Below are 109090 nucleotides of genomic sequence, written 5' to 3' on the forward strand. Positions count from 1 at the left end.
GTAACGCGTTTCCAAAGCGCCGAAAAGATGCGCCGTGCTGGATTCGACCAAAGCCTGTTGCGGCGGCTCGAACATTCTTCTCCCTCGAAGTCACGCAAATATGATACCGGCAAGGCCATGAAATCATTGCGCGGCCACGAACGGACGATCAAATCACCGCCATGCGAAGCTTGAAAATCCTGCTGCTCGGAGCCGCCATCGGATCGGCAACCGCTCTTCCCGCCGCCGCCTCTTCGTCGGCGTGGTACAACAGTGAAGGCGGCAAGGTTCGGCTGGTTACATCAGGCAAAGCCGACGATGCCGGCCGTATCCAAGGCGTTCTCGATATTGCGCTCAAGCCTGGCTGGAAGACATATTGGCGCGATCCGGGCGACGCGGGCGTGCCGCCGCAACTCGACATTTCAGCCAGCACCAACATCGCCGACGCCACTCTGTCGTTTCCGGCGCCGCAGCGCCATGACGACGGCTATGGCAAATGGGCAGGCTACAACTATCCGGTTTCTCTGCCGGTGACATTCACGCTGGCGACGCCGAACCAGCCGGCGGTGATCGATGCCGACATCTTTCTCGGCATCTGCGAAACGATCTGCATTCCGGTGCAGACGCGGCTGACCGTCGACCCCGCCTCCGATCCGGACAATGTCGAGGACGCGGCGCTGGTGAAGGCGAGTTTTACGGCGCTGCCGACGCCCGCGAGGTTCGATTTCGGCATCAATGTGCTGCCGGGCGACCACGAGACGCTGATTGTCGAGGCGAGCTTTCCCGGCGATCCGGCGGCGGCGGATTTCTTCGTTGCCGGCGAGCGGGACTACATGTTCGGCACCCCGGCCCGCAGCGAAAAGGACGGCAAGCTGATTTTCACCGTGCCGATCCTCGATCGCCCCTCGACGACGCCGACCGATGGCGGGCTTCACTATACGCTGACGAGTGCGGCGGGCGCGGTCGCAGGGATTCTGCCTTTCCCTTGATCCAGCCTGTCCCAACGATTGCAGGAAGCCGTTGAGTTCGCTACGCAAAGACACGTCCTTCCCATTTTCCCAAGCGAGGAATCCATGACCATTTCCGTTGGCGACAAGCTGCCTGACGTGACCTTCAAGACGATGACCGCCGATGGCGCCAAGCCGATCACCGGGGCCGAGATTTTCTCGGGCAAGAAGGTCGTGCTGTTTGGGGTTCCCGGCGCCTTCACACCTACCTGCAGCAACAACCATTTGCCGGGCTATCTCGAGAACCACGATGCCATCCTGGCGCGCGGCGTCGACACCATCGCCGTCGTTTCGGTCAATGACGTCCATGTCATGGGTGCCTGGGCGCACTTCACCGGCGGAGAGGGCAAGATCCTGTTCCTCGCCGACGGCAGTGGCGATTTCGCCAAGGCGGTGGGCCTCGATTACATCAGCAACGATATGGGCCTGCGCTCGAGGCGCTTCTCAATGATCATCGACGACGGCAAGGTCACCGCGCTCAATGTCGAGACCAAGCCCGGTGTCGACGAGTCCGGTGCGGCTCATATTCTGGGGCAGCTCTGAACTTCAGCGACAACGTCGGGCTGGACCGCAACGGTTGCCGCCGCCCGACGATCGCCCTTGTATTCCAGGGATTGCCTTTGGGGGGACCTCGATGTTTGACATGTTCTGGCGTGCTATCGCGATCGGCATCGGCGCTACGGTGGCGATGGATCTCTGGGCCATCTTCCTGCACAAGGCGTTCGGGCAGCCACGGCCGAACTGGGGGCCGGTCGGTCGCTGGGTCTGGCATCTCCGCGACAAGGTCTTTCACGATGATATCGGCGGTGCAGCGCCCTACGCGCATGAAACGGCGCTGGGCTGGGCCTTTCACTATTTTGTCGGCATCGTCTACGGCATCATCCTGGTGGTGTTGGCCGGAGCGGGCTGGCTTGCCGCGCCGACATTCCTGCCGGCCTTCATCCTCGGCATCGTCACCGTCGGCGCCGGCTGGTTCCTACTGGCACCCGGCATGGGCGCCGGTTGGGCCGCCTCGACGCGGCCCAACCCGATGCTGATCCGTGCGCTGAACCTGGTGTCGCATACGGTGTTCGCGCTCGGGCTTTGGGGTACAGCGCTGCTGATCCGATAAACAGCTCGCTAGAATAAACGGTTCAGATCCCGCCGGCCGTCCACCACACGGACGATTTCAACCCACTCAACAGGGCCATCATCCGTGTCCGGAATCGTTTCGTAGAGCAGTACAAACGGCGCCTCCACCAGCATCCGTACGGAAGACCTGATATCGGGTGCCTAACACCCATGCGCGGATGGTCTGCCAGCTGCAAGGCCCGCGCTTCTAGTTGATCATAATAGCGATCGGCCGCTCGTATGTTTTCGCTGCCTATCATCACGTAGACGTCGATGAGGTCCGCCTTGGCCGCGGGTGACCAGACCAGCCTAACGGTCATTCCGCGAGGCTTCCGCCAGCCTTCGCCGAGCTTCCTTTCGCAACGCGTCGAAATCCACAGGCTCCGGCCTCCCACTTGCCTTGCCTTCATCCCACAGGTGCCTTAGCCGGCGGATATCGTCGTGCCGAAGTTCACGCTTGGCCAGCCAATCCCGCACCGCTTCACGCACAATCTCGCTTGCGGTGGCATACTCGCCCGCCTCGACAGCCTCACGCATCACAGCTGCTTGTTGCGGGGTCACAGCCACGCTCATTTTTTCTACGTTTGCCACGCCCGTTTCCTTATCGCATTTTGCTCTATGGTAGGAAATATTACTCCCTCCGTATTCTGGAGCAACTGCGACGCCACCAAAGGCCTTACGTCCGCTGGACGCTGGTCAAGGCAGCCTGTCGTCGGCCGTCAACCGTTGATAACGCGATGCGCGCCTAGCCGCGCCGCTCCGGAAATTCAATAGCTCTGGGTCGAGCGCCGCACTTTCGCGATTGCCGGTTGTTTGGCCGGCGCAGCAGGCTTTGGCGCGGCTGCAGGCTTGAACGGACCTTTCTTGAACGGTGCCATGCCTTCACGCGCAAGCTCGTCGGCGCGCTCGTTCTCGACATGACCGTCATGGCCCTTGACCCAGTTCCAGGTGACCTTGTGGCGCTTGTTGGCCTCGTCGAGCGCCTGCCAGAGTTCACCGTTCTTCACAGGCTTCTTGTCGGCGGTCTTCCAGCCGTTCTTCTTCCAGCCGTGGATCCACTTGGAAATACCGTCCATGACATACTTGCTGTCGGTGTGAAGGTCGACCGTGCACGGTTCCTTCAGCGCGTTCAGCGCCGAAATGGCGGCCAACAGTTCCATGCGGTTGTTGGTCGTCTCGGCTTCGCCGCCGGAAAGCTCCTTGGTGGTGCCGTTGAAGCGCAGGATCGCGCCCCAGCCGCCGGGGCCGGGATTGCCCGAACAGGCGCCGTCGGTGAAGATCTCAACCTGTTTGCTCATGATACTCATATCAGGCCAATCCATATTCCGAAGACGATTTGATCGCCCGGTGGAACCGCATCCTTCTGATGTATTCGGTCGGATCGCGTTTCATCACCAGCCCGCCATCGGGAACGGTCAACCAGTCGTACAGCCGGGTCAGCATGAAGCGCAACGCCGAACCGCGCGCCAGCATCGGCAGCGCAGCCTTTTCCTGGTCGCTCAGGGGCCGGAGGCTCTGGTAGCCGGCGAGCAGCGCCTTGCCCTTGGTGAGATTGAAGGAAAAATCCTTCTCGAAGCACCAGGCGTTGAGACAGGTGGCGACATCGTAGGCGTAGAGGTCGTCGCAGGCGAAATAGAAATCGATCAGGCCGGACAGTTTTTCGCCGAGGAAGAAAACGTTGTCGGGGAAAAGATCGGCATGGATGATGCCTTGCGGCAGGTCTTTGGGCCAGTTGCGCTCGAAATCGGCAAAGTCGGCATCGACCTCGGCGGCCAGACCCGGCTCGACCTCGTCTGCGCGATCGCGCGCTGCATCCCAGAGCTTGCGCCAGCCGTCGATGGCCAGGGCATTCGGACGCGTCATCGAAAAATCGGCGCCGGCCAGATGCAATTGCGCCAGCGCCTTGCCGACCTCGGCGCAATGCGTTGCTGTGGGCCGCCGCAACGAAAGCCCTTCCAGGAAGGTGATGATGACCGCCGGCCGGCCGGCGAGCGTGCCGATGACGCTGCCGTCATGCGCGGTCACCGGCAGCGGGCAGGACACGCCCTTGTTGGCGAGATGGCCCATTAGCCCTAGGAAAAACGGCAAATCCGCCTTCTCGACGCGCTTCTCGTAGAGCGTCAGGATGTAGGAGCCGCTGGAGGTGTGCAGCAGAAAGTTCGAGTTCTCGGTACCTTCGGCGATGCCCTTGTAGGACAGGAGATCGCCGACCGGATAGTTTTTCAGGAATGCGCCGAGTTCGCCTTCCGCAACGTCGGTGTAGACCGCCATGTGGCTTACGCGGCTCCATTGACGAAGGCCATGTCGGCCCGCGTCAGTTCGACATCGCGCAATACCCGCATGACCGGAAAATCCTCCGTTTCCGTGGCCGTGATGGCCAGATCGATCGTGACATCGAAGCGCTGCCGGAACGCGTCGATGATCTCGTCGACAATGATTTCGGGCGCCGACGCGCCGGCCGACAGGCCGAGCGTCGAGATGTTGCCGATGTCATTCCACGGAATCTCGGCGGCGCGCTGCACGAGAAGCGACATGGTGGCGCCTGCACGCTCCGCGACTTCGACAAGTCGTCGCGAATTGGAGGAATTCGGCGCGCCGACGATCAGATAGAGATCGGCGCCCGGCGCGGTGTCCTTGACGGCTTCCTGGCGGTTGGTGGTGGCATAGCAGATCGATTCCGCCGCCGGTGCCTGCAGCGCCGGAAAGCGATCCTGCAAGGCGCGGATGATGCCGGCGGTGTCCTCGACCGACAATGTGGTCTGGGTAACGAAGCCGAGCGCCTGCGGATCGGCGGGCGAGAGCTTTGCGGCATCGGCTTCGGTTTCGATCAGCGTCACCGCTCCGTCCGGCAGCTGGCCCATGGTGCCGATCACCTCGGGATGTCCGGCGTGACCAATCAACAGCACATGACGGCCGAGCCGCTGATGGCGCATCGCTTGCTTGTGGACCTTCGACACCAGCGGGCAGGTGGCATCGAGATAGAAGAGATTGCGCGCCTTCGCATCCGCCGGCACCGATTTCGGCACGCCATGCGCCGAGAACACGACGGGCGACTGCCGATGTTCGGCCGGTATCTCGGAGAGTTCCTCGATGAAGACGGCGCCAAGGCTTTGCAGCCCCTCGACGACGTAGCGGTTGTGCACGATCTCATGGCGGACATAGACCGGCGCGCCATATTTCTTCAGCGCCAGCACGACGATCTGGATGGCACGGTCGACACCGGCGCAGAAACCGCGCGGCTGGCAGAGCCGGATCGTCAGAGGTGGTTTGGTGGTTGTCTGAAGCATTAAATCCGGGCCGGTTGATCAAAGCCGAAATGAGGTGCGCACCCCTGCCCTGTCAAGGGCATCAGCCGCGTTCATTCGTCTTTCGCGGGACGGCGAAGCCGCAGGATGAGCACGGCTGCGAGCGCCGCGGCAAGCCCGTACCAAGTCATTGCATATTGCAGATGGCTGTTCGGGAGGTCGATGATGGTGACGCCGCCAACCGGCAAGCCGCCCGGGTTTGGCGTCTTGTCTGCGTCGATGAAGATCGGCACCAGCGCGGCGCCCGCCGGCAGACCGGCGCTCGCAGCCATCACGTCGCGGTCCTTCCAGTAGAAGATGTTCTTCGCCACGTCGTTGTCGGGCAGCATCATCGACGGCTTCGCCGGCAGCGGGTTGCGGGCCAGCCCGGTCACGGTCACTCTGCCAGTCACCTGTCCCTTGGCGCGCTTGGCGGCGTCCTTCAGATCGTAAGGCACGAAGCCGCGATTGATCAGGACGAAGCGGCCGTCGTCGAGCGCCAGCGGCGTGTAGACATTGAAGCCGGCGTCACCTTCCCAGGTTGCGTAGAAATGGCGTTCGCCTTGATGCAGGAACGTGCCGGTGACGGTAACCGGCGTATAGTCGACATCCCCGGTGGCGGCGAACTCTTTCTCGACCGCAACCAACGGCAAGGGCGCCGAATGGGTACGCTGGTCGATGGTCTGCAGAAGGCCTTCCTTCCAATACAGGCGCTGCACTTGCCAGGTGCCGAGCACCAGCAGGATCAGGAACAGCATAAGGCCAAGGCCGAGCAGCAATGCCGATCGCGGTCGCGAACGACCGTCAGTTTTAACGGAAGCCTCGCTCATTCGCCGCGATCCAGCCGGCCCTCGGCCGCTTTGTTGCGGTATTGCAGCGTCAGCAGCACGCCCTTGATCAGCCGCAGCGTCGTCAAGCACAGCACGATAGCCAACGGAATCCAGACCAGCAGATGCAGCCAGAGCGGCGGGCTGAGCGTGACTTCTACCCAGAGCGCCAGGCCGACGATGATAAAGCCGATGATCAGGATCACGAACACCGCCGGCCCGTCGCCGGCATCAGCGTAGGAATAATCGAGGCCGCAATTGACGCATCGCTTGCCGACGGTGAGGAAGCCGGAGAACAACCGCCCCTCGCCGCAACGCGGGCAGCGGCCATGCAGGCCGGCCGAGATCGGATCGATCGGCGGCCAGATCGCCCTGTCTTCACTCATGGGAGCGTCGTCGCTCATTGCCTACCGCTCGATCTCGATCGGTGTGCCATCGGCCACCATCGCCCAGATTTCGTCCATATCGGAGTCCGTAACCGCAATGCAGCCGTCGGTCCAGTCGACCAATTGAAGCAGCCAGCCCCACCAGCCATAACCGTTTGGCTGGCCGTGGATCATGATCATGCCGCCCGCGTCGACATTGCGCGCCTTGGCGGCCGCCAGATCGTCGGTGTTGGGGTACGAAATATGGATCGATCTGTGCGCGATGCTGTTCGGGTTGCGCCAGTCGAGGACATAGTTCCCCTCGGGCGTGCGTTGATCGCCCTCCTGGTGCTTATGCCCGACAGGATCGCCGCCGAGTGCGATGCCGTAGCTGCGCAGGATCTTGCCGTCGCCGATCAGTTCCAGCCGGCGTTCGGCTTTGTGGACACGCACCAAATCCACCTTCTCGCCGGCAAAGGCCGGGAGTGCCGCGATCATCAATGCGCAAATGGCCCGGAAAATTGTCAGCCGCATTGGCTATCGATCAGCGATCATTGCGCCAAAAAGAAGAAGGCGGCCACGTTGCCGCGGCCGCCTTCTCGAAACGGAAATTCCTCAGGCCAGGATCAGTGGCCCTCGATCACCGCGCCGACCGATCCCCAGACGTAGATCGAGGCGAACAGGAAAAGCCAGACCACGTCGACGAAGTGCCAGTACCAGGCGGCCGCCTCGAAGCCGAAATGCTGCTTGGGGGTGAAATCACCCTTCATCGCCCGGATCAGGCAGACCAACAGGAAGATGGTGCCGATGATGACGTGGAAACCGTGGAAGCCGGTCGCCATGAAAAAGGTGGCGCCATAGATGGAATCCTTGAAGGCGAACGGAGCATGCATGTACTCGTAGGCCTGCACCATGGTGAACAGCATGCCGAGGCCAACAGTCAGCACCAGGCCATTGATCAGGCCTTTGCGATCGCCATGGATGAGCGAATGGTGCGCCCAGGTCACCGTGGTGCCGGACAGCAGCAGGATGACGGTGTTGTAGAGCGGCAAATGGAAAGGATCGAGAACTTCCATGCCCTTCGGCGGCCAGACACCGCCGGTAAACGCGGTGCGGGCATATTGCTGGGCTTCGCTCGGAAACAGGCTGGCATCGAAATAGGCCCAGAACCAGGCAACGAAGAACATCACCTCAGAGGCGATGAACATGATCATGCCGTAGCGCAGATGCAGCGACACGACACGCGTGTGATGGCCCTCATGCGCTTCCTTAATGGTGTCCGACCACCAGGCGAACATGGTGTAGAGGATGATCACGAGGCCGATGAAGAACAGCCATGGATTGGCGATGTTGAAGCCGAAGATCGGGAACGAGCCGCCCTTCAGGTACTCCATCAGGCAGACGCCGCCAAAGGCGGTGACAAGTGCGCCTACCGATCCCAGGAAAGGCCACGGGCTCGGGTCGACGAGATGATAGTCATGCTGTGGTTTTGCGTGCGCGTCTGCCATATCAACCCCCGAGATTTGCTTCGGTATTCGAAATTGTCTTGCTGTTGCCCTCGGCCGGCTCCGAGGAGGCGACCGGCTTGGTCTTCTCGACCGGGAACATCGTGTAGGACAGAGTGATCGTCTTCACGTCCTTGAGCTCCGGCACATTGACGATGTCGGGGTCCACGTAGAACAGCACCGGCATGTCCAGCGTCTCCCCGGGCTTCAGCGTCGTGTCGGTGAAGCAGAAGCACTCGACCTTGTTGAAATAGGGACCTGCCAGTTCAGGCTGCACGTTGAAGGTAGCGCGGCCGGTCACGGGACGATCGAACTTGTTGGTCGCCTGATAGTGCGCCTGCACGGTCTCGCCGATCTTCATCGTCATCGAGCGCTGGACCGGCTGGAACTCCCACGGCACGCCAGCGATGTTGGCATCGAAGCGGACAGTGATCTCGCGGTCGAGCACGCGGCCGGCATACTGCTTCTCGGCACGTTGCGTCGTGCCGCCATAGCCGGTGGCCTGGCAAAACATTTTGTAAAGCGGCACCGCGGCATAGGCCATGCCGATCATGCCGGTGAAAAAGGCGAGGCAGACAGCCGCGACGATGACGTTGCCGTTCTTGCCAGCCGTTTTTTTTGAGGTCTCGACGCTCATCACATCGTGCCCAGATTGTGGCCGAACTTCACGATCGTCGCGATGTAGAAAATGACCACCAGCAGCGCCAGCGCCACACCGATGGCGATAGAACGGCTGCGCTGCGCCTTCTTCTGACGCTCGGTCAACGTGACGGTCTCGAGCTTTTCCTCGATCATGGTCATGCTCCACCCATGGCAAGCGCGCGTTCGACAACGCTGTCGGCCAGATAGGCAGCGAAGATGGCGAAGAGGTAAAGCAGCGAATAGGCGAACAGGGCCTTGGCCGGTTTCATGACGCCGTCATCGTCGGCCATGCCAAGCACTTTCCACGCGTACCAGACAAAACCGACTCCCAGAAGCAGGGCGGCCACGCCATAGAACGGCGTGGTGTAGCCAAGCAGCCACGGCAGCACGCCGACCGGGGCCAGCACCAGCGCATAGGCGAAGATCTGGCGGCGGGTCGAAGCGTGGCCGGCGACGTTGGGCATCATCGGAATGCCGGCCTTGGCATAGTCCTCGGACTTGAACAGCGCCAGCGCCCAGAAATGCGGCGGCGTCCACAGGAAGATGATCAGGAACAGGACAATGCTTTCGAGGCTGACTGTCCCGGTCACCGCGGCCCAGCCGATCACAGGCGGAATGGCGCCGGCGGCGCCGCCGATGACGATGTTCTGCGGCGTCCAGCGCTTCAGCCACATCGTGTAGACGACGGCGTAGAAAAAGATGGTGAAGGCAAGCAGCGTCGCCGCCAGCCAGTTGACCAGTACGCCGAGCGTCATCACCGACAGCACCGACAGCACCAGCCCGAAGGTCAGCGCTTCGTGCGGCTGGATGCGACCGGCCGGGACCGGGCGGGTGGCGGTCCTGGTCATCACGGCATCGATGTCGGCATCGTACCACATGTTGAGCGCGCCGGAGGCACCAGCACCTATTGCAATAGCCAGGATGGCGATCACCGCCAGCAGAGGGTTGATGGTCACGGGTGCGGCGACAAGGCCGACAAAGGCGGTGAACACCACCAGCGACATGACGCGCGGCTTCAGCAGCGCGAAGAAATCGCCCGCCGTCGCTTCCGACATGCGAAAGCCCGCTTCGTCAATCAATGGGTCGTCGACAAGGGCCATGCGTACTTAAGTCCATCATCCGTTGGCCAAAACCGCCGGCGGACCGGCGGTTTCGTATTCGAGCGGGCAGCCGCCTTACTTGATTTTCGGCAGCTGTTCCCACTGGTGGAAGGGCGGCGGCGAAGGCAGCTGCCATTCGAGCGTCGTTGCGCCCTCGCCCCATGGGTTGGCGCCGGCGATCCGCTTCTTCTGGAAGGCCTCGAACACGCCATAGAGGAAGATCAGGACGCCGATGGCCGAGATATACGAGCCGATGGACGACACATAATTCCAGCCGGCAAACGCATCGGGGTAGTCGATGGTGCGGCGCGGCATGCCGGCGAGACCGAGGAAGTGCTGCGGGAAGAAGATCAGGTTCACGCCGACGAAGGTGACCCAGAAGTGGGTGTTGGCGATGACGGGCGAATACATGTAGCCGGTCATCTTCGGGAACCAGTAGTACCAGCCGGCGAAGATGGCGAACACCGCGCCCAGTGACAGCACGTAGTGGAAGTGGGCAATGACGAAATAGGTGTCATGCAGCGAGCGGTCGAGGCCGGCATTGGCCAGCTGGACGCCGGTGACGCCGCCGATGGTGAACAGGAAGATGAAGCCCAGCGCCCACAGCATCGGCGTCTTGAACGAAATCGACCCGCCCCACATCGTCGCGATCCAGGAGAAAATCTTCACGCCTGTCGGCACCGCGATGACCATGGTGGCGAAGACGAAATAGCGCTGCGTGTCGAGCGACAGGCCGGTCGTGTACATGTGGTGCGCCCACACGATGAAGCCGACGGCGCCGATCGCCACCATGGCATAGGCCATGCCGAGATAGCCGAACACCGGCTTCCTCGAGAAGGTCGAGATGACGTGACTGATGATGCCGAAGCCCGGCAGGATCAGGATGTACACTTCAGGGTGACCGAAGAACCAGAACAGGTGCTGGAAGAGGATCGGGTCGCCGCCGCCATCCGGCGCAAAGAAGGTGGTGCCGAAATTGCGATCGGTGAGCAACATGGTGATGCCGCCGGCCAGAACCGGCAACGACAGCAGGAGCAGGAAGGCGGTGATCAGCACCGACCAGGCAAACAGCGGCATCTTGTGCAGCGTCATGCCAGGCGCGCGCATGTTGAAGATGGTGGTGATGAAGTTGATGGCGCCGAGGATCGACGACGCACCGGCAATGTGGATCGACAGGATCGCCAGATCCATGGCCGGCCCGGGCTGGCCCGAGGTCGAAAGCGGCGGATAGAGCGTCCAGCCGCCACCGACGCCAAAGGCGCCCGGCGCGCTCGGCACGAACATCGAGGTGAGCAGCAGGATGAAGGCCGGCGGCAACAGCCAGAAGGAGATGTTGTTCATGCGCGGGAACGCCATGTCGGGCGCGCCGATCATGATCGGGACCATCCAGTTGGCGAAACCGCCGATCAGCGCCGGCATGACCATGAAGAAGATCATGATCAGGGCGTGCGCGGTGGCGAAGGCATTGTACATGCTCTTGCCGCCGTCGATCGCGGCGTCACCGTTCATGCCATAGACCATCTGCGCCAGGCCGCTGAAGATCTGGATGCCAGGCTCCTGCAGCTCCATGCGGATGGCGACCGACAAGGCACCGCCGATGATGCCGGCCATGATCGCGAAGATCAGGTAGAGCGTGCCGATGTCCTTGTGATTGGTCGAATAAACCCAGCGGACCCAGCCGTGATAAGGCTTGTGGTCGTGCCCGTCGTGAGCTGCAGCGTCTGCCATGTTCCGCTCCGTTCCCTAAATCTTGCTAACCCGCGGCATCAGTTGCCGGCGGCCGCTACCTTGTTCTGGCCGTCGACCTCGGCCATCAGCGTCTTGTTGGCGCCGGGCAGATCGGTCTTGGCTGCCGCCAGCCAGGTCTTGAACTGCGCGTCGGAGACGACGCGGATGGCGATCGGCATGAAGGCATGATCCTTGCCGCAGAGCTGCGAGCACTGGCCGTAAAAAATACCTTCCTTCTCCGCCTTGAACCAGGTCTCGTTGGTGCGGCCCGGAATGGCATCGATCTTGATGCCGAACGACGGCATGGCAAAGGAGTGGATCACGTCGGTCGCGGTGACGAGCACGCGGGTCATGGTGTTGACCGGCACCACCAGTTCGTTGTCGACGGCCAGCAGGCGCGGATAGACCTTGCGGTCCTCCTTGCCGGCGCCGGCCCGATCACCGTCCTGGAGGATCGCGGAGTTGAAGGAGAGCGTGTTTTCGGTCTGGTACTCGTAGTCCCAGTTCCACTGGTTGCCGGTCGCCTTGACGGTCAGCTTTGCTTCTTCCGGCGGCGTATATTGCGCGGTCAGCAACTGGAACGAGGGAATTGCCAGGCAAAGCAGGATGACGACCGGACCGACAGTCCAGATCACCTCGATCAGCGTGTTGTGGCTGGTCTTGGACGGAACCGGGTTCGCGCTCGCACGGAATCTGACGATGCAATAGGCTAGAAGAAGCAGCACCAGGATGGTGATCGGGACGATGAACCACATTGTGTAGTTCCCGAACCACTCGATCTGCCGCATCATGTCGGTCGCCGGCGCCTGGAAGGTTGTCTCCCAGTTCTTGGGCTGGTCGGCATGGGCGGATGCGCCGGCGAAAAACGTGATAGCGGCACAAGCACTTAGAAACTTGGCACTTGCTGGAACCTTGGCGTTTGCCAGGAAATTTCTCATCGCCCTCATCGTCTCCCAGTTCCTCGCTGCGGTACCCACGAGAATAACGAACAATGCCGGGACGGGAATCCCGACAGTTTCAAGCTGGTTCAAACCATACTCTTTTTCCCTCCGCAAGAAAGGAGCGGACGAAACCGTGCGGCATTTTTGCGCGCAAGCCCGGATGTGCCTTTGGCGGCAGCCGCGGCAGCACCGAATCGCCTACAGTGAGCCCGCAGCAGCATTCCCGCGGGCCGCACGTGCCGAACGTCGCAATTCGGGCGAAATTGGCAGGGAAAAGCGCCCTATTGGCTTTTTCGGGGCAGACCTGGTGCGGTCTCGTCCTTTACTTGGCTTTGGCGCGGCTTAAAGTGCCGTGATTCGCAATGGAGCCGTCATGAATTACTGGCTTTCGAGAAACTCTCGGTTTTCGAGAAACTGGGCGAAGGTCATCTTTCTCGCCGCCCTGTCTGGCATCGGCTTGTCCGCGATCGTGTCCGGCACGGCCAACGCCGCGCAGCCGAGCGGCACCGTGCGCTCGACGCATGGCGCATGGTCGATCATCTGCGACACACCGGCCGGCGCCACCTCGGAACAATGCGTGATGATGCAGAACGTCGTCGCCGAGGACCGTCCCGAGATGGGACTGTCGGTCGTGGTGCTGCGCACCGCCGACAACAAGGCGGAGATCCTGCGCGTGCTGGCGCCGCTCGGCGTGCTTTTGCCCAACGGGCTCGGCCTCAATGTCGACGGCAAGGATATCGGCCGCGCCTATTTCGTGCGCTGCTTCCAGGACGGCTGCTATGCCGAGGTCATTCTCGAAAAGCCGCTTCTCGACACGCTGAAGACCGGCACGTCGGCCACCTTCATCGTCTTCCAGACCCCGGAAGAAGGCATCGGCATCCCGGTCGACCTCAAGGGTTTTGCCGACGGCTTCGCCGCGCTCCCCTGACAGCCCGGCGACATCACCGACTTCATCAACCAGAAGTGACATCGGCGGGCTGCTGGCAAACCGCTTTTGTCTTCACAATGCGGCAGAACGATTGTCTCGGCGCACCTTCGCGCCTACATCGTGGCAAAGACCCATTCCTCCTGTGAACGGACGCGCCATGAACAGCCTGATCGGCCAATTCGACATTTCAGACGATCGCATCAAGCAGATCGTCGCTGAGACCATCAACGGCGCCGATGACGGCGAGCTGTTCCTCGAATATAGCGAGAGCGAAGCGTTGATGTTCGACAACGGCCGGCTGAAGACCGCCAACTTCAACACCGACCAGGGTTTTGGCCTGCGTGCGGTTGCCGGCGAAGCCAGCGGCTATGCCCATTCCAGCGACCTCTCCGAAGCTTCGCTGCTGCGCGCGGCCGATGCCGTTTCAACCGTCAAGGGCGGTTATTCCGGGACGCTTGCCGCCGCACCCGCCCGCACCAACCGCCATCTCTATGGCGAAGAGAACCCGATCCCCTCGCCTTCCTTCGAGGCCAAGGCAAAGCTCTTGCAGGAAATCGATGCCTGGCTGCGCGCCGAGGATCCGCGCGTGCGGCAGGTTTCGGCATCGCTCGCCGCATCCTGGCAGCATGTCGAGATCGTGCGCGCTGATGGCCAAATGGTGCGCGACATCCGCCCGCTGGTCCGCATCAACGTCTCCGTCGTGGTCGGCGATGGTGACCGCCAGGAGAGCGGCTCCTACGGCATGGGTGGCCGCAAGGCGTTTGGCGAATTCCTGGTCGAGGACAGCTGGAAGCACGCCGCCAAGGAGGCGCTCAGGCAAGCTCTGGTCAATCTCGAGGCCATACCGGCCCCGGCCGGCACTTTCGACATCGTCTTGTCCAGCGGCTGGCCGGGCGTCATGCTGCACGAGGCCGTCGGCCATGGGCTGGAAGGCGATTTCAACCGCAAGAAGACCTCGGCCTTCGCCGGCCTGCTAGGCCAGCAGGTCGCCGCCAAGGGGGTGACCGTCGTCGACGACGGCACGATGCCCGAGCGGCGCGGCTCGCTGACCGTCGACGACGAAGGCACGCCTTCGGCCCGCAATGTGCTGATCGAAGACGGCAAGCTGGTCGGCTACATGCAGGATCGCCAGAACGCCCGGCTGATGGGGATGAAAGCAACCGGCAACGGCCGCCGCGAAGGCTACGCACACCAGCCGATGCCGCGCATGACCAACACCTATATGACATCAGGCGACATGGAGCCGGACGAAATCATCGCCTCGGTCAAGACCGGCATCTATGCCGTCTCCTTCGGTGGAGGCCAGGTCGACATCACCTCGGGCAAATTCGTGTTCGGCTGCACCGAGGCCTACATGATCGAGAACGGCAAGGTGACGCAGCCGATCAAGGGCGCGATGCTGATCGGCAACGGCCCGGACGCCATGCACCGCGTGTCGATGATCGGCAACGACATGAAGCTCGACACCGGCATCGGCATGTGCGGCAAGGCCGGACAGGGCGTGCCCGTCGGCGTCGGCCAGCCGCATCTGCGCATGAATCAGATGACGGTCGGCGGCACGCGGGTCTGATGCGATGGCCACTGGAGAAAAATCCGTTGCCTCCAGTTCAACCGACGATCAGGTCACACGGCCTGCTCCGGTCTTTCCCCCAACGCGACCCGAGGATGTGTTCGGGTCGCTGCCCAACAGAGGCAAGTCGAAAACATTGAGACAAATGAAAACGGGCGTGCTCGCGGAAGCACGGCGTCGCCAAACCAGCGAATGATCTACCGCCTCTTCTTCGGCTTCTCCAGCAGCGCCACTGCCTCGACATGCGGCGACCACAGGAACTGGTCGATCGGGGTGACGCTTTTCAAGGTGTAGCCACCGTCGAGCAGGATGCGCAAATCCCGCGCGAGCGTCACCGGATTGCAGGACACCGCCGCAACGTAGGGAACATCCGAGCGGGCGATCTGCTTCGACTGGTCCTCGGCGCCGGCGCGTGGCGGATCGAACACCAGACCGTCGAACGCATTCAACTCCTTGAACGTCAGCGGCCGGCGGAACAGGTCGCGGCGTTCGCCCGTCACCCGCTTCAGGCCAGTGGCGAAGCGTGATCCCCGGTCGAGCGCCGAAAGGGCTGCCGCATCACCCTCCACCGCATGGACTTCAGACTTCGCGGCCAGGCGCAGAGCAAAACTGCCGCAACCGGCGAAAAGATCCGCCACCTTCTTGGCACGCTTCAGATGCCCGCCGACGATATCGGCCATCGCCTGTTCGGCGGCCTCGGTTGCCTGCAGGAACGCGCCCGGGGGCAAGGCGACAGCGACGCTGCCGAACATGACGACCGGCTTCCTCGGCTCGATGATGATTTCGTCATCGATGGATAGCCTGGCAAAGTCCTGCGCCATGACGAAATTGGCCGCGATACGGCGCTGGTGCTCGCCGAGCTTGCCGGATTCGTGAACCGCGACATCGAGCCCCGAACCGGTCACGGTGACCGTCATGCGGAACGACTTGGTGGTGGCGCAGACCAATTCGGCGAGCGCCTTCAAGCGATCGAGCGCGGCAACGATCTCAGGCAGCGAGATCGGGCATTCCGATATGGCGATGATCTCTGGCGACAGATGGCGATGGAAGCCGAGCAGCATGCCTGTATCGGTGCGCCGGGCGGCAAGCACGACACGGCGCCGCGTCTGCGGCGCGCAGGCGACCAGTTCGCCGATCTCGCAATCGATGCCCTTGCCCTTCAAGGCGTGCACCACCTTTTCGCGTTTCCACTGGTGATAGGCTTCGGCTTCGAAATGCTGGAGCGCGCAACCGCCGCATTCGGTAAAATGGCGGCAGGCGGGATTGATGCGCAGCGGCGATGCTTCCAGCACCGCCATCAGCATGGCGCGATCCCTTTCGCGCGCGGCGGTGACCGTTTCACCGGGCAGTGTGAAGGGAATGAACAGATCGCCTGTCTCGGTTTCGGCGATACCGTCACCCTGAGCGCCAAGTTTCCTGATGCTGAAGCGCGCGCTCATCGGTCCTTGATCCCACCGAGCAGGAATTCGCGATTGCCGTCGCCGCCCTCGATCGGCGACAAATGCAGCCCCAGCGAGCGCCAGCCGGGAACGGAGTCCAGCCAATCCTGCAGCAGGCCGGCGACACGGGAGGCGTCGTAGGGATCTTTCAACAGACCACCCTTGCCGATCGCATCACGGCCCGCCTCGAATTGCGGCTTGACCAGAAACACGGCCTTGGCGCCAGCCTTCGCCAGACCCAGCGCCGGCGGCAGCGCCAGTTTCAGCGAGATGAAGCTGACGTCGGACACGATGAAATCCGGAATACGCCCGCTGAGATCGGCGAGGGCGAGGTGGCGGGCGTTCAGCCCTTCGATCACCGTCACACGCGGGTCGCCGCCGATATCAGGATGCATCTGGCCATGACCGACATCGACGGCGGTGACATGGGCCACACCGCGCTCGAGCAACACCTGGGTGAAGCCGCCGGTCGAGGCGCCGATGTCGAGCGCTTCGCGGCCGGCAGGGTCAAGGCCGAAATGATCGAGCCCACCGATCAGCTTGAGTGCCGCGCGCGACACATAGCCTTGCGCCGGATCATCGATGGTAACGTGGCATTGCGGCAAAACGCTCTGGCCGGGCTTGCGCGCTATGACGCCGTCAACGGTCACCGTGCCGCGCTCGACCGCGTCGCGGGCACGTGAGCGGCTGGCAAACAGCCCGCGCTGGACGAGCAGGTCGTCGAGCCGCTGGCGTGCGCTGGCTGGCAAAGGCGAATTCATCGGCCTTCATGGCGAAAGCCGACGACGATGGCAAGAGCGCCAGATGGAAGCATTTCGTCTCCCGTTCCATCGTCACACCCAGCATCTTGCACCGTGACGATGGTGAGGCGTTCCGCCCCGCCGACCATCCTTATGAATATCCATGCGTTACGCCCGTTGAGACGGATGACCGCCGAAGCATGGGGCCTCGCCGCCTGCGGATAAATACCAAACACAAGCCTCATGATTTCTTAACCAATTTTCATCGCATTTGCTTGAGGACTTCAATGTTATGACCGCGACGACCGGAAAACCCGGATGGAGAGGCGGCAACCTTGGAAATGGCCAGCGATATCGTCTACAAGGCTCTTGACCGGATTTCCGGCGCCGGCCTGCTGGCGACCGGACTTCTGTTGCTGACTGCTTTGGTCAGCGCCCTGGTCGCCTACTGGCGCACGGTCGAGAAAAAGAGCTGGAAAGAGTTCTTCGAGTTCGCGGTCCCGCATGAGGTCATCACGCACCCTTCGGCGAAAGCCGACCTTTTGTTCTGGGTGACGCGGAAGGCGCTGATGCCATTCCTCATGCTGCCCGCCGGCGTCGTCTTCGTCAGCGCCGTCGGCTATGCGACGAACTGGTTGCTCTCCACGCTGCTGGCAATCCAGCCGCCCCTGATCGAAGGACCGGCAGGGCCGGTGACGGTGACGATCTTCACCATCACCATGCTGCTTGCCTACGACATCTCGTATTATCTCTATCACGTCGCCCAGCACCGCTACCCGGTGCTCTGGGAACTGCACAAGGTGCACCATTCGGCCGAGGTGATGGTCGGCATCACCAAGGATCGCGTCCACCCGCTCGACGAATTGATGAACCGGGCCTGGGACGGCGTCATTCCCGGCATCTGCTTCGGCATCTGGTCGCTGGTGTCGCTGAACCTCGTCGAGCTGACGGTCTTCGGCGTCAACGTCTACATCATACGCAACATCCTGATGATGGATTTCGTCAGGCACACGCATTTCAAGATCTCGTTTGGACCATTGAACAATCTGATCCTGTGTCCGCACTGGCATCAATTGCACCACAGCACCGACCCGCGCCACTACGACAAGAACTTCGGGCTGCTCTTCTCGTTTTGGGATCGGCTCTTCGGAACGCTATGCGTTCCCAGACCCGACGAGGACTTCAAGTTCGGTTTGATCGAACGCAACGTGCGCGACTACCAGTCGCTCGCAGGCCTCTATGTTCTGCCGCTGAAGCGGATGTGGCGGCAGATCGCCAGACATTTCCGCACCGACAAGCCCGAGCCACAGCAATCGCCGCAAGGGGGCAAGCCATGAACGGACCCGCCGTGTTCCGGATGCCGCGAACGCACCGGATCGAAATTGCAACCTCGCCAGCGCGGCTGGCAGAAATCGCACCCGCCTGGGCAGCGCTCTGGCAACGCGCCGGCGGCCTCGTTTTCCAGCATCCCGACTGGATCTCGGCCTGGTGGCACACCACACCGCATCAGGACCGCCGCGGTCTCAGGATCGGCATGGTCTGGAGCGGCGAGCGCCTCGAGGCCGTCATTGCGCTCGCGACCTTCTGGCGCTCGGGCATCCGTATGCTGGAATGGGCGGCGAAGGATCACTGCGACTATGGCGATGTCCTGCTTGCTCCCGATGCCGAGCCACAGATCCTGCCGCAACTCTGGCAACATATCCTCGACGATGGCGGCTTCGATCTTGCCTACCTCAATCGTCTGTTGCCCGATGCCCGATTTCGGACCCTGCTCGGTCCCGCCGCCCCAGGCCAAGACAATATCTTGCAGCCAAGCCACCGCAGCGAGGTCAGCTATCGAGTTTCCGGCGCCGGGCAACGCGGCGCACAATGGTTTGAAAGCCAGTCGAAGAAAACCCGGCAAAACTATCGCCGTGGCTACAAATTCATGGAGGAAGGCGGCGCGCTGCGTTTCCGCCTGATGGATGCGCACGAAGCCCGCGAGCCGGTGCTGGAGCGCGTCGCGGCACTGAAGCGGGTATGGCTTGCAAAACACGGCCGCGTTTCGGACCTCTTCGACGAAGGTTCCCCCGCGCTGGCGGCACTCATATCCGTTCTTGCCAAGCTTGGATTGCTGCGCATCTTCGTGCTCGAACGCGAAGACGAGATCATCGCCATCTCGATCAATTTCGAGCAGCATGGAACGATGATGGCTTTCGTCACCACCTATGATCCGGCCTTCGAACGGGCCTCGCCGGGCATGGTCTTGATGATGGATTACATCCAGTGGTCGTTTGACCGGGGCTTGGCCACGATCGATTTTCTCTGCGGCGGCGAGGATTTCAAGCGCCGCTTTGCGACGCATTCGGTGACCTTGTCGTCAGTGGTGGGTGGACGAAACCTGCGCGGACGCCTAGCCGCCCTGGCAGACCGCGCCCGCCACGCGGCGCAATCCTGGCGCCCCGAGAAACCGGCGCAACAAGCGGAGTTGGTGGCGGCGGAGTAGCATTGCCAGCGCCTTCTTAGATCACCCGCACAGCGGCAAGCACGATGAAACGATCGGGCAATCCCGATCAAGGCTTGCTGCTCTCCAGCTCAGAATACGCTTTGCGGAACCGGACGCTCGACGGCTGGAGACAACCCATCCTCACGCCCTCCCGAAGCTTGCTCGCGTGCAGGCTCGATGGCAACCGCAGGCGCGGGAACAGGGGCCGGCAGAACCACCAATTGCGGCACCTGCTTGAATGAAAAGCCGCCGCGGATGTCGCCCATCTTGCCAGCGACGATGCCCATCGCCGCCTTTTCGAGGCTGCGATCATAGCGCGTTTCGGCTGTGGCCGGCGCGACGATGACGGCGCAAAGCGCTGCACCGCACAGAAGCGTTTTCATTGTTGTTGTCTCCCTGCCTGATCACGATCTAGCAGGGCGCCATTGAAAAACGGCCAACAGACACGGTAAGCAAAGCGCCAAACGTCAGCGTAAACAACGCGTTAAGATCGTTGGCCGGCAAACCGATTCAAGTCATTGAGACTTTGATTCAGGCGCGCTGGGCGTGGACTGTGTGCCCGAGTGCCACGAACACGGTGCGCACGATGCCGGCGGCATCGAGCCCGGCATCGGCATACATCTTTTCCGGCTTGGCGTGGTCGGTGAACGCGTCGGGCAGCACCAGCGGACGCACCTTCAGGCCGCTTTCCAGCAGGCCCTCATGGGCAAGGAACTGCAGCACGTGGCTGGCGAACCCGCCGACGGCGCCCTCCTCCACCGTCACCAGCACCTCATGCGAGCGGGCCAGCCGCCGGATCAGATCCTGGTCGAGCGGCTTGGCGAAACGGGCGTCGGCGACCGTGGTGGACAGCCCGGCAGCCCCTAGCTCCTCGGCGGCGATCAGGCAATCCTGCAGCCGCGTGCCGAAGGACAGCAGTGCTACCTTGGTGCCCTCCTTGACGACGCGGCCCTTGCCGATTTCGAGAACCGAGCCGCGCTCCGGCATGTCGACGCCGACGCCGTTGCCGCGCGGATAGCGGAAGGCGATCGGGCCGTCATCATAGCTTGCCGCGGTGCGCACCATGTGGCGCAGCTCCGCCTCGTCGGCGGCGGCCATGACGACGAAACCCGGCAGTGTCGCCAGGAAGGTGGTGTCGAAGGCGCCGCAATGGGTGGCGCCATCGGCGCCGACGAAGCCGGCCCGGTCGATGGGAAAGCGCACCGGCAATTTCTGGATGGCGACGTCGTGGACGACCTGGTCGTAGGCGCGCTGCAGGAAGGTGGAATAGATGGCCGCGAACGGCTTGTAGCCTTCGGTGGCAAGGCCCGCCGCGAAGGTCACCGCATGCTGTTCGGCGATGCCGACATCGAAGGTGCGCGACGGGAACGCTTCACCGAACAAATCGAGGCCGGTACCGCTCGGCATGGCTGCGGTGACGGCGACGATACGGTCGTCCTCGCGGCCCTCCTGGACCAGGCTTTCGGCGAACACCTTGGTGTAGGCCGGTGCGTTGGCTGGCGCCTTGGCCTGCGCGCCGGTGATGACGTCGAACTTGTTGACGCCGTGATATTTGTCGGCAGCGGCTTCGGCCGGCGCATAGCCCTTGCCCTTCTGGGTGACGACATGGATGAGCACCGGGCCTTCGCCATTGTCGCGGACGTTTTTCAGGACCGGGATCAGATGCTCCAGATTGTGGCCGTCTATCGGGCCGATGTGATAGAAGCCGAGTTCCTCGAACAGCGTGCCGCCGGTGACGTAGCCGCGTGCATGCTCGACCGCCCTTGTGATCGCACGATCCGCGCGCTTGCCGAGATAGGACGTCAGTTTCTTGCCGAAATCGCGCAGGCCGATATAGGCCTTGCCGGAGGCCAGCCGCGCCAGATAAGCGCTCATCGCGCCGGTCGGCGGCGCGATCGACATGTCGTTGTCGTTGAGAATGACGATCAGCCGTGCATCGAGCGCGCCGGCATTGTTCATCGCCTCGTAGGCCATGCCGGCAGACATGGCGCCGTCGCCGATGACGGCAATGACGTTGTTGCGGCCGCCGGAGAGATCGCGGGCGGCGGCCATGCCGAGGCCGGCCGATATCGACGTCGAGGAGTGGGCGGCGCCAAAGGGATCGTACTCGCTCTCGGCGCGGCGGGTGAAGCCGGACAGACCGCTTTCCTGGCGCAGCGTGCGGATACGGTCGCGGCGGCCGGTCAGGATCTTGTGCGGATAGGCCTGGTGGCCGACATCCCAGATCAGCCTGTCATCGGGGGTGTTGAAGACATAGTGCAGCGCCACTGTCAGCTCGACCACGCCAAGCCCGGCGCCCAGATGACCACCCGTGCGGGACACGGCGTCGACCAGCTCGGCGCGAAGCTCGGACGCCAATTGCGGCAGTTCACTTTCGGCAAGCGTGCGCAGGTCGGCCGGGATGCGGACCTTGTCGAGAAGCGGCGTATGCGGCGTTGCGTTCACGGTGCTCGGGCTTTCGGTTGATGGGCGAATAGGCCGCCGGCCGGCGAAAGTAAATGTGTGTCAGTGACGCGGATCAGGCCCTAGTCTTTTGTCTATGCATTTCGTTCTGCCACTTTTGGGTGACAGGGCATCAGCTTTCCGGCAGCGGAATAAACTCTTCCTCGTCTCCGGGAACGATGTCGAAGCGGCCCGTCTTCCATTCCTCTTTCGCCTGTTCGATGCGCTCCTTGGACGACGAGACGAAATTCCACCAGATGTAACGCTTCGAACCAAGAGAGGCGCCGCCGAACAGCATGAAATGCGCCCCGGTCTGCGACGACACGACGATCTCGTCACCGGGACGGAACACCAGCAGCCGTTCGGCTGGGAATACATCACCCGAAATTGAGACCTCGCCTTCCAGCGTATAGATGGCGCGTTCTTCCGCATCGGGAGGGATTTTCACGCTGGCGCCGGGCGCCAGGCGCAGGTCGGCGTAGAGCGTCTCCGAGTCGGCCCTGACCGGGGACCGCAGTCCCTGGAAATCGCCGATGATGAGGCGCCCGTTGACGCCTTCGGCTTCGATCTCGGGAAGCCGAAGCGCTGCGGTATTCTCGAAAACCGGAGCCACCTCTTCCTTGTCGTCCGGCAGAGCCAGCCATGTCTGCAGGCCGGATACCGACATCGGCGCGCCACGCAGTTCCTCCGGCGTACGCTCCGAATGGACGATGCCGCGGCCGGCGGTCATCAAATTCACGTCGCCGGGCTGAATGACCATTTCGGTGCCGAGTGAATCGCGGTGCCGGATCTTGCCGTCGAACAGATAGGTGACCGTCGACAGGCCGATATGCGGATGCGGACGGACATCCAGTGCCTGACCGGCGCGCAGGATCGCGGGACCCATGCGGTCGAAGAAGATGAACGGCCCCACCAGCCGCCTTTTTGCCGTCGGCAGGGCACGGCGCACCTGAAAACCGCCGATATCCTTAGCGTTGGGTATGACCATCAATTCGATCTGATCGCTGGCGAAGGCATCGCCTGCCTCAGGGTCTTTCCCGGGGAAGAAGCTCATGGACTCTCCTTGTCGGTGGTCGAAGGCCGCCTGGCCGCATCAGGCAAAGCGGATCGCCGCCTTTGCCCGCAGCTTGGCCGCCACCTCTTCGCGATTACGCGGATGCTGGTGGGTTTCCAGGGAATCGAGCAGTTCGCGCGCCGAGGCGGCGATGGCTTCGACGGCATGGTCGAAGGCGTGCTGGTTCTGCTTCGAGGGTCGCGTGGTTCCGCTCAGCTTGCGGACGAACTGAAGAGCCGCGTCGCGCACCTCATCATTGGTTGCCGGCGGATCAAAATTGAACAGGGTCTTGATGTTTCTGCACATCGCTTCCGTATCTCCTCTTGTCCTTGAGCTGTTTCAATCGGAACGAGTTATATCCTCGATCATGATCATGTCCAAAAACCGGTGAGGCGAGGCCATCGTTCGGACCGAGCCTCAATCCGCGTCGAGTGGCTCCGTTCCAACCGGCTTGCCGTCGCGCGACAGCCTGATCTTCTCGACCTTGTCCTCGGCGGCCTTCAGCAGCCGGTCGCAATGCGCCTTCAGCGCCTCACCACGCTCATAGATCTTGATCGACTGGTCGAGCGGCACGTCGCCACGCTCCAGATCATCGACGATCTTCTCCAGCGCATCGAGTGCCTGCTCGAAGCTCATCGCCTTGACGTCTTCGTTGGTCTCATCGGCCATCATTCATCCTTTCATCAGTCGCCCGACATGGGCGGCGACCGAAAATGCCAATCCCTGCAGATCGTAGCCGCCCTCGAGCAGGCTGACGAGCCGGTTGCCGCTGTGGCGTGCCGCGCGCTGCATCAGCTGGCCGGTCGCCCAGTCGAAATCATCCTCGGTCAGATTGATCTCGGCCAGCGGATCGCGGTGGTGCGCGTCGAACCCCGCCGAAATGATGATCAGGTCGGGCGCGAAATTGTCGAGCGCGGGCAGGACGCGCGACAGGAAGGCATCGCGAAACACTTCGCTGCCGGTCTGCGGCGCCAGCGGTGCGTTGACGATGTTGCCGGCGCCCGTTTCGGTCTTCGCTCCGGTGCCGGGATAAAGCGGCATCTGGTGTGTCGAGCAATAGAGCACCGACGGATCGTCCCAGAAAATATCCTGCGTGCCATTGCCGTGATGCACGTCCCAGTCGACGACGGCAACGCGCTCGACACCGTGTTTCTTCTGCGCATAACGCGCCGCGATCGCCGCCGTGTTGAACAGGCAAAAGCCCATCGCCGTGGTCTTTTCGGCATGATGGCCGGGCGGCCGGGCGGCGACGAAGACGTTGTCGGCGCGGCCCGAAAAGACATCATCGACGGCGGCGTTGGCGGCGCCGATCGCGGTGATCGCCGCTTGCCAGCTCTTCGGGCTGGCAGTGGTGTCGGCATCGATGCGGGCAATCCCCTCGTCGGGGATGGCGGCGCGCACGCGGGCGACGAAATCGGCGGGATGCGCGTAGAGGATGGTGGCCTCGTCGCCTTCCGGCGCCTGAATACGATCGAGCCCGGCAAAGGCTTCGTCGTCGAGCACGCGCTCGATGGCGCGTAAGCGGTCGGGCCGCTCGGGATGTCCGGGCGGCGTGAGATGCTCGAGGAAGATCGGATGGGTGTAGAGACGGGTGGTCATCGTCCTAATCTAGTGACCCGGATCGACAAAGGCCATGCACGGGCGGCCGATGACTGGGGAAAATCGCGACTGCGTCCATTCGCGTCGCCGCAGGCATTGGCCCCGCGGGCGCTTCGGCGTAAGGTCCCTGGTACTGCCTGGTGCCCGCCGCAAGCGGGAGAATCGGGAACACGGTTGAATTCCGTGGCGTGCCCAACGCTGTGAGGGGGACCGCGCCGGTAAATGCCACTGTCGATGACGGGAAGGCACCGGACGCGGGTTGATCCCGAGCCAGAAGACCGGCCTGGCAGGCATTGTCATCCGCGTGGTCAGGCGGATGGCATCAGAGCGACGTGCGTCTACTTGGACGCACAAAGTACGCTCTGTCAGTTTTGAATCTGCAATCGCAAGGGGACAAGCGATGCCGGAACACATGACCGCTGCCATTGACGATGGATTTGACCAGAATGCGCGCGATGCGGTCTACCGCGCCATGTTCACGCGGCGTGACGTGCGCAGCCATTTCCTGCCCACCGCGATCGATGACGACGTGCTGGCACGGCTGCTGCTTGCCGCCCATCACGCGCCATCGGTCGGCTTCATGCAGCCATGGAATTTCATTGTCATTCGCGATGTCAAACGACGGGCGGAGGTGCGCGACCTGTTCCTGGCCGCGCGAGAACAGGAACTGCCGGCGATCGAGGCGGAAAAACAGGCGCTGTACCGCAAGCTCAAGCTGGAAGGCATCTGCGAGAGCGCGCTCAACATCTGCATCACCTGCGACCGGCAGCGCTCGAAGGGTTCGCCGCTGGGACGCTGGCACAATCCGGAGATGGATCTCTACAGCACCGTCTGCGCGGTGCAGAATTTCTGGCTGGCCGCGCGTGCCGAGGGCGTTGGCGTCGGCTGGGTGAGCATCATCGAGGCTGAGGCGCTGAAGCGGCTGTTGGCCATTCCGGATCACGTAACGCCGGTCGCCTATCTCTGCGTCGGCCGTGTTTCCGAGTTCGCTCCCAAACCGGACCTTGAAACGCATGGCTGGGGACGGCGGCTGCCGCTGCCGGAGCTGATCATGAGCGAGACCTTTTCCGGGCAAGGCGAGACACAGCTCAAATCCACCGTGGCGCGCCTCAACACCGTTCCTGCCTCACCAGACACCATCCGCCCAGCCGATCAGGGTGTGGCGCCGGCCGTAGCCCAGCGCGAACCGCCGAAGGAGGCCAGCGCCTTGTCCTTGAGCTCCCTGAACTTCGACGATGCCTCGGCCAGCCGGGCGTCCCAGGCCGGATCGGGCACCTGGCCCGCGATGGTCTTGAAATAGACCTGCATCAGGCAGGCGATGGCGAAAGGCTCGATGAACGCCGCCTTGAATGCCCAGGCGAAGACGATGGCGAGCACAAAAGCCCAGCCGGCGAGCTGGCCAGGCATCAGGAACAGAATCGCACCGGCAGGTGCCAGCATCATCAGAAAGATGATGAACGACATGCCCCACATGATGACCGCCAGCCAGACGGCGTTCTTGACCATGACCTTGCCGTTCTGAGTATAGAGCACTACGCCTTGGCGCGCCGTCTCGAAGGGCGGGGCTGAATTGATGCGGATGTTGTAGCCGAGGATGATCTCGTCGACATAGGTCAGCGACAGGCGGATCACCGTGTTGATGAAGGAGACCAGGCCGCTCAGGCCTGGTATCGGCAGGAAGGCGGCGATACCGCCGAGCAGGCCGGTGATGGCATGGATGGCACCCTTGACGAGTCGGTCGACGACGAAAAGGATGTTGGCTTCGGCAAAACGCTGGGTGACGACATCCCTGGCGTAGGCGATCTGGTCCTGACCGCCGGGAATGTCGCGGCCGTCGATCAGATGAACCATGACGGCGATGTGGCCGGCCTTGACGACATAGAGGATGTATTCGCGGATCCAGTAGACGGCGATCGAGACGACGCCGAAACCGACCACGCCGCCCCACAGGGCAAACGACAGCGGCCCGTCGGGATCGGTGGAGATATGGCCAACGCCATAGCCGACGGAGGCGCCGGTGCCGGTTGCCATAATATAGGCCAGCGTGATGCCGAAATAGACGATCATGCGAAAGACGATGAACGGCCAGGTCCGCATCATGATGGACACCGACCGGCCGATCTCGAAATCCCACATGTGTCCCGAATCTCCGCCTCAGAGATGGTGGAAGAGGATGGACTCAACCCGGCGATTGTCAATTGCGGCCCTGACGCCAAAGGGCGACGAATTCGGGGTAACGGGTTGGTTCGGAGCCCGCCAGCGCGTTGGCTGACGGGGCATCAAACGAAAAACCCGCCTGTGCGGCCGGTCACTGGCGCAAATCAGCACCATGGACGAATATATACCTTAGCTGAGGGCATGGTGTCAAGAAAAAATTCCTATCGTGAACAGCTGCCGGCACGAAAGCTCCGGTGAGAACTTCAATTCGACTGCGGATCCGGCTTCTTCAGCAGGCCTTCAAGCAGTTGCTTGAACGCCGTCACCACCTTCTTCGACGTCGTTTCGGGGTCGTTCGAATTGGCGATCCGTTGCGCTGCCTGGCTGCTCGCTCCGATGATCAGTCGCGAGGCGGTCTCGGGGTCGAGGCTGGAGACAACGACCCCCTCCTCCTGCAGCGCGGTCAGATGGTCGGTCATTGAAGCGATGCACGCACTGGCATTCGGCCATTGCGCTGGATCCCCCAGCACGGCCGGGCCATCGCGGAACATGATGCGCTGGATTTCCGGCTCCAGCGCCATCTCGATATAGGTCGAGCACTCGTCGACGAAATGTTGCCAGCGGGTCGGTGCTCTCGACGCGACCTCATTGATGCGCGCCGCCATCTCGCCGTCAATCTGGGCTATGACCGCCTGCAACAGCCCCTTCTTGTCGCCGAAATGATGATAGAGCGCACCGCGCGTCAGCCCGGCCGAAGCGGTGAAATCATCCATCGAGGCTTCCGCATAGCCTGTTGTGCCGAAGGCATGACGGGCCGCCGCAATAAGCTTTGCGCGCGTCTCGGCGATCATCTCCTTGCGGGGTTTGTGCATGTGTCCTGGACCTATTCACATACGCTTCGTATGCTAATTGACATACGCGGCGTATGCTCTATCTAATAATCATACGCTCCGTATGTAATTGTCCAATCGTCCTTTGTCGAGGAACCAACCGATGCAAAATCCCTATGCGGAAATCTTTCGTGCCCCCGGCGCCAAGGGCTTTGCGGCCGCCGGCTTCCTAGCGCGCCTGCCGATCGCCATGGCGCCCATCGGCATCGTGGCGATGCTGTCGCAGGCGCGCGGCGAATACTGGCTGGCTGGAGCCGTCTCGGCGACATACGCGCTGGCCAACGCCTTCGTCGCGCCGCAAATATCGAGACTGGTGGACCGCCTGGGCCAGACACGAATCGTCGTGCCCACCACTATCATCGCGGTGCTGGCTTTCGCCGTCCTCATAGCGGCGGCCAACCAGGACTGGCCGGTGTGGACGCTGTTCGTGTCGGCACTCCTGGCCGCCGCCATGCCAAGCATACCTGCGATGGTGCGGGCGCGCTGGACAGAGATTTTCCGAGGACGACCGCAGATGAACACCGCATTCGCCTTCGAGTCCGTGGCCGATGAACTGGTCTATATCGCCGGGGCATCGTTATCGGTCGGCCTGAGTGCCGCCCTATTCCCGGAAGCCGGCGTTCTGGTGAGCACATTATTTCTCGCATTCGGATCAGCGGCCTTCATCCTGCAACGCTCGACCGAGCCCCAGGTGCGGCCGGTCGACCATAACTCAAGCGGCTCGGCGATCCGCCTGCGGCCGGTTCAGATCATCACGCTTGCCCTGATCTTCGTCGGCGCAACCTTCGCGACGACGGAAGTGACCACCGTGGCGATCACCAAGGAGCTTGGCCAACCCGGCGCCGCCAGCCTTGTCATCGGCGTTTATGCGCTGGGATCGTTCGTGCTCGGCATCATCGTCGGCGCGCTCAGCCTGAAGGCGCCGCTGCAACGCCAGCTCGCCATCGCAGTCGCCCTCGTCGCGCTCGGCACGCTGTTGCCGCTCGCCGCCGACACCGTGCCGCTGCTGGCGCTGACCGTGTTCATCAGCGGTGTGGCGATCTCGCCGACCTTCATCACGGCCTTCGGCCTGATCGAGCGGCATGTGCCGGAAGCGATGCTGACCGAAGGCATCACCTGGGTCATGACCGGCATCGGCATCGGCATGGCGCTAGGCTCGTTCGCGGCCGGCGCGGTGGTGGATGCGTTCGGTGCACAGAGCGGGTTCTGGGTGTCGGTGGCTTCAGGCACGATCGCGCTGGCCACGGTGCTGCTTGGCCAACGCAGCCTTGCCACGACTGAGTGCGAGATGGACGGATGTGAAGCGGCCGCGATTGCCGCGGAATAATCAGCTAGCGCCCGGCTTCGAACCGGGCGCTAGCTGCCTAGAGGATCTCGGTCTTGGCGATGCGGATGCCAAAACCTTCGAGGCCGACATAGTGGCGTTCGCGCGAGGCGATCAGGTTGATCGAGGAGATGCCGAGATCCTTGAGGATCTGCGCGCCGAGCCCGATCTCGCGCCACTCGTTTTCGCGGCGGCGAGCCTCTTCGTGATCCTCGCGGTCGCCGCTGGCCGGCCGTTTGCGTTCCTGATGCGCAACGCCGACGGAGCCTTCTCTGAGATAGACGATGACGCCGCGCCTGCGCTCACCCATCGCCTTCATGATGGCGTCGAGCCGGTGGCTGGTGCCGAAGACATCGGTCACCACATCCTCGGAATGCAGACGCACCGGGACCTCCTCGCCGTCGCGGATGTCGCCGAAGACTATCGCGACGTGATGCATGGAGTCCCACGGCAGCGTGTAGGTGAAGACCTGTGCCTTGCCGCCGAGCGTGTCGATTTCCGAGCACGCGACGCGTTCGACCAGAGTTTCCTTGCGCTGCCGGTAGGCAATGAGGTCGGCGACCGAAACCTGCTTCAGCCCATGCTCCTGGGCGAAGGCCTGCACCTGCGGGCCGCGCTTGACGGTGCCGTCATCATTGACCAGCTCGGAAATGACGCCGACCGGCGGCAGGCCGGCGAGCTTGCACAGATCGACCGCTGCTTCGGTATGACCGGAGCGCATCAGCACGCCGCCTTCGCGCGCAATCAAAGGGAAGATGTGGCCGGGCCGGACGAAATCCGAGCCGCCGACATTGCCGTTGGCAAGATTGCGAACGGTCAAAGTGCGATCTTCGGCCGAGATGCCCGTGGTGGTGCCATGCTTGAAATCGACGCTGACGGTGAAAGCCGTGGTGTGGGCGGAATCGTTGTCGGCGACCATCGGCGCAAGGTTAAGCCGCTTGGCTTCTTCGCGCGGCATCGGCGTGCAGACGATGCCGGACGTGTGGCGAACGATGAACGCCATTTTTTCGGGCGTGCAGTGGACGGCGGCGACGATCAGGTCGCCCTCGTTCTCGCGCCCGTCATCATCCATGACGACGACGATCTCGCCGCGTTCGAAAGCACGCAGGGCTTCGACGATTTTTTTCTGGTCGTAAGGCATGGGTACTCGCTTCGCTCGCAGGGGAATAAGGGAGTAGGGCAGTACGGGAGTAGGGAAAAGCAAAAAGATTTGGCCGGCCGGACTAAGAGCGCAACATATTGCCCTATTCCCCTATTCCCCTATTCCCCTCCCCGTCTGTCCCCGATGCCGCAGATAGTGGTCGGCGATCGCACAGGCAACCATTGCTTCGCCGATCGGCACGGCGCGGATGCCGACGCATGGATCGTGGCGGCCCTTGGTCATGATCTCGACGTCCTTGCCGTCCTTGTCGATCGACTTTCGCGGCGTCAGGATCGACGAGGTCGGCTTGACGGCGAAACGGGCGACGATCGCCTGGCCGGTCGAGATGCCGCCAAGGATGCCGCCGGCATTGTTGGACAGGAACACCGGCTTGCCGTCATTGCCGATGCGCATCTCGTCGGCATTCTGTTCACCGGTGATGCGGGCGGCCTCGAAGCCGTTGCCGATCTCGACGCCCTTGACCGCGTTGATCGACATCAAGCCGGAGGCGATGTCCTGATCAAGCTTGGCATAGATCGGCGCGCCGAGGCCAGGCGGAACGCCGTCGGCGACGATTTCGATCACCGCCCCGACCGAGGAGCCCGCCTTGCGGATGCCGTCGAGATATCTGGTGAAGACCGGAACGGAGGCCGGATCTGGGGTGAAGAACGGATTTTCGGCATCGCCGATGAAATTCCAGTTCCAGTTGGCGCGATCGATGGATTTTTCGCCCATCGACACCAGTGCGCCGCGCACCACCACGCCCGGAACCACCTTGCGCGCCAAGGCACCGGCCGCCACCCTGGCTGCCGTCTCGCGGGCCGAGGAGCGGCCGCCGCCACGATAATCGCGCACCCCGTATTTCACGTCATAGGTGTAGTCGGCATGGCCCGGCCGGTATTGGCGGGCGATCTCGCCATAATCCTTTGAACGCTGGTCGACATTCTCGATCAGCATCGACACCGGCGTGCCGGTGGTGATCATCGTCTCGCCGTCCTCGTCGAAGATGAAGCCAGACAGCACCTTCACTTCATCTGGTTCGCGACGCTGCGTCACGAAACGTGATTGCCCCGGCCGGCGCTTGTCGAGTTCGACCTGGATATCGTCGCGCGTAAAGCGGATGCCAGGCGGACAGCCGTCGACCACGCAGCCGAGGGCGGCGCCATGGCTTTCCCCCCAGGTGGTGACGCGGAAAAGGTGGCCGAACGTGTTGTGAGACATGGAAAGTGCCCTGCCCGGCAGCGGAGCCGGCTGAAGCCTGCCTTCTATTGGCGTTTTTCGTAGTGGTCAAACTGTCATCCCAGCCGTTTAAGTTTTGACACATTCGGCTGGTTTCTGCTTTCTTCGATCCGCCGTTGAGTATCCGCCGCCGCCATGCCGGTGCAATGATAAAGAGGAACGATTATGCGTACCCTGATTGGCGCCATTGCCGCCACGCTGCTGCTTTCCACCGCCGCTTTCGCCGGCCAGACAGAAGGCCTGATCAAGAAGGTCGACAAGGACGCGCTGACGCTGACTCTGGATGACGGCAAGTCCTACAAGCTGAATGCAGAGACCGATCTCGACGCGCTGAAGCCGGGCATGGACATCGTCATTGCCTACGATGTGACCAATGGCGAAAACGTCATCACCGACATGGAACTGCCGGACAGCTCTGCCAACTAGAGCTTCCAACCTCAATTGAATGCAGTGTTTGCGGTTCAGCTTTCGCCGAGCCGTGTGCGAACTGGCCTAAAGCCACTCCAGACTCTTGCCTTCGAGCTTGAGCAGGCGATCCTGCGGTATTTCCAGGTTCGCTGCCTCGTCCTCGGCCAGCCCCAGAACGAAGCGAAACAAGGTGCGCATGACGCCGCCATGGGTCACGCATATCGTCTGGCGTTCGATCTCGTCGAAGCATGGCCTCACCCGTTCGAGCAGCATCTGATAGCTCTCGGCGCCTTCGCCGGGCGGCTGAAAGTTCCACTTGTCCAGAGCCCGCGTCATGCTCGCTCCGGGATACCGTGTCTCGAGCTCGGGAAAGGTAAATCCCTGCCAGTCGCCGAAATTGACTTCGACGAGGCGCGGATCGGTTCGATAGGCACCCGGATCGAGCTCCATCGCGGCGCGAATACGCTGCATCGTTTCGCGCGTCCGTTTCATCGGACTGGCGAGGAAATCGAATTCCCAGGGATTTGGGACCAACGCGGCTAGCCGAAGCCCGTTTCCGGTCGCCTGCTCGCGGCCAAGAGCGTTGAGATCGGTGTCGGCCTGCCCCTGAAGCCGCATTTCGGCGTTCCACGCGGTCTGGCCGTGGCGCGCGATGTAAACCAGCGGGTACATCAGGTCTTCCGGTGCGGGATCGGGACGGACGACGGTTGGCGGGGTGTTAGTCCTTGACCGTCGAAATATCAGGCGCGTCGACGGCCTTCATGCCGACGACGTGGTAGCCCGAATCGACGTGGTGCACTTCACCGGTGACGCCGCGCGACAGGTCGGACAGGAAATAGACGCCGGAATCGCCGACTTCCTCCTGTGTCACCGTCTGCTTCAGGGGCGAATTGTACTCGTTCCACTTCAGGATGTAGCGGAAATCGCCGATGCCGGAAGCGGCAAGCGTCTTGATCGGGCCGGCCGAAATGGCGTTGACGCGGATCTTCTTGGCGCCGAGGTCGACCGCCAAATAGCGCACGCTGGCCTCGAGCGCCGCCTTGGCGACACCCATGACGTTGTAGTGCGGCATGACCTTTTCGGCACCGTAGTAGGTCAAGGTCAACAGCGAGCCGCCATTGGTCATCAGCGCCTCGGCGCGCTTGGCAATGGTGGTGAAGGAATAGACCGAAATGTCCATGGTGCGCAGGAAATTGTCGCGCGTCGTCTCGACATAACGGCCGGTCAGCTCATCCTTGTCGGAGAAGGCAATGGCGTGGACGAGGAAATCAAGCTTGCCCCAATGTTTGGCGACATTGGCGAAAACCTCGTCCAGGCTCGCCGGATCGGTGACGTCGCAATGGCCGGCGACAAAGGCACCCAGTTCCGCCGCCAGTGGCTCGACGCGCTTCTTGAACGCCTCGCCCTGATAGGTCAGCGCGATCTCGGCGCCATGGTCGACGCACGACTTGGCGATGCCATAGGCGATCGACCTATTGTTGGCGACGCCAAGAATGAGGCCGCGCTTGCCGGCCATTAGGCCCTGTCCACCCGCCATGTGAGCGCTCTCCGCAAGATTTCAGCTTTGTGGGTTGCCCTATCGCACAGGCACAGAGCCCCTTCAAGCGCTCAAAACGGACAGTTCAGGGGACAAAAGCCGCCGATCAGCCTTTTTGGCTGCGCAACAGCGCTTCGAACGCGCTATCACCGCCTTCCGGCAGCATGATGCGCACGTGAGCGTAGAGATCGCCGTGGCCGCCGGCCTTTTCCGGCAGGCCTCTGCCCTTCAGCCGCAGGACCTTGTCGGAGCTCGACCAGGCTGGAATGTTGACCGCGAGCCTGCCGGTCGGCGTCTCGACCGGCACCTTGGCGCCGAGCACCGCATCCGCCAGGGCCACCGGCAGATCGGCGTGCAGGTCGCGGCCCTCGATGCGGTAGCGTGGATGTCGGCGCAGATGGATCTTGACCAGCGCGTCGCCTGGCTGGCCCGGCCCCTGCTCGCCTTGGCCCTTGAGGCGGATGGTCTGGCCATCCTCGACATAGGCCGGCAGCTTGACCGCCACTTTGCGGCCGTCGGGGAACATCGCCGTCACCTTTTCGGCGGTCGCCGCTTCCTCGATGGTGACGTCGAGCGTGACGTTCAGATCGGCTGCTGTCGCCTGCTGGCGGCGATCGCCCGTGCCGGGACCGCGCGCGCCCGAAAAAGTGTCGCCAAAAATCTGGCTGAAGATGTCGCTGTTGCCGTCGAACGGATCGCCACCCGGTCGGCCGGAGCGGAATTCGAACCGCGAACCGCCCGGACCCTGTTGCCGGCGAAAGCCGCCAAAGGAATCGCCGCCACCGGCAGCGCCTTCAAAGCCCTGGAATCGCGGCTTTCCGTCGGCGTCGATCTCGCCGCGATCGAAAGCGGCGCGATTCTTTTCGTCGCCGACGATCTCGTAGGCCTGGTTGGCCGCGGCAAAACGGTCCTTCGCCTTGGGATCATTCGGATTCTGGTCCGGATGATGCTTCTTGGCGAGTTTCCGATACGCCGACTTTATGTCCTTGGCCGATGCGTTCCTGGCAACGCCCAGCACCTCATAGGGGTCGCGCATGCTTACTGCCCTGGAGTAGAGTTGAGTCTCTGGTTGCCTCCTATATGCGCTCGCATAGGAAGAAATTCCAGTGCTGGAGCAGCATATCAGACGCGGAAAATCAGAGTGCCTTGAAGTCCTGCATGCGCCAGCCACCGGCGCTGGCCAGGCACAGTTCGCCTTCGAACATGGCAACGCCGTCAAAGCTTTCGCGCGAGGCCTTGAAGCGGCGGCAGGTCTGGCCGTTGTCCTTCAATTCCGCCAGATCGGTGATGGAACCGCGCGAGCCGGTATCGGCATTGGCCCATGGGACGGCCTGCCCGCCGAGCTGCTCAATGTCGGCCGAGGAGACTGCATTGCCGATCGTCGTCTGGTCGGAGTCGCGATCCAAATTGGCCGGCGCAGCCGAGGCCGACGTGCTGCTGGTCAGGATCGAGCGGTCGACTTCGGCTTTTTCCAGGCTGAAGCCGCCGGCGCCACACGCGGCAAGCGGCAAGGCGACCGCCACGATCGCGGCTTTCGCGCTGGCCGAAGCGATAACGCTCCATTGCCTGCTGTCAAAAGCTTGCGCGATACGCGACAATCGGCAACCTCCCCCTTGCTTCGTTAAGAATCTTGGCTTTGTAAGATCTTGGCTTCGTGACAATTTGAGAAAAACTATGAGTGACACTGAGTTAACAAGCGGTGACTTTACCGAGGCTGCCGAGCCGTTTCGCCTCTTTGCCGCATGGCTGGACGACGCAACGAAAAGCGAGCCGAACGACCCCAACGGCGTGGCTCTGGCGACCGTCGATGCCGACGGCATGCCGGATGTGCGTATGGTGTTGCTCAAGGGGTTCGATGAAGGCGGGTTTGTCTTCTACACGAATTTCGAGAGCGCCAAGGGCCAGGAGATTCTTGGCAGCATGAAGGCGGCGATGTGTTTCCATTGGAAGTCGCTGCGCCGCCAGGTGCGCATTCGCGGACCGGTGGAGATCGTCAGCGACGCCGAAGCCGACGCCTACTACGCGACGCGGCCGCGCGGCAGCCGCATCGGCGCCTGGGCCTCGAAACAGTCGCGACCGCTGGAAAGCCGCTTTGCGCTGGAAAAGGCGGTGGCAGAATACACGGCACGCTACCCGGTCGGCGAGATCCCGCGGCCAAAGCACTGGTCCGGCTTCCGAATCGTGCCCAGCACCATTGAGTTCTGGCACGACAGGCCGTTCCGGCTGCACGACCGGCTCGTTTTTACGCGCAGTGCGAAGGACGGCTGGGACAAGACACGGCTTTATCCCTGAGGCTCAGGCCTTCTTTCTCGTCATGAACGCGGTGAGCGCGGCGCGGGCCTCATCGGACTTCAGCCGCTCGCGAAAATGCTCGCTTTCCTCGCCGATGCGGGCGACGAGGTCGTCTCGCGAGCCACGCATCAGGTCGCGCGCGATCTTCAGCGCCTGCGGCGGCTTGGCCGCGATCTGCCCGGCCGCCGCCAGCACCGAGGCCTCCAGCGCTGCTTCCTCGACCACCTCGTAGATCAGGCCGGCGGCCTTCGCCCGTTCAGCCGAAAAGCCTTCGCCGAGGCCGAGCAGCGCGAAGGCACCCTGCTGCCCGAGGATGCGCGGTGCCAGCAGGCTCGATCCCGCCTCAGGCACCAGGCCAAGGTCGACGAAAGGCGTCCTGAACACGGTGCGTGGCGTGGCGAAGGTCAGGTCGCAATGCAAATTGAGCGTGGTGCCGATGCCGACCGCGATGCCATCGACGCCGGAGACCATGGGTTTTTCGACCTTGGCCAGGGCCATCAGGAAATCCCAGACTTCGGTGCCGCCGTCGCCGCCGGTGGCGACGACCATGAAGTCGGCAAGGTCGTTGCCGGAGGAGAAAGCGCCGGGCACGCCGAGAAAGACGTGGGCGCGGATCGCCGGGTCGGCGTCGCCTTCGGCCAGGGTTTTTGACATTTTCGCATACATGGCGCGCGTCAGCGCATTCTTTTTGTCCGGCCGGTTCATGCGGATAATCTGGATGGCGCCCTGGCGCTCGACGAGGATATGGTCTGTCACGGTGTTTTCCTTGTGAAACGTCAGGCGGAGACGAGCGTCTTGCCGGCAGCGGCGAGGCTTTCGGCGCCATCGATGACGCGCGCCCTCAAGGCGCTGACCTCGCCGAGCAGGTTTTCGGCAAAGAAACGGCAAAGCGCTATGCGGTTGTGATCGGCAAGAGCACCGCGCGCCAGATAGGCGCCGCCGGCGGCAAGCGAGATCAGCCTGAGATAGGGCGTGGCGCCTGCCAGCGCCTCTTCCGACCGGCCATCGGCCGTCAGTTTTTGCAGGAAGCGGGTCGCTTCGCTGAGATCGCCAAGTGCCGCGTCGAGAGCGTCGGCGGTGCGGCCGAAACCCTGCATGTTCGAGGTCCGCACCGCTGCGGCCATACCAGCCAGTTCGGCGATGTAACCATGCACATGGTCGCCACCGCCGAGCGGCAGCTTGCGCATCACCAGATCGATCGCCTGGATACCGTTGGTGCCCTCGTAGATCGGCGCGATGCGCGCGTCACGATAGAAGGCGGCCGCTCCCGTCTCCTCGATGAAACCCATGCCGCCATGAACCTGGAGGCCGAGTGAGGCAACTTCGACGCCGATATCGGTCGAGAACGCCTTTGCCAGCGGCGTCAGCAGATTGGCACGGTCGCGCCAGTGTGCCGCCTCGTCACCGGCGGAGACTCGGGCCATGTCGATGGCGTGGGCACAGGAATAGCTGATGGCGCGTGCGGTTTGGGTCAGCGCCTTCATGGTCAGCAGGTTACGCTGGACATCGGGGTGATGGACGATAGGCGCCATACCCGTGCCAGTGTAGCTCGCGGCCTTGCCCTGCCGGCGCTCATTGGCATAGGCGATCGCCTTCTGCGTTGCGGCTTCCGCGACCGCTACCCCCTGCATGCCGACACAAAGCCGCGCATTGTTCATCATGGTGAACATGCAGGCTAGCCCCTTGTTCTCCTCGCCGATCAGCCAGCCGACGGCGCCGGGTTCGGCACCTTCGAAGCCGTCGCCATAGATCATGGTGCAGGTCGGTGAGGCATGGATGCCGAGTTTATGCTCAAGTCCGGAACAGAAGACGTCGTTGCGCGCGCCAAGCGCGCCATCGTCGCCGACCAGGAATTTCGGCACCAGGAACAACGATATGCCGCGCGTGCCGGCCGGCGCGTCGGGCAGCCGCGCCAGCACCAGATGGATGATGTTGTCGGTGAAATCGTGCTCGCCATAGGTGATGAAGATTTTTTGGCCGAAGATGCGGTAGCTGCCGTCACCCGCCGGCTCGGCGCGGGCGCGCAAGGCGGCGAGGTCCGAACCGGCTTGCGGCTCGGTCAGGTTCATCGTGCCCATCCAGTCGCCGGAGACGAGCTTTTCGAGATATTTGGCCTTGAGGTCTTCGGAAGCGTGTTTGTCGAGCGCCTCGACCGCGCCCATGGTCAGCGTCGGGCCGATGCCGAAGGCCATGGCGGCGGAGTTCCACATTTCGAGCGCGGCCACGCCGAGAATGGTCGGCAGCGCTTGGCCGCCATATTCCTCAGGCCCGGAGAGCGCGTTCCAGCCGCCATCGATCCAGCGGCGATAGAGTTCCTTCCAGCCGGGCGGTGTGGTGACGGCAGCGTCCTTCAGCACCGCACCTTGCCCATCGCCGATCGTGTAGAGCGGTGCGACCTCTTCAGTGGCGAAGCGGCCGGCCTCGCCAAGAACGGCATCGACCAGATCCTCGCCGAGATCGCCGAAGGTGCCGGCATCGAGCGCCGATTTCATGCCGGCCACGTGCTTGAGCGTGAAGGCGATATCCTCGACCGGTGCCCTATACATGCCGCTCACTCCTCCTGATGCATCGGCCCGCCCAACCCTAGAGCCGGTGCCGCTGCAAAACCACCCGCCGTATCAGCGGTCTCCCACCTTTCCTCAAAAACGGCAACTAAGGCCCGCGATGCCGGGACTACCAAAACATCGCCGCCCTCGCTAATGGCTCGCCCCTACACTTTCCCCACAGCGCGTCAGCTCGAGCCGGGCGAATGATCGGCGCCTGCCTGATCTCCCCGCGCTACGTCACACAGCGTCAGCACATGGGATCGAGTCGATAGTCGCGACACGAGATCGCTCCAAGGACAAACACGCGCCCATCGCGCTATTGTTCGGCGTTCGCGATGCCCATGCCCGAATGCTTCCTGACGTCGGGCGTGTGGCTCGATCCGACGGCGCCGTTGGCGGGCCGTGCCGCCGTTTCGTGGCGCGAGATCGGTGGCCATGGCGGAGCATCCGCGCCGTACTTGGAGGCGATGCGCCATGATCTGCATCACTGCCTTTATCAATGAGCCGAACGTCCAAGCCATGCGATGAACACAGCGAGAACATGGCTCGCGATCAGGGGGGACTACTTGTGGGTGATCCAATCCAACAAAACTTCGATCTGCTCGCACCGACATGCATTGAAAGCGCCAGAACCTATAAGACTAGCCCTATTTACGACAGCAATTGCTGGTTTCGATCAATGTTGCTTCGCGCACCGCAAAACCTCAAAGACCGATGCGGCAAGGGCTTGTATCGGTTCCTATGATTCGAAAGGGAGTACGGCTCTTATTCCATGGCGCCGTTATCTCGGCGGATAGGTGAGATCGTGACAAAGTCAAAATGGACTGCAACGCGATCATGAGCCCAAAATCTGGCAATGAAATTCGCTCGATATGCATTGTCCAAACAAAATTCCTGGGTGATGTCACGCTGACATCTGCTTTGGTCCGCAATCTACGCCTCGCCTATCCCGACGCTTCGATAACAATGATATGCGCGCCTGGCCTTAAGCAATTCATTGTCGCGCAACAGATTGCCGACGTGGCGGTTGGCTTTGAAACCGGGGGCAGAGGAAGGACTCCGCTTAAGCGATTGACCGACTATTATGCCCTTATTTCTGCTCTGCGGCGTCAAAAATTCGATCTCAGCATCGATCTTACCGATACAAAAACCTCACGGATCATGCACCGTTTGACCGGCGCCCCACTTCGGGTTGGCTTCGATCCTCCCGAGCGTCCGTTTAAGTTCTGGGAAATTCAGATGGCAAACGTCCTCGCGCCGCCGTTCGGCCATGGTGGCTCCCATTATCTCTACAGATACCTGTCTCCATTGGGCGCCCTCGGGTTAGCGATTCAAAACCCAACCCCTCGGCTGCAGCCCACCAAGATTGCCCAAGAGGAGTGTGCCAGGCTTCTTTTCGAAAACGCCTTGGCGAAGAAATCATACGTGGCTGTGCATGCGGGCGCGAGGTCCGAGGGGCGTCGTTGGCCGCCGCAACATTTTGCCGCCGTCATTGATGAGATCTACGCCAAAACCGGGCTGCGGTCTCTGATCATCGGTGGGCCTGACGAAAGGCCCGTTGCGCAAAGCATAATTGAAGCGGCAACATCGCCGGTGGCCACTGTCGTCGGAAAGGCCTCGCTTGAAGTCCTTGTCGCGTTGTTGACAGAAGCGGCAATTTTCCTTGGCAATGACAGCGGCCCGATGCACGTTGCAGCCTCTGTTGAAACTCCGGCGGTGGGATTGTTCGGTCTGCAGTCTCCTGATCTATGGGGCCCGTTTGGTATCCCCAACAAAACGCTCCGGCCGCCCATGCCTTGTCCATGTATCGCTCCAGGTGTTTGTAAAGAATACAACCCCGGTGGGGTCTATTGTGTTCAGCGGCTTCAGGTTGCTGAAGTCGCAGAAGCGACACTCGATTTCATTGAGACAAGCGGCTCTCGACCGACCCAAACTACGATGCGCGTAATTACCTAGCATTGATCCGCGACGTCATCGAACTGACGTGCCCCTCGATGCCGTTCGATCACCCACGCGATGCGAGATCGTTTCTTCGGCCGTCTCGTAGCTCACGTCCGTCTCGTCGCCAAGATACTCGTGCAAGCTCGACCTGAACCCATGAACGGTCACGTCGCCGGGCGTCAGATGCAGGATGCCGGTCCTGACAGTGCTTGGCTTCGCGCCTCGCGAGCCGCTAGGAAGATGTACGCCGCATCCCGATACGGAGGCAAGCTGCTCCCGGAGGATGGTCATGGCGCGCACATTTTTTGTAAGCCTCAAATTTGTCACGCGGATTTTGCAATCGGGGCGGCGCGTATTAAGTTCAAGCCATGCCGGATCGACCGGCGTGAGATCAGAACCAGCAACCGGAACCGCCCATGCTTGCCAGACCCGACGCCTATCGCTGCATCGAATGCGGCCTGCCCTATCGAGCGGAGGGGTTCTGCTACCATGGGGGCAGACTGGACCACGGTGCCGCCTACTGGTCGGATCGCGGCATATGGTGCTCCCCGCAATGCTCTCTGGCCCATCACCGCAAACGCGCCGCCGAAGGCACGCTGCGGCAAGAGCCCGCGCCCGATCCGTTTGGATTCGAGCCGCTGATGCGACGCCAGCTTTTCTGAAGCCGGCCTCCCGAAAGCAAATCCTTAACCATGACGGTTCAGGATTTGCCTTTGATCAACGGGGATTCCCTGTTTTGAAAAGGACGGTGCGCCTTCTTCGCCGCACAGCGCTCCTCGCTCTTGCGGCGACGATGGCGCTTTCGACGGCGGCAACGGCCTCGGATTTTTCCGAGCCGTGGAAGAACGCCGACCGCGCTCTGGTCGTCGATGCCTACGAATACAATTCCATCGACTGGGCCCAGCTCGCCACCGACAAGCGGGTCGTCGGCTTCATCAACAAAGCCTCCGACGGCATGCCGCCGGCCTATTTCTGCTTGGGCAACGACATCGAGGTGAAGCTTTGCAAGGCGCTGTGGAAACGTCATGCGGTGACGCGCGAACTGTTCCAGACGCGCAGGGTGGTGGCCAAGGCACTCGGCCTGAAATGGGGCGCCTATCACCTTGCCCGCCCCGGCAATCCGGTCGAGCAGGCCAACAATTTCCTCGATTTCGCCGAGCCTGCGCCGGACGATCTCATGGCTCTCGACATCGAGGGCAATGATCCCTCGCAATGGATGTCGCTTGACGACGCCGAGGAGTTCGTACGCCAGGTGCATCGCCGCATCGGCCGTTTCCCGGTGCTGTACACCAACGGCAAGACCGCCCAGTACATTGCCGACAACAGCTACCGATACCGGCTCCTGTCGCGGCTGCCGCTCTGGTATGCGCGCTACACCAACGACATCGACGTGCATTTCCCGATGGGCAACTGGCAAGGCTACGCACTTTGGCAGTTTTCGGCGCAAGCCAATTGCGGCCGTTTCCGCTGCCCTTACAGGGTTGCCGGCACGCCTAACGACATAGACGTCAATGTCGCGCCGACAGACGCCGCCACGCTGCGCGCGCAATGGCCGTTCGGTGGGCTTATCGACGTGCCGCCGGACTATCTCGCCTCGATACCGCTTCCGGTCTCACGCGAGGCCGGCCTCGCCGGCAATGTCACCATCACCTTTGCGTCTGTGGCCGCGCCGCCGACTTTCGAGGACATGGTTGCAGCGTTGGGCACACGCTGGTCCCGTTTCCGCGACGGCTTCCGCATGCCAGTCGTGAAGACGGTGCCCCGGAGACCGAGTTTCGGCATTGTCCAATATGTCGCCTGGAAGCGGACCGAGCGGCGTTCGCCCGCACAACTCGACGCTGCCTTTGCCTTGTCCGATCCGCTCAGCACCGCTTCCACCGAACTCGATCGCGGCCAGCGGTGAGCCAACGCGGAACTTCAGGTTCCCTGTTCGCGCGCCACGGCCTGCCAGCCGATATCGCGGCGGCAGAACCCGTCCGGCCAATCGATGCGGTCAAGCGCGGCATAGGCTCGTTTCTGTGCCTCGCCGACCGTGGCGCCTGATGCCGTCACGTTGAGGACGCGGCCGCCATTGGCAACCAGCGCGCCGCCATTGATGGCGGTACCGGCGTGGAATATCTGGACGCCGTCGCTCGCCGCGTCTTCGACGCCGCGGATGACCGAGCCTTTTTCCGGTGTTCCGGGATAGCCTCTCGCCGCCATCACCACGGTCAAGGCCGCCTCGTCGCGCCAGCGCACCGAAGTATGCGCAAGCTGGCCGTCGGTCGCCGCGTTGAGCAGGACCAGCAGATCGTCCTTCAGCCGCATCATCAGCACCTGGCATTCCGGGTCGCCGAAACGGGTGTTGTATTCGATCAGCCTCGGTCCCTTGTCGGTGATCATCAGCCCGGCAAACAGCACGCCGGAGAACGGCGCGCCAAGTTCGGCCATGCCGCGCATGGTCGGCTCGATGATCTCGCGCATGGTGCGCTCGACCAGTTCCGGCGTCATCACCGGGGCCGGCGAATAGGCGCCCATACCGCCTGTGTTGGGGCCAGTGTCGCCATCGCCGACGCGCTTGTGGTCCTGCGCGGTGCCGAAGGGCAGCGCGGTGTTATCGTCGCAGAGGCAGAAGAAGCTCGCCTCCTCGCCGGTCATGAATTCCTCGACCACAACTTCCGCGCCGGCAGCGCCGAAGGAACCATCGAAGCAGGCATCGAGTGCTGCCTGTGCTTCACTGAGCGTCATGGCGACGGTGACGCCCTTGCCGGCAGCGAGCCCGTCGGCCTTGATGACGATCGGCGCTCCGGTCTTTTCGACATATGCCTTGGCCGAGGCCAGATCACTGAAGCGGCCATAGGCGGCAGTCGGGATGTCGTAGCGGGCACAGAGGTCCTTGGTGAATCCCTTCGAACCTTCCAGCTGTGCGGCAGCCTTGGAGGGACCGAAGACGCGGATATTTTCGGCGCGCAGATCGTCGGCAATGCCGGCGACCAGCGGCCCCTCCGGACCGACCACCACGAGGTCGATTTTTTTCTCCCGGCAGAACGCGGCCACGGCGGCGTGGTCGGCTAAATCCAGCTTCACCAGCTCAGCCTCGCTGCCGATGCCCGGATTGCCGGGAGCCGCATAGAGCTTTGTCAGCAGCGGTGATGCGGCAATCTTCCAGGCGAGCGCATGTTCGCGGCCGCCGGAGCCCAGAAGAAGAACGTTCATGGCCACCTCTTGATGCCGAAATTCTGCTCTGGCGGCCATCTGATGGCGTTTTCTGCGCTTCCGTTGCTCACGGACCAAATGTCCGCTCCGCTACGGTTCTCGAAACCACCACCATATGACTCGCCAGCGCGAATTTCGAAACAGTCTCTTGGAGCACCCGCTATTGCTCTCCGGGCGACGGGTCAAGGCATCAGGGTGTTTTGATCGGAATTGCGCACGGGAACGTTACCCCAGCCAGAATATGGGCCTCGAATACCGGCGCTCATATTCTGGCTGCCGCCTCAGCCCTGGTAGACCACCGGAAACCAATCCTCGCGCAATCTCTGTCCCGGCTGCATGCCATGGCCATGATAGGGCGGCGAGGTGCGGCCCGGCCGCTCGACATAGCGCGCATCGTCACCGACCCAGCGCAGCGACAGCGCCCGGCGCCGCGCCGCGGTCATATTGCCACGGGCGCCGTGCGCGGTCCTGAAGTCGAACAGGATGGCGTCGCCCGGCTCCATTTCCCATTCGAGCACCTTCATCGACGGATCCTGGTCGGGATCGGGCACCGGCAGATAGTCGCCCTCGCCGGCATAAAAGTTGCTGTCGTCGAGCCAGCGCACGGGCAGGATCATCTTGTCCCATTTGTGCGAGCCGGCGATCAGGCGCAGCGTCGCTTCCTTCACCGGGTCGATGGGAATCCAGAAGCTCACCGTCTGCCGGCCATCGACGAAATAGTAGGGGATGTCCTGATGCCAGGGCGTCGGCTTCTGCGTGCCGGGTTCCTTGACCAGCACATGATCGTGGAAGAACTGCGCGGTGCGCGACTGCATCACCGCCGCCGCCAGTTCGGCGGCGGGTGAGTCCCGCACCAAGCTGACGAATTCGGGGATGCGCTCCCAGTTGCAGTAGTCATCGAAGAAACTGCCGCGGCCGTTGGCGATGTCGGATGCGGTGGCGCTGCGGTTCTGCATGTTGCGTTCGATGCCGGCGGCAATCGTGTCGACCCAGCCCTTGAAGGCGCCGCGGATGCAGACAGCGCCGTCACGCTGATAGTCGGCAATCGTGGACGCGCCGATCATGGTGGCGTCGATGGTGGCAGTCTGGGAAGCCATGGCGTTTTCCTCTTGGAATGAAGCCATTATCGCAACACCTATTCATTCGGTAAAATAATAACTTTCGATCTGACATATAGAGTGCCTCTATGAGCGTGACCCTGACGCAGCTGCGCTACCTGGTTGCCGTGGCGCGTCACGGTAGCGTCACCGGCGCGGCAAAGATGCTGAACGTCTCTCAGCCGTCGATTTCGGTGGCGATCGACGCGGTCGAAAAGAATTTCGGCCAGAAGCTGTTCGTCCGCCAGCGCGGAAGCGGCGTGTCGCCGACATCGTTCGGCCGCGCCGTCGTGGCCAAGGCAAGGCAGGTTCTCACCGAAACGGACGAACTCGTCGGCCTGGGTTCAAGCAAATCGGCTGTCAGCGGTGAGTTGGTGCTGGGATGCTTCGAGGATCTGGCGCCTTTCTTCGCGCCGGCTTTGATCCGCGCCTTCTCCGAACGCCATCCAGCCGTCAAAATCGTCGTTCGCGACGAGACGTTCGAGACCCTGGGACGACGGCTGGGTGATGCGGCCATCGATCTCGGCCTGACTTATGATCTCAGCCTGCCGACGCATTTCGCCCGCATCCTGCTGCGCGAACTTCGGCCGCATGCGCTGTTGCCGGCGGGCCATGCCCTGGCGGATCGCCCGTCGGTCAGCCTTGCGGATCTTGCCGCCTATCCGCTGATCACGACGGACCAGCCGCACAGCTGGCAGCACATGCTCGACCTGTTCCGCAGCCGCGGCCTTTCGCCAGCGGCCGACATGACGACGAGCTCGTTCGAACTGCAGCGCAGCATGGTCGCCAACGGCTTCGGCGTCGCGGTCAGCTATACCCGCCCGCACGGCGACCGCAGCTATGACGGGCTGCCGCTGATCTGCAAGCCGCTATCCGATCCGCTGCCCATGCAGCGGATCCTGCTCACCTATGACACGCATCAGCGTGTATCGAATGCAGCGCTGGCCTTCGTCGAGGTGGCCAGGGACTGGTTCGCCACCCGCGACATCTTTGCCTCGTGAAAGGCTGACGTGCACCACTCTCCCGCTTGACGCTTGACGGTTTCTGCCGCTGCTGCCACTCCATGGACATGGAAAACATCCAGTCGAAAGCGGCCCAGGGCCGTGTCGCCGATGCTCCGAACGGCCATTGGGTCTACCGCGTGCTGCCGCGCTCGATATGGCCCTATGCGCAGCTTGCCCGATGGGACAGGCCGATAGGCTGGCAGCTGCTGCTGTGGCCGTGCTGGTGGTCGGCGGCCTTGGCGGCAAGCGCCTATCCGCGTCCCGGCGACCCGCTGCTCTCACTGCTGCCGGCACCAGTGTATCTCGTGCTTTTCCTGGTCGGGGCCATCGCCATGCGTGGCGCCGGCTGCACCTACAACGACCTCGTCGACGAGGACATCGACAGCCAGGTGGAGCGCACGCGCTCGCGACCGCTGCCGTCGGGCAAGGCGACCCGCCGGCGGGCATGGCTGTTTCTCGTCCTGCAGGCTCTGGTCGGCCTCGTCGTGCTCATCCAGTTCAACAGCTTCGCCGTCCTGCTCGGCATCTGCTCACTGGCGGTCATCGCCATCTATCCATTCATGAAGCGGATAACCAACTGGCCGCAACTGGTGCTTGGCCTTGCCTTTTCCTGGGGCGCGCTGATGGGATGGGCGGTCGAGTTCGGCGATCTCGATGGGCCTGCCATCATGCTTTATATCGGCTCGATCCTGTGGGTGATCGGCTACGACACGATCTACGCGCATCAGGACAAGGAAGATGACGCCATCGTCGGCGTGCGCTCGACGGCACGCTTGTTCGGCGACAACACCAAGTCGTGGCTGGCAGGGCTTTATGGTGGCGCGCTGATCTGTTTTGCGATCGCCTTCGCGTCGGCGCAGGCGCCGGTGGTGGCGCTGGCCGGGCTGATTGCCGCCGGCGCCCATATGGCGCGGCAGATCGCGGTTCTGGATATCGACAATCCGGACCAATGCCTGCGACTGTTCAGGTCGAACAACCAGGTCGGCTGGCTGATCTTCCTCGGCCTGATCGGCGGCGCTGTGTGGGTGGCGCTGAAGCCGCTGGTTTAGCGGCTTCCCGTTTCAGCATTCCCAGCGGGATCATGCTCAGTCGCGCGAAATAATCTCCTGGCCGTCGATGACCAGCCTGAGACCGAGGGCGCCTGCTCTGCGGCGAGCGAGGAAACGCGGGCGGCGCGTGTTCGAAATCCGCCCCTTGCGCCTATCCTGCGGCGGCAGCGTCTTGATGGCGGCGCCGAGCGATTCTTCCAGGGTGCGGGCGACGCCGTCCGATTCGATCAGCAGCATCGGCAGACGGTAAGCGTCGGCCCAGGCGCGCCAGTCGGCTGCGACATCGTCGAGATCGTCGGCCACAAGCAGCGGCACCGACAGCATCGGGTCGTTGTGCAGGAGTTCCAGGGTCACCGTGACATTGCCGTCCGGGTCTTCCATGGCGCGGGCGGCAACGCCGCGGAACGCATTGGCGGGCAGAACGATGATCGCGGGCAGGCCGCTCATCTCGAGCAGGCGGCGGATCACGGCGCCGCGCTGGTCGATGGTGAAGGTTACATCGCCGTAGTCGTCGCGAGTCGCGTAGCTCACCACTTGCGGCAGGCGGAATGGGTCGAGACGCATGTTGCGTCCCGCCCAGACTGGCTTCAGTCCGGTGTTCATAGAGTGGCCTTCCTGTCTGTCTCCTGAGAGCCGGTGTCCGGTTCTCTCCGGGCCGGTTTTTCCAGCCTCGTTTGTATGGAGACAGTAGCGCGGGCTCCTTACCGCCCCGCTTAAGAAAGTCGGTTAAATTTTGCTGATCTCAGGGATGGTTATCGGAATCCCACCAGCCACAAGATGTCGAAAGGATCAGATAACCTTACCCGGATTCATGATGCCGGCCGGGTCGAAAGCGGCCTTAACCCTTCGCATCAGATCGATCGCCATCGGCGGCGCGGTGGCGATCAGTTCGTCGCGTTTCAACTGGCCGATGCCGTGCTCGGCCGAGATCGAACCGTGCAGGCTGCGCACCACATCGTGCACCGCCTTGTTCATGGGATGATAGAGAGCGAGGAACGCCTCATCGTCGCCGTCGACGGGCCGCGAAATGTTGTAGTGGAGATTGCCGTCGCCCATATGGCCGAAGCAGACGACGCGGGCACCGGCGCTCACCGACGCCACGGCGCCGGCAGCCTCCGCGATGAAACGCGGAATCGATGCAATAGGCACCGAAATGTCGTGCTTGATCGAGGCGCCCTCCGGCTTCTGCGCCTCGGGCAGCAGCTCGCGGAAATTCCAGAAGGCATCGCCCTGCGTGAGACTCGCGGCAATGACGGCGTCGCCGACGAATTCCTGTTCAAGGCCGGCCGAAAGCACGTCCTCGATCAAGGCTCTCGAATCCTCCGATGAACGACCGGACGAAATCTGCATCAGCACGTACCACGGCCAGTCCTCGATCAGCGGCCGCACCACGCCCTGGGCATGCGCCAGCGTGAAATCATAGGGCCGCTTGCCGATCAGTTCGAAAGCGGTGAGTGCTGCCCCGGCACGATCCATGGCCAGGCTGAACAGCGAAAGTGCTGCCTCTGGCGACGACAGGCCGGCGAAGGCGACTTCGCGCCCCTTCGGCTTCGGGAACAGTTTGAGCACGGCGGCGGTGATGACGCCGAGCGTGCCTTCGGCACCGACGAACAGGTTTTTCAGATCGTAGCCGGTGTTGTCCTTCTTCAGCTTGCGCAGGTCGTCGAACACCTCGCCGGTCGGCAGCACCACCTCGACACCGAGACAGAGTTCGCGCGCATTGCCATAGGCAAGCACGCCGGTGCCGCCGGCATTGGAGGAAAGATTGCCGCCGATCTGGCAGGAGCCTTGCGCGGCCAGCGACAGTGGGAACAGCCGGTCGGCGGCGTCGGCCGCCTCCTGCAGCGTCTGCAGGATGACACCGGCCTCGACCGTCACCGTGTTGGACAAGACATCGATTTCACGGATGCGGTTCAGCCGCGACAGCGACAGGACGATTTCGCGCCCGGACCTGTCCGGCACCTGGGCACCGACCAACCCGGTGTTACCGCTTTGCGGCACGATTGGCGTGCCTGTCTCGGTCGCCAGCCGCATGATCCGGCTGACTTCGTCGACGCTGCCCGGCCGCAGCACCAACGATGTCGCGCCGTGCCAGAGCCCCCGTCGCTCAATGAGGTAGGGCGCGATATCGCGCTCGTCGCGCAGTGCATATTTGTCGCCGACGATCGCCGTGAAGCGATCTATGAGAGCGGGATCGAGTGTCTCTGTGATTTCGGTCATGGGGGAAAACTATGTTGCGGGTTGTGGATGTCACGAGGCGCGGCGGCACGCGACAGCCGATCGTTGATCGCTTCGCCGAGCCCGTCGAAGGGAATAGGCTCGACGGCGATGGTCCGCGCGCCGCTGCGGTCGAGCTCCTGCATATAGGCGAACAGATTGCTCGCCGCTTCGCGCAGGTCCCCGGTTTCGGATAAATTGAGGAAGGCTTCGGCGCGGCGCCAGCCTTGCGCCCTCTGGCTGCCGAAGCCGAGCAAAGCCTCGCCCTCGCCGACCGTGCCGGCATGGAGCCGCATCGCAGCACCTGGCGCATAGTGCGAGGCAAGCATGCCCGGCGCCTCGATACCGGCGATGCCGCCGCGCAACAATTCCATGCCGATGGCCGCCTCGATCTCCGCGGCGGCGATGCCGCCGGGCCTCAGCAGCCGCAATCTGTCCCCCTCGGCCTTGAGAATCGTCGATTCCAGCCCGACCGGCGTCGCCCCGCCATCGACCACCAGCTTTATCCGCGCGCCGAGATCGGCCGCCACCGCTTGCGCGGTCGTCGCGCTGATCCTGCCGGATGAATTGGCGCTGGGCGCGGCAAGCGGGCGGCCGAGCCTGGCGATCAGGTCGCCGCCAAAGCCCCTCGGCATGCGCAAGGCAATCGTATCGAGCCCGGCGGTGACCAGCGGATGGATGCCGTTGCCGGGCCGTTGCGGCAGCACCAGCGTCAGCGGACCTGGCCAGAATGCCAGCGCCAGTTTCCTGGACAGCGGATCGAACATCGCGAGGCGCTCTGCCATCGCCATGTCTGCGACATGGGCAATCAGCGGGTTGAAGCGTGGCCGGCCCTTGGCCTCGAAGATGCGCGCCACGCCGATGCCGTTGGTGGCGTCGCCGGCCAGCCCGTAGACGGTTTCCGTCGGGATGGCGACGACATCGCCCTCCCTGAGCAGCGCCAGCGCCCGCTCCAGCGCCTCGCCCGAGCCAAGTATTTCAGCCACTCTCGTCACCTCACAGATGCGGGGTGCGTAGTACGATGGCGGCCGTTGGGCAAGTCGGCTGTTGGGTAACCGATTGTTGGCGAGCAGGAGCATTGGCGATTTATCAATCCCTAAAATGCTATGTTTCCACGAAAGCCGGCATCAATTCCGGCCTGCTATCGAACAGCTTCTGGGCAAAGGGGAGCGATATCAGTGTCTGCGCGTATCTTGCTGGGTATCATTCTTGCTGCTGCGGCCGGCGAAGCCCAGGCGTCATCCCTGGTTTTTCCAGGCACGCCATCCTCCACACCATCGATCGTCAGGATCGGCGCCCCCAACCAGCCTGGAACCGCCGATGCAGTCAACGCCAGCGATGCGCGGTCGGTGGTGGCAAAAGGGGAAGCGCAGCCCGACGTCACCGATGAAAAGGTGGCGGCGATCCCGGACAAGCCCGCGACCGGGCACGGCTTCCAGCCGGGCCCGATGGTCATTCGTGGCGGCGTTACCGGTCCCGACTTCCCGGCACCGGCGCCAACCGCTGCACCAGCGACAGGTACTGCGCCGGCCGCTGGCACGGCGCCGGCAACGGCCACCGCCTCCGCAGCCCCTTCGGGGACCGAGAACCAACCCACCCCGCCGAGTCCCCCGGCGCCGGCTGCAGGTCAGCGCATGCCTCCCAACGGCTACACCAAATAGCCCCGGCTTGAAGACAGGCTGACATCGATGGCGTGACTTGACGGCGGTCTGGCGACCGGCGCACCATTGCCAAGCAAACCCCGTTTCGGTTTATGTCAGCCGCAGGACGCCATCGCCTGTATTTCGCCAGGCGGTTTTGGCAGACGGGATTTCATCACTAGGGGGTAAAGGGGGGGACCATGAGAAAAGCTGGAATCGTAACCGGGGCTGGCCTTCTGCTGGCGTCACTGCTTGGCGTCGTCGCAGCTCACGCCGACGACATGCTGGGATCTTATGTCGCGCGCATTTCCGATCGCGACCATCAGGCGAGTGACGGCTATGCGCTGGACAATGCCGCGCAGATGGTGCGGCAGGACCGCGCCAACTGGCACAAATTCCACCGCCGTGACAGCGACGACGAGGGTGATGGCTGGTTCAGGACCAACGGCCAGCGCGCCGACCTGCAACGCATGCTGGAACGCGGCGGCGCGATGAGTTCCTCGACCAAGCGCGCCATCGTCAATGGCGAACCGCTGATCCAGGTCGATGTCTACGAAAACAGCGTGCGCGTCAGCATTCTCGAGAACTGACCGGGCCGTCGCCCGGGGCGGCTGACAGTCGGCTTCGGGGACGACTGACAGGAAAAGGCGGCGCCTCAGCACCGCCTTGCCATCGATGGAACCGGCGGCTGAAAAAATCAGGCCGCTTTTTCCTTGTCATCGTCTTCTTCGGACTCGTCGCCTTCAGCCTTCACGCTATCCTCGGCGTCGTCTTCGTCTTCGTCCTCGTCGTCTTCATCTTCGTCGTCATCCGAGAGCGTGGCAGTTTCGGTGGACTCTTCGCCATCTTCATCGTCGCCGTCTTCGTCGTCATCAGACAGGTCAGCGGCTTCGACCGCTGCGGCGGCGGCATGATCGAGGATGGTTTCGGAAGCGGATTCAAGCGCCTCGGCGGAAGCCGGGGTTTCTTCTGTCACTTCGATGTCGTGATCGGAATTCATAGAAGCCTCCGTGGGGTTGGGGAACATGTCCCTTTTGCCACGGAGAGATCATCGCCATATGACTGTAAGCCGGCTCGAACGGCCGGCGGCAAAGAATATTTTCTTCGCCTTAACCTGCGATCTTCGAGAAATCCGCGACCTGGCCGGTGGCCGCGCGGATGCAGGCGAGCAGCGCCAGGCGGTTGGCACGCACCGCCTGATCCTCATCGTTTACAAGAACATGCTCAAAGAATGAATCAACCGGTTCGCGCAACACGCTAAGCGCCAGCAAGGCGGCGGAAAAGTCATCGTTTTGAATCGCTTCGCCGGCTTGCTTCTCAGCCTGATTCACCGCCGCAAACAGCGATTTCTCGGCATCCTCGCGCAAGAGTGCCGACTCAACGGTTTCGGCGACCACCGTTTTCTTCTTCTCCTCGGCGGCCAGAATGTTGGCCGCACGCTTGGTGCCGGCGAGCAGGTTTTTGCCATCGTCTGTGTCGAGGAAGGAGCCGAGCGCTTCGACGCGGCGGGCGATCTGCAGGAGGTCGTCATTGGGAGATTGGCCAATCTCCCCCCTTGTGGGGGAGATGCCCGGCAGGGCAGAGGGGGGTACTTGGCGCTGAGAGGACGGCGGGACAGCGCCCCCCTCTGTCGGCTTCGCCGACATCTCCCTCTCTAGGGGGGAGATCGGGCGCGAACCTGTCGCCAGCACCGCATCGATCAGGTCGTGCCGAGCGCCTTGATCGCGGAGGTAGACCTTTAGGCGATCGTGGAAGAAGGCCAGGAGGTCGCGATCCCCAGACTTTCCGTCGCCGGCGTGCGCCCGTGCACTCACATAGTCGCCACCCAACTTGACCTGCTCTTCAGCGTGCCGGCGGTCGATCTGGTCTTCAATGATTCTTCGATGTTCAGCTACGATCGAAAGAAGGCTTACCGGCGTCTCGTTATCCAGCACCAGCCTCACCACCCCAAGAGCAGCTCTGCGCAGTGCGTAGGGATCCTTCGACCCGGTCGGCTTTTCATCGATCGCCCAAAAGCCGACCAGCGTATCGAGCTTGTCGGCGAGCGCGACAGCGACCGACACTGGATCGCTCGGTACGCGATCGGACGGGCCCTGCGGCTTGTAGTGTTCCTCCGCTGCAGCGGCGACCGATGCATGCTCGCCCTGAAGCAGCGCATATTTGCGACCCATAGCGCCTTGCAGTTCTGGGAACTCGCCAACGACTTCGGTGGTGAGATCGGCCTTGGCCAAGACGGCAGCGCGCCGCGCCAGTGCCGGATCGGCGCCGATGATCGGCGCCAGTTCCTCGGCAAGCCGCGCAATCCGCTCCACCCGTTCGCCTTGCGTGCCGAGCTTGGCGTGGAAAGTCACGCCGAGATGGTCGAGGCGGGCCATGCGCTGGTCGAGCGGCTTCTTGAGATCAAGCCCGAATTTTTCCGCCGATGCCTCGAGCTCACGCAGGTCAGGCAAGTCGCCCTGGTCGGTCGTCCAGAAATAGAGCGCATCGGACAGGCGGGCGCGCACCACCTTGCCATTGCCGTGGGCGATCTCCTTGCCGCCATCCCTCGCTTCGATATTGGCGGTGAGGATGAAGCGATTGGAAAGCGCGTCGTCGAAACCCTGCGGCCGCGTCACAAAGCATTTCTGGTTGGCGCGAATGGTCAGCCGGATCACTTCGGCTGGAATGGCGAGGAATGCCTCCTCGAACTCGCCCATCAGCACGACCGGCCATTCGACCAGCCCGGACACTTCCTCCAGCAGCCCTTCGTCCTCAACCAGATCAAGCCCGTTGGCGAAGGCGAGATTGCGGGCATCGGCAAGGATGATCTCCTTGCGCCGGTCGGCATCGAGCACGACCTTGGCCGCTTCCAGCTTGGAGACATAGTCGTCGAAGCGGCGCACCGTAATGGCATCAGGCGCATGGAAGCGGTGGCCATAGGTGATGTTGCCGGAGCGGATGCCGTCGATCTCGAAATCGACCACGACAGGCTCCTCTGTTTCCGGGCCGAAGGTGCACAGGATCGATTGCAGCGGCCGTACCCAGCGCAGTGAACCGGGCTTGGCCGAGGCCGGCCCCCAGCGCATCGATTTCGGCCACGGAAAATTGCGGATGATGCCCGGCACCAGTTCGGCGATGATCTCCTCCGCCGCCCTGCCCGGCTTCGAAATGTGGGCGACATAAAAATCGCCTTTCTTCGGATCGGAATGGACATGCGCCTCGGCGATCGAGGAAAGTCCGGCCTTGCGCAGGAAACCCTGGACCGCCTGTTCAGACGCCGATGTCGAAGGCCCCTTGATCTCTTCGCTTATATCCTTCGAGCGTGCGGTGAGACCCCTGATATCGAGCGTCAGCCGGCGTGGCGTCCAGTACTCGCGCGCCGCCTCATAGGTCAGTCCCGCCTCGACCAAACCGTCGGTCAGCATCTTCCTGAGATCACCCGCCGCCTTGCGCTGCATGCGCGCAGGGATTTCCTCGGAGCGAAGTTCTAGAAGCAGGTCAGGCATCGGGGTCAGCTCATGCGGGAGAGTGGTCCGGGCGGGGCATAGCAACTCGGCTGGCTGCTGTCACCCTTTACACAAATTTTGACCGCCCTGTCGGGACGAGACCACGCCACCCGTCCTTGGATCAAAGATTTCCATGAACCGGACGCAGCGCTGAAGCGACCCACGCTCAGGCAGGGAACATTTGGCTCAACGATCATGAAAACGGCATCCAGACTTCTGCAGATCCTCGCACTCGGCGCCTGCTTCACGGCGCAGGCTCACGGCGCCTTCTCGATGCCGGGCGTGCGGCAGGCATTGCGCACCATCGACGGTGCCGGCGGTCAGGCCGTACCGCCGATCAACGTTTCCCTCGAGATGATGAAGCGGGCCTGAAGCTCAGGCCGCCAAGCCACCCGCCTGCGTCTTCAAAAATGCCTCACCGCAAGCCTTGGCCAGATTGCGCACCCGCAGGATGTAGCTCTGCCGCTCAGTGACCGAAATCACGCCGCGTGCGTCGAGCAGGTTGAAGACATGGCTGGCCTTGATGCACTGGTCGTAGGCCGGGAAAACCATGCGGTGCATCGGCAGATTGTCGTTCGATGCCGGCGCGCCGGCGTCGAGCAGCGCCTTGCACTCGGCCTCGGCGTCCTCGAAGTGGCGCAGAAGCATCGCCGTGTCGGCGTATTCGAAATTGTGGCGCGAATATTCCTGCTCGGCCTGCAGGAAGACATCGCCATAGGTGACCTTGTCGGCGCCTTCGCGGCCGTTGAAATTGAGGTCGTAGACATTGTCGACGCCCTGCACATACATGGCCAGCCGCTCCAGCCCGTAGGTGAGTTCGCCGGCCACAGGCGCGCATTCGATGCCGCAGACCTGCTGGAAATAGGTGAACTGCGAGACTTCCATGCCGTCGCACCAGCATTCCCAGCCGAGACCCCAGGCGCCCAGCGTCGGGCTTTCCCAATCATCCTCGACGAAGCGGATGTCGTGCAGCAGCGGATCGACGCCGATCGCCGCCAGCGAGCCGAGATAGAGCTCCTGCAAATTGGGCGGGTTCGGCTTCAGGATCACCTGGTACTGGTAATAATGCTGCAGCCGGTTCGGGTTCTCGCCATAGCGGCCATCCTTGGGACGACGCGAGGGTTGGACATAGGCAGCGTTCCAGCGTTTTGGGCCGAGCGCGCGCAGCGTCGTTGCCGGATGAAAGGTGCCGGCGCCGACTTCCATGTCATAGGGTTGCAGGATGACGCAGCCATAGGCCGCCCAGTAGTTGTGCAAGGTCAGGATCAGCCCCTGGAACGAGCGGCTGGGATGCATATGGGCGGGGATTTCAATTGTCACGGGTGGCCTCGACAGCACAGGCTAGCTTGCCGGCACGTCCTAGAGACCCAGCAGCAAAGCGTCAAGCAAGGCACGCCGATGCCGTCACCCCGACATTATGGACAATGTTGAAAGCTTTGCAGGGGCTGGCCCATTGCCCATCTCTCGGGCCTACGCTCTGTTTGCCTGTGCAGCAACGACAACAGGTTTCAGCCATGCCCAGCCCGATCGTCATCCGCCCTGTCGCGCGACAGGATTTCGAGCGATGGCTGCCGCTGTGGGACGGCTACAATGCATTTTATGGCCGCTCGGGCGAAACGGCCCTGCCGGGTGAGATTACCCAGATGACATGGTCTCGTTTCTTCGATGCCTATGAGCCGGTCCACGCGCTGGTGGCCGAAGGCGAGGGACAGCTTCTCGGCCTCGTGCACTATCTCTTCCATCGCAGCACCACGGCGATTGCGCCCAATTGCTACCTGCAGGACCTTTTCACCACGCAGGCATCGCGTGGCAAAGGCATCGGACGGGCGCTGATCGAGGGCGTCTATGAGCGCGCCCAGGCGGCCGGCTCAGGCCGGGTATACTGGCTGACGCATGAGACCAATCACACGGCGATGAAGCTTTACGACAAGGTCGCCGAACACTCCGGCTTCGTCGTCTATCGCAAGCTCTTCTGAGGCAGCCAGCCGAATACGGTTCAAACGAAAACGGGACTCCGAAAGAGCCCCGTTTGCGTTGAATTCAAATGGCTGACTTCATCCCTTCGGGGCGGGCACCGGCTCCGGCTTGACCTTCGGGGTCTCCTGCGCCGTGTTGGATTCGATCGGCGGCAGGCCCTTCATCAGCTTCTGCTGCAAGTTGGCCAGCACATCGGGATCCGGCTTCAGGTCGCGAGCCTGGTTCCACTGGAAGGTGGCTTCCAGCTTGCGACCGACGCGCCAGTAGGCATCGCCGAGGTGATCGTTGAGAACCGGATCTTCCGGCTTCAGCGACACGGCGCGTTCCATTTCGCGTACCGCGTCATCGAACCTGCCGAGGCGGAAATAGGCCCAACCCAGCGAATCGACGATGTAACCGTCGCTCGGCCTGAGGTCGACGGCCTTTTGAATCATCGCCAGGCCTTCCTTGAGGTTCATGTTCATGTCGACCCAGGAATAGCCGAGATAGTTCAGCACTTGCGGCTGGTCGGGGAACAGTTCCAGCGCCTTGCGGAAGTTCGGCTCGGCCTTGGGCCATTCCTTCAGGCGCTCATAGGCGATGCCGCGCTGGTAGAAGATGTTCCAGTTGGCCGCGGTCGGCGCCTTCAGCACCTCGACGGCCTTATCGTAGAGAGTGGCGGCCGAACGGAAATCGTCCTTCGAGGAATAGACTCCACCGAGCGCCAAATAGGCGCGCATGTCATTGGGATGGGCGTCGACCAAGGCTTTCAGATGGGTGATCGCTTCTTCGTGACGGTCAAGGTCGGCAAGATTGAGGCCGAGTTGCAGGTCCGAAAGCTCCTTCAGCGGCGAAGCGGCGGGAATCCGGCGATAGAGCGCGATGGCACCTTCGCCGTCCTTCAATTGCTCGGACACGGCGGCGAGTTGCACAAGGGCAGCGTCGCTATCTGGCTTCAAAGCAAGCGCATATTGCAGATAGAGGCGGACGAAGGGCTCGCCGCCGCCACGGTTGAGCGCGGTGGCGAGGTCGAGCAGGATTTCGGAGGCGCCATCGGATGGGCCGGCAACCAGGGGCGCAATCTTGTCGCCTTTTGCTATTCGGTCGCGCAAGGCGACGATTTCCAGCTTGCCCGGCGAAAACGCCTCGGCCTGGTCGAGCACCGACAGGGCCTTGGTCTTGTCGCCCTTGCGAGCCAGGAACGAGGCGTAAGCCTGGGCGTTGCGCATCCAGGTTTCGGGAGCGGCACCACCGGCGGCGGTGTCCTGCATGGTCGCGGCATAGATCGCCTCGGCCTTTTCGGGCATGCCGGATGCATCAGCGATCAGGGCACGGTGGAACGACTTGAACAGGCCGAACCAATCCGGCCCCTGCAGCTTGTCGATGGACGCCATCGCATCGGCAGGCTCGCCGGCGCCTTGCTGCGCCCAGCCGGACATCACCCCGGAGATCAGCCGGTCGAGATCGGATTCCAGCGACAGCTTGAGCCAGTACTGCGCCTTGGTGAAATCCTTCTTGTGGAAGGAATCGACGGCGAGCGCCAACCGCGAGAAACGCTCGACGTCAGGCACTTCCTTGAGCTTGTCGGCATAGACCAGGGACTCGTCGAAGCGCCCTTGCGCGATCAGCGACAGCATCAGGCTCTGCTGCAGGCCGGTGTCGCTCGGGTCAAAGGCCAATGCTTGCTTGTAGTAGGCGATGGCGCTGTCGAGGTCGTTATCGCCTTCGGCGATCCGGGCTGCCAGATAGGCGCCCGAAAACGACGTGATCTTGACCGGTTCGCTGGTCTGCTTGGCATAGGCCGGCAAAGCCGAGATCGCCATGCCTGTCACAATTGCCAGCCTTGTCAGCCAGCGCGCACATCCTTGCCGCATCGTATCCCTTTCAGCCAGGCGCCATCTCCGCGTCAGCGGGATCGGCGTAGACTCGATCTTTCCAGGCAAAGCATGGCCTTTTTGGGGTCGCGCTTCAATCCGCCTCGAATTCACAATCCGGGCACCCGATTAACAAACCATTGCGACAGGGGGCAGTTTTCCGATTTGAATTTCGGCCATGGCCCTGCGCAGCGCCGAATATATCACAGCTTCGACCCTTGAGCTCGGCTTCGACCGCTAAGGCTCGGGGCCAATATCAGCCCTCGGCTGGCGACGCGGACCGCTGCACCAGCGCGTCGCTATGTCCACCGGCCGCTATCGTGCTGCACAGTTCGTTCCATTCGCAGCCGCCGCAGGCCTTGCGTACAAGGCCAGCCGAAAACGCCTGCCGCATCCGGGCTAAGGTCCCCGTGTCGAGATCGAGGTGGGTGCCGACACGGATTGGCCGCGCCAGCAATTCCTCTACATCCAGCGCGGCGAGCCGGTCCCGCTCGACGACGCTCTCGTTGAAGCAGTGAGGTTCCGGCTCGTCGAGCAGTGGAGCGCAGACATCGTCGGGGCCGGAAACGAGGAGGATGTCCTCGCCCCGGCTCAGGCGCTCCGCGACGCGATCATAATTGGCGATGAAGGCGGGGCTGTATCCCTTGCCCACATAGGTGAGCAGGCAAAGAAGGTGATGGGCGCGCAGCCTGATCGTCACGGATTGGCCGGCTTCGCCTTGCCGCCGGGAAGGGCCATGAGGGTCGCGGCACCCAGCGCTGACTTGAGCAAGCCGCCGACGATGAACGGCAGGAAGCCGAAGGCAACGGCCTGTTCGGCTCCAATCATGATGGCAAGCCATGCTGTGCCAAGCACAAGGCAGGCAAGGTTGCCAAGCAGCATGGCGACGAAGGCAAGCATCACCCTTTTGCCGTTCCAGCCGCGTTCGGCCAGCCAGCCGACCAGCGCGCCGACAAGCGGGAAGGCGAAGAGATAGCCACCCGTCGGCCCGACGAAATACGACGCGCCCCCTACCCCTCCGGACAGAACCGGCAAGCCGATGGCCCCCTCGACCAGCCAGGCGACGATGGTCAGCGCGCCAAGCCGCCAGCCATAGAGGGCGCCGATCAGGGTCACCGCAAAGGTCTGCATGTTTACCGGGACCGGCACCATCGGCACCTCGATATAGGACGCCAGCGCCAGGAACAGCGTGCCAAGCACGACGGCTCCAACCTGCCAGGCAAGAGAACGATCCTGGAGCCGGAGCGGACTGAACGACGGCTTGCCGGGTGAGAATGCGACGTCTGTCATTGGGATTCCTTCGATCGATTGCAAATTATAGATAATTTCTGTTTTCGATCTATTATCGAATCCACACTTCCCTGGGGATTGCAAGCCCTGGCTTTGGCGGAGGCCGTCTAACCCACGATGGCAAAAGCTTCGCGCGTCGTTCCGGAAGCCGTCCTGACCGGCTTGCGGCCAATCCATTGGACGTGCCGCCCCAGTGTGACGGCCGCGGATTCGGTGTTTCCCTGCCGCAAGGCGGTGAGGATCGCGCGATGGTCCTGATCGGTGCGCGTCTCCCACTCCGACCGCCATGCCGCGAACAGGAAACGGGCGCTTGCCGCGTGCAGGTCGTCGATGGTCGCGAGCAGGCGCGGCATGCCGCATGGCGACAGGATCAAGCGGTGGAAGGCGCGGTTGGCCTCTTCCCACGACCTGACATCGCGGGACTTGTCGCCGGCCTTGGTCGCCTCCTCGGCGAGATCGAGAATGGCCGATGTCAGATGCGGCGCGGCGTGGCGCAGCGCCAGCACTTCGAGTGCTGCCCGCATTTCGGCGACCTCCTTGACCTCGCCCAGATCGAAAGACGCGACACGCACGCCGCGGCGCGGCTCGCCGATGGCCAGTCCCTGCGCCTCGAGACGGCGGAAGGCCTCGCGCACCGGAACATGGCTGGTTTGGAATTCCTCGGCGATATGATCCTGCCGAAGCCTGGCCCCTGGCTCGATCGCACCGGAAATGATGCGGTCCGCCAGAACCTTGCTGATGCGCACCGCGATGGTGTCGTCCGTGCCCTTTGCCATGTTTATAGATAATTTGCGGCAGGGCAGCTTGTCGAGCCAATTGCAGTCGAAATCGCGAGGCGCCAGAAGCAAGACTCAAGGCTGCGAGACGAAACCGTCGAGTGCAGGCATCGCCACGGTGATCAGGTCATGCAGCCGCTTCTTCGGCACCCCGTCGCGCGCCTGCACAGAGAGGCCAAACAACAGCGTGGTGTAGTAGTCGCCAAGCGCTTCCGGATCAGTATCCGGCTTGAGGTCGCCGTCGCGAACGCCCTTTCTCAGGCGCTCGACAATCAATGCATTGCGCGCCAGGCGACGCTCGGCCAGCCAATGCAGCACGCCGTCATTTTCAGTGGCGCAGTTGGTGGCGGCCGAGACAACCATGCAGCCCTTCGGCAGATCCGGCCTCGTATAGATATCGATAGCATTGCGCAGCAGCCTTTCGACAAATAGCCTTGCGGTCGGCTCCTCGGCTAGCGCACTGGTGGCGAAGCTTCCTTCGCTGGTTTCGTAGAGAACAACGGCCTCCCGAAACAGCCCCTCCTTCGAGCCAAAGGCGGCATAGATCCGCGCCGATGCCAGGCCAAGCATGGACACCAGGTCGGCCATCGAGGTGCCCTCGTAGCCGCGCGTCCAGAAGGCATCGCGCGCTTTCTGCAGAGCCTGGGCTCTGTCGAACTCCCTTGGCCGTCCCGCCATCGCAGTCTCCATTTCTTTATCGATCAACAAATAATCCGCTTGACTCAGGATTGCAAATTCAATTCTTTGTCGATCGATCAAGAATCAAAAGGAGATTGGCATGAGCACACTCGATCAAGGGGTGCCGTTCGGCGCCACGGCGACACAGGGAGGAACGGGCGCGAAGCGCGGCGCCACGCTGGCATTGCTCGCCTTCGCCCAACTTATCATCGCTCTCGACATCAACATCGTCTTCGTGGCGCTGCCCGAAATCGGGGCTGGGCTGGGCTTTTCCGGCCAGACCTTGCAATGGGTGGTGAGCGCCTACACCGTGTTTACCGGCGGCTTTCTATTGTTCGGCGGCCGCGCCGCCGATCTCATCGGCCAGCGCCGCATTTTCATCTTCGCGCTCTGGCTCTATGCGCTGTCATCCCTGCTCGGCGGTCTCGCCTGGTCGCCCGGGATCATCATCGCAGCGCGTGCCGTCCAAGGCATCGGCGCCGCCTTCCTGTTTCCGGCGACATTGTCGCTGGTCAATCGCCTGTTCGCCGAAGGGCCGGAACGCAACCGGGCGCTGGCGGTGTGGGGCGGCGCCGGCGCGAGCGGGCTCACCCTTGGCTCGTTGGCCGGTGGATTCCTGACAGGCGCCTTCGGCTGGTCGTCGGTCTTCTACGTCAATGTGCTGCTGGCTGGCTTCGCCATCATCGCCGCTTTTGCCATCATTCCACGCGACCCCAAGCGGCGCGAGCACCGCAACTTCGATCTGCCGGGCGCGCTGACCGTCACCGCAGGCGCCACGCTGCTGGTCTTCACGCTGGTCCAGGGACCTGAATATGGCTGGGGTTCGCCAGCGATCATCGCCAGCGCCGCGCTGGCAGCGATCTTCATCATCGCCTTCGCGCTGATAGAGGCAAGGAGCGCCGACCCTCTGATGCCGCTGCGGCTGTTCCGCAATCGCAGCCTCGTCGCCGGCATGACGATCACCTTCCTGTTCATGGGAACGTTCGGGGCCCTGCCCTATTTCCTCACCGTCCTGTTGCAGACCGTGCATGGCTTTACCGCGCTGGAAACCGGCCTCGCCTTCCTGGTGCCGTCGATCGCCATCGCCGCCGGCACGCAGCTCGGTGAACGCCTGGCAACGCGCTTTTCAACCCGCTCGACCCTGGTCGGCGGCATGGTCATAGGGGCGGCCGGCACGGCGCTGATGGTCCTTGGAGCATCAGCCAACAGCTTCTATCTGGCTCTCGTTCCAGGGCTGATCATCTCCGGTGTCGGACAGGGCATCGTCTGGACCGCCATGTGGATCGCGGCCGCGTCGGGCGTGGCTCACGACGAACAGGGCGTCGCCTCGGGGATGGCCTGCACGACGCTCAACATCGGCAACGCGATCGGCATGGCGACGTTGATCGCGATCGCCAACAGCCATGTCGGCGGATTGAGCGGCGATGCACTGAAGGCCGCGATAGCCGACGGCATACAGATCGCCTTCTGGCTGGCGGCGGCGGGCATCTTTGTCAGCCTGCTGGCCGCCTTCGCTTTGCCGGGAAAGGGGAAGTAGCCGGCAACCGGGTGACGCCGCTCAGTTCACCCGGCTGATGCAGAAATCGATGACGTCGATCAGCGCCGATTTCTGCGGCGTCGCTTCCAGCGGCGCCAGCGCGTCGCGGGCGATCTCGCCGAAATGGCGGGCGCGTCCGATCGTGTCGGCAATGGCGCCGTGGCGGGTCATCAGGCCGGTCGCCTTTTCCAGGCCGGCGTCATCGGTGACATTGTCCTCGATGGCGCGCTTCCAGAAGGTGCGCTCGGCCTTGGTGCCGCGCCGATAGGCCAGGATGACCGGCAGTGTCACCTTGCCCTCGCGGAAATCGTCGCCGACATTCTTGCCCAGATCCTTGCTGGTGCCGCCATAGTCCAGCGCGTCATCGATCAGCTGGAAGGCAAGGCCAAGGTTCATGCCATAGGAGCGCAGCGCCGCACGGTCGTTGCGCGTCGCCTGGGCAATGACCGGACCGACTTCGGCGGCGGCTGAAAACAGCGCCGCGGTCTTGGCCTTGATGACGGCGAAATGCTCATCCTCGGTGGTTTCGAGGTTCTTGGCGGCGGCAAGCTGCATGACCTCGCCCTCGGCGATGATCGAGGCCGCACTCGACAGGATGTCGAGCGCTTCGAGCGAACCGACATCGACCATCATGCGGAAGGCCTGGCCGAGCAGGAAGTCGCCGACCAGCACGCTCGCCTGGTTGCCCCAGATCATGCGGGCGGTCTTCTTGCCGCGGCGCATGCCGCTCTCGTCGACGACATCGTCGTGCAGCAAAGTCGCCGTGTGCATGAATTCGACCGAGGTGGCGAGCTTGACGTGGCCCTCGCCGGCATAGCCGAACATCTGCGCGGCGGCGAGCGTCAGCATCGGCCGCAGCCGCTTGCCGCCGGAGGAGATAAGATGGTTGGCAACCTCCGGGATCATCTCGACGTCGGAGCCGGCCTTGGACAGGATCAATTCATTGACGCGTCCCATATCGGCCGCCGTCAGATCGATCAGATCCTTGATGGAGGCGGGCTCCCGCTTCCCGTTTTCGATGTTGAGAACGACACCCACAACAATCACTCCCGTCTTGGTATAGAGCGTGCGACGGCACCCTTAGTCCCTGCATGGACTCTAGGGCGGCGGACATGGCCACGGCAAGTGGCGAATTGGCGCGGCGTCGATGACGGAATGTCAACGACCCGAGAGGGAACGGGGACCCGAGAGGGAACGGGGCTCTGCCTCGGAATCCCCTGCCCGTTTACATCAATAGCGCAAACTGCGAGTTTCATACGATGATAGAACTTGTCCGCACCAACGATGCCGTGATCATCTCCTTTGTTGAATCGCTGATGCGCGACGCCGGCATCGCCTGCTTTGTCGCCGATCAGAATATGAGCATTCTCGAAGGGTCGATCGGCCTTTTGCAGAAACGCGTCATGGTCGATGCCGACCAGGCCGACGCGGCACGGCGCATCCTCAGGGATGCCGGCATCGCCAACGAAATCCGCGGAAAATAATGTCCGCCGCGCCCGCCGCCCTTGTCCCGGACACGCCGGCCCATACGGTCGACGCTTTCCATCGCGGCCGGTTCTGGCTCGTCCAGCCCAAGCAGGGCGGCCATCGCGCCGGCATGGATGCGATGATGCTGGCGGCATCCGTGCCATCGACCTTTGGCAGGCGCCTGGCCGATTTCGGCGCGGGAGCCGGAGCTGCCGGACTGGCGGTGCTGTCACGCTGCCCGGCGGCAGAGGCGGTGCTTGTCGAACGCGCGCCGGAAATGGCGGCCTTCGCGGCGGCGACGCTTGCCCATCCCGGCAATGCCCATCTCAGCGATCGCGCCTCCGTGCTGGTCGCCGATGTCACCGTATCGGGCCGGGCGCGGGCGGCCGCCGGCCTCGCCGACAACGACTTCGACTTCGTCATCATGAACCCGCCTTTCAATGCTCCCCGGGACCGCGCCACATCGGATCGCCTGCGAAAGGAAGCCCATGTCATGGAGGACGGGCTGTTCGAGAGCTGGATCAGAAGTGCGGCGGCGGTGGTCAAGCCGCGCGGCGGGCTCGCCGTAATCGCCCGGCCCGAACAGCTCGGCGCCATTCTCGATGCGATCACAGGCCGCTTCGGCGATGCCGAGATGCTCGCCGTCCACCCTCGTCCCGATGCGGCGGCGATCCGCATCGTCGTGCGGGCAGCGCTCGGGGCACGGGGAAAGCTCGCCATACGCCCGCCCCTGATGCTCCACGCGCAATCAGGCAACGGCCCCGACGAGCGCAGCGAAATCATCGCCAACGGCCTCGCCTCGCTGTTCGGAGATTGAGCTATTCTGCCCGGCGACATTGCCGTTGGCCGGGAAATCCCTACATGCCTGCAACCCATCGACCGGAGACTGCGCCCTCGTGAAACGCCTTATCAACCGCCTGCTGCCGAAATCCTGGCGCTCCACCGCCGTCACTATTCCGGTCATCCGGCTGCACGGCACCATCATGGCAGGCGGTGGCCAGTTTCGGCCGAGCCTGTCGCTGGCTTCCACCGCCGGCCTCATCGAGAAGGCGTTTTCCTACGACGCGCCGGCGGTCGCCATCTCGATCAATTCGCCGGGCGGCTCGCCGGTGCAGTCTCGGCTGATCTTCAAGCGCATCCGTGACCTGGCCACGGAAAAGGACAAAAAGGTGCTGGTCTTCGTCGAGGACGTCGCGGCGTCGGGCGGCTACATGATCGCGGTCGCCGGCGACGAGATCTTCGCCGACCCGTCGTCCATCGTCGGGTCGATCGGTGTGGTCTCGGCTTCGTTTGGCTTCCCGGAACTGATGAAGAAGATCGGCATCGAGCGACGTGTCCACACAGCTGGCCAGAACAAGGCGGTGCTCGATCCGTTCAAGCCCGAGAAGAAGGAAGACGTCGAACGCCTGAAAGCGCTGCAGCTCGAGGTGCACGGCACCTTCATCGACCTCGTCAAGGAGCGGCGCGGCACGAAACTGAAGGACGATCCGGACCTGTTCACCGGCCTGTTCTGGACCGGCATCAAGGGCCTCGAACTCGGGCTGGTCGATGCGCTCGGCGACATGCGCACTGTGCTCAAGACCCGTTTCGGGGCGAAAACCCAACTCAGGCTGATCACGACACCGCGCGGTTTCCTTAGCCGCTTCGGCCTGTTCGGCTCAAGCAAGGGCTTTTCAGCGCCCGATATCGCAGCCGCTGCCGCCAGCGGCGTGATCGATGCGGCGGAAGAGCGCGCATTGTGGTCTCGCTTCGGGCTTTGAAAACCCGGCAAAACCGTCTAGCATGAGAGCTTGAGTTTCATGCATGTCGTGTTCCCAAAAGCGGGTCGACATGCATCAACCTACCCGACCGGCCGCCTTCGCCGGCCCAGCGTGGGAGGAGTTTTGGCATGCCGCAGATCATTTTCTTCGCCGTCGTTGGCGTTGCCGCCTATTTCGGCTACCGCACCTTCATTAGGGAAGCCGAGCGCGTGACCGCCAAGGTGCGGCGCACAGAAAAGCAAACGGCCAACGGCGCGATCGGCACTTTGGTCAAGGATCCGAAGACCGGCGAATACCGGCTGGCCAAGGACTGAGCATCATCCCGCAGACGATTGTGGACACCGACATCGGGTCGCGTAGCTGGCACGCACACGCCAAAATCAATCTTGCGCTGCATGTCACCGGCAGGCGCCCTGACGGCTATCATCTGATCGAGAGCCTGGCGGTGTTCACACGGTTTGGCGACAGGGTCGAAATCGCGCCCGCCGACGGCGATGAGTTTACCGTATCCGGCCGTTACGCCCCGGCCGTTCCTCTCGACGCCAGCAATCTGGTGCTCAAGGCGCGCGATGCCCTGCGGCAGACAGCCGGGCACGAGAGAACACCGCCGGTCGCTATTCGGCTGGAAAAGAACCTGCCGGTAGCCTCCGGCGTCGGCGGCGGTTCGAGCGACGCGGCGACCGTGCTGCGCGGACTGGTGGAGACATGGGCGCTGGACATCGATGGCAGCGAGCTGGCGCGGATCGGCCTTTCGCTTGGCGCCGATGTGCCGATGTGCCTGGCGGCAAAGCCGCTGGTGGCGCGTGGCATCGGCGATGAACTGTCGATGGTGCCGGATTTTTCGGCGCTTGGCCTGGTGTTGGTCAATCCAGGCACCCCGGTGTCGACGGCGGATGTCTTTGCAGCGCTTTCCCGGCGCGACAATGAGGCCTTGCCGCCGCTGCCGCGCAGCATCGATTTTCACAGCCTGCGCAACTGGCTGGAGATCACCCGCAACGATCTCGAGCCCGCGGCGCTGGAGGTGCAACCCGCAATCGGCAGGGCGCTTTCCTGGCTGAACAAGGCCGGATCGGGGTTCTCGCGGATGTCGGGATCCGGCGCGACATGTTTCGGCCTGTTCGAAACCGGCAATGTCGCCAAGCGCGCCGCCGCCGAAATCCGCGGCCGCCAGCCCGACTGGTTCGTTGCCGCGACGCGCAGCATCGCATCGGAGGGCGCAGATGGCCAGAATTGACGAGAGCCGCTCCTTCATTCCCGTGCGCATCGCGGTGCTGACCGTTTCGGATACGCGCAGCCTCGCCGACGACAAATCCGGCCAGACGCTGGCCGACCGCATCACCGAGGCCGGCCATCTGCTGGCGGCCCGCAATATCGTCACCGACGACCGCGAGAAAATCCGCGACACGGTTCTGGCGTGGTCACAGGACAAGAATATCGATGTCGTCATCACCACCGGCGGCACCGGCTTCACAGGCCGTGACGTGACGCCGGACGCGCTGGAGCCGATCTTCGAAAAGCGCATGGATGGCTTTTCGGAAGTGTTCCACCGGATTTCCTACGACAAGATCGGCACCTCGACGATCCAGAGTCGGGCGACCGGCGGCGTCGTCAACGCCACCTTCGTCTTCGTGCTGCCGGGTTCGCCAGGCGCCTGCAAGGACGCGTGGGACGGCATCCTGAAAGCGCAGCTCGACTACCGGCACATGCCGTGCAACTTCGTCGAGATCATGCCGCGCCTGGACGAGCATTTACGGCGCGGCAAATCGGCTTTGTAAAAGCCAGGCAAAGCGTCGGTTCCACGCCGCTTTTGCAGGCAGAACAGCACCGGTGCCTTCGAAACACCATTCCAAACCGAACCTCGGAAAAGTACCTTGCCTGAAGGCGATCATCGCCATCACGACAAGGCAGAACCATGACCACGCATACCGGCGGATGCCATTGCGGCAACATACGCCTTGCATTTTCAACCGAACTCGACCCATCGCAAATCGAAGTTCGCGCCTGCCAATGCTCGTTCTGTGTCAGACATGGTTCGCGCGCCATTGCCGATCCGGACGGCAGACTGACCATCTCGGTCAAGGATGAGGCGCGATTGCGAAAATATCAGTTCGGGCTGAGGACGGCCGACTATTTGATCTGCCGGGATTGCGGCGTCTATGTCGCCGCAATCGCCGGAGAGGATGACGCAAGGGCGATCGTCATCATCAACGCCCTGGACGACCGAGAGCGGTTCAATCAGGAGCCGGCTCGTGTCGACTTCGATGCCGAAAGCCGGGCACAGCGCCAAGCCAGGCGCCGCGCTCACTGGACGCCTGTCGAGATGAGCTTCGGATAGGCAGCTCTCAGCGGATGACCGGCTCGCCATGAAACCGTCGGCGCGACGGCGGCGATACGCCGAAGCCGACTTCCATCATCAGTCGCGGCGTGCGTGCCGGCACGGTGCCCATATGAAAGCCAAAGGGGTCCTCGACGAAGCCGAGACCGGCCTCGCCGGTCAGCGTCACCGGGCTCTGCTCGCCATAGACATCCAGAACCTGTTGCGCGGGATGGCCGACCAGAAGGGTAAGCTGATGCTTTAGGCTGCGGCGCTTGTGGCTGCCCCTGACATAGACATGCGGACCGGTGTCGGCGTCGACCGGCTTGAGGTAGAAGAAGAATTTCAGCATGCGCCAGTCGTCGAGGTCAAAATGATACTTGCCGAGCGAGGCGAGGTTCTTGTCGGCATCCGAAGCGGCACCTGTGGGAAAACTCCACCAGACCCGCGTCGTGATCAGTTTCGCCTGGCCGCCGAGATAGTGCGCGGCAATATCCAGAAGCAGCGGATCGCGCTGGATGGCAAGCGCCGCCGGGCAGTCGAGGATGCGCTCGAAAAAATGCCCGCTAAGCAGCGAGCGGCCAAGGCGTTTCTCGGCCTCGGCATGTTCCCCCGGCATGAATTCGAGACGGCGGTCGAAATTGCCGAAGCAAGGCGTGCGCCCGGCGAAGTCGGCGATCTCTTCATGGATATCAGGCGGCAGGACCAGGCCTGAGAACAGCCCGTCGGAGCGCAACGCATCGACGACCGCTCCCCGTTCGACACCGGCAAACATCGTATCCCCGGCATTGGCGACCGGGCGGGCGCGCTTTGCGCCGAGCCAATGCATGCGGCGTCCGGGCATGGTGCGCGCCAACACGAACATCGGCAGCCAGGCAGGGTTCTCACGCAGGTCCGTCAGATAGGTTGGAATACGCACGGCGATGCGCCGCAGCAGGCTGCCGTTGCGCGCAATGGCCTCGAGACTGGCCGCGCCGGATGTGTCGGGGGTTAAAAGCTTCATTGGGTCCTCGGCTATGAGAGCACCACCGATGCCGCATCGGTGCTCGCCTCTCGGCATGACCCAAACCCAATTCCCGCTTGAACGGAAGCTAACCCCGCGTCAAACTTTGTGCAATGCACAATGACCTGAGCAACTGCAAAAAATCACGTCGAGGGGCGGCGCTCCTGCTTGGCCGGCGCCATCCAGATTTCGGCGTCGAGCCGCTTCGTCGCGAGGCCGCGGGCGATGGCCTCGGCACTGCCGGCACTCTTGGCCGCGGCCGCCGCCTGACGCTTGCTGATCAGCAAGCCGTCGGCCAAGGCGCGGTTTCCCGAAAAGACCCGGGCCAGGAATGGCGTGCGACTGGCTCGCGTGCGCGAAAACCGTGCCGCCATGGTCTGCCTGGCCGTATGGGCGACAACTTCATCGATCCAGCCCTCCACCAGCCGCGCGCCCGGCTCCAGGAGCAGCAACCAATCCCCCTTGGCCTGGCGGATGCCGGCAGCGACACCGCCCGTCACGTACTGACAGCCGGCATGCTCGGCCACATGATGCGTCTGGTCGGTAGAGCCTGTGTCGCAGACGATGACTTCACGCACCACGCCTTCGACCGCGCCGCCAATCAACGAGGCGAGCGTGCGGGCGAGGCCCTCCTCGTCGTTGCGGGTTTCGATGAGAACACTGAGCATCCTTAGCCGAATAGCGGAAAGCGCCCGACAGCGCCAGTTTTGCATCGCACCATAGAAAGTTCTTGCTTTGTTCTTATCAACGAAATAGGAATAATTTCATGAGCAGAGCGATTCGACACAACATGGACAGTCCCTGGGAGCGGGCGAAAATGGAACAGATCGTGCGCGCCGACATTGCAGCTTTCGGAGCAGGAAGAGCCGAGATGGCCAACGCGATGGTCGAGCAGAGCGGCATGCGTGTCCGCCCGGACCGCAACCGCGGCAGGTCAGCGGGTATCAATCCGTCCGGCCGGTTCGAGCCGGTCAGCCGGCACGTGTTCGACGATGGCTGGAATTCGCTGGAGGAACTGCCGCCCTTCAAGACCGAAGTGCAGGTCGAGAAGCCGCGCACAATCATCACCCGCAACGAATCGCCCGACATTTCCTTCGACCGTTCCATCAACCCCTATCGCGGCTGCGAGCATGGCTGCGTCTATTGCTTTGCCCGCCCGACGCACGCGTTCATGGGCCTGTCGCCGGGTCTCGATTTCGAATCGAAGTTGTTCGCCAAGCCTGATGCGGCGCGCTTGCTTGACAAGGAGCTTTCGAAAGACAGCTACCAGCCGCGCACCATCGCCATCGGCACCAACACCGACCCCTACCAGCCGATCGAGAAGCAATACCGGATCATGCGCGAAATTCTCGAAGTGCTGGAAGCGCGCGGCCATCCAGTCGGCATCGTGACAAAGTCCGCTCTGGTGACGCGCGATATCGATATCCTGTCACGCATGGCCGAACGCGGGCTCGCCAAGGTGGCGCTGTCGGTGACGACGCTCGACCGTATGCTGGCGCGCACCATGGAGCCGCGCGCGTCGACACCGACCAAGCGGCTGGAAGCGATCCGGCAGCTTTCGGATGCCGGCATTCCGGCGTCGGTCATGGTGGCTCCTATCATTCCGGGCCTGACCGATCCGGAGATGGAACGCATCCTCGATTCCGCACGTGCGGCCGGCGCGCGCGAAGCGGGCTACGTGATCCTGCGCCTGCCGCTGGAGGTCAGCCCGATCTTCAAGGATTGGCTGCTGCGCCATTATCCCGACCGCTACCGCCATGTGATGTCGCTGGTCCGCTCGATGCGCGACGGCAAGGACTACGATTCGGAATGGGGCAAGCGCATGAAGGGCGCCGGTCCCTACGCCTGGCAGATCGGCCGGCGCTTCGAGATCACAGCCAAGCGGCTCGGCCTCAATGCCGAACGGCGCACGCTGCGGACCGACCAGTTCGTTGCCGCCGGGAAAGACCAGGTGCAGCTGACGCTGCTTTGAGAGACAATTCGTCGCGGTGGTTTGATCCGTCGCGGCACCAGAATCCCGTCCGGCCTGCCCCGGCCTGCAGACGGTGCCCTCCCGGTCCGGCGCCCCACCCGACCCGGAGGGACTTGCGGAGAATCAGAGCCGATGCGAACCTCGCCGCAACATGGCTCGCGCGCGTTCTGATTCTCCGCCTCTCTTTGAGATCATCGAGAAGCCTGACTTCTCCTTCGAGACGAAGGCGATGGCGGAGGGCCTGTGGCCGGTCGCCGGGATGGACGAGGCCGGCCGTGGCCCCCTGGCCGGGCCGGTGGTCGCCGCGGCCGTGGTGCTTGATCCCGCCAACATTCCGGACGGCCTCGACGATTCCAAACGCCTCAGCCATTTGCAGCGTGAGGCCTTGTTCCTGCGAATTCTTGGCTCCGCGCAGGCGGTCTCGATGGCCTCAATCAGTGCCGAGGGCATCGACGGCAGCAACATCCTCAAGGCAAGCCTGGAAGCCATGCGGCGCGCCCTTGTCGGACTGTCGGTCCGACCGAAACTAGCCCTCGCTGATGGACGCGACGTGCCGCCGGGGCTGCCTTGTGAAGGGCGCGCGCTGATCAAGGGCGACCAGCGTTCGCAATCGATCGCTGCCGCCTCGATCGTCGCCAAGGTGATGCGTGACCGCATGATGTGCGGCTGCGGCAATCATCACGACCGCTACGGGTTCGAAGTCCACATGGGCTACGCCACGGTTCGCCATCGCACCGCGATCGAAGCGCATGGCCCGGTGGCGCGGCTGCATCGCGTGTCGTTTTCGCCGTTCAGGCTGGGTGGCGCTGAAGTGGTCGAAGAAGAGAGCTTTGCTGGGCTGGATTGAGCAACGGCAGCAGCGACAAGTCAATCTCCCCCTTGTGGGGAGATTGACCGCTTCAGCGTCTCACGCACTCTCCAAGCAAAAAAGCCGCCAGGTTGCCCGGGCGGCTTTAATTGTATGAGGGCTGTGAGGGCTCAGTTCAGCTTCGACTTCACGTCCGCAAGCGAAGCCTTGAACAGATCGGCACCGGCCTTGGCGTCGATCTTGCCGGCAAGCAGCGCGCGCGCTGCCTCGACGGCGATATCGACGGCGCTGGCGCGGACTTCGCTGATGGCGTCACGCTCGGCCTGGCCGATCTTCTGTTCGGCAAGCGCGGTGCGCCTGACAACATAGTCCTCGGTTTTCTTGTGCGCCTCGGCGGCAAGCATATCGGCTTCGCGCTTGGCGGCGGCGACGATGTCGGCGGCCTCCTGCTCGGCTTCCTTGCGCTTGCGCTGATACTGGCCAAGCAGTTGCTGGGCCTCCTCGCGCAGTCGGCGTGCTTCGTCCAGTTCATTGCTGATCCTGGCGGCGCGGGCGTCGAGCGCCTTGGCGATCAGGCGAGGCACCTTGATGTAGACGGCAATGCCCAGGAAGATGACCAGGGCAACCGTGGCCCAGAGCGTCGCGAGAGATGTGTAATCCATGATGCGCTCCTCACCGGGCCACGGATTTGACCGCGGCCGCGATCTCGGCCTTGCTGGCCTTGCCGCCAGCCAGGGCTTCGACGATCGCCGAAGCGGTATCCTCGGCGATGCTGCCGACTTCCTTCATGGCATTGGCCTTGATGGAAGAAATGCGGGCTTCGGCTTCGCCAAGCTTGGCGTCGAGCGCGGCCTCGACCTTCTTGCGCGCGGTGTCGGCCTCGGCCTTGGCCGCGTCGTTGGCCTGCTGGCCGATCGCGTTGGCCTTGGTCTTGGCTTCCGCCAGTTCCTGCTCGTAGGCAGCAACGGCGGCGTCGGCCTCGCCCTTCAACTTGGCCGCCTGATCAAGGTCCTGCGTGATGCGATCGTTGCGGACATCGATGATGCCGCCGACGCGCGGCATCACCACCCGCTTCAGGAAGAGATAGAACAGCCCGAAGGTGATCGCCAGCCACAGAAGCTGCGACGGGAACGTCGCCGGATCGAATGGCGGAAACGTGCCATGCGCTTCAGCAGGCACGCTGGTGCCGGAATGCGTTTCGCCTTCCGTCGCAGCGTGGCTGGTATCGGCTGATGGCGCGGACTCTTGCGCAAAGGCAGATGTCACGAACATGGACTATCCCCGAAATTCAGGCCCGCCGCTTGCGCGGCCGGCCTGTCCAATCTTCCCGAGTGCTCAGCCGAACAGGGCCAGAAGCGCGATGAGAAGCGAGAAGATGCCCAGAGCTTCGGTCACGGCGAAGCCGAAGATCAGGCGGCCGAACTGGCCATCGGCAGCCGACGGGTTGCGCAGAGCGCCCGCCAGGTAGCTGCCGAAGATGTTGCCGAGGCCAATGCCCGCGCCACCCATGCCCAGGCAAGCGATGCCGGCGCCGATGTACTTTGCTGCTTCTGCGTCCATTTGTTCAACTCCTTTGGATCTAAAATTCCGTTGCGATTCCATCCGGCGCCAATGTTGGAAATTCCTGGGCCGGAAACTTTTGGACCTAATGCCCGGGGTGCAGGGCGTCGTTGAGATACATGCAGGTCAACACGGCAAAGACGTAGGCCTGCAGGAAGGCGACCAGCAGTTCCAGTGCCGTCAGCGCCACCGCCATCGCCAGAGGCAGGATAGAGCCGGCGACGCCGACCGCGCCGAGCGCGCTCAGGCTGACCACGAAGCCGGAGAACACCTTCAGCGTGATGTGGCCGGCGAGCATGTTGGCGAACAGACGAACCGAGAGGCTGACCGGGCGCGACACGAAGGAGATCACTTCGATCAGCACCACCAGTGGCAGCAGGAAGACCGGCACGCCATGCGGCACGAACAGTTTCAGGAAGCCAAAACCATGCTTCATGAAGCCGTAGACGACCACGGTTGCGATCACCAGCACAGCAAGGCCGAAGGTGACGATGATGTGGCTGGTGACGGTGAAGAAATACGGGAACAGGCCAAGCAGATTGGCGACGAGCACGAACATGAACAGCGAGAACACGAGAGGGAAGAACTTCATGCCTTGCGTGCCGGCGGCATCGCGCAACATGTTGCCGACGAACTCGTAGGCCATCTCGGAGACCGACTGAAGCCGCCCGGGAACCAGGCTGCGGCTCGACGTCGTGAGAAACAGGAATCCAGCCGCGACGATCACGGTTGCGACCATGAACAGCGCCGAATTGGTGAAAGACAGGTCATAGCCGCCGATGTCGATCGGAATCAGCTTGTTGATATGGAACTGGTGGATCGGATCGACCTTGTCAGCTGCCACGTTCAAACCCCGTCAATGCCGCGTACGGCCTCGTTACCATTACCGCACATGAAGCGCGGTCATTTCTTGTCGTCTTGGTCACGGCGCGATTTATCGCCCTGTCCAAATTCTGCCACAACGCCGGCGGAACGCATCACATTGAGCACTCCGGCGCCAAAACCAAGCAGCAGAAACACGATCAGACCCCATGGCGATGTCCCCGCCAGACGGTCGATGATCCAGCCGATGCCGGCACCCACCACCACCCCGGCGATAAACTCGCTGGAGAGTTTGAGCGCCTGACCATAACCGGCCACACTGCCCGCTTTCGCGTCGTCTTTCCCCTCGAGCCGGCCCGGCCGCCTTGTCGCAAGCGAAGCTTCAAGGTCACGGCGGCGGCGCTCAAGATCGTCGTCGCGGATATCGGGTTCATGCTGATTGCCGCGGCCGGTTTTTCCGGTTCCGTCTGGCCCATTCTTGTCGGCCATCGCAACCCCCCTGCCCGGTCAGACCGTCACCGTCCGTCCGCTTCTAAAGTCGCCGGCAACATAGTTAGAGGGTTTGCGCCCGTCAAGCCACGGGCGGAAGTTCATTGCCATGTATTTTAGGCAATAAAATCAATCAATTAGAAAGGTGCGACATCGTGCCCGCCATGATGACGAGGATGCATGGCGCGAATCCCCTGCGCAATGGCTCTTCGATAGGCTGCGCGCCACATCAAAGATCAGCGGCTGCTCTGCACTCAGCTCCAGCCGCCGCCATAGGTCCGATAGAAGATATGCAGGCCGATCTTGGTCATCTTCTGCATCGTGCGCGCCCAGCCGGGATGGACATATTGGGCATAGTAGTGGGTCGACGATCCGACCTCCGGGATGAAGATCTTGCCGGCAGTGACGGCCATGGCGATCTCCTGGGCGGTCTTGTAGGCGGCTGGGCTATCGATGCGCTTCTTCCTGCCGTCGCAGGCGAAGGAGAATTGGCAGCGGTTGAACCAGCTGTCGTTCTGGTAGACGACGCCGCAGATCGAATTCGGATAGGTCGGATTGCGGACGCGGTTGAGGATGACCTGGGCGACGGCGGCCTGGCCGCGCACGGATTCGCTCCTCGCCTCGAAATAGATGCCGTTGGCAAGGCATGCCTGCTCCTTCTGGGAGAAGACGCTCGCCGGCAGCGGGTTCTGGATCCACGAATGATCGCCCTTGGCCATCGGCGGAATGAAGCGGCCCTCATTGGGCTGCTCGTCCTGAAGCAGGGCTTCGAAGGGCGATGCCTTGGCATAATCAGGCTCGGACTGCGCGTAGGCGGTGGCCAGCACGTCTGGATGGTCGTTGTTGACCAGCGCTGCCAGCATGGCCGGCACGCCGGGATCCGGCTTCTTGTCCTCGCGCGCATGGAATGCCGCGGCGATCTGGATTTCCTTGCCTTTGATCTGCGGCTTGGCGAAAGCCATTTTCAGGCCGCTGTCCATGCTGGGCCGCAGCAAGGAGGAGGTGCGCTCGAAGATCGAGCCGGCGTTGAAGTTCTTCGGCGGTGCGACGGGAGACATCTGGACGATGCGCCCTTTCTTCTCGGCGCGCACGACGCGGTCCTCATCGGGCGTGCCGCTGACCTTGCCGCCCTTGCCGCGAAACGACACGTTGCCGACACCGGCCAGGTGGACACCCGATCCGGAGATGGAGCCGGTGACATCGGAATCGACAAAGGGCATCTCGGCCGCATGGGTGGAGCCGGCGACGGATTTCTCGACATAGGAATTCCAGCGCGTGCTCGATGCTTCGAGGCCGGAAACCAGGCTCGTCATGTCCTGATAGGCGGCGACCGTCGGAAAGCCGATCCAGATGCCGAAACCGATGACGAGCGGAGCCAGAAAGCCACGTTTTCTCTCACCGGCGGCGGCAACCAGCCGCTTCAACACACGTCGATGCACGGAACACTCTCCAGGAACGCGACTGACCCCACTGGAGAGCAAAATGATGCATTAACCTTGATGGGACGTTAACGGCTTCGATCGGGTTTTCCCGGCCGACCCGAGGTCGTGGTTGCGAAGTCAGGCGATTTTGCGGCCGGCTATTCAGGCCGGACGCAGGAAGATCGGCCGGGCGATCAGCGCGCAGATGGCGGCCGCCAGCCAGACGCCGGACCAGGACCAGAGGTGCAAGAGCCCCGGAATGGCCACCGGCACCAGGAAGAAGCCGACAAAAACAAAGGTGTTGGCAAGGCTGAGCGCGGTCCCGACATGGCTGGCGCCGGCAAGGGTGGCAAGCTCGGTGTATGCGACGCCGTGCCAGGCGGAGACGGAGATGCCTGCGACAATAAGCACGACTGGAAGGACCGCCAAGCAGATGAGCTGGCCGCCCGGAACGGTTGGGCCGAACAGGACCAGCAGCCAAAGCATGGCGAAGGCAAGGGCGCTGAACGCGCTGCACAAGCGAAGAAATTGGCGGCGGTTGCCGTGACGGTCGGTGAAGCGGCCGCTCCAGATGCGCATGACCATGGCGCCGATCTGAACGGCGGCGAGGCTCGCGCTGATCGCCGCCGTTCCCAATCCAACGAAATCGTGCAGGAACACGGAGGCGAAGGTGAGCACGGCCACCTGCGGAAAGCAGAGCAGGCCGATGGCGGTCGCGATACGCCAAACATCGCGATTGCGCAGCGGCGCCGGTCCGGCCACAGAAGCCGCAGCGAGATGATCCTTGCCCGCCGTCGGCGGCTCGTGCAGCCAGCGCCAGGCGAACAGGGCAGACAGAGCGGATGCACCCGCCAGGACCCCGAACACCGCGCCAAAGCCGAAAGCCAGAGCAAGCGAGGGCAGTATGAGGGCGCCAAGGCCGCCGCCGAGCGGCACCGCCGTCTGCCTGATGCTCATTGCAAAGCCGCGCTCGTTTTCCCGGAACCAGCCCATGATGGCGCGGCCGCTCGAACCGTTGACGCTGCCGCCGAGCAGTCCGGTGATGAGCAGGCTCGCGGCGAGCAGCGTGACGCCGGGAGTACCGGCCTTTGTCGGCACAACCAGCATCGCCATGACCAGGAGCCACACCGCCGTCGCGCCGAGCCCGATCAGGAGCACGCGGCGATCGCCCCAGCGATCGGTGAGCAGGCCCCAGGGCAGTTCGCTGAGCGCGACCCCCAGCCCGAGAAGGCCGAGCGCCAGGCCGAGCTCGGCATTGCCCAGGTGATAGCCCTGGCGAAGAACGACCGCCGTCGCCGGGATGCCGGAGAACGTAGCCGAAAAGGCGGCATTGGCGGCGACGCCGATGCCCAGAACCTTCCAGCGATGGCCGGGCTTGAATACCCTTTCGGCGGAACCGGCTGCCGTATCTTCCAGGAGTTCTGACGGCTGCCGGTCGGCGCAATTGACAATGGCGGACATGACTTCATTTCCCGTGCTGGCCAGTGGTCCCGCCTTGACGATCTGTCCCTACCGCCATAATTTCATCCTGAAAATCAGGAAGTTTTTGACATACAATCCTGAAAATCGGGACTTCACACATGCGACGCGTAACTTTCGACCTCGACGTCCTGCGCAGTTTCGTCACCGGTATGGAACTGGGTAGCTTTGCCAAGGCCGCTGACCGGCTTGGCCGGTCGACGTCGGCGGTCAGCGCGCAATTGAAGAAACTGGAAGAACAGGCAGCGACGCCGATCTTCCGCAAATCAGGACGCGGCCTAGCTTTGACCGAGGCCGGCGAGACTATGCTCGGCTATGCGCGCCGGCTGATCGAATTGAATGACGAGGCGGCATCCGCCATCCATGATGTCGAGTTGGAAGGCTGGGTACGGCTCGGCTTGCAGGAAGATTTCGGCGAGGCGGTGCTGCCGGACGTGCTCGGCCGATTTGCCCGGGCGCACCCCAAGGTCAAGATCGAAGCCAGGATCGCACGCAGCCACGACCTTGCCGAAAGGGTCATGTCAGGCAGTCTCGACATCGCGCTCGCCTGGCACTGCGGCGAAACGCTGCCCTACAGCCAGCATGTCGCCGATGTGCCGATGCGTTGGATCGGGCCGGCAAAGCGCATCGAGACCAGCCTGCGCCACGGTGAGCCACTGCCGCTGGTGGCGCTCGAGGCGCCATGCCTTTTGCGTACGGTTGCAACTGAAACGCTCGACCGTGCCGGCCTGTCGTGGCGGATGGCCTTTTCCAGCCCAAGCCTTGGCGGCATCTGGGCCGCGGTTGCTGCGGGGCTGGGGCTGACGATCCGCACCGACATCGGCCTGCCGGCCAGCGTCAGCGCAATGACGCCGGAGATCGCCGGATTGCCCGCCCTGCCCAAGATGGCGTTGTTCCTGCATCGCAAGGACGCCGAGGCGGAGCCGGTGGCGGCCCGCCTCGGCGATATCCTGCTGGACGCCGCACGGCAAGCGCTGCCCGAAAATGCGCGGGTCAGCGACAACGGCCTGCGCAACGTGGCGTGATCATGAAGCGCCAGGTGGGCGCCGACGATCAGTTGCGTTTCTTGTTTGACCTGCCGGCGAACGGGTTGTCCGACGTGCGCAGCGCAATGCGGATCGGCACGCCGGGCATGTCGAAGGCTTCGCGCAGGCTGTTGGAGAGGTAGCGGACATAGGATTGCGGCATCGCGTCGGGCCGCGAGCACTGGACGACGAAGCCCGGCGGACGGGTCTTGGCCTGGGTGACGTACTTGACCTTCAGCCGGCGCCCGGCAACAGCAGGCGGCGGATGATGCGCCAGGATGCCCTCCAGCCAGCGGTTGAGCTTGCCGGTCGAGACGCGGCTGTTCCACACCTTGTGGGTCTTGATGACGGCATCCATCAGCTTGTCGAGGCCGCGCCCGGTCTCGGCCGAGACGGGTACGGCCTGCATGCCGCGCGCCTGGGGAAGAAGCCGTTCCGTCTTCTCGCGCAGTTCGGCCAGAAGCTCCTGGGGATGGTCGATCAGATCCCATTTGTTGAAGGCGATCACCGGCGCCCGGCCTTCCCTGATGATCAGGTCGGCGATCTGCAGATCCTGCTTCTCGAAGGGGATGGTGGCGTCGAGGACGATGATGACGATCTCGGCAAACCGGATGGCGCGCAGACCGTCCTGCACCGACATCACTTCCAGCTTTTCGTGGATCCTGGCCTTGCGGCGCATGCCGGCCGTGTCGAACAGTTTCAGGCGGCGGCCATGCCAATCCCAATCGACCGAGATCGAATCACGGGTGATGCCGGCTTCCGGTCCGGTGAGCAGCCGCTCTTCACCGATCAGCGCGTTGATCAGCGTCGACTTGCCGGCATTGGGGCGGCCGACGACGGCAATGCGCATCGGTTTGGTGTCGTCATAGGCGTGCTCGGCATCCGGATCGGCGATATCCTCGCCGATCAGCACCTCGCCGGCAGCGACGTCTTCGTCTTCGCCATCTTCTTCTTCGCCGAAGGCGCGCGCTTCGCCGAGCGCGCCGATCACGGCGTCGCGCAAATCGGGCATGCCCTGGCCATGCTCGGCCGAAACCGGGATCGGCTCGCCAAGGCCGAGCTCCCAGGCTTCCAGCATGCCGCCCTGGGCGCCCTTCGCCTCGGCCTTGTTGGCGACCAGCACGACCGGCTTGCCGGACTTGCGCACGATCTCGGCGAAGGTCCTGTCGTCAGGCAACAGGCCGGACTTGGCGTCGATGGTGAAGAAGATCAGGTCGGCTTCGCGGATGGCGATCTCGGTCTGCGCACGCATGCGGCCGGGCAAGGTCGAGGCGCCAGCGTCCTCGAAGCCGGCGGTGTCGATGACATCGAAATGCAGGTCGTAGAGCTTGGCGGCATGGACGCGACGGTCGCGGGTGACGCCCGGCGTGTCGTCGACGAGCGCCAGCTTCCTTCCCACCAGCCGATTGAAAAGAGTCGATTTGCCGACGTTAGGTCTGCCGATGATGGCGACTTTGAAGGTCACGACGCACTGCCCGACCCGCGGATCAGCTCGGACATCAATGTTGCGCGCTCGCGGGTGTTGCGCGGGGCGCCGTCATCGGCGGCGATCTGGTCGAACAGTTTCAGCGCATCCTGCGTCTTGCCTTCCTTCCAGGCGGAAAGGCCGAGTGCCTCGCGCGCCGTGTGGCGCAGCGTGTTGGTGTCGGATGTGAGCGCTTCGACACGGCTGGAGACGTCGGCAAAGGAGCCGTGGTCGACAAGCAGCAGTGCTGCCCGCAGGCGCGCCATGTCGCGAATGCCCTGGGGAATGGCCGTATCGGCGGCGACTTCGTCGAAATCCTTGACGGCGGCGGGGACGTCACCCTTGTTCGCCTTGACGGTCGCGCCGCGCATGCGGGCGAGCAATGGATAAGCGCCGTAGCCATCCTTCTCCAACTGATCGAGCGCGGTCAGCGCCTCATCGTTCTTGCCGTCATTGGCGAGCTTCAGCGCCTGCGAGAACGCATCGCCCGAGCGGTTGGCGCGCGTCTCGTCCCAATAGCGGTAGCCGACGAAGGCGGCGGTGCCGAGCACCACGAGGATCGCAACGACAATCAGAGCGGGGCCAAAACGGTCCCACAGCGCCTGCGCCTGTTCGCGACGGATCTCGTCGTTGACTTCACGGATGAAACTGTCGTCGGACATCAAATCAAACCATTCCTGCCCCGTCGGGCCTTTGTCAGCCCGCGTTTTAGCGAAATTTTGCCGGCATGGAAGGGGTTCAACCGGAAAATCGCCTATTGTCCGGGGCAAACGGATGTTTGCCCCGGACAAGCAGCCGAAAAGGCTCATCGCACCCACGCCACATTTAGGCGATAGCCGGCGTGCAGACGTTCCCCGAGTGAAGATCAGATTGCCTATGCTTCGTCCGTTCCGCGTTGTTGCGTTTTCGCTTGCCGCGCTCACCACTGGTGGCGGGGCTTTGGCCGATCCGCCGGTGCCGGCAAAGCCGAAACAGGTCGTCATCATCTCATTCGACAGCGCCCGCGATATTTCGCAATGGAAACGCAGCCGGGCATTGGCTGAGCGCACCGGCGCGCATTTCACCTATTTTCTGTCCTGCGTCTTCCTGCTGTCGACGGAGACGCGCAAGGAGTACACCGCACCCGGCAAAAGCGCCGGCAAATCCAACATCGGCTTTGCCGCCTCCAAGCAGGAAGTCACCGAGCGGCTCGAACAGATCGGCCTTGCCGCGCATGAAGGCCACGACATCGCCAGCCATGGCTGCGGCCATTTCGACGGCAAGGACTGGAGCAAGGCGGACTGGCTGAAAGAGTTCAGTTCGTTCGAGCACATTCTCGAAAACGCCTATGCGATCAACGGCATTGCACCCGAACCACAGGGCTGGCGCGATTTCGCGCGGCATGCGGTGGTCGGCTTTCGCGCGCCGTACCTGTCGACCAGCAAGGCGCTTTACGAAGCGCTGCCGGCGGCCGGATATCAATTCGATGCCAGCGGCGTCTCGCAAGGCCCTGCCCGACCGACGTCCAGCAACGGCATCATGCACTTTTCCCTGCCTCAGATTCCCGAAGGACCGAAGTCGCGGCCGGTGATTGCCATGGACTACAATCTCTATGTCAGGCATTCCGGCGGCTTCGAGCGGCCAAGCCAAGCGGGCGAGTTCGCCAACCGGACCTATGCTGCCTTCCGCGCCGCCTTCGACAGGCAGTATGCGGGAAAACGCATTCCGCTGGAACTCGGCTTCCACTTCGCGCTGATGAATGACGGCGCCTACTGGAACGCGCTGGAGCGCTTTGCCGGCGACGTCTGCGTCAAGGCGGATGTCGAATGCATCAGTTTTCGCGACTATGTTTCGCGCCAGGATGCTGGCCAAAGGCAGGTCTCGGTCGGCGGCTGAGCCGCCAACTTTCACATCCCAGTCAAGCTGGATCGGGCGCCTGTGCCTGGCGGTCGAGATAGCGTTGGTCGATTTCCGGCAGCGGCTCGCCATGCAGAGTGGTTTCGAAAGCGCGCAGACGCTTGTAGATCGAGATCAGCTCAACCACAGTTGGCCACGAGTTTACAAGATACTGGAACGACGATGTCACTTGGGAGAACGCATTGCTGATTTGATTCAACAAACCTAAAGTGATCGCACCAGCCGCAATGGACGGCGCCATCAATATCAAAGAGAATATGTTGTTCGTTTGCAAATAGAGGTAGCGAAATACGTTGAAATACACGTAGTGAAAATACAGCCTAAAATAGTTTCTTCTTACATTTTCAAACAATTCCCTCACAGCAGGTGGCTGTGCTCGATTCGGGTCATCTTCACCAAGGACCAATTCTTTTCGATAAGCCGCCTCAACGCGCTGGTTCCGGAACTGAAGCCCAGGCAATTTAACGCCGACCACAGCCAGAAGCACGGTGCCAAACAAGGCCCAAAAAATAGCCGACAATAGCAGCGGATGCGGTATCACACCCACGATCGGCAATTCCGTGATGTGAACCGACAGGGCTATGAGCAGCGGAGTGAAGGCGATGAGGGTCATCACCGAGTCAATCAAATTGCCGCCGAGTTGCTCCATGATCGTGGAGAAACGCATCGTGTCTTCCTGGACACGCTGTGAGGCACCCTCAATATGCCTCAGCTTCTGCCAGTTTTCCATGTAAAACTGGTTCATCGCAGTGCGCCAACGAAAGACATAGTGACTTACCAAAAATACAGTAAGCGCACTGACCACTACGGCTACACCGGCAATTCCCATGAATGTAGCAATCTGCCAGTAGATATCGGCAGCGGTGATCTTTATTTTGCCCGAAATGGTATTCTGGATCAGATCCCAAAATGGCCCGTACCAGTTGTTGATGGCAACGCTCACCTGAACCTGGAAATAGGTGATGAAGAGGATCAGCGCAGAGCCGAGAATGGACCAGATCTGCCATGGGTGTGGCGAATACCAAGCCCAAAAGACGTAGAAGAGCGCCACTACGACGGCAAAATATATGTAGAACCATAGAAACGGCAGTGACCAGAATGATGAGACACCGATGATCGGCGGCGCATCGGGAGCAGCTGGAGGCATACCGAAAACACCACCAAAACGTTCCCCTGCGTAGAACCAGAGCAAGACGGCAAGCAGGCTCCAGACGACCGCCGAGCTAAAAAACAGCTTCGGCTTTGGAAAAAACGATACGAACACTGTGGCGAATTCCTCGATCTGGGCGCAAATCAGCTGACTACGGCGGGCATAAAGTCACACATTAGTGGGAAAGAAAATGCCCGTGCCCGATGCCCGGCACAGCAAGCCCACAATCATGGCGATTTTGGCGCAGCCGACCATGTGATGGCGCCGGAGACGACCAGCACGATTGCGGCGGTGATCGAGGCGAGGAAGAAATCGCCGGACATTTGCGCCAGAAATCCGGCGGCGACCGGCCCGATGATCTGGCCAAGGCCGAACGCAGCCGTCATCAGGGCAAAGATCCGCCGCGGCGCGCTTGGCGCCTGCTGCCGGGCGGCTTGCAGGCCAAAGGCGGTGATGGCAATGAAGGTGCCGCCGAGCAGCACGCCGGCAAGCAGCGGCCCGGTGGCTCCGCCGATGGCGACGCTGGCGGTGACGCCGGCAACTTCGATGAAGCACGCCAGCGCATAGGCGGCATAGAGGCCGGTCCGGGCGGCGATCTTCTGCCAGAGCCAGACGGAGGGAAAGCCCGCAAGACCGGCGACCATCCACACCATGGCCTCGAAGATGCGGCTGCCGCCGCCTTGCCGGACGATGGCGACCAGGAATGTCGCCGTCACCACATAGCCAAAGCCGAACAGGCCGTAGGCGATGATGACCTTGACCAACGACCGGTCCATCCGCAGTGCCGGCTCGCGGGTGACTTCGCCGTTGCCGAGCGGACCCTCATTGACCAACAGAGCGACGAGGACGAAACCACAGGCCGAAATCGCCGCCGACCACAGCCAGCCTGCCGCCCAGCCCGAATGCTCGGCGACCAGCACCGCCATCATCGCCGCCGATGCCGCTATGCCGAGCCCGACGCCGCCGAAATGCCAGGCCTGCAGGTCGTTGCGACCGGCAGCCGCGATATGGCTGAACACGATGCTGGCCATGAACACCATGACGAAGGCGCTGGCCAGACCGGCCAGAAAGCGGATGGCGAGAAAGGCCGCCATCGCTTCGGTCAGCCCCATCAGCGCGGCAAGGACCGCACTGGCGCCAAGCCCCGCCAGCATCAGCAGGCGCTCGCGCCCATGCGCCCAGCCGCCCGCCGCTGCCAACGCGCCGACGAGGTAGCCGAGATAATTGGCCGACGCGATCCAGCCGGCATCGGCAGGCGACAGATGCAGTTCCTGCATCATCCCGGGCAGGATCGGCGTGTAGACGAAACGGCCGATGCCCATGGCAATCGCCATGGCAATCATGCCGGCGAGAGCGAACCGCAGCGCTGTCGAGGTGGCTGATGTCATTGCACTGCACAATAAGTGCAGGGATCGCTGAAACAATCGCCATCTGTTGGGCCAGTGCGTACGCGGGACGTGCTCGCCTCGACTTTCCTCGAGCCGGAACGCTTGGCACCTGCTCAGCAGCGACCGCCGGCGCATAGTGGAACCGTCTCGTGCACTGTCCGCCGTGCCGTCAGCCTGAACGGCACATCGCCCAGTTCGCGCTCCGACATGGTGTTCAGCACCGGATGCGAAAGCGGATCGATCAGCCATCTCTGCGTTTCGCTGTCCTGGCGCGGCTCATGCGAAGTAGTCGCAGCGAAAAAGACCCTCAGCGATGACGACAAGATCCTCAGCATTTCCGGCTCCACGGGTCTGTCTCTCCCGACAAAATCTGCCGTTTAGACATGCCTTTCAATTGAGATTTCAGCCGGATCAGTTTAGAAAAACTCAATGGCCATGCTCAACCGCGTCCATCTCAACGGCCTCCGCGCCGTCGAAACCGTTGCCCGGCTCGGATCGCTGGCGGCGGCGGCCGGTGAACTCAACGTTTCCGTCAGCGCCGTCAGCCAGCAGATAAGCCGTACCGAAAAACAGCTCGGCCAGGCGCTGTTCGAGCGAACGGCGAGCGGTCTGGTGCTGACTGAGTTCGGCACCGTCTTCGCGGCCCGCCTTGGTGCTGGATTTCGTGAGCTTTCCCAGGCCGTGGCGCTGGCCGACGAGGCTACGCAATGCACATTGGTGGTTTCGGTGGCGCCGGCCTTTGCCTCGAAGTGGCTGTTGCCCAGGCTATCTCGCCACTTCGACCGGCATCCCAACGTGCTGCTGCGCATCGACGCTTCGGTGCGGCTGGCCAATCTCGATCACTCGGACATCGACATCGCCATCCGGCTCGGCGACGGCAAATGGCCGGGCGGGCGCACGGAACTGCTCCTGGCGCAGGAAGTCTTCCCGGTCTGCGCGCCGGCGATCGCCCAAAAACTGAAATCGATCGAGGACCTTGCCCAGACCTGCGCGATTACCGACGAGCGGGCGATGATCAACTGGGAAAGCTGGTTCGAAACGGCCGGTGTCCCACCTGTCACCTTCCTCAAGGGTGCGCGTTTCACCGACCCGATGCTGTGCCTGGAGTCGGCGATTGCCGGCCATGGCGTGATGCTGGGCTGGCAATTGCTCGCCGCGGATGCGCTGGCCGACGGGCGGCTGGTGGCGCCTTTCGGAATCCGCGCCCAGAGCGGGCTCGGCTATTGGCTGGTGACCTCGTCCGTCAAGGCGGAAAGCCGCAAGGTCCGGGATTTCAAGCTCTGGATCAGGGAAGAGATCGAGGCAACCATGGCGCGGTTCGGGTCCGCGAACGCAGAACCCACCGTCGCGATCGCGGTGGAAAGGACGGAGGCACCGAGCTATGTAGAGTCGGACATCAAACTACGACAGGCAGGATCATGACCACACATTCGCGCGGCGTTTCCGCATCGATCGACCCGGTGAAGCTCGACAGGCTGGCGGAAGTCGCCATCAAGGTCGGGCTGCAATTGCAGCCAGGCCAGGATCTGGTGTTGACTTCGTCGATCGCGGCACTGCCGTTGACCAGGCGGATCGTCGAGCATGCCTACAAGGCCGGCGCCGGGCTGGTGACGCCAATCTTCAACGATGACGAGATGACGCTGGCCCGCTACCGTTTCGGCGCCGACGCGAGCTTCGACCGCGCCGCCGGCTGGCTTTATGAGGGCATGGCGAAAGCCTTTGCCAACAATGCGGCCAGGCTTGCCGTGCGCGGCGAGGATCCATCGCTGTTGTCGGCTCAGGATCCGGCGAAAGTGGCGCGCGCCAACAAGGCGAATTCGATGGCCTACCAGCCGGCGCTGGAAAAGATCACCGGCTTCGACATCAACTGGAACATCGTCGCCTATCCGGACCTCGCCTGGGCCAGACAGGTCTTCCCCGGCGATGCCGACGATGTCGCGGTCGTGAAGCTCGCCGATGCCATCTTCGCCGCGTCGCGGGTCGATGTTGAGGACCCGATCGGCAATTGGAAGGCGCACAACGCAGCCCTTCGCAGCCGCACCGAATGGCTCAACGGCCATAATTTCCATGCGCTGCACTTTACCGGACCCGGCACCGACCTGACGGTTGGACTGGCAGACGGCCATGAATGGATGGGCGGCGCCTCGACCGCCAAGAACGGCATCACCTGCAACCCCAACATCCCGACCGAGGAGGTCTTCACCACGCCGCACGCAAGGCGGGTCGAGGGTCATGTTTCCTCGACCAAGCCGCTGTCCTACCAGGGCACGCTGATCGACGACATCTCGGTGCGTTTCGAAGAAGGCAGGATCGTCGAGGCCAAGGCCTCGAAGGGCGAGGACGTGCTGAAGAAGGTACTCGACACAGACGAGGGGGCGCGCCGCCTCGGCGAGGTGGCGCTGGTGCCGCATTCCTCGCCGATCTCGGCGAGCGGGCTGTTGTTCTTCAACACGCTGTTCGATGAGAACGCCGCCTGCCACATCGCGCTCGGCCAATGCTATTCGAAGTGCTTTGTCGACGGCGCCTCGCTCAGCCAGGACGAGATCGCGGCGCGCGGCGGCAACAAGAGTTTTATCCACATCGACTGGATGATCGGCTCGGACAAGATCGACATCGATGGTGTCCACAAGGACGGCGCCCGCGTGCCCGTCATGCGCAAGGGCGAGTGGGCCTGACCCGCTTACGGAGGTTCCGATGGCCTTCGACCTGGCGGTCAAGCGTATCTACGAGCCACCCGCGCCCGATGACGGGCAACGGGTTCTGGTCGACCGAATCTGGCCACGCGGCGTCAGCAAGGAGGACGCCGCGCTGGCGCTGTGGCTGAAGGACATCGCGCCGAGCGACGATCTGCGCAAATGGTTCGGCCATGAGGCGGCGCGCTGGGCTGAGTTTCAGAAGCAGTACCGAGTTGAGTTGGACGGGAATGAAGATGCGGTGGGTGAATTGCGCGGCCTGCTTCGCCACGGCAAGGTGACGCTGCTCTACGGCGCGCATGATGAGGCGCATAACAATGCGGTGGCGCTGGCGGGGTATCTCAGAAAGACGGATTGAAGGGTGCCCACAATCTGTAAGGTCGGCGATTGGCCAATCTCCCCCCTTGCGGGGGAGATGCCCGGCAGGGCAGAGGGGGGTGCTGTCCCGCCGACCTGTCAGCCAATCACCGGCCAAATTCTGAGACGAACAGTCAAAGGGTGGCGATCCTTCACACCCCCCTCTGGCCTGCCGGCCATCTCCCCCGCAAGGGGGGAGATTGGCAGCGTCGCCTTCTCGCTACGCTACTTCACCGCCGCCTGATAAACATCAGCCTTGAACCCCACCAGAATCCGATCACCGACCTCCAGCACCGGCCGCTTGATCACGGTCGGCTTGGCCAGCATCAACGCCTTGGCCTTCTTTTCATCCAGGCCCTGCTTGTCCTTTTCCGCCAGTTCGCGAAACGTCGTACTCGCCTTGTTGAGCAGCTTTTCCCAGCCGACCTTGCCAACCCAGCCGTCAAGACGCTTGGCGTCCAGCCCCTCTGCCCTGAAATCGTGAAAACGGTAGGAAACATCATGGCCCTCCAGCCAGACGCGCGCCTTCTTGACGGTGTCGCAGGTGGTGATGCCGTAGATGATGATCGTCAAAACAGCGGCCCTTCCGATTTCGAATCTGACCGCAGATTAAGGACGCTCTGCGCGCTTTGCCAGCGGTCGCACCGGTGTCCCAGTGTTTTTGGGCTTGTCAACACTAAGGAATTTTCCTAAGTATTTTCGAGCCGCTTTCGACGACACCCGGGATGACCAATGACAAGCCTTCAGACCACAACTCCGAGCCGTCCACCGATCGACGGCATCTTTCGCGCACTGTCCGATCCGACGCGGCGACGCGTGGTGGAGCGGCTGAACCGCAGCCCTGCCTCGGTCAGCGAGCTTGCCCAACCGTTCGACATGGCCCTGCCCTCCTTCATCGAACATCTCAAAATCCTCGAAGGTTGCGGGCTGGTGCGCTCGCAAAAGACCGGCCGGGTCAGGACCTATCAACTGGCACCCGAGCCGCTGAAGCTTGCCGAAAACTGGCTGGCCGAACAGCGCACGCTGTGGGAGCGCCGCCTCGACCAGTTCGACGCCTATGTGATGACCCTCCAGGAGACAGAAAAATGATCTATCCCCTCAAGCCGGATCCCAGGCTGGACCTCGTGCTGGAGCGCGTCATCGATGCGCCGCGCGAATTGCTGTGGCGCGCCTTGACGACGCCTGAGCATGTCAAGCAATGGTTCACGCCTAGGCCTTGGATGATCACCGACTGCGAGATCGACCTCAGGCCGGGCGGTCTGTTCCGGACGCGCATGCAGTCGCCCGACGGCAATGAGGTCAACGACCGCCATTGCTGCTATCTCGAAATCGTGCCGAACGAGCGGCTGGTGTGGACGGATGCATTGTTGCCGGGTTACCGGCCGTCAGGGGAACCCTTCATCACCGCTGTCATTTCCTTGCAGCCGGACGGCAAGGGCACGCGCTACACCGCCACCGCCATCCATGGCGACGAGGCGACCCGCAACAACCATGAAGAGATGGGTTTCTTCGACGGCTGGGGCACGGTGGCCGATCAGCTTGCGCAGTACGTGAAGACCATTTGAGCCTCTCACATGGCGGCCTGGGACATCGTCCCGGCCGCCATGCTTATTTTTCAACCTTCAGCGACGAGACCGAGCTCCCGCAAGCCGATGGTATTTCACGGCCTCAATAATAGAAGCGCTCTTCGGTGATCTTGCCGTTTTTGACCGTGTAGAGGCCAACTTCATCCATGGTGACACGCTCGCCGGTAGCCTTGGGCGTTATGTCGAACTTGAAGCGCACCGCGAACTGGTCTCCGTTGACGTAGGGGCCCTCGACCGAGCCGCCATGCACTTCATTGTTCTCCTGCCACCATTGGCCCTTCTGCCTGAGCGCCTCCTTGCCATGGGAGATGGCCATCGGCCCCGCCATGGCTTCGAGACTGATTATATCATCGGCGTTGTACTTCTCGGCAGCAGCTTCGTTATCGCCCTGCTTGAGCAGCTCGGTGAAATCCTTGGCAATTTCCGCGATGGTCATTTGTATTCCTCCTGTCAGACGCACTGCAAATGGGGAACAGCTTGCTGGCCTCCATCGTCGGAACGTGCGGTAGCTGACAATCCGTGTCAGGACGGATCGCCCAGCTTGCGAACTACGATGCCAACGGCAAAGGCCAACGATCCAGGAAGAGGTATTTTGTCAGGCCGCGCAGGCTGTGAACAAAGATGAAGTCATGGGCAACGAAGCTGATCGGTTCGATGGGCTGCCGAGAGATGAACTTTTGATCGTAGGCAAGTGTCAGATGCGGAACGAAATGATCCGACGCTTTGAGCCCATTCCTGAGCATCTCGACACCAAGCAATTTGTGAAGTTCAAAAACCGGTCCATCATCGGCGAGAAGCACAAATGGGCGATGAGGTGGCCTGCCCCTTGTTGCCGGGCGACCGGGAAAGCTGCCGACGTGGCCAAACGTGACCTCGAAAGCAGGCATGTGGACACGCTGACCCGATCGAGATCCCGCAAAGACGGTCTTGGACCGCAGCCGCTTGTAGTCGCCGGCATGTTGCAGGCTCAGATGGAACCGTTCAGCCGACAGCAGCGATTCACCGACTTCATGTCGATGACAAAGCTGCGTCTGCAGATTGGCGAATGAACCATAGTCCTTCGGCTGCAAGAACAACCCGAAGAAGGCACGATCCGGCCGCTTCGGTTGCCACGGAGGCTCTGGTATGCCGAAATCGAATTCACCTTGCCGATACATACCCATACGCCCGGCGAAGAACGCTCCTGTTTCTCATCTACGGTTAGAACAAAACAGGAACAATCCTTGGAGTCAAGCGTGGATTTGATCGATGAAACTAACCTGGTAGCACCGGGCAGTTGGCACTACGGCGCAGGCTGATATGCGCCACGTCGCCGACCTGGAATTGAAAACCCTCGGCTTGGCGCGGCGCGTCTATGACAACAGGTGCGCCCTGCCCGAGTTCAGCGTGCAGACGCAACGTGCGGCCGTGAAAGACGATGCTGTTGACGCGTGCCGGCGCTGTGCCGGGCGCGGCCTCGGTCATCGCCAGGAGATCTTCCGGCCGCACGCCGACGGTGTGCATGGCGTCCTCGGCGAGAGCTTCGCCGGTTTCAGAAATGGCCTCCAGCGGTAGGGCGCCGGCGGCGAAGCGCAGGCGATCGCCGTCTCGGCCGACGAAGCGCGATTGCAGGAGATTCATGGTGCCGATGAAGCTCGCCACAAACTTCGTGGCGGGCCGGTCATAAAGTGTGGCCGGCGGCGCAATCTGCTCGATGCGGCCCTTGTTCATGACGACGATGCGGTCGGAGATCGACAGCGCTTCGGTCTGGTCGTGGGTGACCATGACGAAGGTGGTGCCGAGCCGCGACTGCAGCCGCTTCAGTTCAACCTGCATCTGTTCACGCAGATGCGCATCGAGCGCCGACAACGGCTCGTCGAGCAGTAGCACGCGTGGTTCGCAGACGATGGCACGCGCCAGTGCGACACGCTGGCGCTGGCCGCCCGACAGTTCGGAGACGCGGGCGCCAAGCTTGTCGGCGAGGCCGACCATGTCAAGGGCTTCGCCGGCGCGCTTTGCCTGTTCGGCTCCAGACAGTTTGCGCAGCGATAGGCCAAAGCCGACATTTTCGGCGACATTCATGTGCGGGAACAGCGCGTAATCCTGGAAAACGGTGTTGACCGGCCTGTCGAACGGCCGAAGTGCCGTGATATCGCGACCATCGAGCAACACCTTGCCGGTCGTCGGGCTTTCGAAGCCGGCGATGACGCGCAGGCTGGTGGTCTTGCCGCAACCCGACGGCCCGAGCAGCGTGATGAACTCGCCGCCGACAATGTCGAGATCGACGGCGTCGAGCCCGACGATGCCGCCAGGAAAAATCTTCGAGACAGCCTGTAGCCGCACAAGTGGATCAGGCGCCATCGCGAACCTCGGATGGCTTCGTGGTGTTGACCCAGAGGATCTGGCAACGCTCGGCGCCTGGATTGCGGAAGGCATGCAAAAGCGTGCTCTTGAACGCAAAACTGTCGCCGGTCTTCAGCACGTAATTTGTCGAATCAACCACCAGTTCGACCTCGCCCGACAGCACGAAGCCGAATTCATGACCGGCATGCGCATAGGCCTCCGCGGTGCCGCCGCCGGCTTCCACCGTCACCAGCATGCCGGTCAGCGTCGCGCCCGGCGGCGACAGCAGCGCCTTGGCAATGCCTTCCGACTTGACCGGGATTTGCCGTCGCTTATCGGCACGCACGCAATAGAGATCGTTGACGGCATCGTTGCCGTCGGCGATCAGCGCCGACGGCTCGATGTCGAGGGCGGCGGCGAGCGGCCAGATCACCTTGACGCGCAGCGAGGACATGCCGCGTTCGATCTGGCTCAACGCACCGATCGACACGCCGGCTTTTGCCGCAAGATCGGCCAGCGACAGGTTGCGCTCCAGCCGCAGCGCCCGCACGCGCCGGCCGACCCGCACATCGGCATCGTCCTTCGGCTTCTCAGCAGCTTCGTCCAGTATGTCCATCAATTCCCGACCTCGTTTGCAGTGTCTCGGGTGACACCGCGTGGCTGACGCCGCGCGGTGCTCTAGGGTTCAGCCGCCTGCCTTGACCTTTTCGAACATCTTGGCGAGGTCGTCATTCTGTTTCATCGGTCCGGTGAAGATGGTGGTCTTCAGCATCACTTCCGGGTCGGATGGCAGCTGCAATTTCTCCAGCTCCTCCTTCGGCACGGTGGCAAAAGCGGAGCTCAGCGAACTGCCATAGCCATAGGCCTCGATCAGGTATTTGCCGGAGTCGGCTTCCAGCCGGCTGTTGATGAAGTCATAGGCGAGGTCGACATTCTTGGCGTCCTTGAGCATGACGAAGCCGCAGGCCCAGGTCAGCATGCCCTCCTTCGGCTTCATGAACTCGACCGGCACGCCCTGCTTCTTCAGCGAGGTGGCCGACGCGTTCCAGGTCATGGCGGCGACCAATTGGCCGCTGGCCAGCGCCTGTTCGACGGAGGTCATGTCGGTGGTGTAATTGGAGAGCAGCGGGCGCTGCTCGCGCAGCTTCTCGGCCACCTTGTCCATTTGCTCCGGCGTCATGTCGAACGGATTAACGCCGGCGAGCAGTGCGGCAACGACCGGCGTGTCGTGCACCGCGTCGATCGTCGCCATGCGACCGGCATACTGCTTGTCCCACAAAAGGTTCCAGCTCGCTTCCGGGTTCTTCACCAGGTCGGTGCGGTAGAGGATCGAGGTGTTGCCCCAGTCCCATGGCACCATCCAGACCTTGCCGTCGCCGGCCTGCAGGTCGGGCAGGTTCTTGAACACCGGGAAGATCGAGTCCCAGTTCTTGATCCGCTTGGTGTCGATCGGCTGCAGCAGGCCTTCCTTGTTCCAGCGCGCCACCTTGTCATAACAGGGATGCGCGATGTCGGGGCGGAAGCCGGCCTTGACCTTGGTGAAGGCGTCATCGTCGTCACCGAAGATCGAGGCCTCGACGCCGTCGGGGTGCGCGGCGAGGAAGCTCTTGTTGAAATCGGGCAGTTCATAGCCCGACCAGGTGAAATATTGCAGCTTGTCGCCGGCGAAAGCGACGGTCGACGACAGCGCCAGCGCGAACGCCGTCAATCCAGCGCAAACAGTCTTTGCAGAGATCGATTTCAGGTCGAATGCCATTGCAGTTCTCCTCTCTTGGTTTGTTTTGGTTGTGACGGATCCGCGGGCTTTGGCGCCGTGGCGGACAAGCCGCGATGGCGCAGGATTTCAGCCGCTGCAGCGATGATGAAGGACACAGCCAGGATCGACGTGCCCAGCGCCATCACCGTCGGCAGCGACTTTGGAAAACGCAGCTGGCTCCAGATGTAGAGCGGCAGCGTCGGCTCGGTGCCGGCCAGGAAGAAGACGACAATGAATTCGTCGAAGGAGATCAGGAAGGCCAGCATGAAGGCCGAAACGATGGCCGGCAGGCTGAGCGGCAGCATGATCCGCCGGAACGTCGTCCAGTCGGAGGCGCCGAGATCGAGCGCCGCCTCGCGAATGGTTTTCGGGATGGCGGCGAAGCGGCTGCGCATGATCACCACGGTCGTCGGCAGCGCCACCAATATGTGACCGAGAACGATGGCGATGCGCGATGGCCCCAGACCAATGAGATTGATGAGGATCAGCAGCGATATGCCGACGATGACGCCGGGGATCAGGATTGGCAGCCGGGCGATGGCGCTGATGGTGGCGGCCAGCGGCGAGCGGCCGTAGAGGTCCATGTAGGATACGGTGATGCCGCACAGCGTCGCACTCGTGGCGGCAATGGCGCCGATGACGAGGCTGTTCAGGAGTGCACCGGTCAGCGCCGAATTGCCGAACAAAGTCGCGTACCATTGCAAGGTGAAGCCTTGCAGCGGAAACGCTGCCTGGATCGAGTTGTTGAAGGAAAACAGCGGGATCAGCAGCACCGGCAGATAGAGAAAGACCAGATAGGCGACGACGTAGACGCCAAGCCAGCGGCCGCCTCCCTGCGTGCGTGCAGCGCTCATGTGCGGCTGCCAAATCTGCGGTCGGCGAAACGCGCGACCAGCACCACGCACAGGATGACCAGCATGACGGCGACGGAGAGTGCGGCGCCAAACGGCCAATCGTTGGCCTTGCCGAATTGCGCCTGGATCAGCGTGCCGATCATGGTGCTGGCCGGGCCGCCGACGAGCGCCGGCGTGACATAGTCACCGACCGTCGGCACGAAGACGACAAGGGCTGCCGCCAGCACGCCCGGCATCGAATTGGGCAGCACGACACGGCGGAAAGAGGTGAAGGGCCGCGCGCCGAGATCGGAAGCGGCCTCGATCAGCGATTTCGGGATGGTGTCCAGCGCCACGTAGATCGGCAGGATGGCAAAAGGCGCGTAGGCGTGCGCCAGCGTGACGACGACGGCGGCCGGCGTGTTGAGAAAGGCCAATGTCGGCTCGGACCAGATGCCGCTTTCGATCAGCGCCGAGTTCAAAACGCCATTGTAGGCGAGCACGATCTTCCAGGCGAAGACGCGCAGGAGATAGCTGGTCCAGAATGGCAGCGTCACCAGAAACAGCAGAAGGCCGCGCCGCCGGCCGGCGTGGAAGGCAAGATAGTAGGCGACGGGATAGGCAGTGACGACGGTCGCCAGCGTGACCAGAGCGGCAATGATCAGCGAACGCAGCGTCACCGTCCAGTACAGCGGATCGGACACCACAGTTGCGAAGTTCGCCAAGCTGAAACCGGCACCGAGCAGCGAACCGTCATTGTTGCGGAAGGCGAGGAAAAGCACGAGGCCGAGGGCAAACAGGATCAGCAGGAAAGTGACCAGAGCGCCCGGGAGCAGCATGGCGACCCGGAAGCCCTGAGAAGACCGGGCCTCTGGCGCTGATGTTGCAACTAGGGTCGACATCGACCTGCCTATCGGAATTTGAAATTGGCTTAGAGTTTTTCATATCCATGAAACTGTCAAGCGGAATCCCAAACGGAAACCCATTGACAGGAATTGCTTTGGTCAGCGCTCCAACGCATCGAGCAGCCGGTACCAGGCGATGGTCGCGGCGACGCCGACTTGGCGGAAGGCGTGAAACGGGATCGGTCGGATCGGCGAGACCGGGAAGGGCAAATGCCTGGCGTCGCCACTTTGGAGATAGCCGGCGATGCGCTCGCCAAGAGCGGTCATCAGGCCGACACCACGACCCTGGCAGCCGACCACGGCGAGCAGGCCCTGCTCCGGCTCGTGGATGTGCGGCAGATGGTCCGGCGTCATCGCCACGCGGCCGAACCAGCGCTTCTCGATGGCGATGCCGGACAGCATGGGATAGAGCCGCCGCAGCGCCCGCTCGAGATGCGCCCAGTCGCTGGCGCTCGTCGGCAGCGCCATGCGACCCCGCCCGCCAAGCACCAGCCGGCCGTCGGCGCTCTTGCGGTAGTAGACGAGGATGCGCCTGGAGTCCGACACCGCCTGCCCTTCCGGCAGGATCGGGGCCGCCTGACCGGACGACAGCGGTGCTGTGGCGATCTGAAAAGAATGCAGCGGCACGATCGTCTGCGCAAGGCCGGGGATCAGACCGTCCGTATGGGCGTTGGTCGCCAGAACGACCGCCTTTGCCTGCAATTCCAGGCCATTTTCGGTCGAAATACGCCAAACGCCGGCGGTCTTGGTGAGCCGCACGACCTTTTCGCGCTCGGCTACCCTCACGCCAGCCGCGGTCGCGACACGGGCGAGTTCAGATGTGTAAGCGAGCGGATCGATAACACCGGCGCGGCGATCGAGCCAGCCGCCGAGATAGCCCTGCGCACCGGTCTTGGCCGCGATCTCCGCTGCGTTCAGCAACTGGACATCCGCGCCCCGTGCGCGCCATTGCCGGTCACGGTTTCCCGCCGCCTTCAGCGCGGCCTCGGTGTGCGCCGCCTGGATCCAGCCATTGCGAACGAACGGCACCGCCAGCTTCTCGTCGCGGATCAGCTCGAACACCGCATCGGCGGTCGACGCCGCAAAATTGACAAGCGCCTCGCCGCGCTCAAGGCCAAAATGCTCCAGCAGCCATTCCGGATCGTATTTCAGGCCGGGAATGACCTGACCGCCATTCAAGCCTGATGCGCCCTGGCCGATCTCGCCGGCGTCCAGCACCTGCACCGACAGGCCAAGCCGGGCGGCATGCAAGGCGGTCGATAAGCCCATGATGCCACCGCCAACAATGGCGAGATCGACACGTTCGCCATTGGGAAGCGATTGAAACGTGGAAGCTGCCTGTGGCTTGAGCCAGATCGGATCGGAGAATGCTGTCGCCAAGGGTCACCTGAATGCGCTGCGATTGGTGAAAATCCTAGTCAGAATTTCACATTTTTGAAAGAGCACTCCGGCTTTCGTCTGTGGACTGCCGCCGAGGCGATCGGAGACCCAGAGTTCCGATCGCCTGCGACGGGATAGACCTTTGACGGGAATCCGGTGAAAGTGCCGCGCCGATCCGGCCGCCCACATTGACGATCACTTCGCCACATTGTCGATCACTCAGAGGACAGAGCGCTATGACGAACCCGACCCACCTGCCCACCGAGGGCCTTTTTGTCGGACGCGCCAGAGGTAGCGATGCCGCATACCCGCTGGTCGTCACGGTGCGCGATGGCACGGTCTTCGACATCACCTCGCGTGCGGCACCAACCATGCGAGACCTTTGCGAGATGGCTGACCCCGCTGGGCATGTCCGCTCGGCCGAGGGCAGACCGATCGGATCGCTCGATGACATCGCCGCCAACAGTTTTGAGACCGGGCGCGATCCAGCAAAACCCTACCTGCTCTCCCCGGTCGACCTGCAGGCGGTCAAGGCATCGGGCGTCACCTTCGTCGTCAGCCTGCTGGAACGGGTGATCGAGGAACAGGCGCGCGGTTCGGCTGAAAAAGCCGACGCCATCCGCGCCGACATCGCAGGACTGATCGGCCACGATCTGTCGAAGCTGAAACCCGGTTCGCCCGAAGCGATGGAGATCAAGGCCAAGCTGATTTCGCGCGGCGCCTGGTCGCAATATCTGGAAGTGGGCATCGGCCCCGACGCCGAGATCTTCACCAAGTGCCAGCCGATGGCCTCGGTGGGCTTCGGCGCCGATGTCGGGCTGCACCCGGTGTCGACCTGGAACAATCCGGAACCCGAGATCGCCATGATCGCCGCCTCCAGCGGTAGGATCGTCGGCGCCACCATCGGCAACGACGTCAATCTGCGCGACGTCGAAGGGCGTTCGGCGCTGCTGCTCGGCAAGGCCAAGGACAACAATGCCTCGGCCTCGCTCGGTCCCTTCATCCGCCTGTTCGACGACAAATTCTCCATCGATGACGTCAAGCGCGCCGTCGTGCGCCTGAAAGTCGAGGGCGAGGACGGGTTCTCGTTGGAGGGCGCAAGCTCGATGGCCGAGATCAGCCGCTCGCCGGAGGAACTGGTCGCCGCGGCCATGGGGCCGCACCACCAGTATCCGGACGGGCTGGCGCTTTATCTCGGCACCATGTTCGTTCCGTCCAAGGATCGAGGCGAGAAGGGCAAGGGGTTTACTCACAAGGTCGGCGACATCGTCACCATCTCGTCGGAGAAATTCGGTGCGCTGGTCAACCGGGTGCGGCTCTCGCCCGACTGCCCGCACTGGACCTATGGCGCCAGCCATCTGATGCGGGAGCTAGCCAGAGCCGATCTGATCTAGCAACTGGTATCGTCGACGCCCTGCCAGGGCGCTACGGACCTGGTCCCGTGGGCGTAGGATGATCGCCGGCGTGACCCTTGTCGACGCAGGCCGCGTTCGCGCGACCCGAAACAATCCCACCAATTATCCGACAGTCGGAAAATCACCTCAACTGATGCAATCTGATGGGGCAGCTGATGACGACCCGTCAGGCGCCCACTACACCTGCAAATGGAGGCTTGCCATCCGTCGAAAAAGGGGATGCTCTGACGCATTCAACCGGCGCTGGCAAAAGATGCTGAACAAGGGACGGATTTTGAACTGACCATCTACAACGGGAGGAAATCAAATGCTGACACGGCTAAGACTTGTTCTATACGGCCTGTTGGTGGCGCTGATGGTGATACCAGCAGCGGCACAGGCCAAGACGTTCTACTGGATTTCGCATGGCGGCCCGGCCGATCCGGTCTGGACCTACTTCCTGGCCGGCGCCAAGCAATGGGCCAAGGATACCGGCAACACGGTCAACACCTCGTTCCACAATGGCGACGTCGCCTCACAGCAAGAAGCGGTTCGCGCCGCCCTCTCCGCCAAGGCCGATGGTATCGTCACCACGAGCCCTGATCCGGGCAGCCTGATCGAGATCGTCAAGGAAGCGCGGGCGGCGAAAGTGCCGATCATCAATTTCAACACGCCCGACCCGAAAGCCGACTTCAACGCCTATGTCGGCGGCGACAATGTCACCTTCGGCAAACACTGGGCGCAGTATCTGGTCGACAAAGGCCTGGTGAAGAAGGGCGACTTCGTCTGGATGCCGGTCGAGATCCCCGGCGCCACCTATGGCGTGCAGGAAGAGGAAGGCATCAAGAGCGTCTTCGAGCCGCTCGGCATCACCTATGAAATCACCGAAGCGACGCTCGACCAGGCTGAAGTGATCAACCGCATGGTCGACTACCTCACTGCCAACAAAGCCAAGGTCAAGGCGATCATCGGCCTGGGCGATCTCGTCACCGGCTCGATCAAGCGGGTGTTCGACCAGGTCGGCATCAAGCCGGGCGAAATCCCGGTTGTCGGCTGGGGCAACTCGCTCGACACCACCCAGGAAGTGCTGAACGGCTATGTCAATGCCGGCCAGTGGCAGGACCCGCAGGCGACCAGCTATGTCGCGCTTTCGCTGGCCAATATGGCCGCCGGCGGCATTCCTCCGGGCTTCAACGTCATCACCGGCGCGCTCTACGAAAAAGACACCGCGCAGATCTACGACGACATCCTGTCCGGCAAGTAACATCCAATCTCAACAGTCGCGGCCGCCCAACGGTCGCGACTGGCTCTCCATTTCGCCGAGCCCTTCGCACGCGATGTGCAACGCTCAGCCTTCCACTCATGTCGCGGATTGCCTGTGGAAAATCATTCGCTCGTCCAACGCCTGATCGCACGGCCGGAATTCGGCCCTTTCGTGCTGCTCGTCGTCGAGATCGCCGTTTTCTGGAGTTTCAACCACGACTTCCTGTCGCCGCAGAATATCTCCAATACGCTGGCCTTCACGGTCGAGCTCGGCCTGATCGCGCTGGCGATGACGCTGTTGATGACGTCGGGCGAGTTCGACCTCTCGGTCGGTTCCCTGTTCGGCTTCTCGCCGGTCTTGATGTGGACCCTGTTCAACAGCGGGCTGACCTCCCTTGAGGTCGGCTTTGTCGCCGCGCTGCTGGTCGCCGCCATCATCGGGCTGGTCAATGGCTGGTTCGTGACGCAGCTCAAGATCCCATCCTTCCTGGTGACGCTCGGCATGCTGCTTGTGGTGCGCGGCACCGCCCTTTTCGTCACCGACGGTTTTCCGCAGCGCACCTGGAGTGCGGAGGGCAGCTGGCTGGCCGAAGCGCTGGTCGGCGATTTCTTCATCGGACCGTTCCGCATCTACATGTCGCTGTTCTGGTTCATCGCCGCGGCGATCGCGCTCGGCTATGTGCTGACGCAAAGCCGCACCGGCAACTGGATCCAGGCGGCCGGCGGCAACCCGAGTGCTGCAAGGGCGCGCGGCGTCAATGTCAGCGGCGTCAAGATCGGCCTGTTCGTGCTGTCGTCGGTCATGGCTTCGCTTGCCGGCGTCATCTCGTCGCTGCGCACCTCGGCGGCCAACCCCAACAGCGGCACCGGCTATGAACTGGAAGTCATCGCCATGGTGGTGATCGGCGGTACCGCGCTAACCGGCGGGCGCGGCACGATCATCGGCACCGTGCTCGGCATCCTGATCCTGCGCGTGATGCGCAACGGCATCGTGCTGATCGGCGTGCCCGGTCTTGCCTACAACATCTTCATCGGCGCCATCATCCTTGGCATGATGGCGCTGCATTCATGGCTGGAACGCCGGCATCAGGCAGGGACTTGAACCATGGCCGAGCCACTGATCCGCATGACGAACATCCGCAAGTCCTACGGCCGCGTGCAGGCGCTGGAGGATGCCAATTTCCACGTCAATGAACGGGAGATCGTCGGCTTGCTCGGCGACAATGGCGCCGGCAAGTCGACGCTGATCAAGGTGCTCTCGGGTGCCGTTCCGCTGACCAGCGGCGACATCTTCATCCGCGGCAACAAGGTGAGCCTGCGCAGCACCAGCGACGCCATCGCCCACGGCATCGAGACCATCTACCAGGACTCGGCGCTGGTCACGCAACTGTCGATCGCCCGCAATCTGTTCCTCGGACGCGAGCCGATCAAGTCGCCGCGCTTTCTCAACCGGATGGACCAGGACGCGATGAACACGGTTGCCCGCGACTTGCTCAAGCAGGTCGGCATCTCGAAGAACATCCCGCCGACGACGCCGATCGGCTCGCTCTCCGGCGGCGAGCGCCAGGCGGTGGCGATCGCGCGCGCCATGCATTTCGACAGCGACCTGATCATTCTCGACGAGCCGACCAACAATCTCGGCGTCGCCGAAACACAGGGTGTGCTGAGCTTCGTGCGCAGCGCCCGCGATTCCGGCCATTCCTGCATTTTCATCGCCCACAACATCCACCATGTCTTCCAGGTGGTCGACCGCATCGTCGTCATGCGCCGGGGCAAGGTGGTTGCTGACGACATAGACCCCAAGAAGACCAGCGTGGCGGAGGTCGAACGGATCATTACCGGCATGTCGGACAAGGAGATCCGCGATGCCATCGCCGATGGCAAGCCATCGCACTGAGAATGGTGATGGGCGGCAATCACCCGTCACCTCAGATCGCATCGCTTGTCTGACGCGCCATCGCATGGCGAACAGGATTGCAGCATGAAAGCCACAGTCTCGGATACCGCACGCAACTGCGGGCTGTGGGTTACGGCATGAAAGCCACTGTCTCCGATATCGCTCGTAGCTGCGGGCTGTGGGTTACGGCATGAAAGCCACTGTCTCCGATATCGCTCGTAGCTGCGGGCTATCGACCGCAACGGTCGACCGGGTGCTCAACAACCGGCCGGGTGCGAGTGCGGCCAACCGCCAGCGCGTCATGGAGGCGGCCAAGCAAGTCGGCTATCTGCCGGTCGCCGATCAGGTGACGCTACCCTCGCGGCCCGCCCACCTTGAATTCCTGCTGCCGATCGGCAGCAATGCCTTCATGCGCGATCTCGCCGGGCACATCGAGGACTACGCCGCGCGCCTGCCGCTTGTTGCCTCGTGCCGGATCCATAACCTCGCCGGTATCTCGCCGAACGCGCTGCAGAGCGCTGTCGAAAACCTTTCGCTCAGGGCCAATGGCGTCGGTGTCATCGCCGTCGATCATCCGCGTACGCGCAACATCCTGCACGACATCGTCGATGCCGGCATGCGCCTGGTGACGCTGGTGTCCGATGTTCCGGCGGCACCGCGCGCGGCCTATGTCGGCATCGACAACCGGGTGGCGGGACGAACGGCGGCGCTGCTGATGGGACGCTTCCTTGGCGGCCGAATCGGTCATCTGGCGATGGTCGTCGGCTCACGTTCCTATCGCGGCCACGAGGAACGCGAAATGGGTTTCCGCTCGGTGCTCAGTGAGGAGTTTCCCAATCTGACCGTCAGCAGCGCCGTCGAGGTCAACGACGAGCCCGATGCCAGCTACACCGAGACCATGAAGGCGCTGCACGACGAGCCGGAGCTGCTCGGCATCTATTGCGTCGGAGCTGGGCATTCGGGCGTTGCAAAGGCGATCCGCGAGGCCAGGCCGAACCGCAAGCCGGTGTTCATCTGCCACGACTTGACCAAGGACACGCGTGGTCATCTCGTCGACGACCTGCTCGATGTCGTCATCGACCAGAATGCCAGGCTGATCGCGGAACAGTCGGTCATTCGCCTGCTCGGCTCGATTGCCTCCTCGGCACCCTATCTGACGCGCAAGTTCATCGAACCGCGCTTGATCTTCAGGGAAAACGTCCCCGTGCAGTAATGCGAAATGGCTTGGCTAAACCGGGTTTCCGGATTTGTACGATAATTGGCACGGCAAATCTGCACAGCAGCTATGCAAGTTTCTTTGTTGCCGAATCGTTGGGCAACTCGTAGGTTCTGGTTGTCGGCCATCTACTCCTCCCAGATGCGATGCCGACGCTGAATGGGGTGCACCTCCTCCCGCGCCACATTCGAAAATCGAGCCCGCTGCCACCTCCTCCCGGCAGCGGGCTTTTTTCGTTTGGCCGGCAGGAATGGCGGTACGCGACACCAAAGCACGCCCAGTCATCGCAGATGGAATGACGCACGTTGACAGGCCACGGGTCCCGTCAACCGGCGGCGGCGCCCCGGAAAGAAGCGATCAATCCTTCAGCCATGCGCACGAACTGCGTGCTCGGACCTTCCGAACCCACGGTCTGTACACTAACCCGCGCACCCTCGAGCAGAAGCGACAGCGTATCGGCGAGCAGTTCAGCCTGGCCGATGCCCGCGTCCCGACATAGCGTCACAAGGCGCTCGCGCTGGGCTTCTTTGAGTTCCTTGATCACCAGCCTGGCCGGATGGTCCGGCTCGGTCAGTTCAGCGGCGGCGTTGGCCATGTCGCAGCCGCGCCCGTCCGCATTGAGCATGGCAGCCGCCTTGCGAACCCAGGCATGCAGCTGGGCAAGCTTGTCACCAGGAAATTCGGCATCGAACGCATCCCACATAGCGCCGGCCTTGGCCGCATTGGCGCGCAGGCATTCGACGATCAGTTCGTCCTTGGATTCGAAGTGACGATAGAGCGTCATCTTGTTCGTGCCGGCAGCTTCGGTGATGGCGTCGACGCCGACGCCCTTGATGCCATGCTTGTGGAACATGTCGCGTGCCGTCTCCAGGATCCGATCCCGGGGACGAGAGCGCTCCACGATGCCGTCTGTCATCATGATCTCCTTTCGTTTCCAAAAAACCCTCGGCCACCTCTTGACTAGGGTGTTACCGGTCTGTAACTTCCAGAATGTTACTTACTGGTAACACCTATATCGTCCACCGTCAATAACAAGGCCGTGAACGGCCCTGCCAGACGAGAGGGGCGAGAAACTGCCAATCATGCGGCCTCGGCCGGTGAAGAGATTAAAAACGGTTCGCGAGCATGGGCTGCGAATCGACAGACAAGGAGCCGGCCAATGCCACAGCGCCGCGATCTTACCATAGATGAGGCCGTCCGGGATCCGATGATCCGGCTGGTCATGAAAGCCGATGGCGTCGACCCGCGCGCCTTCGAGACGATGCTGCGCTCGCTTGCCGATGCGCAGCGCAACGAGGTGCCGTTGCTGCATTCGCGGGACGACCTCGGTGACAAGCGCGGTCAAAGACTGTCCAGCGTCGCCAGCGCCTTCGGGCGGGCAAGAGCAGCCGGGGAGGCTTGCGTCTCGTGGTAAACTTTTTCATCCACCGTCCGATCTTCGCCTCGGCGATCGCCATCATCATGGTGCTCGCCGGGTCGATTTGTTATTTCCTGCTGCCCGTCTCGCAGTTTCCCGACATCACGCCACCGCAGGTCGTGGTCAGCGCCCACTATCCAGGCGCCAGCGCACAAGTGGTGGCCGATACGGTGACGACGCCGCTGGAGCAGCAGATCAACGGCGTGCAGGGCATGACCTACATGTCGTCGACGAGCTCCAATGACGGCTCCTCGACCATCACCATCACCTTCGATGTCGGCTATTCGCTGAGCACCGCCGCCGTCGACGTGCAGAACCGCGTCTCGCAGGCGGCTTCGTCGCTGCCGGCGATCGTCAACCAGGGCGGCGTGACGATCAAGAAGCAGAATCCGAACTTCGTCCTCATCGTCAACCTGACCTCGCCCGACAGTTCGGTCGATCCGGTGGCACTGAGCAACCTTGCCTATCTGCAGGTGGTCGATCCGCTGAAGCGGCTGCCCGGCGTCGGCGATGTGCAGATCTTCGGCGAGCGGCGCTATTCGATGCGCGTCTGGCTCGATCCCGACAAGCTCGCCAATCTCGGCATCACCGCCGTCGATGTGCAGAACGCCATCGCCGAGCAGAATGTCCAGGTGGCGGCCGGCAAGATTGGCCAATCGCCGGCCCCGGCCGGCACCGCCTTCGAGATGCAGGTCAACGCCGTCGGCCGGTTGAGCGATCCAAAGGAATTCGGCGACATCGTCGTGCGCGCCAATACCGACACCGGCTCGCTGGTCAGGCTGCGCGACGTCGCCCGCATCGAGCTCGGCGCGCTGCAATATTCGTCGTCGGCCTTCTTCGGCAAGGACCCGACCGTGGTGCTTGCCGTCTACCAGATGCCCGGCTCCAACGCGCTCGATCTGCAGCAGCGCGTCAAGGACAAGATGCAGGAGCTGTCGGGCCGCTTCCCGAAGGGCGTGTCCTATGCGATGCACTACGACACGACGCGCTTCGTCTCGGCATCGATGCATGACGTGCTGATCACGCTCGGCGAAGCGCTGGTGCTGGTCGTCGCCGTGGTGTTCCTCTTCCTGCAAAGCTGGCGCACGACGATCATCCCGACCATCGCCATTCCGGTGTCGCTGGTGGCGACGCTGGTCGTCATGGAGATGCTCGGCTTCTCGCTCAACATGCTCTCCCTGCTCGGCATGGTGCTGGCGATCGGCCTCGTCGTCGACGACGCCATCGTCGTGGTTGAGAATGTCGAACGACAGCTGGAGGCCGGGCTCAAGCCGCTTGCGGCGACCAAGGCCGCAATGCGCGAGGTCACCGGACCGATCATCGCCACCACCGCGGTGCTAATGGCGGTGTTCGTGCCGGTCGCCTTCATTCCCGGCGTCTCCGGCAAGCTCTACAACCAGTTCGCGCTGACCGTGGCGATCTCCGTCGGCATCTCCGCCTTCAACTCATTGACGCTCAGTCCCGCGCTCAGTGCGGCCTTCCTGCGCCATCGCGGCGAGACGCAGTTCGCCCCGTTCCGCTGGTTCAATGCCGGCTTCGACAGGCTATCGCACGCCTACGCCAATGGCGTACGCATTCTCATCCGCTTGCGCTGGATCATGCTCGGCCTGTTCGCGGCCGGCCTGGTCGCCACCTACTTCGTCTGGCAGCGGCTGCCCTCGACCTTCCTTCCGGTCGAGGACCAGGGCTATTTCTTCGTCGTCATCCAGTTGCCCGACGGCGCGTCGCTGGAACGCACCGACGCGGTGGCGCAGAAGGCGCGCGACATCCTGCAGGCGACGCCCGGCGTCGAGATTGTCGGCTCGATCAGCGGCCTGAATTTCCTGACCAGTGCGGCGCAGTCGAATTCGGCGGTCGAATTCGCCATCCTGAAGCCCTGGGAGGAGCGCGGCCCCGACCAGAGCGCGTCGAAGCTCGTCGCCGATGTGCGCGGCAAGCTGATGCAGATCCCGGAAGCTTTCGCGCTGAGCTTCGATCCGCCGTCTATCCCGGGTATCGGCACCACAGGCGGCTTCGAATTCGTCGTCGAGGATCTGACCGGCCGCGGCAGTTCAGCCCTCAACGATGCGACGCAAGCCGTGATCGCCGAGGCGCGCAAGCAGCCGGAAATCAACCCGCAGCAGCTGTTCTCGCCGTTCTCGACCTCGACGCCGCAGTTCAACTACGACCTCGACCGCAGCAAGGCCAAACTGCTCGGCCTCAACCTGCCCGATGTCTTCAACACGCTGCAGATCTATCTCGGCTCGCTCTACGTCAACGACTTCAACCTGTTCGGCCGCACCTTCCGGGTGACCATCCAGGCCGACAAGGATGCACGTGCGGGTGCCGCCGACATTTCGCGGCTCTATGTACGCAATGCCTCCGGCGGCATGGTGCCGCTCTCGACGCTGGGCAAACTCGTGCCCTTCGTCGGCCCGGAGACCGTGCCGCATTACAACAACAATGCCTCGGCCTCGATCAATGGCGGTGCCGCACCCGGCTTTTCCTCAGGCCAGGCGGTTGCCGCGATGGAACGGGCCGCCGCCATTGCGCTGCCAAGGGATTTCGGTTTCGAATGGACCGGCATCACCTTCCAGGAGCTCAAGGCAGGATCGATCGCGTCCGTCGTCTTCGGCCTCGCCATCGTCTTCGTCTTCCTGATCCTGGCGATGCAGTATGAGAGCTGGGCGATGCCGTTCATGGTGCTGTTGGCGGTGCCACTGGCCCTGTTCGGCGCCTTCGTGGCCTTGTTGCTGCGTGGCATGCAGATTGACGTCTACTCGCAGATCGGCTTCGTCATGCTGATCGGCCTGGCGGCCAAGAACGCGATCCTGATCGTCGAGTTCGCAAGGCGACGGCGCGAAGAAGGCCTCAGCATCGTCGACGCGGCGATGGAGGCGGCACGGCTCAGGCTGCGGCCGATCCTGATGACGGCCTTCGCCTTCATCCTCGGCGTGCTGCCGCTGATGTTTGCGACCGGCGCCGGTGCGGCAAGCCGGCAGTCGATCGGCACCACCGTGTTCGGCGGCATGGTCGCGGCGACCATCCTGTCGCTGGTGTTCGTGCCGGTGTTCTACGCGGTCATCGAGCAGCTGCGCGAACGCCGCGGCAGTGACGAGCCCGCCTCTCAAGACAATGAACCAACGACTGAGCACGCTATCCCGCCCCTGGCGGAAGCGGCCGAATAAGATTGGAGACTGATCATGCGTAAATGGAAAATCGCGTTGGGAACGGCCGTCGCACTGGGAGCGATCTCGGTGGCCAGCGTCCACCTGCTCGACATGGGCAATCTCAGCCTCAATGCCGGCACGGCCGCAGCGACGCCTGCTCCGGCGGCATTCGTCATGCCGGTGCCGGTGGTCAGCGTCGTCAAGAAGACGATCCCGATCTACCTGGACTACGCCGCGCGGACGGAACCGATCCGCAGCATCACCTTGCAGGCCAGGATTCCAGGCTATCTGCAGGAGCAGGCCGCCGACGACGGTGTCGATGTCCGGCAAGGCGACCTTCTCTACAAGATCTCGCCTGACGACTTCCAGGCGGCTCTCGACCAGGCCAAGGCGCAAGTGCAGCGCGACACGGCGACGCTCGACTATGCCCGGTCCAATCTCGGTCGCGGCACCGAGCTCGCCAAGAGCGGCTACCTCGCCAAGGACGGGTTCGACCAGCGCACCAGCACCTTGCGCGAAGCGCAGGCGTCGCTGGCGGTCAACCAGGCGGCGGTCCGCACGGCAGAGCTCAATCTGGGCTATGCCGAAATCCGCGCGCCGTTTGGCGGGCGCCTGGGCCGCAACCAGGCCTCGGTCGGAACGCTGGTCAGCGTTGCCGGTACCGTGCTCAACACGCTGGTGCAGCTCGACCCGATCTACGTCACCTTCAACCCGAGCGAGACGGATCTGGCCGAGATCGAGCAAGCCCGTGCCAACGGCCCGATCGAAGTGGAGGTCCTGCTCCCCGGCCAGACCGAGGCCAGCCAAAAGGGTGAGCTTACCTTCATCGACAATTCGATCGACCGCTCGACCGGCACCATCACCGCGCGCGCGACGATCGGCAATGGCAAGTTCACGCTGCTGCCGGGCCAATATGTTCGTGTCCGGCTGCATGTGAGAGAGCAGGCCGACGCGCTGATGGTGCCGCAGACGGCGCTGGGCTCGAGCCAGCTCGGCAAATATCTCTATGTCGTCGGCAAGGGCAACACCGTCGACCAGCGGCTGGTTTCGCTAGGACCGACGAGCGGCGATCAGGTCGCCATCCTCAGCGGCGTCGCCGAGGGCGACCAGGTGATCACGGGCAATCTGCAGAAGATCGGACCCGGAGCGCCTGTATCGCCGATACCGGAAAAGCCGGCCACCTGAACACCCCCGTCAGGACCCGGCTTCAGCGCGGCGCCCCGACCTTCCCACAGGTCGCGGGCGCCGCTCGACTGAGCAGTTCCACCAGACCGGCAACATCGGCGCGGTCGGCCTTGGCCGGCGGCATAAACGCACAGTAGGGATGCCCGAGGCGCACCGAGACGGAGGAGAGCGCAATCAGCCGACCGGCCTCCAGATCGGCGCGCGCCATGACCCGCTGGCCAAGGGCGATGCCCAGACCCAGTCTTGCCGAGGCGATCGCCAGGCTGGACAGGCCGACGCGCCGCCCGTGCGACGGGTCGGGCGAGCGACTGCCGCCGGATGCCGCGAACCAGTCCGCCCAGGTCGGGTGCGAGGCATAGTTCGGCCCCCAATTGGTGTGGATGAACTGGCTCTCGTGCAAATCCGCCAGACTGGGATCGCCATTGCCGTGCCGGTGCCAGAATTCCGGTGCACAGACCGGCAGGACATCGTCATGGACGAGACGAACAAGTTTCAGCCCGGGATAGTGATAGTCGCCATAGCTGATGCGCAGATCGATGTTCTGGCGCATCAGGTCGACCGGATCGTCCTCGACCCGAACGTCGATCGCCATCTGCGGAAAGGCATCGAGAAGTACCGCCAGCCTCGGCGCCAGCCACAGTTCGGCCAACGAGAATGGCACACTGACGACCAGACGCGTCCGCACCCCGCCCTCCAGCATGCGCTGGCCTATGGTGGCGATGTCTCCCAAAGCTTTCGCTGTCTGCGGATAGATGGCGTGGCCGGCGTCGGTGAGCGCGATGCGATTGCCGCTACGCACAAACAGCTGCTTGCCGAACCAGCTCTCGAGGTTGCGGATCTGCTGGCTGACCGCCGCCGACGATACGCCGAGTTCAGAGGCGGCCAAAGTGAAGCTGCCGGCACGCGCCGCAACCTCGAAAGCCTTGATCGCATTCAGCGGCGGCAACCGTTCCACATCGAGTCCGTAAGTTTTTCTTGGCCAATCCTAACTATTTTCGACGTTGAGAGAAAGATTTTTTTGCCGTCTCATAAGCTCACAACCTTCGGAGCCATGACGATGAAAGACATCCTCGATCTCAACCGCTATCCGCTCGACCGCGAAGGCAGCGCCGAATGGCAGCGCCTTGTCGAACAATCCGTCGCCGCGCTCGAAGCCGACGGCATGTTCAATCTGGAAGGGTTTTTGCGCCCCGGCGTGGCGGAACAAGCCGTGCGCGAAATCCAGCCGGTGATGGCCGCGCGCTCGCATGCGCACAAGCGCATGCACAACATCTACTTCAAGCCTGACATTCCCGAGCTTGCACCCGACCATCCGGCGCTGCGCAAGGTGGAGACCATCAGTCACACCGTCTGTGCCGACCAGATTCCTGGCAGTGTCGTGCTCGCCATCTACGAATACGAACCGCTACTGCGCTTCCTGGCAGCGACGATGGGCAAGCCCAGATTGCATGTCATGCAGGATCCCCTGGCCCGTACCAACGTCATGGCCTATCGCGCCGGCGAGGCTTTGAACTGGCATTTCGATCGTTCCGAATTCACGACGACGCTGTTGTTGCAGGCAGCGGAGCGTGGCGGCGACCTCGAATACCGCACCGATCTGAGGTCGGACGACAATCCCAACTATGACGGCGTCGCAAGGCTGCTGGAAGGGCGCGACCCCGATTCCAAGATCCTGTGCTTGAAACCGGGCACACTCAATG

Annotated in this window: 117 protein-coding genes, 2 pseudogenes and 1 riboswitch (1 of these 120 only partly in view); of the genes and pseudogenes, 47 read left to right on the forward strand and 72 right to left on the reverse strand. The window is 62.7% G+C overall.

Translation table 11 applies throughout. The features are described 5' to 3' along the window. Window positions 1–161 precede the first annotated feature (161 nt). From NKJ11_RS02310 to NKJ11_RS02320, 3 genes are all read left to right on the forward strand, one after another. Window positions 162–968 (forward strand): protein-disulfide reductase DsbD domain-containing protein, encoded by an 807-nt coding sequence (locus tag NKJ11_RS02310; protein ID WP_352792639.1) that lies wholly within the window; start codon window positions 162–164, stop codon window positions 966–968. An 84-nt stretch (window positions 969–1052) separates the two neighbouring features. Next, window positions 1053–1529, forward strand: coding sequence for a peroxiredoxin (locus tag NKJ11_RS02315; RefSeq protein WP_023808596.1), 477 nt, complete (start codon window positions 1053–1055; stop codon window positions 1527–1529). Window positions 1530–1620: 91 nt separating this feature from the next. After that, window positions 1621–2097, forward strand: coding sequence for a DUF2938 domain-containing protein (locus tag NKJ11_RS02320; protein ID WP_352792641.1), 477 nt, complete (start codon window positions 1621–1623; stop codon window positions 2095–2097). 8 nt (window positions 2098–2105) lie between these two features. Here the strand turns inward: NKJ11_RS02320 and NKJ11_RS02325 are convergent. The 14 genes and pseudogenes from NKJ11_RS02325 to coxB form a co-directional block, all read right to left on the reverse strand. Next, window positions 2106–2416 (reverse strand): annotated as a pseudogene (locus NKJ11_RS02325) (type II toxin-antitoxin system RelE/ParE family toxin). Beyond that, on the reverse strand, window positions 2406–2687 hold the full coding sequence (locus NKJ11_RS02330; protein WP_127290846.1) for a ribbon-helix-helix domain-containing protein: 282 nt from the start codon (window positions 2685–2687) through the stop codon (window positions 2406–2408). Before NKJ11_RS02330 ends, NKJ11_RS02325 begins: the two are co-directional and overlap by 11 nt. Before the next feature lie 176 nt (window positions 2688–2863). After that, the gene (rnhA, locus tag NKJ11_RS02335) at window positions 2864–3394 is read right to left on the reverse strand and encodes a ribonuclease HI (RefSeq protein WP_023808602.1); all 531 of its coding nucleotides are present in this window, start codon (window positions 3392–3394) and stop codon (window positions 2864–2866) included. 10 nt (window positions 3395–3404) lie between these two features. Then, a complete protein-coding gene (locus NKJ11_RS02340; RefSeq protein ID WP_352628644.1) occupies window positions 3405–4367 on the reverse strand; it encodes a homoserine kinase in 963 nt (320 codons plus the stop codon). A 5-nt stretch (window positions 4368–4372) separates the two neighbouring features. Further along, window positions 4373–5383, reverse strand: a complete 1011-nt coding sequence (gene ispH, locus NKJ11_RS02345; protein WP_023808604.1) for a 4-hydroxy-3-methylbut-2-enyl diphosphate reductase — start codon at window positions 5381–5383, stop codon at window positions 4373–4375. Window positions 5384–5454: 71 nt separating this feature from the next. After that, a complete protein-coding gene (locus tag NKJ11_RS02350) occupies window positions 5455–6210 on the reverse strand; it encodes an SURF1 family protein (protein ID WP_023808605.1) in 756 nt (251 codons plus the stop codon). Continuing rightward, window positions 6207–6593: a DUF983 domain-containing protein gene (locus NKJ11_RS02355; RefSeq protein ID WP_352609452.1), complete on the reverse strand. Its 387-nt coding sequence runs from the start codon at window positions 6591–6593 to the stop codon at window positions 6207–6209. Before NKJ11_RS02355 ends, NKJ11_RS02350 begins: the two co-directional genes overlap by 4 nt. A gap of 21 nt (window positions 6594–6614) precedes the next feature. After that, window positions 6615–7106, reverse strand: a complete 492-nt coding sequence (locus NKJ11_RS02360; protein WP_352609450.1) for a L,D-transpeptidase family protein — start codon at window positions 7104–7106, stop codon at window positions 6615–6617. Window positions 7107–7198: 92 nt separating this feature from the next. After that, on the reverse strand, window positions 7199–8080 hold the full coding sequence (locus NKJ11_RS02365) for a cytochrome c oxidase subunit 3 (protein WP_023808608.1): 882 nt from the start codon (window positions 8078–8080) through the stop codon (window positions 7199–7201). A 1-nt stretch (window position 8081) separates the two neighbouring features. Continuing rightward, on the reverse strand, window positions 8082–8714 hold the full coding sequence (locus tag NKJ11_RS02370; RefSeq protein WP_023808609.1) for a cytochrome c oxidase assembly protein: 633 nt from the start codon (window positions 8712–8714) through the stop codon (window positions 8082–8084). Beyond that, window positions 8714–8878: a cytochrome c oxidase system small membrane protein gene (locus NKJ11_RS02375; protein WP_024503613.1), complete on the reverse strand. Its 165-nt coding sequence runs from the start codon at window positions 8876–8878 to the stop codon at window positions 8714–8716. The genes NKJ11_RS02370 and NKJ11_RS02375 overlap by 1 nt, the downstream gene beginning before the upstream one ends. Further along, the gene (locus tag NKJ11_RS02380) at window positions 8875–9819 is read right to left on the reverse strand and encodes a heme o synthase (protein WP_023808610.1); all 945 of its coding nucleotides are present in this window, start codon (window positions 9817–9819) and stop codon (window positions 8875–8877) included. Before NKJ11_RS02380 ends, NKJ11_RS02375 begins: the two co-directional genes overlap by 4 nt. A 75-nt stretch (window positions 9820–9894) precedes the next feature. Further along, window positions 9895–11547 (reverse strand): cytochrome c oxidase subunit I, encoded by a 1653-nt coding sequence (gene ctaD, locus NKJ11_RS02385; protein ID WP_023808611.1) that lies wholly within the window; start codon window positions 11545–11547, stop codon window positions 9895–9897. Between the two features lie 38 nt (window positions 11548–11585). Then, window positions 11586–12485, reverse strand: a complete 900-nt coding sequence (gene coxB, locus NKJ11_RS02390; RefSeq protein ID WP_127257085.1) for a cytochrome c oxidase subunit II — start codon at window positions 12483–12485, stop codon at window positions 11586–11588. 376 nt (window positions 12486–12861) lie between these two features. Here coxB and NKJ11_RS02395 point away from each other — a divergent pair, with 376 nt between their 5' ends. Together NKJ11_RS02395 and tldD are read left to right on the forward strand one after the other, a co-directional pair. Beyond that, a complete protein-coding gene (locus NKJ11_RS02395; RefSeq protein ID WP_023808613.1) occupies window positions 12862–13416 on the forward strand; it encodes an invasion associated locus B family protein in 555 nt (184 codons plus the stop codon). A 157-nt stretch (window positions 13417–13573) separates the two neighbouring features. Further along, window positions 13574–14986, forward strand: a complete 1413-nt coding sequence (gene tldD / locus NKJ11_RS02400) for a metalloprotease TldD (RefSeq protein ID WP_352550838.1) — start codon at window positions 13574–13576, stop codon at window positions 14984–14986. 197 nt (window positions 14987–15183) lie between these two features. Here tldD and NKJ11_RS02405 read toward each other — a convergent pair whose 3' ends face one another. From NKJ11_RS02405 to NKJ11_RS02415, 3 genes are read right to left on the reverse strand one after another with little or no spacing between them, the layout of a single operon-like run. Next, entirely contained in the window at window positions 15184–16425 is a 1242-nt protein-coding gene (locus NKJ11_RS02405; protein WP_352792642.1) for a class I SAM-dependent RNA methyltransferase, read from the reverse strand. Next, window positions 16422–17186, reverse strand: a complete 765-nt coding sequence (locus NKJ11_RS02410) for a TlyA family RNA methyltransferase (protein WP_352792643.1) — start codon at window positions 17184–17186, stop codon at window positions 16422–16424. Before NKJ11_RS02410 ends, NKJ11_RS02405 begins: the two co-directional genes overlap by 4 nt. Then, window positions 17183–17410 (reverse strand): hypothetical protein, encoded by a 228-nt coding sequence (locus tag NKJ11_RS02415; protein ID WP_352792645.1) that lies wholly within the window; start codon window positions 17408–17410, stop codon window positions 17183–17185. The genes NKJ11_RS02410 and NKJ11_RS02415 overlap by 4 nt, the downstream gene beginning before the upstream one ends. Window positions 17411–17506: 96 nt before the next feature. On the opposite strand from NKJ11_RS02415, the gene NKJ11_RS02420 reads away from it, so the two are divergent. Both NKJ11_RS02420 and NKJ11_RS02425 read left to right on the forward strand, forming a co-directional pair. After that, window positions 17507–18502 carry a sterol desaturase family protein gene (locus NKJ11_RS02420; protein WP_352792646.1) on the forward strand — a complete coding sequence of 332 codons (996 nt, stop codon included), beginning with the start codon at window positions 17507–17509 and terminating at the stop codon, window positions 18500–18502. Between the two features lie 266 nt (window positions 18503–18768). Next, the gene (locus NKJ11_RS02425) at window positions 18769–19650 is read left to right on the forward strand and encodes a GNAT family N-acetyltransferase (RefSeq protein ID WP_352792648.1); all 882 of its coding nucleotides are present in this window, start codon (window positions 18769–18771) and stop codon (window positions 19648–19650) included. Window positions 19651–19739: 89 nt separating this feature from the next. Here NKJ11_RS02425 and NKJ11_RS02430 read toward each other — a convergent pair whose 3' ends face one another. From NKJ11_RS02430 to NKJ11_RS02455, 6 genes are all read right to left on the reverse strand, one after another. Then, window positions 19740–20033, reverse strand: coding sequence for a hypothetical protein (locus tag NKJ11_RS02430; protein WP_352792650.1), 294 nt, complete (start codon window positions 20031–20033; stop codon window positions 19740–19742). 148 nt (window positions 20034–20181) lie between these two features. Then, complete coding sequence (gene dxs / locus NKJ11_RS02435; protein ID WP_352609438.1) at window positions 20182–22095, reverse strand: 1-deoxy-D-xylulose-5-phosphate synthase; 1914 nt, start codon at window positions 22093–22095, stop codon at window positions 20182–20184. A 130-nt stretch (window positions 22096–22225) separates the two neighbouring features. After that, window positions 22226–23146 (reverse strand): pirin family protein, encoded by a 921-nt coding sequence (locus NKJ11_RS02440; RefSeq protein ID WP_352792651.1) that lies wholly within the window; start codon window positions 23144–23146, stop codon window positions 22226–22228. Window positions 23147–23185: 39 nt separating this feature from the next. Next, window positions 23186–23452, reverse strand: coding sequence for a DUF2277 domain-containing protein (locus NKJ11_RS02445; protein WP_027035955.1), 267 nt, complete (start codon window positions 23450–23452; stop codon window positions 23186–23188). A gap of 111 nt (window positions 23453–23563) precedes the next feature. Next, window positions 23564–23815: an exodeoxyribonuclease VII small subunit gene (locus NKJ11_RS02450; RefSeq protein ID WP_127268720.1), complete on the reverse strand. Its 252-nt coding sequence runs from the start codon at window positions 23813–23815 to the stop codon at window positions 23564–23566. Window positions 23816–23818: 3 nt separating this feature from the next. After that, window positions 23819–24745 carry a histone deacetylase family protein gene (locus NKJ11_RS02455; protein WP_127290880.1) on the reverse strand — a complete coding sequence of 309 codons (927 nt, stop codon included), beginning with the start codon at window positions 24743–24745 and terminating at the stop codon, window positions 23819–23821. 121 nt (window positions 24746–24866) lie between these two features. Beyond that, window positions 24867–25046: riboswitch (cobalamin riboswitch) on the forward strand. Window positions 25047–25157: 111 nt separating this feature from the next. On the opposite strand from NKJ11_RS02455, the pseudogene bluB reads away from it, so the two are divergent. Beyond that, window positions 25158–25775: pseudogene (gene bluB / locus NKJ11_RS02460) on the forward strand (5,6-dimethylbenzimidazole synthase); the annotation flags it as partial. A 122-nt stretch (window positions 25776–25897) separates the two neighbouring features. On the opposite strand, the gene NKJ11_RS02465 reads toward bluB, so the two are convergent. Both NKJ11_RS02465 and NKJ11_RS02470 read right to left on the reverse strand, forming a co-directional pair. Beyond that, window positions 25898–26881, reverse strand: a complete 984-nt coding sequence (locus NKJ11_RS02465; protein ID WP_352792652.1) for a hypothetical protein — start codon at window positions 26879–26881, stop codon at window positions 25898–25900. Between the two features lie 284 nt (window positions 26882–27165). After that, entirely contained in the window at window positions 27166–27774 is a 609-nt protein-coding gene (locus tag NKJ11_RS02470; protein ID WP_352628635.1) for a TetR/AcrR family transcriptional regulator, read from the reverse strand. 121 nt (window positions 27775–27895) lie between these two features. Between NKJ11_RS02470 and NKJ11_RS02475 the strand changes: the two genes are divergently transcribed. Further along, window positions 27896–29119: an MFS transporter gene (locus NKJ11_RS02475; protein ID WP_352792654.1), complete on the forward strand. Its 1224-nt coding sequence runs from the start codon at window positions 27896–27898 to the stop codon at window positions 29117–29119. A gap of 37 nt (window positions 29120–29156) precedes the next feature. Here NKJ11_RS02475 and ribB read toward each other — a convergent pair whose 3' ends face one another. Beyond that, window positions 29157–30257 carry a 3,4-dihydroxy-2-butanone-4-phosphate synthase gene (gene ribB, locus NKJ11_RS02480; RefSeq protein ID WP_352792655.1) on the reverse strand — a complete coding sequence of 367 codons (1101 nt, stop codon included), beginning with the start codon at window positions 30255–30257 and terminating at the stop codon, window positions 29157–29159. 111 nt (window positions 30258–30368) lie between these two features. Then, window positions 30369–31478 carry a chorismate synthase gene (gene aroC / locus NKJ11_RS02485; protein ID WP_023808631.1) on the reverse strand — a complete coding sequence of 370 codons (1110 nt, stop codon included), beginning with the start codon at window positions 31476–31478 and terminating at the stop codon, window positions 30369–30371. A 183-nt stretch (window positions 31479–31661) separates the two neighbouring features. On the opposite strand from aroC, the gene NKJ11_RS02490 reads away from it, so the two are divergent. After that, window positions 31662–31922, forward strand: a complete 261-nt coding sequence (locus NKJ11_RS02490; RefSeq protein WP_352677116.1) for a DUF1344 domain-containing protein — start codon at window positions 31662–31664, stop codon at window positions 31920–31922. Window positions 31923–31988: 66 nt separating this feature from the next. Here NKJ11_RS02490 and NKJ11_RS02495 read toward each other — a convergent pair whose 3' ends face one another. From NKJ11_RS02495 to NKJ11_RS02510, 4 genes are all read right to left on the reverse strand, one after another. Then, a complete protein-coding gene (locus NKJ11_RS02495; RefSeq protein WP_352792656.1) occupies window positions 31989–32576 on the reverse strand; it encodes a histidine phosphatase family protein in 588 nt (195 codons plus the stop codon). A 46-nt stretch (window positions 32577–32622) separates the two neighbouring features. Beyond that, a complete protein-coding gene (gene fabI, locus NKJ11_RS02500) occupies window positions 32623–33441 on the reverse strand; it encodes an enoyl-ACP reductase FabI (RefSeq protein WP_023808634.1) in 819 nt (272 codons plus the stop codon). 106 nt (window positions 33442–33547) lie between these two features. Further along, entirely contained in the window at window positions 33548–34477 is a 930-nt protein-coding gene (locus NKJ11_RS02505) for a DnaJ C-terminal domain-containing protein (protein ID WP_352792657.1), read from the reverse strand. 100 nt (window positions 34478–34577) lie between these two features. Next, window positions 34578–35039 (reverse strand): RT0821/Lpp0805 family surface protein, encoded by a 462-nt coding sequence (locus NKJ11_RS02510; protein WP_023808636.1) that lies wholly within the window; start codon window positions 35037–35039, stop codon window positions 34578–34580. Window positions 35040–35115: 76 nt separating this feature from the next. On the opposite strand from NKJ11_RS02510, the gene pdxH reads away from it, so the two are divergent. After that, complete coding sequence (gene pdxH, locus NKJ11_RS02515) at window positions 35116–35733, forward strand: pyridoxamine 5'-phosphate oxidase (protein ID WP_023808637.1); 618 nt, start codon at window positions 35116–35118, stop codon at window positions 35731–35733. 3 nt (window positions 35734–35736) lie between these two features. On the opposite strand, the gene NKJ11_RS02520 is transcribed toward pdxH, so the two are convergent. After that, window positions 35737–36489: a crotonase/enoyl-CoA hydratase family protein gene (locus NKJ11_RS02520; RefSeq protein ID WP_023808638.1), complete on the reverse strand. Its 753-nt coding sequence runs from the start codon at window positions 36487–36489 to the stop codon at window positions 35737–35739. 20 nt (window positions 36490–36509) lie between these two features. Further along, window positions 36510–38279, reverse strand: a complete 1770-nt coding sequence (locus NKJ11_RS02525) for an acyl-CoA dehydrogenase family protein (RefSeq protein WP_352609433.1) — start codon at window positions 38277–38279, stop codon at window positions 36510–36512. 335 nt (window positions 38280–38614) lie between these two features. Between NKJ11_RS02525 and NKJ11_RS02530 the strand changes: the two genes are divergently transcribed. The 4 genes from NKJ11_RS02530 to NKJ11_RS02545 all read left to right on the forward strand — a co-directional run bounded on the left by NKJ11_RS02530 (window position 38615) and on the right by NKJ11_RS02545 (window position 42123). After that, window positions 38615–38782: a hypothetical protein gene (locus NKJ11_RS02530; RefSeq protein WP_023808640.1), complete on the forward strand. Its 168-nt coding sequence runs from the start codon at window positions 38615–38617 to the stop codon at window positions 38780–38782. 316 nt (window positions 38783–39098) lie between these two features. Next, window positions 39099–40235 carry a glycosyltransferase family 9 protein gene (locus NKJ11_RS02535; RefSeq protein ID WP_352792658.1) on the forward strand — a complete coding sequence of 379 codons (1137 nt, stop codon included), beginning with the start codon at window positions 39099–39101 and terminating at the stop codon, window positions 40233–40235. A gap of 401 nt (window positions 40236–40636) precedes the next feature. Beyond that, a complete protein-coding gene (locus NKJ11_RS02540) occupies window positions 40637–40882 on the forward strand; it encodes a hypothetical protein (protein WP_352609429.1) in 246 nt (81 codons plus the stop codon). 131 nt (window positions 40883–41013) lie between these two features. Continuing rightward, a complete protein-coding gene (locus NKJ11_RS02545; protein ID WP_352609468.1) occupies window positions 41014–42123 on the forward strand; it encodes a glycoside hydrolase family 25 protein in 1110 nt (369 codons plus the stop codon). A 14-nt stretch (window positions 42124–42137) separates the two neighbouring features. On the opposite strand, the gene purD is transcribed toward NKJ11_RS02545, so the two are convergent. Next, the gene (gene purD / locus NKJ11_RS02550) at window positions 42138–43415 is read right to left on the reverse strand and encodes a phosphoribosylamine--glycine ligase (RefSeq protein ID WP_023808644.1); all 1278 of its coding nucleotides are present in this window, start codon (window positions 43413–43415) and stop codon (window positions 42138–42140) included. A gap of 281 nt (window positions 43416–43696) precedes the next feature. Beyond that, a complete protein-coding gene (locus tag NKJ11_RS02555; RefSeq protein WP_352609426.1) occupies window positions 43697–44512 on the reverse strand; it encodes a phytanoyl-CoA dioxygenase family protein in 816 nt (271 codons plus the stop codon). Between the two features lie 89 nt (window positions 44513–44601). Here NKJ11_RS02555 and NKJ11_RS02560 point away from each other — a divergent pair, with 89 nt between their 5' ends. Together NKJ11_RS02560 and ubiA are read left to right on the forward strand one after the other, a co-directional pair. Further along, window positions 44602–45513 (forward strand): LysR family transcriptional regulator, encoded by a 912-nt coding sequence (locus NKJ11_RS02560; RefSeq protein WP_352609424.1) that lies wholly within the window; start codon window positions 44602–44604, stop codon window positions 45511–45513. 68 nt (window positions 45514–45581) lie between these two features. Next, on the forward strand, window positions 45582–46565 hold the full coding sequence (gene ubiA / locus NKJ11_RS02565) for a 4-hydroxybenzoate octaprenyltransferase (RefSeq protein ID WP_023808647.1): 984 nt from the start codon (window positions 45582–45584) through the stop codon (window positions 46563–46565). Window positions 46566–46601: 36 nt separating this feature from the next. On the opposite strand, the gene NKJ11_RS02570 is transcribed toward ubiA, so the two are convergent. From NKJ11_RS02570 to NKJ11_RS02580, 3 genes are all read right to left on the reverse strand, one after another. Continuing rightward, complete coding sequence (locus NKJ11_RS02570; RefSeq protein ID WP_023808648.1) at window positions 46602–47168, reverse strand: DUF6101 family protein; 567 nt, start codon at window positions 47166–47168, stop codon at window positions 46602–46604. Between the two features lie 186 nt (window positions 47169–47354). After that, complete coding sequence (locus NKJ11_RS02575) at window positions 47355–48785, reverse strand: FAD-binding oxidoreductase (protein ID WP_352609422.1); 1431 nt, start codon at window positions 48783–48785, stop codon at window positions 47355–47357. Further along, window positions 48782–49768, reverse strand: a complete 987-nt coding sequence (locus tag NKJ11_RS02580) for an L-threonylcarbamoyladenylate synthase (protein ID WP_352792659.1) — start codon at window positions 49766–49768, stop codon at window positions 48782–48784. The genes NKJ11_RS02575 and NKJ11_RS02580 overlap by 4 nt, the downstream gene beginning before the upstream one ends. A gap of 192 nt (window positions 49769–49960) precedes the next feature. Here NKJ11_RS02580 and NKJ11_RS02585 point away from each other — a divergent pair, with 192 nt between their 5' ends. After that, entirely contained in the window at window positions 49961–50443 is a 483-nt protein-coding gene (locus NKJ11_RS02585; RefSeq protein ID WP_128302477.1) for a hypothetical protein, read from the forward strand. Window positions 50444–50622: 179 nt separating this feature from the next. Then, window positions 50623–51012: a hypothetical protein gene (locus NKJ11_RS02590; protein WP_023808652.1), complete on the forward strand. Its 390-nt coding sequence runs from the start codon at window positions 50623–50625 to the stop codon at window positions 51010–51012. Window positions 51013–51119: 107 nt separating this feature from the next. Here the strand turns inward: NKJ11_RS02590 and NKJ11_RS02595 are convergent, their stop codons facing one another. Both NKJ11_RS02595 and glyS read right to left on the reverse strand, forming a co-directional pair. Further along, window positions 51120–51422 carry an ATPase gene (locus tag NKJ11_RS02595; RefSeq protein ID WP_128302476.1) on the reverse strand — a complete coding sequence of 101 codons (303 nt, stop codon included), beginning with the start codon at window positions 51420–51422 and terminating at the stop codon, window positions 51120–51122. Between the two features lie 109 nt (window positions 51423–51531). Continuing rightward, complete coding sequence (gene glyS, locus NKJ11_RS02600; protein WP_352792660.1) at window positions 51532–53907, reverse strand: glycine--tRNA ligase subunit beta; 2376 nt, start codon at window positions 53905–53907, stop codon at window positions 51532–51534. Between the two features lie 195 nt (window positions 53908–54102). Between glyS and NKJ11_RS02605 the strand changes: the two genes are divergently transcribed. After that, complete coding sequence (locus NKJ11_RS02605) at window positions 54103–54279, forward strand: hypothetical protein (RefSeq protein WP_164781615.1); 177 nt, start codon at window positions 54103–54105, stop codon at window positions 54277–54279. Between the two features lie 3 nt (window positions 54280–54282). Here NKJ11_RS02605 and NKJ11_RS02610 read toward each other — a convergent pair whose 3' ends face one another. Continuing rightward, window positions 54283–55203 carry a glycine--tRNA ligase subunit alpha gene (locus NKJ11_RS02610; protein ID WP_206637984.1) on the reverse strand — a complete coding sequence of 307 codons (921 nt, stop codon included), beginning with the start codon at window positions 55201–55203 and terminating at the stop codon, window positions 54283–54285. A gap of 218 nt (window positions 55204–55421) precedes the next feature. Between NKJ11_RS02610 and NKJ11_RS02615 the strand changes: the two genes are divergently transcribed. Beyond that, window positions 55422–55883 carry a GNAT family N-acetyltransferase gene (locus tag NKJ11_RS02615; protein ID WP_352792661.1) on the forward strand — a complete coding sequence of 154 codons (462 nt, stop codon included), beginning with the start codon at window positions 55422–55424 and terminating at the stop codon, window positions 55881–55883. Window positions 55884–55961: 78 nt separating this feature from the next. On the opposite strand, the gene NKJ11_RS02620 is transcribed toward NKJ11_RS02615, so the two are convergent. The 5 genes from NKJ11_RS02620 to NKJ11_RS02640 all read right to left on the reverse strand — a co-directional run bounded on the left by NKJ11_RS02620 (window position 55962) and on the right by NKJ11_RS02640 (window position 60481). Next, window positions 55962–57737 carry a tetratricopeptide repeat protein gene (locus NKJ11_RS02620; protein ID WP_352609415.1) on the reverse strand — a complete coding sequence of 592 codons (1776 nt, stop codon included), beginning with the start codon at window positions 57735–57737 and terminating at the stop codon, window positions 55962–55964. Between the two features lie 256 nt (window positions 57738–57993). Then, window positions 57994–58437, reverse strand: coding sequence for a DUF1284 domain-containing protein (locus NKJ11_RS02625; RefSeq protein WP_352792662.1), 444 nt, complete (start codon window positions 58435–58437; stop codon window positions 57994–57996). Beyond that, window positions 58434–59027: a biotin transporter BioY gene (locus NKJ11_RS02630; RefSeq protein ID WP_352609411.1), complete on the reverse strand. Its 594-nt coding sequence runs from the start codon at window positions 59025–59027 to the stop codon at window positions 58434–58436. The genes NKJ11_RS02625 and NKJ11_RS02630 overlap by 4 nt, the downstream gene beginning before the upstream one ends. A 107-nt stretch (window positions 59028–59134) precedes the next feature. Then, window positions 59135–59803, reverse strand: a complete 669-nt coding sequence (locus NKJ11_RS02635) for a GntR family transcriptional regulator (protein ID WP_127290934.1) — start codon at window positions 59801–59803, stop codon at window positions 59135–59137. A 75-nt stretch (window positions 59804–59878) separates the two neighbouring features. Then, window positions 59879–60481, reverse strand: coding sequence for a TetR/AcrR family transcriptional regulator (locus tag NKJ11_RS02640; RefSeq protein ID WP_352792663.1), 603 nt, complete (start codon window positions 60479–60481; stop codon window positions 59879–59881). Window positions 60482–60581: 100 nt separating this feature from the next. On the opposite strand from NKJ11_RS02640, the gene NKJ11_RS02645 reads away from it, so the two are divergent. Beyond that, a complete protein-coding gene (locus tag NKJ11_RS02645; RefSeq protein WP_352792664.1) occupies window positions 60582–62018 on the forward strand; it encodes an MFS transporter in 1437 nt (478 codons plus the stop codon). A gap of 21 nt (window positions 62019–62039) precedes the next feature. On the opposite strand, the gene NKJ11_RS02650 is transcribed toward NKJ11_RS02645, so the two are convergent. Beyond that, the gene (locus NKJ11_RS02650) at window positions 62040–63056 is read right to left on the reverse strand and encodes a polyprenyl synthetase family protein (protein WP_027035988.1); all 1017 of its coding nucleotides are present in this window, start codon (window positions 63054–63056) and stop codon (window positions 62040–62042) included. Between the two features lie 221 nt (window positions 63057–63277). Between NKJ11_RS02650 and NKJ11_RS02655 the strand changes: the two genes are divergently transcribed. The 7 genes from NKJ11_RS02655 (at window position 63278) to NKJ11_RS02685 (ending at window position 67580) form a co-directional block, all read left to right on the forward strand. Then, complete coding sequence (locus NKJ11_RS02655) at window positions 63278–63502, forward strand: putative signal transducing protein (protein WP_063167652.1); 225 nt, start codon at window positions 63278–63280, stop codon at window positions 63500–63502. Next, complete coding sequence (locus tag NKJ11_RS02660; RefSeq protein WP_352674095.1) at window positions 63502–64302, forward strand: tRNA1(Val) (adenine(37)-N6)-methyltransferase; 801 nt, start codon at window positions 63502–63504, stop codon at window positions 64300–64302. The genes NKJ11_RS02655 and NKJ11_RS02660 overlap by 1 nt, the downstream gene beginning before the upstream one ends. Before the next feature lie 79 nt (window positions 64303–64381). After that, window positions 64382–65245, forward strand: coding sequence for a S49 family peptidase (locus tag NKJ11_RS02665; protein ID WP_352792665.1), 864 nt, complete (start codon window positions 64382–64384; stop codon window positions 65243–65245). Between the two features lie 128 nt (window positions 65246–65373). Next, complete coding sequence (locus NKJ11_RS02670) at window positions 65374–65559, forward strand: membrane protein (protein WP_023808667.1); 186 nt, start codon at window positions 65374–65376, stop codon at window positions 65557–65559. A gap of 20 nt (window positions 65560–65579) precedes the next feature. Next, window positions 65580–66479 (forward strand): 4-(cytidine 5'-diphospho)-2-C-methyl-D-erythritol kinase, encoded by a 900-nt coding sequence (locus NKJ11_RS02675; protein WP_023808668.1) that lies wholly within the window; start codon window positions 65580–65582, stop codon window positions 66477–66479. Further along, window positions 66466–67020 (forward strand): molybdenum cofactor biosynthesis protein B, encoded by a 555-nt coding sequence (moaB, locus tag NKJ11_RS02680; protein ID WP_023808669.1) that lies wholly within the window; start codon window positions 66466–66468, stop codon window positions 67018–67020. The genes NKJ11_RS02675 and moaB overlap by 14 nt, the downstream gene beginning before the upstream one ends. Before the next feature lie 137 nt (window positions 67021–67157). Beyond that, window positions 67158–67580, forward strand: a complete 423-nt coding sequence (locus NKJ11_RS02685) for a GFA family protein (RefSeq protein WP_023808670.1) — start codon at window positions 67158–67160, stop codon at window positions 67578–67580. 7 nt (window positions 67581–67587) lie between these two features. On the opposite strand, the gene NKJ11_RS02690 is transcribed toward NKJ11_RS02685, so the two are convergent. After that, entirely contained in the window at window positions 67588–68562 is a 975-nt protein-coding gene (locus tag NKJ11_RS02690) for a hypothetical protein (protein WP_352792666.1), read from the reverse strand. 143 nt (window positions 68563–68705) lie between these two features. Continuing rightward, window positions 68706–69230 carry a glycosyltransferase gene (locus tag NKJ11_RS02695; RefSeq protein WP_023808672.1) on the reverse strand — a complete coding sequence of 175 codons (525 nt, stop codon included), beginning with the start codon at window positions 69228–69230 and terminating at the stop codon, window positions 68706–68708. 149 nt (window positions 69231–69379) lie between these two features. On the opposite strand from NKJ11_RS02695, the gene NKJ11_RS02700 reads away from it, so the two are divergent. Beyond that, the gene (locus NKJ11_RS02700; protein WP_023808673.1) at window positions 69380–70534 is read left to right on the forward strand and encodes a PA0069 family radical SAM protein; all 1155 of its coding nucleotides are present in this window, start codon (window positions 69380–69382) and stop codon (window positions 70532–70534) included. Window positions 70535–70685: 151 nt separating this feature from the next. Then, window positions 70686–71381, forward strand: coding sequence for a ribonuclease HII (gene rnhB, locus NKJ11_RS02705; RefSeq protein WP_127290952.1), 696 nt, complete (start codon window positions 70686–70688; stop codon window positions 71379–71381). 131 nt (window positions 71382–71512) lie between these two features. On the opposite strand, the gene NKJ11_RS02710 is transcribed toward rnhB, so the two are convergent. The 7 genes from NKJ11_RS02710 to NKJ11_RS02740 all read right to left on the reverse strand — a co-directional run bounded on the left by NKJ11_RS02710 (window position 71513) and on the right by NKJ11_RS02740 (window position 77095). Next, window positions 71513–72004 carry a F0F1 ATP synthase subunit B gene (locus NKJ11_RS02710; protein ID WP_023808675.1) on the reverse strand — a complete coding sequence of 164 codons (492 nt, stop codon included), beginning with the start codon at window positions 72002–72004 and terminating at the stop codon, window positions 71513–71515. 10 nt (window positions 72005–72014) lie between these two features. After that, window positions 72015–72614, reverse strand: coding sequence for a F0F1 ATP synthase subunit B (locus NKJ11_RS02715; protein ID WP_023808676.1), 600 nt, complete (start codon window positions 72612–72614; stop codon window positions 72015–72017). Window positions 72615–72677: 63 nt separating this feature from the next. After that, the gene (locus NKJ11_RS02720; RefSeq protein ID WP_006206606.1) at window positions 72678–72902 is read right to left on the reverse strand and encodes a F0F1 ATP synthase subunit C; all 225 of its coding nucleotides are present in this window, start codon (window positions 72900–72902) and stop codon (window positions 72678–72680) included. 85 nt (window positions 72903–72987) lie between these two features. Continuing rightward, a complete protein-coding gene (locus NKJ11_RS02725; protein WP_023808677.1) occupies window positions 72988–73746 on the reverse strand; it encodes a F0F1 ATP synthase subunit A in 759 nt (252 codons plus the stop codon). Window positions 73747–73805: 59 nt separating this feature from the next. Beyond that, a complete protein-coding gene (locus NKJ11_RS02730; RefSeq protein WP_023808678.1) occupies window positions 73806–74213 on the reverse strand; it encodes an AtpZ/AtpI family protein in 408 nt (135 codons plus the stop codon). Window positions 74214–74467: 254 nt separating this feature from the next. Then, on the reverse strand, window positions 74468–75652 hold the full coding sequence (locus NKJ11_RS02735; protein WP_352609405.1) for a cell wall hydrolase: 1185 nt from the start codon (window positions 75650–75652) through the stop codon (window positions 74468–74470). 144 nt (window positions 75653–75796) lie between these two features. Beyond that, window positions 75797–77095, reverse strand: a complete 1299-nt coding sequence (locus NKJ11_RS02740; protein WP_352609403.1) for an MFS transporter — start codon at window positions 77093–77095, stop codon at window positions 75797–75799. A 119-nt stretch (window positions 77096–77214) separates the two neighbouring features. Here NKJ11_RS02740 and NKJ11_RS02745 point away from each other — a divergent pair, with 119 nt between their 5' ends. Next, window positions 77215–78138 (forward strand): LysR substrate-binding domain-containing protein, encoded by a 924-nt coding sequence (locus NKJ11_RS02745; RefSeq protein WP_352440007.1) that lies wholly within the window; start codon window positions 77215–77217, stop codon window positions 78136–78138. A gap of 28 nt (window positions 78139–78166) precedes the next feature. On the opposite strand, the gene der is transcribed toward NKJ11_RS02745, so the two are convergent. Further along, a complete protein-coding gene (der, locus tag NKJ11_RS02750) occupies window positions 78167–79603 on the reverse strand; it encodes a ribosome biogenesis GTPase Der (RefSeq protein ID WP_352609401.1) in 1437 nt (478 codons plus the stop codon). Further along, entirely contained in the window at window positions 79600–80265 is a 666-nt protein-coding gene (locus NKJ11_RS02755) for a tetratricopeptide repeat protein (protein WP_023808683.1), read from the reverse strand. The genes der and NKJ11_RS02755 overlap by 4 nt, the downstream gene beginning before the upstream one ends. A gap of 214 nt (window positions 80266–80479) precedes the next feature. Between NKJ11_RS02755 and NKJ11_RS02760 the strand changes: the two genes are divergently transcribed. Further along, entirely contained in the window at window positions 80480–81478 is a 999-nt protein-coding gene (locus NKJ11_RS02760) for a polysaccharide deacetylase family protein (RefSeq protein ID WP_352792729.1), read from the forward strand. Window positions 81479–81500: 22 nt separating this feature from the next. Here NKJ11_RS02760 and sbmA read toward each other — a convergent pair whose 3' ends face one another. From sbmA to NKJ11_RS02775, 3 genes are all read right to left on the reverse strand, one after another. Beyond that, window positions 81501–82763: a peptide antibiotic transporter SbmA gene (sbmA, locus tag NKJ11_RS02765; protein ID WP_352609399.1), complete on the reverse strand. Its 1263-nt coding sequence runs from the start codon at window positions 82761–82763 to the stop codon at window positions 81501–81503. Window positions 82764–82876: 113 nt separating this feature from the next. Beyond that, complete coding sequence (locus tag NKJ11_RS02770) at window positions 82877–84037, reverse strand: YbfB/YjiJ family MFS transporter (RefSeq protein WP_352609398.1); 1161 nt, start codon at window positions 84035–84037, stop codon at window positions 82877–82879. A gap of 113 nt (window positions 84038–84150) precedes the next feature. Continuing rightward, complete coding sequence (locus NKJ11_RS02775) at window positions 84151–84372, reverse strand: hypothetical protein (protein ID WP_128302464.1); 222 nt, start codon at window positions 84370–84372, stop codon at window positions 84151–84153. Between the two features lie 94 nt (window positions 84373–84466). On the opposite strand from NKJ11_RS02775, the gene NKJ11_RS02780 reads away from it, so the two are divergent. The 3 genes from NKJ11_RS02780 to NKJ11_RS02790 are packed head-to-tail and all read left to right on the forward strand — an operon-like array spanning window position 84467 to window position 87088. Next, complete coding sequence (locus tag NKJ11_RS02780; protein ID WP_128302463.1) at window positions 84467–85459, forward strand: LysR substrate-binding domain-containing protein; 993 nt, start codon at window positions 84467–84469, stop codon at window positions 85457–85459. After that, window positions 85456–86712, forward strand: a complete 1257-nt coding sequence (locus NKJ11_RS02785; protein WP_352628597.1) for an aminopeptidase — start codon at window positions 85456–85458, stop codon at window positions 86710–86712. Before NKJ11_RS02780 ends, NKJ11_RS02785 begins: the two co-directional genes overlap by 4 nt. Before the next feature lie 19 nt (window positions 86713–86731). Next, window positions 86732–87088, forward strand: a complete 357-nt coding sequence (locus tag NKJ11_RS02790; protein WP_352628595.1) for a DUF488 domain-containing protein — start codon at window positions 86732–86734, stop codon at window positions 87086–87088. A gap of 224 nt (window positions 87089–87312) precedes the next feature. On the opposite strand, the gene NKJ11_RS02795 is transcribed toward NKJ11_RS02790, so the two are convergent. After that, window positions 87313–87660, reverse strand: coding sequence for an ArsC family reductase (locus tag NKJ11_RS02795; RefSeq protein WP_023808691.1), 348 nt, complete (start codon window positions 87658–87660; stop codon window positions 87313–87315). 159 nt (window positions 87661–87819) lie between these two features. Between NKJ11_RS02795 and NKJ11_RS02800 the strand changes: the two genes are divergently transcribed. Further along, on the forward strand, window positions 87820–88176 hold the full coding sequence (locus tag NKJ11_RS02800; RefSeq protein WP_023808692.1) for an ArsR/SmtB family transcription factor: 357 nt from the start codon (window positions 87820–87822) through the stop codon (window positions 88174–88176). Continuing rightward, window positions 88173–88652 carry an SRPBCC family protein gene (locus NKJ11_RS02805; protein WP_023808693.1) on the forward strand — a complete coding sequence of 160 codons (480 nt, stop codon included), beginning with the start codon at window positions 88173–88175 and terminating at the stop codon, window positions 88650–88652. Before NKJ11_RS02800 ends, NKJ11_RS02805 begins: the two co-directional genes overlap by 4 nt. 103 nt (window positions 88653–88755) lie before the next feature. Here NKJ11_RS02805 and NKJ11_RS02810 read toward each other — a convergent pair whose 3' ends face one another. The 8 genes from NKJ11_RS02810 to NKJ11_RS02845 all read right to left on the reverse strand — a co-directional run bounded on the left by NKJ11_RS02810 (window position 88756) and on the right by NKJ11_RS02845 (window position 95869). Further along, a complete protein-coding gene (locus NKJ11_RS02810) occupies window positions 88756–89109 on the reverse strand; it encodes a nuclear transport factor 2 family protein (RefSeq protein WP_023808694.1) in 354 nt (117 codons plus the stop codon). Window positions 89110–89221: 112 nt separating this feature from the next. Then, entirely contained in the window at window positions 89222–89830 is a 609-nt protein-coding gene (locus NKJ11_RS02815; RefSeq protein ID WP_128302459.1) for a 2'-5' RNA ligase family protein, read from the reverse strand. A 97-nt stretch (window positions 89831–89927) separates the two neighbouring features. Further along, window positions 89928–91013 (reverse strand): ABC transporter ATP-binding protein, encoded by a 1086-nt coding sequence (locus tag NKJ11_RS02820; RefSeq protein WP_352792668.1) that lies wholly within the window; start codon window positions 91011–91013, stop codon window positions 89928–89930. Continuing rightward, window positions 91003–91611 (reverse strand): cupin domain-containing protein, encoded by a 609-nt coding sequence (locus NKJ11_RS02825; protein WP_128302457.1) that lies wholly within the window; start codon window positions 91609–91611, stop codon window positions 91003–91005. Before NKJ11_RS02825 ends, NKJ11_RS02820 begins: the two co-directional genes overlap by 11 nt. Before the next feature lie 69 nt (window positions 91612–91680). Continuing rightward, window positions 91681–92751: an ABC transporter substrate-binding protein gene (locus NKJ11_RS02830; RefSeq protein ID WP_023808698.1), complete on the reverse strand. Its 1071-nt coding sequence runs from the start codon at window positions 92749–92751 to the stop codon at window positions 91681–91683. Next, window positions 92736–93605 carry an ABC transporter permease gene (locus NKJ11_RS02835; RefSeq protein WP_023808699.1) on the reverse strand — a complete coding sequence of 290 codons (870 nt, stop codon included), beginning with the start codon at window positions 93603–93605 and terminating at the stop codon, window positions 92736–92738. Before NKJ11_RS02835 ends, NKJ11_RS02830 begins: the two co-directional genes overlap by 16 nt. Further along, the gene (locus NKJ11_RS02840) at window positions 93602–94486 is read right to left on the reverse strand and encodes an ABC transporter permease (protein ID WP_023808700.1); all 885 of its coding nucleotides are present in this window, start codon (window positions 94484–94486) and stop codon (window positions 93602–93604) included. Before NKJ11_RS02840 ends, NKJ11_RS02835 begins: the two co-directional genes overlap by 4 nt. A 102-nt stretch (window positions 94487–94588) precedes the next feature. Further along, on the reverse strand, window positions 94589–95869 hold the full coding sequence (locus tag NKJ11_RS02845) for an NAD(P)/FAD-dependent oxidoreductase (RefSeq protein ID WP_023808701.1): 1281 nt from the start codon (window positions 95867–95869) through the stop codon (window positions 94589–94591). A gap of 236 nt (window positions 95870–96105) precedes the next feature. On the opposite strand from NKJ11_RS02845, the gene NKJ11_RS02850 reads away from it, so the two are divergent. The 5 genes from NKJ11_RS02850 (at window position 96106) to NKJ11_RS02870 (ending at window position 101636) form a co-directional block, all read left to right on the forward strand. Further along, entirely contained in the window at window positions 96106–97263 is a 1158-nt protein-coding gene (locus NKJ11_RS02850; RefSeq protein WP_023808702.1) for a fumarylacetoacetate hydrolase family protein, read from the forward strand. Window positions 97264–97591: 328 nt separating this feature from the next. After that, entirely contained in the window at window positions 97592–98527 is a 936-nt protein-coding gene (locus NKJ11_RS02855; protein ID WP_023808703.1) for a substrate-binding domain-containing protein, read from the forward strand. A gap of 114 nt (window positions 98528–98641) precedes the next feature. Next, on the forward strand, window positions 98642–99628 hold the full coding sequence (locus NKJ11_RS02860; RefSeq protein ID WP_128302453.1) for an ABC transporter permease: 987 nt from the start codon (window positions 98642–98644) through the stop codon (window positions 99626–99628). Between the two features lie 3 nt (window positions 99629–99631). Next, window positions 99632–100423: an ATP-binding cassette domain-containing protein gene (locus NKJ11_RS02865; RefSeq protein ID WP_023808705.1), complete on the forward strand. Its 792-nt coding sequence runs from the start codon at window positions 99632–99634 to the stop codon at window positions 100421–100423. 190 nt (window positions 100424–100613) lie between these two features. After that, window positions 100614–101636: a LacI family DNA-binding transcriptional regulator gene (locus tag NKJ11_RS02870; protein ID WP_128302452.1), complete on the forward strand. Its 1023-nt coding sequence runs from the start codon at window positions 100614–100616 to the stop codon at window positions 101634–101636. 328 nt (window positions 101637–101964) lie between these two features. Here NKJ11_RS02870 and NKJ11_RS02875 read toward each other — a convergent pair whose 3' ends face one another. Further along, window positions 101965–102555, reverse strand: coding sequence for a TetR/AcrR family transcriptional regulator (locus NKJ11_RS02875; protein WP_023808707.1), 591 nt, complete (start codon window positions 102553–102555; stop codon window positions 101965–101967). Between the two features lie 243 nt (window positions 102556–102798). Here NKJ11_RS02875 and NKJ11_RS02880 point away from each other — a divergent pair, with 243 nt between their 5' ends. From NKJ11_RS02880 to NKJ11_RS02890, 3 genes are read left to right on the forward strand one after another with little or no spacing between them, the layout of a single operon-like run. Beyond that, window positions 102799–103053 carry a hypothetical protein gene (locus tag NKJ11_RS02880; RefSeq protein ID WP_023808708.1) on the forward strand — a complete coding sequence of 85 codons (255 nt, stop codon included), beginning with the start codon at window positions 102799–102801 and terminating at the stop codon, window positions 103051–103053. Further along, on the forward strand, window positions 103047–106223 hold the full coding sequence (locus NKJ11_RS02885) for an efflux RND transporter permease subunit (protein WP_352440017.1): 3177 nt from the start codon (window positions 103047–103049) through the stop codon (window positions 106221–106223). The genes NKJ11_RS02880 and NKJ11_RS02885 overlap by 7 nt, the downstream gene beginning before the upstream one ends. 15 nt (window positions 106224–106238) lie before the next feature. Next, entirely contained in the window at window positions 106239–107390 is a 1152-nt protein-coding gene (locus NKJ11_RS02890) for an efflux RND transporter periplasmic adaptor subunit (protein WP_352440018.1), read from the forward strand. 22 nt (window positions 107391–107412) lie between these two features. Here the strand turns inward: NKJ11_RS02890 and NKJ11_RS02895 are convergent, their stop codons facing one another. Beyond that, window positions 107413–108345 carry a LysR substrate-binding domain-containing protein gene (locus NKJ11_RS02895; RefSeq protein WP_352628589.1) on the reverse strand — a complete coding sequence of 311 codons (933 nt, stop codon included), beginning with the start codon at window positions 108343–108345 and terminating at the stop codon, window positions 107413–107415. Window positions 108346–108447: 102 nt separating this feature from the next. Between NKJ11_RS02895 and NKJ11_RS02900 the strand changes: the two genes are divergently transcribed. Next, a protein-coding gene (locus tag NKJ11_RS02900) for a HalD/BesD family halogenase (protein ID WP_352628587.1) crosses the window boundary here: on the forward strand, window positions 108448–109090 show its 5' portion. 146 nt of this gene lie beyond the right edge of the window; 643 of the gene's 789 nt are visible here — the first part of the coding sequence; its start codon is at window positions 108448–108450; the stop codon falls past the right edge of the window.

This window comes from Mesorhizobium sp. M0243 (assembly GCF_040321775.1).
Classification (GTDB): Bacteria; Pseudomonadota; Alphaproteobacteria; order Rhizobiales; family Rhizobiaceae; genus Mesorhizobium.

Excerpts from the sequence above, each read along its gene's own strand:
- NKJ11_RS02660 (WP_352674095.1), top strand. The coding sequence starts at position 63,502 with ATGTCCGCCGCGCCCGCCGCCCTTGTCCCGGACACGCCGGCCCATACG.
- NKJ11_RS02425 (WP_352792648.1), top strand. The coding sequence starts at position 18,769 with ATGCTGGAATGGGCGGCGAAGGATCACTGCGACTATGGCGATGTCCTG.
- NKJ11_RS02640 (WP_352792663.1), bottom strand. The coding sequence starts at position 60,481 with ATGGCGGGACGGCCAAGGGAGTTCGACAGAGCCCAGGCTCTGCAGAAA.
- NKJ11_RS02770 (WP_352609398.1), bottom strand. The coding sequence starts at position 84,037 with ATGACATCAGCCACCTCGACAGCGCTGCGGTTCGCTCTCGCCGGCATG.
- NKJ11_RS02855 (WP_023808703.1), top strand. The coding sequence starts at position 97,592 with ATGCTGACACGGCTAAGACTTGTTCTATACGGCCTGTTGGTGGCGCTG.
- NKJ11_RS02445 (WP_027035955.1), bottom strand. The coding sequence starts at position 23,452 with ATGTGCAGAAACATCAAGACCCTGTTCAATTTTGATCCGCCGGCAACC.
- NKJ11_RS02720 (WP_006206606.1), bottom strand. The coding sequence starts at position 72,902 with ATGGACGCAGAAGCAGCAAAGTACATCGGCGCCGGCATCGCTTGCCTG.
- NKJ11_RS02505 (WP_352792657.1), bottom strand. The coding sequence starts at position 34,477 with ATGCGCGACCCCTATGAGGTGCTGGGCGTTGCCAGGAACGCATCGGCC.
- NKJ11_RS02475 (WP_352792654.1), top strand. The coding sequence starts at position 27,896 with ATGCAAAATCCCTATGCGGAAATCTTTCGTGCCCCCGGCGCCAAGGGC.
- glyS (WP_352792660.1), bottom strand. The coding sequence starts at position 53,907 with ATGCCTGACCTGCTTCTAGAACTTCGCTCCGAGGAAATCCCTGCGCGC.
- NKJ11_RS02490 (WP_352677116.1), top strand. The coding sequence starts at position 31,662 with ATGCGTACCCTGATTGGCGCCATTGCCGCCACGCTGCTGCTTTCCACC.
- ctaD (WP_023808611.1), bottom strand. The coding sequence starts at position 11,547 with ATGGCAGACGCTGCAGCTCACGACGGGCACGACCACAAGCCTTATCAC.
- NKJ11_RS02825 (WP_128302457.1), bottom strand. The coding sequence starts at position 91,611 with ATGGACATACTGGACGAAGCTGCTGAGAAGCCGAAGGACGATGCCGAT.
- ispH (WP_023808604.1), bottom strand. The coding sequence starts at position 5,383 with ATGCTTCAGACAACCACCAAACCACCTCTGACGATCCGGCTCTGCCAG.
- NKJ11_RS02320 (WP_352792641.1), top strand. The coding sequence starts at position 1,621 with ATGTTTGACATGTTCTGGCGTGCTATCGCGATCGGCATCGGCGCTACG.
- NKJ11_RS02410 (WP_352792643.1), bottom strand. The coding sequence starts at position 17,186 with ATGAATTCGCCTTTGCCAGCCAGCGCACGCCAGCGGCTCGACGACCTG.
- coxB (WP_127257085.1), bottom strand. The coding sequence starts at position 12,485 with ATGAGAAATTTCCTGGCAAACGCCAAGGTTCCAGCAAGTGCCAAGTTT.
- NKJ11_RS02360 (WP_352609450.1), bottom strand. The coding sequence starts at position 7,106 with ATGCGGCTGACAATTTTCCGGGCCATTTGCGCATTGATGATCGCGGCA.
- rnhB (WP_127290952.1), top strand. The coding sequence starts at position 70,686 with ATGGCTCGCGCGCGTTCTGATTCTCCGCCTCTCTTTGAGATCATCGAG.
- NKJ11_RS02535 (WP_352792658.1), top strand. The coding sequence starts at position 39,099 with ATGGACTGCAACGCGATCATGAGCCCAAAATCTGGCAATGAAATTCGC.
- NKJ11_RS02710 (WP_023808675.1), bottom strand. The coding sequence starts at position 72,004 with ATGGATTACACATCTCTCGCGACGCTCTGGGCCACGGTTGCCCTGGTC.
- NKJ11_RS02610 (WP_206637984.1), bottom strand. The coding sequence starts at position 55,203 with ATGCATCCCAGCCGCTCGTTCCAGGGGCTGATCCTGACCTTGCACAAC.
- NKJ11_RS02760 (WP_352792729.1), top strand. The coding sequence starts at position 80,480 with ATGCTTCGTCCGTTCCGCGTTGTTGCGTTTTCGCTTGCCGCGCTCACC.
- NKJ11_RS02835 (WP_023808699.1), bottom strand. The coding sequence starts at position 93,605 with ATGAGCGCTGCACGCACGCAGGGAGGCGGCCGCTGGCTTGGCGTCTAC.
- NKJ11_RS02395 (WP_023808613.1), top strand. The coding sequence starts at position 12,862 with ATGAATTACTGGCTTTCGAGAAACTCTCGGTTTTCGAGAAACTGGGCG.
- NKJ11_RS02875 (WP_023808707.1), bottom strand. The coding sequence starts at position 102,555 with ATGACAGACGGCATCGTGGAGCGCTCTCGTCCCCGGGATCGGATCCTG.
- fabI (WP_023808634.1), bottom strand. The coding sequence starts at position 33,441 with ATGGCGGGTGGACAGGGCCTAATGGCCGGCAAGCGCGGCCTCATTCTT.
- NKJ11_RS02555 (WP_352609426.1), bottom strand. The coding sequence starts at position 44,512 with ATGGCTTCCCAGACTGCCACCATCGACGCCACCATGATCGGCGCGTCC.
- NKJ11_RS02375 (WP_024503613.1), bottom strand. The coding sequence starts at position 8,878 with ATGACCATGATCGAGGAAAAGCTCGAGACCGTCACGTTGACCGAGCGT.
- NKJ11_RS02340 (WP_352628644.1), bottom strand. The coding sequence starts at position 4,367 with ATGGCGGTCTACACCGACGTTGCGGAAGGCGAACTCGGCGCATTCCTG.
- NKJ11_RS02775 (WP_128302464.1), bottom strand. The coding sequence starts at position 84,372 with ATGCTGAGGATCTTGTCGTCATCGCTGAGGGTCTTTTTCGCTGCGACT.
- NKJ11_RS02620 (WP_352609415.1), bottom strand. The coding sequence starts at position 57,737 with ATGCGGCAAGGATGTGCGCGCTGGCTGACAAGGCTGGCAATTGTGACA.
- NKJ11_RS02870 (WP_128302452.1), top strand. The coding sequence starts at position 100,614 with ATGAAAGCCACTGTCTCCGATATCGCTCGTAGCTGCGGGCTATCGACC.
- NKJ11_RS02575 (WP_352609422.1), bottom strand. The coding sequence starts at position 48,785 with ATGACCGAAATCACAGAGACACTCGATCCCGCTCTCATAGATCGCTTC.
- NKJ11_RS02800 (WP_023808692.1), top strand. The coding sequence starts at position 87,820 with ATGACAAGCCTTCAGACCACAACTCCGAGCCGTCCACCGATCGACGGC.
- NKJ11_RS02560 (WP_352609424.1), top strand. The coding sequence starts at position 44,602 with ATGAGCGTGACCCTGACGCAGCTGCGCTACCTGGTTGCCGTGGCGCGT.
- pdxH (WP_023808637.1), top strand. The coding sequence starts at position 35,116 with ATGAGTGACACTGAGTTAACAAGCGGTGACTTTACCGAGGCTGCCGAG.
- NKJ11_RS02805 (WP_023808693.1), top strand. The coding sequence starts at position 88,173 with ATGATCTATCCCCTCAAGCCGGATCCCAGGCTGGACCTCGTGCTGGAG.
- NKJ11_RS02545 (WP_352609468.1), top strand. The coding sequence starts at position 41,014 with ATGGCGCTTTCGACGGCGGCAACGGCCTCGGATTTTTCCGAGCCGTGG.
- NKJ11_RS02495 (WP_352792656.1), bottom strand. The coding sequence starts at position 32,576 with ATGTACCCGCTGGTTTACATCGCGCGCCACGGCCAGACCGCGTGGAAC.
- NKJ11_RS02470 (WP_352628635.1), bottom strand. The coding sequence starts at position 27,774 with ATGCACAAACCCCGCAAGGAGATGATCGCCGAGACGCGCGCAAAGCTT.
- NKJ11_RS02350 (WP_023808605.1), bottom strand. The coding sequence starts at position 6,210 with ATGAGCGAGGCTTCCGTTAAAACTGACGGTCGTTCGCGACCGCGATCG.
- NKJ11_RS02315 (WP_023808596.1), top strand. The coding sequence starts at position 1,053 with ATGACCATTTCCGTTGGCGACAAGCTGCCTGACGTGACCTTCAAGACG.
- NKJ11_RS02635 (WP_127290934.1), bottom strand. The coding sequence starts at position 59,803 with ATGGCAAAGGGCACGGACGACACCATCGCGGTGCGCATCAGCAAGGTT.
- NKJ11_RS02790 (WP_352628595.1), top strand. The coding sequence starts at position 86,732 with ATGGCCTTCGACCTGGCGGTCAAGCGTATCTACGAGCCACCCGCGCCC.
- NKJ11_RS02815 (WP_128302459.1), bottom strand. The coding sequence starts at position 89,830 with ATGTATCGGCAAGGTGAATTCGATTTCGGCATACCAGAGCCTCCGTGG.
- NKJ11_RS02380 (WP_023808610.1), bottom strand. The coding sequence starts at position 9,819 with ATGGCCCTTGTCGACGACCCATTGATTGACGAAGCGGGCTTTCGCATG.
- NKJ11_RS02370 (WP_023808609.1), bottom strand. The coding sequence starts at position 8,714 with ATGAGCGTCGAGACCTCAAAAAAAACGGCTGGCAAGAACGGCAACGTC.
- ribB (WP_352792655.1), bottom strand. The coding sequence starts at position 30,257 with ATGCCTTACGACCAGAAAAAAATCGTCGAAGCCCTGCGTGCTTTCGAA.
- NKJ11_RS02525 (WP_352609433.1), bottom strand. The coding sequence starts at position 38,279 with ATGTATAGGGCACCGGTCGAGGATATCGCCTTCACGCTCAAGCACGTG.
- ubiA (WP_023808647.1), top strand. The coding sequence starts at position 45,582 with ATGGAAAACATCCAGTCGAAAGCGGCCCAGGGCCGTGTCGCCGATGCT.
- NKJ11_RS02615 (WP_352792661.1), top strand. The coding sequence starts at position 55,422 with ATGCCCAGCCCGATCGTCATCCGCCCTGTCGCGCGACAGGATTTCGAG.
- NKJ11_RS02715 (WP_023808676.1), bottom strand. The coding sequence starts at position 72,614 with ATGTTCGTGACATCTGCCTTTGCGCAAGAGTCCGCGCCATCAGCCGAT.
- NKJ11_RS02695 (WP_023808672.1), bottom strand. The coding sequence starts at position 69,230 with ATGCTCAGTGTTCTCATCGAAACCCGCAACGACGAGGAGGGCCTCGCC.
- NKJ11_RS02820 (WP_352792668.1), bottom strand. The coding sequence starts at position 91,013 with ATGGCGCCTGATCCACTTGTGCGGCTACAGGCTGTCTCGAAGATTTTT.
- NKJ11_RS02810 (WP_023808694.1), bottom strand. The coding sequence starts at position 89,109 with ATGACCATCGCGGAAATTGCCAAGGATTTCACCGAGCTGCTCAAGCAG.
- NKJ11_RS02645 (WP_352792664.1), top strand. The coding sequence starts at position 60,582 with ATGAGCACACTCGATCAAGGGGTGCCGTTCGGCGCCACGGCGACACAG.
- NKJ11_RS02850 (WP_023808702.1), top strand. The coding sequence starts at position 96,106 with ATGACGAACCCGACCCACCTGCCCACCGAGGGCCTTTTTGTCGGACGC.
- NKJ11_RS02685 (WP_023808670.1), top strand. The coding sequence starts at position 67,158 with ATGACCACGCATACCGGCGGATGCCATTGCGGCAACATACGCCTTGCA.
- NKJ11_RS02655 (WP_063167652.1), top strand. The coding sequence starts at position 63,278 with ATGATAGAACTTGTCCGCACCAACGATGCCGTGATCATCTCCTTTGTT.
- NKJ11_RS02420 (WP_352792646.1), top strand. The coding sequence starts at position 17,507 with ATGGCCAGCGATATCGTCTACAAGGCTCTTGACCGGATTTCCGGCGCC.
- NKJ11_RS02530 (WP_023808640.1), top strand. The coding sequence starts at position 38,615 with ATGCCCATGCCCGAATGCTTCCTGACGTCGGGCGTGTGGCTCGATCCG.
- NKJ11_RS02630 (WP_352609411.1), bottom strand. The coding sequence starts at position 59,027 with ATGACAGACGTCGCATTCTCACCCGGCAAGCCGTCGTTCAGTCCGCTC.
- NKJ11_RS02780 (WP_128302463.1), top strand. The coding sequence starts at position 84,467 with ATGGCCATGCTCAACCGCGTCCATCTCAACGGCCTCCGCGCCGTCGAA.
- NKJ11_RS02540 (WP_352609429.1), top strand. The coding sequence starts at position 40,637 with ATGCTTGCCAGACCCGACGCCTATCGCTGCATCGAATGCGGCCTGCCC.
- NKJ11_RS02440 (WP_352792651.1), bottom strand. The coding sequence starts at position 23,146 with ATGAGCTTCTTCCCCGGGAAAGACCCTGAGGCAGGCGATGCCTTCGCC.
- NKJ11_RS02605 (WP_164781615.1), top strand. The coding sequence starts at position 54,103 with ATGAAAACGGCATCCAGACTTCTGCAGATCCTCGCACTCGGCGCCTGC.
- NKJ11_RS02365 (WP_023808608.1), bottom strand. The coding sequence starts at position 8,080 with ATGGCAGACGCGCACGCAAAACCACAGCATGACTATCATCTCGTCGAC.
- NKJ11_RS02415 (WP_352792645.1), bottom strand. The coding sequence starts at position 17,410 with ATGAGGCTTGTGTTTGGTATTTATCCGCAGGCGGCGAGGCCCCATGCT.
- NKJ11_RS02465 (WP_352792652.1), bottom strand. The coding sequence starts at position 26,881 with ATGTGGGATTTCGAGATCGGCCGGTCGGTGTCCATCATGATGCGGACC.
- NKJ11_RS02830 (WP_023808698.1), bottom strand. The coding sequence starts at position 92,751 with ATGGCATTCGACCTGAAATCGATCTCTGCAAAGACTGTTTGCGCTGGA.
- NKJ11_RS02405 (WP_352792642.1), bottom strand. The coding sequence starts at position 16,425 with ATGAGCGCGCGCTTCAGCATCAGGAAACTTGGCGCTCAGGGTGACGGT.
- NKJ11_RS02355 (WP_352609452.1), bottom strand. The coding sequence starts at position 6,593 with ATGAGTGAAGACAGGGCGATCTGGCCGCCGATCGATCCGATCTCGGCC.
- NKJ11_RS02755 (WP_023808683.1), bottom strand. The coding sequence starts at position 80,265 with ATGTCCGACGACAGTTTCATCCGTGAAGTCAACGACGAGATCCGTCGC.
- NKJ11_RS02570 (WP_023808648.1), bottom strand. The coding sequence starts at position 47,168 with ATGAACACCGGACTGAAGCCAGTCTGGGCGGGACGCAACATGCGTCTC.
- NKJ11_RS02730 (WP_023808678.1), bottom strand. The coding sequence starts at position 74,213 with ATGGCCGACAAGAATGGGCCAGACGGAACCGGAAAAACCGGCCGCGGC.
- NKJ11_RS02430 (WP_352792650.1), bottom strand. The coding sequence starts at position 20,033 with ATGAAAACGCTTCTGTGCGGTGCAGCGCTTTGCGCCGTCATCGTCGCG.
- rnhA (WP_023808602.1), bottom strand. The coding sequence starts at position 3,394 with ATGAGCAAACAGGTTGAGATCTTCACCGACGGCGCCTGTTCGGGCAAT.
- NKJ11_RS02880 (WP_023808708.1), top strand. The coding sequence starts at position 102,799 with ATGCCACAGCGCCGCGATCTTACCATAGATGAGGCCGTCCGGGATCCG.
- tldD (WP_352550838.1), top strand. The coding sequence starts at position 13,574 with ATGAACAGCCTGATCGGCCAATTCGACATTTCAGACGATCGCATCAAG.
- NKJ11_RS02450 (WP_127268720.1), bottom strand. The coding sequence starts at position 23,815 with ATGGCCGATGAGACCAACGAAGACGTCAAGGCGATGAGCTTCGAGCAG.
- NKJ11_RS02455 (WP_127290880.1), bottom strand. The coding sequence starts at position 24,745 with ATGACCACCCGTCTCTACACCCATCCGATCTTCCTCGAGCATCTCACG.
- purD (WP_023808644.1), bottom strand. The coding sequence starts at position 43,415 with ATGAACGTTCTTCTTCTGGGCTCCGGCGGCCGCGAACATGCGCTCGCC.
- NKJ11_RS02740 (WP_352609403.1), bottom strand. The coding sequence starts at position 77,095 with ATGTCCGCCATTGTCAATTGCGCCGACCGGCAGCCGTCAGAACTCCTG.
- NKJ11_RS02590 (WP_023808652.1), top strand. The coding sequence starts at position 50,623 with ATGAGAAAAGCTGGAATCGTAACCGGGGCTGGCCTTCTGCTGGCGTCA.
- NKJ11_RS02865 (WP_023808705.1), top strand. The coding sequence starts at position 99,632 with ATGGCCGAGCCACTGATCCGCATGACGAACATCCGCAAGTCCTACGGC.
- NKJ11_RS02670 (WP_023808667.1), top strand. The coding sequence starts at position 65,374 with ATGCCGCAGATCATTTTCTTCGCCGTCGTTGGCGTTGCCGCCTATTTC.
- NKJ11_RS02745 (WP_352440007.1), top strand. The coding sequence starts at position 77,215 with ATGCGACGCGTAACTTTCGACCTCGACGTCCTGCGCAGTTTCGTCACC.
- NKJ11_RS02595 (WP_128302476.1), bottom strand. The coding sequence starts at position 51,422 with ATGAATTCCGATCACGACATCGAAGTGACAGAAGAAACCCCGGCTTCC.
- aroC (WP_023808631.1), bottom strand. The coding sequence starts at position 31,478 with ATGTCTCACAACACGTTCGGCCACCTTTTCCGCGTCACCACCTGGGGG.
- moaB (WP_023808669.1), top strand. The coding sequence starts at position 66,466 with ATGGCCAGAATTGACGAGAGCCGCTCCTTCATTCCCGTGCGCATCGCG.
- NKJ11_RS02700 (WP_023808673.1), top strand. The coding sequence starts at position 69,380 with ATGGAACAGATCGTGCGCGCCGACATTGCAGCTTTCGGAGCAGGAAGA.
- NKJ11_RS02310 (WP_352792639.1), top strand. The coding sequence starts at position 162 with ATGCGAAGCTTGAAAATCCTGCTGCTCGGAGCCGCCATCGGATCGGCA.
- NKJ11_RS02890 (WP_352440018.1), top strand. The coding sequence starts at position 106,239 with ATGCGTAAATGGAAAATCGCGTTGGGAACGGCCGTCGCACTGGGAGCG.
- NKJ11_RS02690 (WP_352792666.1), bottom strand. The coding sequence starts at position 68,562 with ATGAAGCTTTTAACCCCCGACACATCCGGCGCGGCCAGTCTCGAGGCC.
- NKJ11_RS02785 (WP_352628597.1), top strand. The coding sequence starts at position 85,456 with ATGACCACACATTCGCGCGGCGTTTCCGCATCGATCGACCCGGTGAAG.
- NKJ11_RS02840 (WP_023808700.1), bottom strand. The coding sequence starts at position 94,486 with ATGTCGACCCTAGTTGCAACATCAGCGCCAGAGGCCCGGTCTTCTCAG.